The 109,502-nt window shown below is 68.4% G+C and carries 109 protein-coding genes and 4 tRNA genes (1 of these 113 running past the window's edge); 61 read left to right on the forward strand and 52 right to left on the reverse strand.

What is annotated here, in order from left to right; all coding sequences use genetic code 11:
• The first annotated feature begins 87 nt into the window (after window positions 1-87).
• The 9 genes from AAHB17_RS02270 (at window position 88) to AAHB17_RS02310 (ending at window position 14,542) form a co-directional block, all read left to right on the forward strand.
• Window positions 88-504 (forward strand): response regulator, encoded by a 417-nt coding sequence (locus tag AAHB17_RS02270; protein WP_342128824.1) that lies wholly within the window; start codon window positions 88-90, stop codon window positions 502-504.
• Window positions 504-887, forward strand: coding sequence for a response regulator transcription factor (locus tag AAHB17_RS02275; RefSeq protein ID WP_342128825.1), 384 nt, complete (start codon window positions 504-506; stop codon window positions 885-887). The genes AAHB17_RS02270 and AAHB17_RS02275 overlap by 1 nt, the downstream gene beginning before the upstream one ends.
• Window positions 888-898: 11 nt before the next feature.
• A complete protein-coding gene (locus AAHB17_RS02280) occupies window positions 899-1,420 on the forward strand; it encodes a chemotaxis protein CheW (protein WP_342128827.1) in 522 nt (173 codons plus the stop codon).
• A 13-nt stretch (window positions 1,421-1,433) separates the two neighbouring features.
• Complete coding sequence (locus AAHB17_RS02285; protein ID WP_342128828.1) at window positions 1,434-3,650, forward strand: methyl-accepting chemotaxis protein; 2,217 nt, start codon at window positions 1,434-1,436, stop codon at window positions 3,648-3,650.
• A complete protein-coding gene (locus AAHB17_RS02290; protein WP_342128829.1) occupies window positions 3,650-8,857 on the forward strand; it encodes a hybrid sensor histidine kinase/response regulator in 5,208 nt (1,735 codons plus the stop codon). The genes AAHB17_RS02285 and AAHB17_RS02290 overlap by 1 nt, the downstream gene beginning before the upstream one ends.
• A 95-nt stretch (window positions 8,858-8,952) precedes the next feature.
• Complete coding sequence (locus tag AAHB17_RS02295; RefSeq protein WP_342128830.1) at window positions 8,953-11,907, forward strand: HD domain-containing phosphohydrolase; 2,955 nt, start codon at window positions 8,953-8,955, stop codon at window positions 11,905-11,907.
• Window positions 11,904-13,253: a diguanylate cyclase domain-containing protein gene (locus AAHB17_RS02300; RefSeq protein WP_342128832.1), complete on the forward strand. Its 1,350-nt coding sequence runs from the start codon at window positions 11,904-11,906 to the stop codon at window positions 13,251-13,253. The genes AAHB17_RS02295 and AAHB17_RS02300 overlap by 4 nt, the downstream gene beginning before the upstream one ends.
• 76 nt (window positions 13,254-13,329) lie before the next feature.
• A complete protein-coding gene (locus AAHB17_RS02305; RefSeq protein ID WP_342128833.1) occupies window positions 13,330-13,683 on the forward strand; it encodes a hypothetical protein in 354 nt (117 codons plus the stop codon).
• Window positions 13,684-13,777: 94 nt separating this feature from the next.
• Entirely contained in the window at window positions 13,778-14,542 is a 765-nt protein-coding gene (locus tag AAHB17_RS02310) for a TerC family protein (RefSeq protein WP_342128834.1), read from the forward strand.
• Between the two features lie 5 nt (window positions 14,543-14,547).
• Here AAHB17_RS02310 and AAHB17_RS02315 read toward each other — a convergent pair whose 3' ends face one another.
• From AAHB17_RS02315 to AAHB17_RS02330, 4 genes are read right to left on the reverse strand one after another with little or no spacing between them, the layout of a single operon-like run.
• Window positions 14,548-14,859 carry a YkgJ family cysteine cluster protein gene (locus tag AAHB17_RS02315; protein WP_342129072.1) on the reverse strand — a complete coding sequence of 104 codons (312 nt, stop codon included), beginning with the start codon at window positions 14,857-14,859 and terminating at the stop codon, window positions 14,548-14,550.
• A 12-nt stretch (window positions 14,860-14,871) separates the two neighbouring features.
• Window positions 14,872-15,804, reverse strand: a complete 933-nt coding sequence (locus AAHB17_RS02320) for a class I SAM-dependent methyltransferase (protein ID WP_342128835.1) — start codon at window positions 15,802-15,804, stop codon at window positions 14,872-14,874.
• Window positions 15,805-15,840: 36 nt separating this feature from the next.
• Window positions 15,841-16,788 carry an ornithine carbamoyltransferase gene (gene argF, locus AAHB17_RS02325; protein WP_342128836.1) on the reverse strand — a complete coding sequence of 316 codons (948 nt, stop codon included), beginning with the start codon at window positions 16,786-16,788 and terminating at the stop codon, window positions 15,841-15,843.
• Window positions 16,788-17,990 (reverse strand): aspartate aminotransferase family protein, encoded by a 1,203-nt coding sequence (locus AAHB17_RS02330; RefSeq protein ID WP_342128837.1) that lies wholly within the window; start codon window positions 17,988-17,990, stop codon window positions 16,788-16,790. The genes argF and AAHB17_RS02330 overlap by 1 nt, the downstream gene beginning before the upstream one ends.
• A gap of 258 nt (window positions 17,991-18,248) precedes the next feature.
• Here AAHB17_RS02330 and AAHB17_RS02335 point away from each other — a divergent pair, with 258 nt between their 5' ends.
• On the forward strand, window positions 18,249-18,557 hold the full coding sequence (locus AAHB17_RS02335; protein WP_342128838.1) for a DUF3579 domain-containing protein: 309 nt from the start codon (window positions 18,249-18,251) through the stop codon (window positions 18,555-18,557).
• Between the two features lie 42 nt (window positions 18,558-18,599).
• On the opposite strand, the gene AAHB17_RS02340 is transcribed toward AAHB17_RS02335, so the two are convergent.
• From AAHB17_RS02340 to AAHB17_RS02355, 4 genes are all read right to left on the reverse strand, one after another.
• Entirely contained in the window at window positions 18,600-20,132 is a 1,533-nt protein-coding gene (locus tag AAHB17_RS02340) for a S8 family peptidase (protein ID WP_342128839.1), read from the reverse strand.
• 87 nt (window positions 20,133-20,219) lie between these two features.
• Window positions 20,220-20,633, reverse strand: a complete 414-nt coding sequence (gloA, locus tag AAHB17_RS02345) for a lactoylglutathione lyase (RefSeq protein WP_342128840.1) — start codon at window positions 20,631-20,633, stop codon at window positions 20,220-20,222.
• Window positions 20,634-20,637: 4 nt separating this feature from the next.
• A complete protein-coding gene (locus tag AAHB17_RS02350; protein ID WP_342128841.1) occupies window positions 20,638-21,180 on the reverse strand; it encodes a PaaI family thioesterase in 543 nt (180 codons plus the stop codon).
• A 19-nt stretch (window positions 21,181-21,199) separates the two neighbouring features.
• Window positions 21,200-21,610, reverse strand: a complete 411-nt coding sequence (locus AAHB17_RS02355; protein WP_342128842.1) for a PaaI family thioesterase — start codon at window positions 21,608-21,610, stop codon at window positions 21,200-21,202.
• Between the two features lie 67 nt (window positions 21,611-21,677).
• Here AAHB17_RS02355 and AAHB17_RS02360 point away from each other — a divergent pair, with 67 nt between their 5' ends.
• Both AAHB17_RS02360 and AAHB17_RS02365 read left to right on the forward strand, forming a co-directional pair.
• The gene (locus AAHB17_RS02360; RefSeq protein WP_342128843.1) at window positions 21,678-22,124 is read left to right on the forward strand and encodes a MarR family winged helix-turn-helix transcriptional regulator; all 447 of its coding nucleotides are present in this window, start codon (window positions 21,678-21,680) and stop codon (window positions 22,122-22,124) included.
• On the forward strand, window positions 22,117-23,328 hold the full coding sequence (locus tag AAHB17_RS02365) for an MFS transporter (RefSeq protein ID WP_342128844.1): 1,212 nt from the start codon (window positions 22,117-22,119) through the stop codon (window positions 23,326-23,328). The genes AAHB17_RS02360 and AAHB17_RS02365 overlap by 8 nt, the downstream gene beginning before the upstream one ends.
• Here AAHB17_RS02365 and AAHB17_RS02370 read toward each other — a convergent pair.
• The 3 genes from AAHB17_RS02370 to AAHB17_RS02380 form a co-directional block, all read right to left on the reverse strand.
• Entirely contained in the window at window positions 23,316-24,086 is a 771-nt protein-coding gene (locus tag AAHB17_RS02370) for an SDR family NAD(P)-dependent oxidoreductase (protein ID WP_342128845.1), read from the reverse strand. The genes AAHB17_RS02365 and AAHB17_RS02370 overlap by 13 nt on opposite strands.
• A gap of 4 nt (window positions 24,087-24,090) precedes the next feature.
• Window positions 24,091-25,140 (reverse strand): endonuclease/exonuclease/phosphatase family protein, encoded by a 1,050-nt coding sequence (locus AAHB17_RS02375; RefSeq protein ID WP_342128846.1) that lies wholly within the window; start codon window positions 25,138-25,140, stop codon window positions 24,091-24,093.
• 75 nt (window positions 25,141-25,215) lie between these two features.
• Window positions 25,216-26,934, reverse strand: a complete 1,719-nt coding sequence (locus tag AAHB17_RS02380) for a DEAD/DEAH box helicase (protein ID WP_342128847.1) — start codon at window positions 26,932-26,934, stop codon at window positions 25,216-25,218.
• A gap of 217 nt (window positions 26,935-27,151) precedes the next feature.
• Here AAHB17_RS02380 and AAHB17_RS02385 point away from each other — a divergent pair, with 217 nt between their 5' ends.
• From AAHB17_RS02385 to AAHB17_RS02400, 4 genes are all read left to right on the forward strand, one after another.
• Window positions 27,152-27,700, forward strand: coding sequence for a hypothetical protein (locus tag AAHB17_RS02385; protein WP_342128848.1), 549 nt, complete (start codon window positions 27,152-27,154; stop codon window positions 27,698-27,700).
• A 78-nt stretch (window positions 27,701-27,778) separates the two neighbouring features.
• Complete coding sequence (gene ettA, locus AAHB17_RS02390) at window positions 27,779-29,440, forward strand: energy-dependent translational throttle protein EttA (RefSeq protein WP_342128849.1); 1,662 nt, start codon at window positions 27,779-27,781, stop codon at window positions 29,438-29,440.
• Between the two features lie 120 nt (window positions 29,441-29,560).
• Complete coding sequence (locus tag AAHB17_RS02395; protein ID WP_342128850.1) at window positions 29,561-30,112, forward strand: DUF1415 domain-containing protein; 552 nt, start codon at window positions 29,561-29,563, stop codon at window positions 30,110-30,112.
• Between the two features lie 137 nt (window positions 30,113-30,249).
• Entirely contained in the window at window positions 30,250-30,954 is a 705-nt protein-coding gene (locus AAHB17_RS02400; RefSeq protein WP_342128851.1) for a response regulator, read from the forward strand.
• A gap of 10 nt (window positions 30,955-30,964) precedes the next feature.
• Here AAHB17_RS02400 and AAHB17_RS02405 read toward each other — a convergent pair whose 3' ends face one another.
• Complete coding sequence (locus AAHB17_RS02405; RefSeq protein WP_342128853.1) at window positions 30,965-31,447, reverse strand: YqaA family protein; 483 nt, start codon at window positions 31,445-31,447, stop codon at window positions 30,965-30,967.
• Window positions 31,448-31,589: 142 nt separating this feature from the next.
• On the opposite strand from AAHB17_RS02405, the gene dusB reads away from it, so the two are divergent.
• Genes dusB through purH form a run of 3 tightly spaced genes read left to right on the forward strand, consistent with a single transcriptional unit; the run spans window position 31,590 to window position 34,448 of the window.
• Complete coding sequence (gene dusB, locus AAHB17_RS02410; protein WP_342128854.1) at window positions 31,590-32,594, forward strand: tRNA dihydrouridine synthase DusB; 1,005 nt, start codon at window positions 31,590-31,592, stop codon at window positions 32,592-32,594.
• Complete coding sequence (locus AAHB17_RS02415) at window positions 32,591-32,839, forward strand: helix-turn-helix domain-containing protein (protein ID WP_342128855.1); 249 nt, start codon at window positions 32,591-32,593, stop codon at window positions 32,837-32,839. Before dusB ends, AAHB17_RS02415 begins: the two co-directional genes overlap by 4 nt.
• Before the next feature lie 31 nt (window positions 32,840-32,870).
• The gene (gene purH, locus AAHB17_RS02420; RefSeq protein WP_342128856.1) at window positions 32,871-34,448 is read left to right on the forward strand and encodes a bifunctional phosphoribosylaminoimidazolecarboxamide formyltransferase/IMP cyclohydrolase; all 1,578 of its coding nucleotides are present in this window, start codon (window positions 32,871-32,873) and stop codon (window positions 34,446-34,448) included.
• Between the two features lie 307 nt (window positions 34,449-34,755).
• Here purH and AAHB17_RS02425 read toward each other — a convergent pair whose 3' ends face one another.
• From AAHB17_RS02425 to AAHB17_RS02435, 3 genes are read right to left on the reverse strand one after another with little or no spacing between them, the layout of a single operon-like run.
• Window positions 34,756-35,535, reverse strand: coding sequence for an SAM-dependent methyltransferase (locus AAHB17_RS02425; RefSeq protein WP_342128858.1), 780 nt, complete (start codon window positions 35,533-35,535; stop codon window positions 34,756-34,758).
• Window positions 35,532-36,062, reverse strand: a complete 531-nt coding sequence (locus AAHB17_RS02430; protein WP_446719550.1) for a Maf family nucleotide pyrophosphatase — start codon at window positions 36,060-36,062, stop codon at window positions 35,532-35,534. Before AAHB17_RS02430 ends, AAHB17_RS02425 begins: the two co-directional genes overlap by 4 nt.
• A 47-nt stretch (window positions 36,063-36,109) precedes the next feature.
• Complete coding sequence (locus AAHB17_RS02435) at window positions 36,110-36,898, reverse strand: SDR family NAD(P)-dependent oxidoreductase (RefSeq protein WP_342128860.1); 789 nt, start codon at window positions 36,896-36,898, stop codon at window positions 36,110-36,112.
• A 272-nt stretch (window positions 36,899-37,170) separates the two neighbouring features.
• Here AAHB17_RS02435 and AAHB17_RS02440 point away from each other — a divergent pair, with 272 nt between their 5' ends.
• Genes AAHB17_RS02440 through AAHB17_RS02460 form a run of 5 tightly spaced genes read left to right on the forward strand, consistent with a single transcriptional unit; the run spans window position 37,171 to window position 41,079 of the window.
• Complete coding sequence (locus tag AAHB17_RS02440) at window positions 37,171-38,019, forward strand: TatD family hydrolase (RefSeq protein WP_342128861.1); 849 nt, start codon at window positions 37,171-37,173, stop codon at window positions 38,017-38,019.
• A 1-nt stretch (window position 38,020) separates the two neighbouring features.
• On the forward strand, window positions 38,021-38,512 hold the full coding sequence (locus tag AAHB17_RS02445; RefSeq protein WP_342128862.1) for a DNA-deoxyinosine glycosylase: 492 nt from the start codon (window positions 38,021-38,023) through the stop codon (window positions 38,510-38,512).
• Window positions 38,512-39,258, forward strand: a complete 747-nt coding sequence (locus tag AAHB17_RS02450; protein WP_342128863.1) for a spermidine synthase — start codon at window positions 38,512-38,514, stop codon at window positions 39,256-39,258. Before AAHB17_RS02445 ends, AAHB17_RS02450 begins: the two co-directional genes overlap by 1 nt.
• A 20-nt stretch (window positions 39,259-39,278) precedes the next feature.
• Window positions 39,279-39,578, forward strand: a complete 300-nt coding sequence (locus AAHB17_RS02455; RefSeq protein ID WP_342128864.1) for a tripartite tricarboxylate transporter TctB family protein — start codon at window positions 39,279-39,281, stop codon at window positions 39,576-39,578.
• Window positions 39,579-39,594: 16 nt separating this feature from the next.
• Entirely contained in the window at window positions 39,595-41,079 is a 1,485-nt protein-coding gene (locus AAHB17_RS02460; protein ID WP_342128865.1) for a tripartite tricarboxylate transporter permease, read from the forward strand.
• Between the two features lie 6 nt (window positions 41,080-41,085).
• Here the strand turns inward: AAHB17_RS02460 and coq7 are convergent, their stop codons facing one another.
• Together coq7 and AAHB17_RS02470 are read right to left on the reverse strand one after the other, a co-directional pair.
• Entirely contained in the window at window positions 41,086-41,739 is a 654-nt protein-coding gene (coq7, locus tag AAHB17_RS02465; protein ID WP_342128866.1) for a 2-polyprenyl-3-methyl-6-methoxy-1,4-benzoquinone monooxygenase, read from the reverse strand.
• Window positions 41,726-43,087: a TAXI family TRAP transporter solute-binding subunit gene (locus tag AAHB17_RS02470; protein ID WP_342128867.1), complete on the reverse strand. Its 1,362-nt coding sequence runs from the start codon at window positions 43,085-43,087 to the stop codon at window positions 41,726-41,728. Before AAHB17_RS02470 ends, coq7 begins: the two co-directional genes overlap by 14 nt.
• A 40-nt stretch (window positions 43,088-43,127) precedes the next feature.
• On the opposite strand from AAHB17_RS02470, the gene AAHB17_RS02475 reads away from it, so the two are divergent.
• Window positions 43,128-43,775 carry a hypothetical protein gene (locus AAHB17_RS02475; protein ID WP_342128868.1) on the forward strand — a complete coding sequence of 216 codons (648 nt, stop codon included), beginning with the start codon at window positions 43,128-43,130 and terminating at the stop codon, window positions 43,773-43,775.
• On the opposite strand, the gene AAHB17_RS02480 is transcribed toward AAHB17_RS02475, so the two are convergent.
• The 7 genes from AAHB17_RS02480 to AAHB17_RS02510 all read right to left on the reverse strand — a co-directional run bounded on the left by AAHB17_RS02480 (window position 43,756) and on the right by AAHB17_RS02510 (window position 49,095).
• Complete coding sequence (locus tag AAHB17_RS02480; RefSeq protein WP_342128869.1) at window positions 43,756-44,070, reverse strand: copper-binding protein; 315 nt, start codon at window positions 44,068-44,070, stop codon at window positions 43,756-43,758. The genes AAHB17_RS02475 and AAHB17_RS02480 overlap by 20 nt on opposite strands.
• 166 nt (window positions 44,071-44,236) lie before the next feature.
• Complete coding sequence (locus AAHB17_RS02485) at window positions 44,237-44,710, reverse strand: DUF411 domain-containing protein (protein WP_342128870.1); 474 nt, start codon at window positions 44,708-44,710, stop codon at window positions 44,237-44,239.
• Window positions 44,707-45,225: a cupredoxin domain-containing protein gene (locus AAHB17_RS02490; RefSeq protein ID WP_342128871.1), complete on the reverse strand. Its 519-nt coding sequence runs from the start codon at window positions 45,223-45,225 to the stop codon at window positions 44,707-44,709. The genes AAHB17_RS02485 and AAHB17_RS02490 overlap by 4 nt, the downstream gene beginning before the upstream one ends.
• Before the next feature lie 23 nt (window positions 45,226-45,248).
• The gene (locus AAHB17_RS02495; RefSeq protein ID WP_342128872.1) at window positions 45,249-46,664 is read right to left on the reverse strand and encodes a multicopper oxidase family protein; all 1,416 of its coding nucleotides are present in this window, start codon (window positions 46,662-46,664) and stop codon (window positions 45,249-45,251) included.
• A gap of 2 nt (window positions 46,665-46,666) precedes the next feature.
• On the reverse strand, window positions 46,667-47,917 hold the full coding sequence (locus AAHB17_RS02500; RefSeq protein WP_342128873.1) for a TolC family protein: 1,251 nt from the start codon (window positions 47,915-47,917) through the stop codon (window positions 46,667-46,669).
• Window positions 47,918-48,010: 93 nt separating this feature from the next.
• Entirely contained in the window at window positions 48,011-48,391 is a 381-nt protein-coding gene (locus AAHB17_RS02505) for a hypothetical protein (RefSeq protein WP_342128874.1), read from the reverse strand.
• Window positions 48,392-48,435: 44 nt separating this feature from the next.
• The gene (locus AAHB17_RS02510; RefSeq protein WP_342128876.1) at window positions 48,436-49,095 is read right to left on the reverse strand and encodes a cation transporter; all 660 of its coding nucleotides are present in this window, start codon (window positions 49,093-49,095) and stop codon (window positions 48,436-48,438) included.
• 59 nt (window positions 49,096-49,154) lie between these two features.
• On the opposite strand from AAHB17_RS02510, the gene AAHB17_RS02515 reads away from it, so the two are divergent.
• Window positions 49,155-49,655 carry a Cd(II)/Pb(II)-responsive transcriptional regulator gene (locus tag AAHB17_RS02515; RefSeq protein ID WP_342128877.1) on the forward strand — a complete coding sequence of 167 codons (501 nt, stop codon included), beginning with the start codon at window positions 49,155-49,157 and terminating at the stop codon, window positions 49,653-49,655.
• Between the two features lie 15 nt (window positions 49,656-49,670).
• On the opposite strand, the gene AAHB17_RS02520 is transcribed toward AAHB17_RS02515, so the two are convergent.
• From AAHB17_RS02520 to AAHB17_RS02545, 6 genes are all read right to left on the reverse strand, one after another.
• A complete protein-coding gene (locus AAHB17_RS02520; RefSeq protein WP_342128878.1) occupies window positions 49,671-49,949 on the reverse strand; it encodes a hypothetical protein in 279 nt (92 codons plus the stop codon).
• Between the two features lie 11 nt (window positions 49,950-49,960).
• Window positions 49,961-51,154, reverse strand: a complete 1,194-nt coding sequence (locus AAHB17_RS02525; protein ID WP_342128879.1) for an MFS transporter — start codon at window positions 51,152-51,154, stop codon at window positions 49,961-49,963.
• A 70-nt stretch (window positions 51,155-51,224) separates the two neighbouring features.
• A complete protein-coding gene (locus AAHB17_RS02530; protein ID WP_342128880.1) occupies window positions 51,225-51,968 on the reverse strand; it encodes an amino acid ABC transporter ATP-binding protein in 744 nt (247 codons plus the stop codon).
• 20 nt (window positions 51,969-51,988) lie between these two features.
• Entirely contained in the window at window positions 51,989-53,098 is a 1,110-nt protein-coding gene (locus AAHB17_RS02535) for an amino acid ABC transporter permease (RefSeq protein ID WP_342128881.1), read from the reverse strand.
• Window positions 53,098-54,273 (reverse strand): amino acid ABC transporter permease, encoded by a 1,176-nt coding sequence (locus AAHB17_RS02540; protein WP_342128882.1) that lies wholly within the window; start codon window positions 54,271-54,273, stop codon window positions 53,098-53,100. The genes AAHB17_RS02535 and AAHB17_RS02540 overlap by 1 nt, the downstream gene beginning before the upstream one ends.
• 76 nt (window positions 54,274-54,349) lie before the next feature.
• Window positions 54,350-55,387 (reverse strand): amino acid ABC transporter substrate-binding protein, encoded by a 1,038-nt coding sequence (locus AAHB17_RS02545; protein ID WP_342128883.1) that lies wholly within the window; start codon window positions 55,385-55,387, stop codon window positions 54,350-54,352.
• 213 nt (window positions 55,388-55,600) lie between these two features.
• On the opposite strand from AAHB17_RS02545, the gene AAHB17_RS02550 reads away from it, so the two are divergent.
• Together AAHB17_RS02550 and acuI are read left to right on the forward strand one after the other, a co-directional pair.
• On the forward strand, window positions 55,601-55,858 hold the full coding sequence (locus AAHB17_RS02550; RefSeq protein WP_342128884.1) for a hypothetical protein: 258 nt from the start codon (window positions 55,601-55,603) through the stop codon (window positions 55,856-55,858).
• A 36-nt stretch (window positions 55,859-55,894) separates the two neighbouring features.
• Window positions 55,895-56,881 (forward strand): acrylyl-CoA reductase (NADPH), encoded by a 987-nt coding sequence (gene acuI / locus AAHB17_RS02555; protein ID WP_342128886.1) that lies wholly within the window; start codon window positions 55,895-55,897, stop codon window positions 56,879-56,881.
• Here acuI and AAHB17_RS02560 read toward each other — a convergent pair whose 3' ends face one another.
• Window positions 56,882-57,745 (reverse strand): DUF2189 domain-containing protein, encoded by an 864-nt coding sequence (locus tag AAHB17_RS02560; protein ID WP_342128887.1) that lies wholly within the window; start codon window positions 57,743-57,745, stop codon window positions 56,882-56,884. It lies immediately after the preceding gene.
• A 66-nt stretch (window positions 57,746-57,811) separates the two neighbouring features.
• Here AAHB17_RS02560 and AAHB17_RS02565 point away from each other — a divergent pair, with 66 nt between their 5' ends.
• A complete protein-coding gene (locus tag AAHB17_RS02565) occupies window positions 57,812-58,552 on the forward strand; it encodes a 2OG-Fe dioxygenase family protein (RefSeq protein WP_342128888.1) in 741 nt (246 codons plus the stop codon).
• 107 nt (window positions 58,553-58,659) lie between these two features.
• Here the strand turns inward: AAHB17_RS02565 and AAHB17_RS02570 are convergent, their stop codons facing one another.
• Window positions 58,660-59,643 carry a Bug family tripartite tricarboxylate transporter substrate binding protein gene (locus AAHB17_RS02570; protein WP_342128889.1) on the reverse strand — a complete coding sequence of 328 codons (984 nt, stop codon included), beginning with the start codon at window positions 59,641-59,643 and terminating at the stop codon, window positions 58,660-58,662.
• A gap of 76 nt (window positions 59,644-59,719) precedes the next feature.
• Window positions 59,720-60,943: a flavin-dependent oxidoreductase gene (locus AAHB17_RS02575; protein WP_342128890.1), complete on the reverse strand. Its 1,224-nt coding sequence runs from the start codon at window positions 60,941-60,943 to the stop codon at window positions 59,720-59,722.
• 174 nt (window positions 60,944-61,117) lie between these two features.
• Between AAHB17_RS02575 and AAHB17_RS02580 the strand changes: the two genes are divergently transcribed.
• A complete protein-coding gene (locus tag AAHB17_RS02580) occupies window positions 61,118-61,579 on the forward strand; it encodes a MarR family winged helix-turn-helix transcriptional regulator (RefSeq protein WP_342128891.1) in 462 nt (153 codons plus the stop codon).
• Here AAHB17_RS02580 and AAHB17_RS02585 read toward each other — a convergent pair whose 3' ends face one another.
• Genes AAHB17_RS02585 through AAHB17_RS02595 form a run of 3 tightly spaced genes read right to left on the reverse strand, consistent with a single transcriptional unit; the run spans window position 61,580 to window position 64,042 of the window.
• Complete coding sequence (locus tag AAHB17_RS02585; protein ID WP_342128892.1) at window positions 61,580-62,527, reverse strand: cyanophycinase; 948 nt, start codon at window positions 62,525-62,527, stop codon at window positions 61,580-61,582.
• Between the two features lie 13 nt (window positions 62,528-62,540).
• A complete protein-coding gene (locus AAHB17_RS02590; RefSeq protein ID WP_342128893.1) occupies window positions 62,541-63,515 on the reverse strand; it encodes a Bug family tripartite tricarboxylate transporter substrate binding protein in 975 nt (324 codons plus the stop codon).
• A gap of 44 nt (window positions 63,516-63,559) precedes the next feature.
• The gene (locus tag AAHB17_RS02595) at window positions 63,560-64,042 is read right to left on the reverse strand and encodes a MarR family winged helix-turn-helix transcriptional regulator (RefSeq protein ID WP_342128894.1); all 483 of its coding nucleotides are present in this window, start codon (window positions 64,040-64,042) and stop codon (window positions 63,560-63,562) included.
• A 99-nt stretch (window positions 64,043-64,141) separates the two neighbouring features.
• Here AAHB17_RS02595 and AAHB17_RS02600 point away from each other — a divergent pair, with 99 nt between their 5' ends.
• The 11 genes from AAHB17_RS02600 to AAHB17_RS02650 all read left to right on the forward strand — a co-directional run bounded on the left by AAHB17_RS02600 (window position 64,142) and on the right by AAHB17_RS02650 (window position 76,107).
• A complete protein-coding gene (locus AAHB17_RS02600; protein WP_342128896.1) occupies window positions 64,142-65,503 on the forward strand; it encodes a DUF3422 family protein in 1,362 nt (453 codons plus the stop codon).
• Between the two features lie 46 nt (window positions 65,504-65,549).
• A complete protein-coding gene (locus AAHB17_RS02605; protein ID WP_342128898.1) occupies window positions 65,550-66,233 on the forward strand; it encodes a TetR/AcrR family transcriptional regulator in 684 nt (227 codons plus the stop codon).
• A gap of 210 nt (window positions 66,234-66,443) precedes the next feature.
• Window positions 66,444-66,977: a TRAP transporter small permease gene (locus AAHB17_RS02610; RefSeq protein WP_342128901.1), complete on the forward strand. Its 534-nt coding sequence runs from the start codon at window positions 66,444-66,446 to the stop codon at window positions 66,975-66,977.
• Window positions 66,978-66,993: 16 nt separating this feature from the next.
• Window positions 66,994-68,274, forward strand: coding sequence for a TRAP transporter large permease subunit (locus tag AAHB17_RS02615; RefSeq protein ID WP_342128903.1), 1,281 nt, complete (start codon window positions 66,994-66,996; stop codon window positions 68,272-68,274).
• A gap of 92 nt (window positions 68,275-68,366) precedes the next feature.
• Window positions 68,367-69,365, forward strand: a complete 999-nt coding sequence (locus AAHB17_RS02620; protein WP_342128905.1) for a TRAP transporter substrate-binding protein — start codon at window positions 68,367-68,369, stop codon at window positions 69,363-69,365.
• A gap of 88 nt (window positions 69,366-69,453) precedes the next feature.
• The gene (locus AAHB17_RS02625; RefSeq protein ID WP_342128907.1) at window positions 69,454-70,500 is read left to right on the forward strand and encodes a Gfo/Idh/MocA family protein; all 1,047 of its coding nucleotides are present in this window, start codon (window positions 69,454-69,456) and stop codon (window positions 70,498-70,500) included.
• 29 nt (window positions 70,501-70,529) lie between these two features.
• On the forward strand, window positions 70,530-70,970 hold the full coding sequence (gene aroQ, locus AAHB17_RS02630; RefSeq protein ID WP_342128910.1) for a type II 3-dehydroquinate dehydratase: 441 nt from the start codon (window positions 70,530-70,532) through the stop codon (window positions 70,968-70,970).
• A gap of 32 nt (window positions 70,971-71,002) precedes the next feature.
• A complete protein-coding gene (locus AAHB17_RS02635) occupies window positions 71,003-72,907 on the forward strand; it encodes a bifunctional sugar phosphate isomerase/epimerase/4-hydroxyphenylpyruvate dioxygenase family protein (protein ID WP_342128911.1) in 1,905 nt (634 codons plus the stop codon).
• Window positions 72,908-72,938: 31 nt separating this feature from the next.
• Complete coding sequence (locus tag AAHB17_RS02640; protein WP_342128912.1) at window positions 72,939-73,772, forward strand: shikimate dehydrogenase family protein; 834 nt, start codon at window positions 72,939-72,941, stop codon at window positions 73,770-73,772.
• Window positions 73,773-73,894: 122 nt separating this feature from the next.
• Window positions 73,895-74,935 carry a GDP-mannose 4,6-dehydratase gene (gene gmd, locus AAHB17_RS02645; RefSeq protein ID WP_342128913.1) on the forward strand — a complete coding sequence of 347 codons (1,041 nt, stop codon included), beginning with the start codon at window positions 73,895-73,897 and terminating at the stop codon, window positions 74,933-74,935.
• A gap of 8 nt (window positions 74,936-74,943) precedes the next feature.
• The gene (locus AAHB17_RS02650) at window positions 74,944-76,107 is read left to right on the forward strand and encodes a glycosyltransferase family 4 protein (RefSeq protein WP_342128914.1); all 1,164 of its coding nucleotides are present in this window, start codon (window positions 74,944-74,946) and stop codon (window positions 76,105-76,107) included.
• A 3-nt stretch (window positions 76,108-76,110) separates the two neighbouring features.
• Here AAHB17_RS02650 and AAHB17_RS02655 read toward each other — a convergent pair whose 3' ends face one another.
• The 8 genes from AAHB17_RS02655 to AAHB17_RS02690 all read right to left on the reverse strand — a co-directional run bounded on the left by AAHB17_RS02655 (window position 76,111) and on the right by AAHB17_RS02690 (window position 84,637).
• Entirely contained in the window at window positions 76,111-76,995 is an 885-nt protein-coding gene (locus tag AAHB17_RS02655) for a hypothetical protein (protein ID WP_342128916.1), read from the reverse strand.
• Entirely contained in the window at window positions 76,992-77,753 is a 762-nt protein-coding gene (locus AAHB17_RS02660) for an ABC transporter ATP-binding protein (protein ID WP_342128917.1), read from the reverse strand. The genes AAHB17_RS02655 and AAHB17_RS02660 overlap by 4 nt, the downstream gene beginning before the upstream one ends.
• A gap of 5 nt (window positions 77,754-77,758) precedes the next feature.
• Complete coding sequence (locus AAHB17_RS02665; protein ID WP_342128918.1) at window positions 77,759-78,595, reverse strand: ABC transporter permease; 837 nt, start codon at window positions 78,593-78,595, stop codon at window positions 77,759-77,761.
• A 105-nt stretch (window positions 78,596-78,700) separates the two neighbouring features.
• Window positions 78,701-78,776, reverse strand: a tRNA-Thr gene (locus AAHB17_RS02670).
• 39 nt (window positions 78,777-78,815) lie between these two features.
• Window positions 78,816-79,832 (reverse strand): class 1 fructose-bisphosphatase, encoded by a 1,017-nt coding sequence (locus AAHB17_RS02675; RefSeq protein ID WP_342128919.1) that lies wholly within the window; start codon window positions 79,830-79,832, stop codon window positions 78,816-78,818.
• Window positions 79,833-79,840: 8 nt separating this feature from the next.
• On the reverse strand, window positions 79,841-82,537 hold the full coding sequence (gene pepN / locus AAHB17_RS02680) for an aminopeptidase N (RefSeq protein ID WP_342128920.1): 2,697 nt from the start codon (window positions 82,535-82,537) through the stop codon (window positions 79,841-79,843).
• Window positions 82,538-82,539: 2 nt separating this feature from the next.
• A protein-coding gene (gene prfB / locus AAHB17_RS02685) for a peptide chain release factor 2 (protein WP_342128921.1) occupies window positions 82,540-83,644 on the reverse strand; the annotation gives its coding sequence in 2 pieces (ribosomal slippage) (window positions 82,540-83,562 and window positions 83,564-83,644; 1,104 coding nt in all).
• Window positions 83,645-83,734: 90 nt separating this feature from the next.
• A complete protein-coding gene (locus AAHB17_RS02690; protein ID WP_342128922.1) occupies window positions 83,735-84,637 on the reverse strand; it encodes an alpha/beta fold hydrolase in 903 nt (300 codons plus the stop codon).
• 25 nt (window positions 84,638-84,662) lie between these two features.
• Here AAHB17_RS02690 and AAHB17_RS02695 point away from each other — a divergent pair, with 25 nt between their 5' ends.
• The gene (locus tag AAHB17_RS02695) at window positions 84,663-86,444 is read left to right on the forward strand and encodes an acyl-CoA synthetase (protein WP_342128923.1); all 1,782 of its coding nucleotides are present in this window, start codon (window positions 84,663-84,665) and stop codon (window positions 86,442-86,444) included.
• A 272-nt stretch (window positions 86,445-86,716) separates the two neighbouring features.
• On the opposite strand, the gene AAHB17_RS02700 is transcribed toward AAHB17_RS02695, so the two are convergent.
• Window positions 86,717-87,637, reverse strand: coding sequence for a LysR substrate-binding domain-containing protein (locus tag AAHB17_RS02700; protein WP_342128924.1), 921 nt, complete (start codon window positions 87,635-87,637; stop codon window positions 86,717-86,719).
• 205 nt (window positions 87,638-87,842) lie between these two features.
• Here AAHB17_RS02700 and AAHB17_RS02705 point away from each other — a divergent pair, with 205 nt between their 5' ends.
• From AAHB17_RS02705 to AAHB17_RS02745, 9 genes are all read left to right on the forward strand, one after another.
• The gene (locus AAHB17_RS02705) at window positions 87,843-89,030 is read left to right on the forward strand and encodes an ABC transporter substrate-binding protein (protein WP_342128925.1); all 1,188 of its coding nucleotides are present in this window, start codon (window positions 87,843-87,845) and stop codon (window positions 89,028-89,030) included.
• Between the two features lie 4 nt (window positions 89,031-89,034).
• Window positions 89,035-90,048, forward strand: coding sequence for an ABC transporter ATP-binding protein (locus AAHB17_RS02710; RefSeq protein WP_342128926.1), 1,014 nt, complete (start codon window positions 89,035-89,037; stop codon window positions 90,046-90,048).
• Window positions 90,045-90,995 carry an ABC transporter permease gene (locus tag AAHB17_RS02715; RefSeq protein WP_342128927.1) on the forward strand — a complete coding sequence of 317 codons (951 nt, stop codon included), beginning with the start codon at window positions 90,045-90,047 and terminating at the stop codon, window positions 90,993-90,995. Before AAHB17_RS02710 ends, AAHB17_RS02715 begins: the two co-directional genes overlap by 4 nt.
• Window positions 90,985-91,791, forward strand: coding sequence for an ABC transporter permease (locus AAHB17_RS02720; RefSeq protein ID WP_342128928.1), 807 nt, complete (start codon window positions 90,985-90,987; stop codon window positions 91,789-91,791). The genes AAHB17_RS02715 and AAHB17_RS02720 overlap by 11 nt, the downstream gene beginning before the upstream one ends.
• A gap of 34 nt (window positions 91,792-91,825) precedes the next feature.
• Window positions 91,826-93,280, forward strand: a complete 1,455-nt coding sequence (locus AAHB17_RS02725) for a gamma-aminobutyraldehyde dehydrogenase (RefSeq protein WP_342128929.1) — start codon at window positions 91,826-91,828, stop codon at window positions 93,278-93,280.
• Between the two features lie 149 nt (window positions 93,281-93,429).
• Window positions 93,430-94,488, forward strand: coding sequence for an aldo/keto reductase (locus tag AAHB17_RS02730; protein ID WP_342128930.1), 1,059 nt, complete (start codon window positions 93,430-93,432; stop codon window positions 94,486-94,488).
• A gap of 117 nt (window positions 94,489-94,605) precedes the next feature.
• Window positions 94,606-95,097 (forward strand): Cys-tRNA(Pro) deacylase, encoded by a 492-nt coding sequence (gene ybaK, locus AAHB17_RS02735; RefSeq protein WP_342128931.1) that lies wholly within the window; start codon window positions 94,606-94,608, stop codon window positions 95,095-95,097.
• 8 nt (window positions 95,098-95,105) lie between these two features.
• On the forward strand, window positions 95,106-95,735 hold the full coding sequence (gene plsY / locus AAHB17_RS02740) for a glycerol-3-phosphate 1-O-acyltransferase PlsY (RefSeq protein ID WP_342128932.1): 630 nt from the start codon (window positions 95,106-95,108) through the stop codon (window positions 95,733-95,735).
• On the forward strand, window positions 95,732-96,091 hold the full coding sequence (locus AAHB17_RS02745) for a RidA family protein (protein ID WP_342128933.1): 360 nt from the start codon (window positions 95,732-95,734) through the stop codon (window positions 96,089-96,091). Before plsY ends, AAHB17_RS02745 begins: the two co-directional genes overlap by 4 nt.
• A 6-nt stretch (window positions 96,092-96,097) precedes the next feature.
• Here the strand turns inward: AAHB17_RS02745 and AAHB17_RS02750 are convergent, their stop codons facing one another.
• The 3 genes from AAHB17_RS02750 to AAHB17_RS02760 are packed head-to-tail and all read right to left on the reverse strand — an operon-like array spanning window position 96,098 to window position 98,205.
• Window positions 96,098-97,048 carry an HD-GYP domain-containing protein gene (locus tag AAHB17_RS02750; protein WP_342128934.1) on the reverse strand — a complete coding sequence of 317 codons (951 nt, stop codon included), beginning with the start codon at window positions 97,046-97,048 and terminating at the stop codon, window positions 96,098-96,100.
• 10 nt (window positions 97,049-97,058) lie between these two features.
• Entirely contained in the window at window positions 97,059-97,706 is a 648-nt protein-coding gene (locus AAHB17_RS02755) for a retropepsin-like aspartic protease family protein (RefSeq protein WP_342128935.1), read from the reverse strand.
• A 13-nt stretch (window positions 97,707-97,719) separates the two neighbouring features.
• Entirely contained in the window at window positions 97,720-98,205 is a 486-nt protein-coding gene (locus AAHB17_RS02760) for a YajQ family cyclic di-GMP-binding protein (RefSeq protein ID WP_342128936.1), read from the reverse strand.
• A 39-nt stretch (window positions 98,206-98,244) separates the two neighbouring features.
• Here AAHB17_RS02760 and murB point away from each other — a divergent pair, with 39 nt between their 5' ends.
• The gene (murB, locus tag AAHB17_RS02765; protein ID WP_342128937.1) at window positions 98,245-99,297 is read left to right on the forward strand and encodes a UDP-N-acetylmuramate dehydrogenase; all 1,053 of its coding nucleotides are present in this window, start codon (window positions 98,245-98,247) and stop codon (window positions 99,295-99,297) included.
• A 4-nt stretch (window positions 99,298-99,301) separates the two neighbouring features.
• Here the strand turns inward: murB and AAHB17_RS02770 are convergent, their stop codons facing one another.
• The 4 genes from AAHB17_RS02770 to AAHB17_RS02785 form a co-directional block, all read right to left on the reverse strand.
• Window positions 99,302-100,012, reverse strand: a complete 711-nt coding sequence (locus AAHB17_RS02770) for a response regulator transcription factor (RefSeq protein WP_342128938.1) — start codon at window positions 100,010-100,012, stop codon at window positions 99,302-99,304.
• A 189-nt stretch (window positions 100,013-100,201) separates the two neighbouring features.
• Window positions 100,202-101,542, reverse strand: a complete 1,341-nt coding sequence (gene argG / locus AAHB17_RS02775) for an argininosuccinate synthase (RefSeq protein ID WP_342128939.1) — start codon at window positions 101,540-101,542, stop codon at window positions 100,202-100,204.
• A gap of 14 nt (window positions 101,543-101,556) precedes the next feature.
• Complete coding sequence (gene ppnP, locus AAHB17_RS02780; protein WP_342128940.1) at window positions 101,557-101,874, reverse strand: pyrimidine/purine nucleoside phosphorylase; 318 nt, start codon at window positions 101,872-101,874, stop codon at window positions 101,557-101,559.
• A gap of 30 nt (window positions 101,875-101,904) precedes the next feature.
• Window positions 101,905-102,249 (reverse strand): ArsC family reductase, encoded by a 345-nt coding sequence (locus tag AAHB17_RS02785; RefSeq protein ID WP_342128941.1) that lies wholly within the window; start codon window positions 102,247-102,249, stop codon window positions 101,905-101,907.
• A gap of 56 nt (window positions 102,250-102,305) precedes the next feature.
• Here AAHB17_RS02785 and folC point away from each other — a divergent pair, with 56 nt between their 5' ends.
• From folC to AAHB17_RS02830, 9 genes are all read left to right on the forward strand, one after another.
• Complete coding sequence (gene folC, locus AAHB17_RS02790) at window positions 102,306-103,667, forward strand: bifunctional tetrahydrofolate synthase/dihydrofolate synthase (RefSeq protein ID WP_342128942.1); 1,362 nt, start codon at window positions 102,306-102,308, stop codon at window positions 103,665-103,667.
• A gap of 30 nt (window positions 103,668-103,697) precedes the next feature.
• Window positions 103,698-104,426, forward strand: a complete 729-nt coding sequence (locus AAHB17_RS02795; protein ID WP_342128943.1) for an SPOR domain-containing protein — start codon at window positions 103,698-103,700, stop codon at window positions 104,424-104,426.
• 34 nt (window positions 104,427-104,460) lie between these two features.
• The gene (locus AAHB17_RS02800) at window positions 104,461-104,946 is read left to right on the forward strand and encodes a CvpA family protein (RefSeq protein WP_342129073.1); all 486 of its coding nucleotides are present in this window, start codon (window positions 104,461-104,463) and stop codon (window positions 104,944-104,946) included.
• Between the two features lie 10 nt (window positions 104,947-104,956).
• Window positions 104,957-106,462, forward strand: a complete 1,506-nt coding sequence (gene purF / locus AAHB17_RS02805) for an amidophosphoribosyltransferase (protein WP_342128944.1) — start codon at window positions 104,957-104,959, stop codon at window positions 106,460-106,462.
• A gap of 3 nt (window positions 106,463-106,465) precedes the next feature.
• Window positions 106,466-107,665: an O-succinylhomoserine sulfhydrylase gene (locus AAHB17_RS02810; protein ID WP_342128945.1), complete on the forward strand. Its 1,200-nt coding sequence runs from the start codon at window positions 106,466-106,468 to the stop codon at window positions 107,663-107,665.
• Window position 107,666: 1 nt separating this feature from the next.
• A complete protein-coding gene (gltX, locus tag AAHB17_RS02815; RefSeq protein WP_342128946.1) occupies window positions 107,667-109,055 on the forward strand; it encodes a glutamate--tRNA ligase in 1,389 nt (462 codons plus the stop codon).
• A gap of 90 nt (window positions 109,056-109,145) precedes the next feature.
• Window positions 109,146-109,221, forward strand: a tRNA-Ala gene (locus AAHB17_RS02820).
• A gap of 94 nt (window positions 109,222-109,315) precedes the next feature.
• Window positions 109,316-109,391 (forward strand) — tRNA-Glu (locus AAHB17_RS02825).
• 53 nt (window positions 109,392-109,444) lie between these two features.
• Window positions 109,445-109,502 (forward strand) — tRNA-Asp (locus AAHB17_RS02830) (it continues 19 nt past the right edge of the window).

Below are 109,502 nucleotides of genomic sequence, written 5' to 3' on the forward strand. Positions count from 1 at the left end.
GCGGCCACGCGGCCCCGGCGGTGTCTGCCCGGTGGTTCACTGCGCGCCGGACGCGCTCTAAACCCCCTCGCGCCGGAAATTCTTGCCATGACCGACGCCCCTGCTTCTTCTGGACTCAAGGTGCTGGTGGTGGACGACAGCCACACCATCCGGCGCAGCGCCGAGATGTTTCTGAAGCAGGGCGGGCACACGGTAGAGCTGGCCGATGACGGTTTTGACGCGCTGTCCAAGATCAACGACTTCCATCCCGACCTGGTGTTCTGCGACATCCTCATGCCCCGCCTGGACGGGTACCAGACCTGCGCCATCATCAAGCGCAACCCGCGCTTCGCGCGCATCCCTGTGGTCATGCTGTCCTCGCGCGATGGCGTGTTCGACAAGGCGCGTGGGCGCATGGTGGGCGCCGAGGACCACCTGACCAAACCCTTCACCAGGGAGCAACTGCTGCTGGCTGTGCGATCCCATGGGCCGGTGGTGCTGGCCCCGATCGGGGAGGCCGGCTGATGGCGGTGCAGGACATCCTGGTGGTCGACGACTCGCGGACCGAGTTGCTGTTCCTCAGCGACCTGCTGGGTCGCCACGGCTACACCGTGCGCACGGCCGAAAACGCCGAGGAGGCCTTTCGCCAGATCGGCGAGGCCCTACCCGACCTGATCCTGCTGGACGTGGTCATGCCGGGCCAGAACGGTTTCCAGTTCACGCGCCAGCTCACCCGCCACCCGCAGTACGGCAAGGTGCCGGTGTTCCTGTGCACCAGCAAGAGCCAGGAGACCGACCGCGTCTGGGGCCTGCGCCAGGGCGCACGCGACTACATCACCAAGCCGGTCAACCCGTCCCAGCTGCTGGCCAAGATCGCCGCCGTCGACCAGCCCGACACCACGTTCTGACACCGCCGCCCATGCCACCGTCCGCGACCCCTGACGACACCCAGAAGCCGGCCGCTGGCGCGGCGGCCCACTGGCTGGGGGTGGAAAGCGGCGGCCACCGCCTGCTGGTGCCGCTGGCGCAGTCGGGCGAAATCGCGCCACCTTCGCCGGTCCTGGCCCTGCCCCATGTCAAGCCCTGGGTGCTGGGTGTGACCACCTTGCGGGGCGACCTGTTCACCGTGGTCGACCTGGTGCGCTGGCTGGGCTGGCCGGTGCTGGCGCCGGCCGTGCCCACGCGTTTCGTGAGCTTCAGCGCGCAGCTGGGCATCAACGCCGTCTGGCCGGTGGACCGGCTGCTGGGCCTGCGCAGCGCCGACGACTTCGTGCCCGCGCCCGAGCCGCTGCCCTCGCCGGTGCTGCGCCAGGTGCTGGCCGACGCGCAGGACAACGTCTGGTACGAACTCGACCTGATGCGGCTGTGCGAACGCGCCGACTTTCTCGACATCAACGACCGCCCGGCCGCCGCCGGCGCGACCCAGGACAAGGTGGAATGACCCCATGGCGCTGATGAACAGGCTGCGTGACTTGCTGGGCCGACGCGACCCGCTGGACGACATCCCGCTGTCGGACGGCATGTCGTCCGAGATCATGGACCCGGCCTCGGGCCTGAGTTCCTCCACCTTCGGTTCCGACTCCATCCTGTCGGTGCCGTCCGGCGTGGGGCAGGCCGGGGCGGGCGCGGCCACCAAGGCCAGCGAGGTGGTGATCGACGACGCCGTGCACATGCCCTTGCTGGGCCGGCGCAGCGTCGAGGCGCACCAGCGCATCCTGGTGGCGGGGCTCACCGTGTTGCTGCTGTTGACCGGCCTGCTGCTGGCCTACCAGTGGTACGGTGCCCGCGATGACGGCGGCGCCCGCGCCGCGCCGCTGGTGGCGGCCCTGCTGGACACCCAACGCGTGGCGCAACTGGCCGGGCAGGCCGTCGCGGGCGAGGCCGCAGCGTTCGCCCGCCTCAAGGCCGCCGACCAGGCGCTGCAGCGTGGCCTGGCCAGCCTGGCGCTGCTGGACGACAGCCTGCCGGAACACGCCAAGCGGATCGACGCCGCGGTGGGCGTGGTGCTGGCCCAGGAGGCCGCGTTGGTGCGCCTGCCCGCCCAGCTGGCCGAGTTGCGCCAGCGCAGCGGCACCCAGCTGGACGCCGCCGAGGCCTGGCTGGCGCAGCTGGCCCTGCAGAACGCGCCGGCCGCCGACGTCGCCGCCAGCGCCCAGCTGGCGCGGCTGCTGCACCGCGTGCGTTTCACCGCCGTGGGCTTTGCCACGCCCACCGGCACCTCGGCGCCGGCCGTGATCGCGCTGGGCCAGGACGTCAATGCCATCCAGGAGCGTCTGGACGCCGTGCTGGCCGCCGCCCGGCGCGTGCCACCGCGCGACACCCGCCAGCGCGAGCCGCTGGAGCAGTTGCAGCGCGACCAGGCCGGCGTGCTGGCCGCCGCCAACGCCTTGCTGACCACGGTGCAGGAGGTCGGGCCGCCGCGCGAGGCGCAGCGCCAGCTGCTGCGCGACAGCGAGCCGCTGATGGGGCGCCTGCTGGCCTTGCAAGGGCGGGTGGGCCTGGCCCCGGTCGAGCCGACCGGTGGCCTGGTGGCCCCGGCCCTCACGGCCGTGGGCGCGCTGCTGTGCCTGTGGGGACTGGCCCAGCTGCAGCTGCGCGTGAGCCGGCGCCGCCAGGGCACGGCCGAGCAGCTGCAGACCCTGGCCAGCAGCCAGGAGCGCGAGGCGCGCCGCATCAACGACGCCACCCAGGCCGCCATCCTGCGCCTGATGAACGAACTGCAGGACGTGGCCGACGGCGACCTGACCAAGCAGGCCACCGTGACCGAGGACATCACCGGCGCCATCGCCGATTCGATCAACTACACGGTCGAGGAACTGCGCAACCTGGTGGGCCAGGTGCAGACCAGCGCCGAGCGCGTGGGCCAGACCACCGCCAGCGTGGAGAACACCTCCATCGAGTTGCTGGCCGCGTCCACCGAGCAGCTGCGCGAGATCCGCGAGACCGGCCAGGCCGTGCTCGACATGGCCCAGCGCATCCAGCAGGTGTCGGCGCAGGCGCAGACCTCGTCCGAGGTGGCGCGCCAGTCGGCGCAGGCGGCCGAATCGGGCCTGCAGGCGGTGCTGGCCAGCATGGGTGGCATGAACCAGATCCGCGACCAGATCCAGGACACCGCCAAGCGCATCAAGCGCCTGGGCGAGTCCTCGCAGGAGATCGGCGAGATCACCGAGCTGATCTCCAGCATCACCGAGCAGACCAACGTGCTGGCCCTCAACGCCGCCATCCAGGCCGCCTCCGCCGGCGAGGCTGGGCGCGGCTTCTCGGTGGTGGCCGAAGAGGTGCAGCGCCTGGCCGAACGCTCGGCCGACGCCACGCGCCAGATCGCGGCGCTGGTCAAGGCCATCCAGGGCGACACGCAGGACACCATCCTGGCCATGGAGTCGTCCACCCGCGGCGTGGTTGAAGGCGCGCGCCTGTCCGACAACGCCGGCGCCGCCCTGACCGAGATCGACCGCTACTCGCGCCAGGTGGCCGAACTGGTGGGCCAGATCGCCGAATCCACCGCGCGCGAAGCGCAGCTGGCGGGTGGCACGGCCGACAACATCCAGCACATCTTCGCCGTCACCGAGCAGACCGGCGAGGGCACCCGCTCGACCGTGCAGCAGGTGCGCGAGCTGACCCGCATCGCCGACGAACTCAAGCAGTCCGTCGCCCGTTTCCGCATCGCGTGATGGACAGCCCCCACGCTCCACCGTCGCACGGGTCGCGGCCCCCCGAGGGGGCTGCCCGCGCGGCAGATCCGAACGCCGGTGGCCTGGACCTCAGTCCTTTGGCCTGGGTCCACGACGAGCTGCAGCGCAGCCTGCAGGAGGCGCTGTCGGCCTTGCAGCGCTTCGCCCATGCCCACCGCCAGGCGCGCCTGACCGATCTGGCCAGCGTGGACGAGGCCGACCTGCGCATGGCGCGCCAGCAGCTGCACCAGGCCGTGGGCGCGATGGAGATGGTGGGGCTGGGCGCGGCGGCCCGGGTGCTGCGCGGCATGGAAGCCGCGGTGCAGCGTTTCGTGGCCCGGCCCGATGCCTGCGACGACAGCGCCGTGGTCACGCTGGAGCGGGTGAGCGCGGCGCTGACCGACTACCTGGAGCGCCGCGTGCGCCAGCGCCCCGTGGCCGATCTGCACCTGTTCCCCGCCTACCGCGACGCGCAGACGCTGGCCGGCGCCGAGCGCGTGCACCCGGCCGACCTCTGGACGCCGGACCACCACGGCATCACCATGCCTCCGGTCGCCAACGGCGCGACGTCCGTGGCCTACGGCCCGGCCTTGCGCGCCCAGCTCGACCGCCATGTGTTGCCGGTGGTCAAGTCCTTCGATGCCGGCGCCGCCGCCGAACTGGTGCGCCTGGGCCAGTCGCTGTCCGCCGCCGTGCCGCCGGGCGCATCTGGCGTCTCGGCCGAGGTGGCCACCTTCTGGCGCGTGGCGGCGGGCTATTTCGATGCCGTGGCCCACGGTGCGCTGCCGGCCGACGTGCATGGCAAACGCGCCGCCTCGCGCGTGCTGCTGCAGTACGCCGGGCTGGCGCAGGGCCGGCCCGAGGTGTCCGATCCGCTGCTGCACGAGCTGCTGTTCCTGTGCGCCCAAGCCGACCCGGCGCGCATAGGCGAGGCCCATGCGCTGCTGGCCGTGCGCGAGGCGTTTGGCCTGCAGGACCACCAGCCGGTGGACTGCGAACAGGTCCGCCTGGGCCTGTTCGACCCGACCTTGCTGAGCGCCGCGCGTGACCAGGTGCGTCGCGCCAGTGATGCCTGGGCACAGGCCAGCGATGGCGGCCCGCAGGTGGCGGCGGCCCTGGCCACCTTGCCGGCCACCTTTCACACCGTGGGCCGCGGCGTCACCCGCGTCTGCCCCGACACCGCGCCGCTGGCCCAGGCCTTCGTGGACGCCGTCAACCAGGTGGGCGCCGTGCCCGAGCGCATCACGCCGCAACTGGCGCTGGAAGTCGCCACCGCCCTGTTGTTCCTCACCGCCACGCTGGAGGATTTCGATCCGTCCGATCCGGGACTGGCCGACCGTTCGGCGGGACTGGCCGAGCGTGTGCGCGCCGTGCTGGCGGACCAGCCGCTGCCGCCGCTGGCGCCCTGGATGGAACAGCTTTACCGGCAATGGAGCGAACGCCAGACCCTGGGCAGCGTGGTGGACGAAGTGCGCCGCGTGCTGCTGGAGGCCGAGGCGGTGTTGGACCGGCTGGCCCGCGATCCGTCGCGGCGCGAGGGCCTGGCCGCCTTGCCCGACGCGTTCGCGCAGATGCAGGGCGTGCTGTCGGTGCTGGCGCTGGACGACGCGGCCCGCGCCGCGCTTGCCATGCGCGAGACCGCGCAGGCGCTGTTGAGCGGACAGACCGAGGTTGGCTCGCCGCCCTGGCGCAGCCTGGTCCACAACCTCGGGGCCCTGGGTTTTCTGGTCGACGTGCTGGGGCTGCACCCGTCCTCGGCGCAGCGCGGTTTCGTTTTCGATGCCCCGAGCGGCGAACTGCGGCCCCTGCTGGCCCAGGCGTCACGCACACCGCGCGAGGCCGAGCCGGCCGTGCCCCCGGTGGACGTGCCGGCCACCGGTGCCGATGCACCGGCAGAGGACGAGGACGCCGAGCTGCTTGCCATCTTCATCGAAGAGGCCCGCGAGGTGGTGGCCAGCGGCCAGCGTTCGGTGGCCAGCCTGTCGGGCGACGGTGGACAGCTCGCCGCCCTGACCACGCTGCGCCGTGCCTTCCACACCCTCAAGGGCAGTGCCCGCATGGTGGGCCTGGCCGAGTTCGGCGAGGCCGCCTGGGCCATGGAGCAGGTGCTCAACGCCCGCCTGGCCGAGCAGGCGCCGGCCGATGGGCCGCTGCTGGCCCTGGCCGGTGAAGCACTGGCACACCTCGCGGCCTGGGTGGACGAACTGGCCGCCGGGCGCACGCCCGCGCACCAGGCCGCGCCTTTCCAGCGCAGCTCGCTGGCCATGCGGGAGCAGGGGATCTACCTGCCGCTGCAGGCCGAGGCGACGCCCGTGCCCGTGCCGGAACCGGAGGAACCGAAGCCGGTGATCGCGCCCGCGCCCGCGCCACCGGTGCCGGAACCGCTGGAGGCCCCCGTGCCCGAAGCCGAGCCGGCCTTCGAGGCCTTCGACGAACAGGTCAAGGTCATCGGGCCGTTGCGCATCGGCCTCAACCTGTTCAACGTCTACCTCAACGAGGCCGACGAGTGGTCGCGCTGCCTGTGCAATGCGCTGGCCGAATGGGCCGTGGGGCCGGACCGCCTGCCCGCCGAGCCCACCGTGGGTTGGGCGCATTCCCTGGCGGGCAGTTCCTTCACCGTGGGTTTCGAGCCGCTGGGCCAGTTGGCGCGCGCGCTCGAACACGCCATCGAACGCCTGGGGTGCGCCACGCCGCCAGCCGGCCAGCGTCTGGGCGATGAAGCGCGCCAGGTGCCGGTGCTGGCCGCCGAGGCCTTGCGCTACCTGTTGCATCAGTTCGCCGCCGGTTTCCTCAAGGAAGGCGATCCGGCCTGGCCCGAGCGGCTGGCGTCCTGGCCACGTCCACAGGACTGGGTGCCGGTGCCCGCGCCACAGGTGGTGGCCACGCCGGTGGCCGAGGCCGCCGACACGCCCGATGCCGACCTCTTCCATGTGTTCGAGGAGGAGGCGCTGGACCTCATGCCGCGCCTGGGCGGCGCCTTGCGCCAGTGGGTGGCGCGGCCCGACAACGGCAGCGCGCGCGCCGAGGTGCTGCGCAACCTGCACACCCTCAAGGGCAGCGCCCGCCTGGCCGGCGCCCTGGGCCTGGGCGACCTGGCCCACCAGATGGAGTCGGCCGCCGAGCAGGTGGGGAGCGAGGCTTCCGATCTGCCGGCGCTGCAGGACCTGCTGCTGCGTTTCGACGCCCTGGCCGCCCGTCTGGATCAGTTGCGTGGCGGCGCGGCACCGGACACCAGCGACCCGCCCGCCGAGCCCGCGACCGGCCCGCAGGTCGCCCCCCCGGCCACCCCGCCGGCGGACCGCGCCGAGGTCCCCGCCGCCGCCAACGGCGTTCTGCTGCCCCGCGTGCCGGCCCAGCGGGCGGCGCCGTCCACCGCCGCGGCGGTGCGGGTGCGCCCCGAGCTGCTGGACCGCCTGATGGGCCAGGTCGGCGACGTCATGCTCACCCGCGCACGCATGGAGGACGAGCTGCACACGCTGCGCGCCTCGCTGCAGGACCTGACCGGCAACCTGGCGCGGCTGCGCCAGCAATTGCGCGACCTGGAGCTGCAGACCGAAAGCCAGGTGCAGTCGCGCCAGGCGCAGAACCTGCAGGCCGGGCGCGACGCCACGGCCTCCTTCGATCCGCTGGAGTTCGACCGCTACACGCGGGTGCAGGAACTCACGCGCATCATGGCCGAGTCGGTCAACGACGTCGCCACCGTGCAGCGCAACCTGCAACGCGCGGTGGACGTGACCGAGGACGGTCTGGTGGCGCAGGGCCGCCAGAGCCGCGAGCTGCAGCGCGACCTGCTGCGCACGCGCATGGTCGACTTCGACACCATCGCCGAGCGCCTGCACCGCGTCGTGCGCCAGGCGGCCCTCGAAACGGGCAAGCGCGCGCGCCTGGACCTGGTGGGGGCCCAGATCGAGATGGACCGCAGCGTGCTCGAGCGCATGGCACCGGCCTTCGAGCACCTGCTGCGCAACGCGGTGGTGCATGGCATCGAGGCGCCGCCGCAACGCGAGGCGGCGGGCAAGCCGGCCGAAGGTGCGCTCACCCTCACGCTGCGCCAGGAGGGGAACGACGTGACGCTGGTCTTCGGCGACGATGGCGCGGGCCTGGATCTGGCCCGCGTGCGCGAGAAGGCCCTCGCGCTGGGGCGCCTGGACGGCGCGGCGGCGCCCGACGAGGCGGCGCTGATGTCGCTGGTGTTCGAGCCCGGCCTGAGCACCGCGGCCGAGGTGTCCGAGCTGGCCGGCCGCGGCATCGGGCTGGATGTGGTGCGCAACGAGGTGCTGGCCCTGGGGGGACGCATCGAGATCGCGTCCGAGGCCGGCCGTGGCGCGCGTTTCACCCTGGTGTTGCCGCTCACCACCGCGGTCACGCAGGTGCTGCTGCTGCGCGCCGGCGCATTCACCTTCGGTGTGCCGGCCAGCCTGGTGGAAAAGGTGCACCGCCTGGACGCCGCCATCGTGCGCGAGGCCGGGCCGGTGGGCCAACTGGCGCCCGATGGTGTGGGCCTGCCCCTGTACTGGGCGGGGGCCCTGTTGTCGCAGTCCACCGGCAGCCGCGAGGCCGGCAAGCTGGCGCCGGTGCTGCAGCTGCGCAGCGCCACCCAGCGCGTGCTGTTGCATGTGGACGAACTGCTGGGCAACCAGGAGGTGGTGGTCAAGCACCTGGGACCGCAGCTCTCGCGCCTGCCGGGCGTGTCGGGCATGACGGTGCTGGCCTCGGGCGCCGTGGCCCTGATCTACAACCCGGTGGCGCTGGCCGTGGTGTACGGCGGCGCCACGTGCGACTGGCTGCGCGACGCCGCCTCGCGGCAGGCCCAGCAGCCGGTGCCGTCCACCCCGCTGGTGCTGGTGGTGGACGACTCCATCACCGTGCGCCGCGTGACGCAGCGCCTGCTGCAGCGCGAAGGCTACCGCGTGGCTCTGGCCAACGACGGCCAGCAGGCGCTGGAGCGCATGCGTGACGAGATGCCCGTGGTGGTGCTCAGCGACATCGAGATGCCGCGCATGGACGGCTTCGAGCTGGTGTCGCACATGCGCGCCGACGCGGCGCTGAAAGACCTGCCGGTGGTGATGATCACCTCGCGCATCGCCGACAAGCACCGCGAACACGCCCGCGAGCTGGGTGTGGACCACTACCTGGGCAAACCCTATTCCGAGGAAACGCTGCTGGCGCTGGTGGCGGGCTATGCGCGGCTGGCGGCGCCGCACTGAAAAATCGCTTTTGCGACCGGTCTGCCCCGGACACCGGGTCAAATTGTGCAAAACTGTCACGCAGCGCATGAACTTCATGCCGATGGAGCCTGTGCATGAGTGCCCTGAACGACACCGCCGATCCACCGCTGGCCGGTCTGCCATCCGCCAGCCCCCGCCCCGGGTGGACGGTGCCGCTGCACGTGCTGATCGGCAGCCTGGTGGTGGTGTGCATGCTGGCCCTGGCGGTGCTGCTGATGTGGCAAGGCTGGCAGGCGGCGCGTGGCGCGCTGCTGTCGGCCGCGCAGGACAGCGCCCGCGACATGGGCGTGATCATCAACGAGAAGACCCGCCGCGTGCTGGGTCCGGCCGAGGCTTCCCTGCGCCAGCTGTCGCTGGACCCGGTGGGCCACGCCACCACGCTGGAGCAGCGGCTGGAGCGCCTGCCCGCGTTGACCGAGGTCCTGGTCCATGTGCCGCTGGTCTCGTCGGTGTTCGTGGGATACGACAACGGTGAGTTCATCCTGGTGCGGCCGCTGGAGAAGGCCGACATCCGTCAGCGTTTCGGGGCGCCGCCCAAGGCCAATTTCCTGGTCCAGGCCGTCACGTTCGATGAGAGGCGCCAGCCCCGGGGCCGCTGGCTGTTCTACACCGCCAACCTGGTGCCGCTGGCGGACCAGCCGCGCCCCGACTACGTGTTCGACCCGCGCACCCGGCCGTGGTACGACGGCGCGCGGCGCAGCGGCCAGCAGAGCCTGACCGATCCCTATGTGTTCTTCACCTCGCAGCAGGTGGGCGTGACGCTGAGCCAGCCCAGTCAGGTGGGTGGTGCCGTGCTCGGGCTGGACGTGGCCCTGTCCGACCTCAGCACCGAAATCGCCGACTTGCGCCGCACGCCCCACAGCGAGATCGCCGTGGTGGACCAGCGCGACCAGGTGCTGGCCTACACCGACCTCGACCGCGCCCTGGTGCGCGAGGGCCAGGCGGTGCGCCTGCAGACCCTGAGCGGCCTGGGCGTGGCCGGCCTGCTGGGCTTGCGCGCCACGGGCGCCGGAATGGACGAGCCGGTGGCCTACCACGTGAACGACCAGGAGTGGTTTGGCGTGCGCATGGCGTTGGACAGCCTGCCCGGGCGCACCATGCAGATCATGGTGGCCGTACCCGACAGCGACCTGCTGGGCGACATGCGGGCCTCGCTGCAGCGCCAGGCCTGGTGGGCGCTGCTGCTGGTCGTGGCCCTGCTGCCCCTGGGATGGCTGGCGGGTCGGCAGGTGGGGCTGAGCCTGGCGCGGCTGACACGGCAGGCGCAGCAGCTCACCCGCTTCGATTTCGACCAGCGCCAGGCCGCCCACAGCCGGGTGCGCGAGGTCAAGGAGCTGGACGCCGTGTTCGGCAACATGTGCCTGACCATCCAGAATTTCCTGCGCACCACCGAAGTCATCAGCCACGAACCCAAGCTGGACCTGATGTTGCAGGGTGTGCTGCAGAAGCTGGTGGAGACCACCCAATGCGAGTCGGGGGCCGTGTACCTGCTCGACGAGGCCAGCGGAGAGCTGGTGGTGGCCGCCGTCTCCAGCACCCAGTTGCTGCAGGACGCCGAGGCCCGGCTGCCCCAACGGCTGCCCGCCGGCGGCACCGAGCCGTGCCAGCACACCGCCGGGCGCCTGGCGCTGCACCTCATGGGCCGGCAGCAGCAGGTGCTGGGCCTGCTGGTCCTGAACCACGCGGTGGACGACGAACACGAAAGCGAGGACTTCCGGGCCTTTGCCGTCAAGCTGTCGGGCGCGCTGGCGGTGTCGGTCGAGACGCGCCACCTGTTCGAGGCGCAGCAGCGCCTGCTGGACGCGGTGATCCAGCTGCTGGCCGACGCCATCGACGCCAAGAGCCCCTACACCGGCGGCCACTGCGAACGGGTGCCCGAGCTGGCCGAGATGCTGATCGACCAGCTGTGTGCCGAGCGCCAGGGGCCCTATGGCAGCTTCCAGATGAACGAGGTGCAGCGCTACGAGTTCCGCCTGGGCGCCTGGCTGCACGACTGCGGCAAGGTCACCAGCCCGGAGCACATCATCGACAAGGCCACCAAGCTGGAGACGATCTACAACCGCATCCACGAGATACGCACCCGCTTCGAGGTGTTGTGGCGCGATGCCCAGATCGAACACCTGCAGCGGCTGGCCGATGGCGAGGACCCTGTCACGCTGGATGCCTGGCTGGCGCAGCGGCAGCAGACGCTGCAGGACGACCATGCCTTTGTCGCCGCCTGCAACCTGGGCGCCGAATCCATGGCCGATGCCGACCTGCTGCGCCTGGCCGCCATCGGCAGCCAGACCTGGTGGCGCCACTTCGACAACCGCCTGGGCATCTCGTCGGAAGAGCAGCGCCGGCTCGAAGGGCAGGCGCCCCAGCCCCTGCCGGCGCGCGAAGCCTTGCTCAGCGACCGGCCCGAACACCTGGTGCCCTGGGGCCAGCGCAGGCCGCCGGTGGAGGCCGGCGACCCGGCCAACCGCTGGGGCTTCAACATGAAGCTGCCCGCGGTGGCCCAGCACCTGGGCGAGTTGCACAACCTGTCGATTCAGCGCGGCACCTTGACCAACGAAGACCGCTTCAAGATCAACGACCACATCGTGCAGACGCTGATCATGCTGCGCAGCCTGCCCTGGCCCAGCCACCTGGCGCGGGTGCCCGACATCGCCGCCACCCACCACGAAAAGCTCGATGGCACCGGCTACCCGCGCGGCCTCGGCGCCGACCAGCTCACCCTGGCCGACCGCGTGATGGCCTTGGCCGACGTGTTCGAGGCGCTGACCGCGTCGGACCGCCCCTACAAGACGCCCAAGACCCTGACCGAATCGCTGCGCCTGATGGCCTTGATGGCGCGCGGCCAGCATCTGGACGCCCACCTGCTGCGCTACTTCCTGCGCAGCCGCCTGTGGGAAAGTTTCGCGCGCAAGTACATGCTGCCGTCGCAGATCGACGCGGTGGACATTCCCGCCATCGAGGCCTTGATGGGCCTGCCGGCGGACGAGGTGAGCGAGGCCGAGCGCGCAGCGATCGAGGATGCGAGCGCATGACACACACGACACGAGACCGCCATGCGGCGGCCCCCGGCTTGAACCCCGATGAAATCCAACCCATGCCGCGCCACAGCGACGCCCTGTGCGCCTCCGTCGTCGACTTGCTGCTGGATGCCGTGTGTGTGGTGGACGCCGAGGGGCACTTTGTTTTCGTGAGCGCGGCCTGCGAGGCGGTGTTTGGCTACACGCCCGAGGAGATGGTGGGCCGGCGCATGATCGAGATGGTGGCACCCGAGGACCGGGACCGGACCTTGCAGGCGGCCCAGCGCATCATGTCCGGGCAGACCCATCTGCATTTCGAGAACCGCTACCTGCGCAAGGACGGGCGGCGGGTCGACATCATGTGGTCGGCACGTTGGTCGCCGAGCGACCGTCTGCGGATCGCGGTCGCGCGCGACGTCACCGCGCGCAAGCGCGCGGAGTCGATGCAGGCCGCCACCTACGCCATTTCCGAAGCCGCCCACGCGGCCGAAGACATGCCCGCCTTGTTGCAGAAGATCCACCAGGTCATCGGCCAGCTCCTGCCTTGCCACCATTTCGCCGTCGCCTTGGTCGATGAGGCCAACGGACAGCTGGGTTTTCCGTACTGTGTGGACGGGGCTGTCCAGGCGCCGGAGCCACCCACGGCGGCGGTGGTGGCTTTCTGCCATGAGGTCATCCGGGGCGAGCAGGCCCGGTTGGGCGGGGATTCGACCTCGTGGCTGGGGGCACCGCTCACCACCCAAAAAGGCGTCATGGGCGCCGTCGGCTTGAATCGGCACGCGCAGGACGCGCCCTACACCGAGGAAGACAGGGAACTGTTGCAGTACGTGTCCACCCAGATCGCCTCCGCCATCGAACGCCAGCGGCTGTACGCGCGGCTGCGCCACATGGCGCAGTACGACGAGTTGACGGACCTGCCCAACCGGGGCTGCCTGCAGGACCGCCTGGACATGGCGCTGGCCAGGGCGCGGCGCGAGCACCGCCACCTGTCGCTGTTGTACCTGGACCTGGACAAGTTCAAGCAGGTCAACGACGACTGGGGGCACGCGACGGGCGACCGTTTGCTGAAGGCCGTGGCGCACCGCCTGAAAGGCTGTGTGCGGGCGTCCGACACGGTCGCCCGCATGAGCGGGGACGAATTCGTGGTGCTGCTGGAGTCCAGCCATCCGCCGGAGGGCAACGGGGTCGTGGCCCATAAGATCAGCGAGGCATTTGATGCGCCCTTCGACATCGATGGCCAGCGCCTGCACATCCGTCCGAGCCTGGGCGTGGCGCTTTACCCCGAGCACGGCACGGACGGGCAGCAACTGCTCCGGCATGCCGACAACGCCATGTACGTGGTGAAGCACAGCCGGCGATAGCCCCACCCGGGAGGCGGTACAAATCCCGCCGTTCCGAACGGTGATGTCAGTGGTCGCGGCGATAAAATCGTGCCCCATGCGGCGCTGTTTCATCGCGATCCTGGTCTTGCACCTCCTTGTCGGGGTGGGCCTGTTCGTGTCCGAAGACAACGGCGCCGCCTTGGGCGACGACGCCCAGCGGATCGCGCTCCTGGTCGTGGACGGGCCGGTCCCGCAAGCGCATACTGGCGCTGCCGTTGACACCACCGCCGCCGCCGAGGCTGGCCTGGCCGACGTTCAGCCCGAGTCGCCCGAGGCGCTGAACCAGGAGGTGCCGACCCTGGCGCCGGCCCCGGCGCGGGTGGTCCCGCTGACCCCGGTCTTGGTCGCCCACCTGCCGCCCACGCTGGACGGCCTGCAACGGCCACCCCGGTTCTCGCGCGCCGCCTGAGACTGGGTCGGGCCCGCGCCTGGCCCGGCCAGTTGTTCACGACGGCGCCTGTCCGTCACCGTTTTCTCATCCGCCACTTCACCGGCCAAGCACCATGGAATTTCTCACTGATCCCAATGTCTGGATCGCCTTCGCGATGCTGACCGCCCTTGAAATTGTTCTGGGCATCGACAACATCATCTTCATCTCCATCCTCGTGGGCCGCCTGCCGCCCGAACTGCGCGACAAGGCCCGCCGCCTCGGCCTGGGTTTTGCCATGTTGTCCCGCCTGGCGCTGCTGTTCACCCTGAGCCTGATCATGGGGCTGACGGCCGATTTGTTCACGGTCATGGGCATGGGCATCAGCGGCCGCGATCTGGTGCTGCTCCTGGGTGGCCTGTTCCTGCTCTACAAGGCCTCGCACGAGATCTTCGTGGAGGTCGAGGCCCGCGAGCAGGACGTCGCACCGGAGACCGACCAGGCCGCCCTCAAGGCCGCAGGCAACAAGCTTTTCTGGGCCATCATCGGCCAGATCGCCGTCATCGACATCGTCTTCTCGCTCGACTCGGTCATCACCGCCGTGGGCATGGTCAACCAGCTGAGCGTCATGGTGGCCGCCGTCATCGTGTCCGTCGGCGTGATGCTGCTGGCGGCCAAGCCCATCGGCGATTTCGTGGACCGCCACCCCTCGGTCAAGGTGCTGGCGCTGGCCTTCCTGGTGATGGTGGGCATGGCGCTCACCGCCGAAGCCTTCGACCAGGAAGTGCCCAAGGGCTACATCTACGCCGCCATGGCATTCTCGCTGGCGGTCGAGGCGCTCAACATCCGCGCACGCGCCAAGCGCCAGGCCCTGGCCCAGCAGCCGGACGCCAACGCCTGATCCAATCAGATGTCTGCCAGCGGCACCAGCCCGTGCCGCTGGCGGGCGCGCTGGCAGGCATCGCTGCCGGCCTCGAACTCCCGGCAGGGCGAGGAACGCCATTCGTAGATGCCGCAGGCCACCTTCACGCCCACCCGGCCGGTGAGCGCCGCGCAGCGCGGAGGTGAATGGTCGGTGCCGCGCATGCGGCACAGGCTGTCGTTGACCTCCACCGCCAGGCCCGAGGGCACGCGCCCGCCCATCTCGTCCAGCTCATGGACCGAGAAGTCGACCCGGAAACTGGCGCAGCAGGCGCCGCAGCTCTGGCAGGGGTTCACGCTCATCGTGTGTCAGCCCGGTATGGGTGGGGCCAGCTCGGGCGCGCGGTAGACCAGCACCTTGAGCGCGCGCTCGGGGTCGATGTCGGCGAAGGCGGGCGGGTTGGCCAGGCGCTGCTCAAACACCAGTTCGGGCGCGTTTTCCCGCATCTGGTCCTGCAGGAAGGCGCTGCCCAGTTCGGGCGCGTTCAGGCACAGGAGCGCGTGGCCGCCTGGCGCCACCAGCTCGGGCAGGCGGCGCAGCAGGCGCGGGTAGTCCTTGCCCGCCACGAAGCTGCCCCGCTGGTAGCTGGGCGGGTCGACGATGACCAGGCCGTAGGCCCCGGCGCGGGTGATCTTGCCCCAGGTCTTGAAGATGTCGTGCGACATGAAGCTGGCGCGCTCCTTCAGGCCGTTGAGCGCGTGGTTGTGCTGACCGGTGGCGATGGCGCCGGCCGCCATGTCGATGTTGAGCACGTGGCGCGCGCCACCCTGCAGGGCAGCCACCGAAAAGGCGCAGGTGTAGGCGAACAGGTTGAGCACCTTCTGGCCGGCCGCGTGCTGGCGCACCCAGGTGCGGCCCTCGGCCATGTCCAGGAACAGGCCGTGGTTCTGGCCGCGCAGCACATGCACCGCGAAACGCGCGCCGCCCTCGGTCACCACGTGCGGCTCGGGCACGCTGCCGGCCAGCAGTTGCGTGTCGCTGCGGCCCTCGACGCGGGTCTGGAACACCAGGTTCAACGCTTCGTCCGGCGCGATCTGGGCCCAGCGTGTGGCCAGGGCCTGTTGCACCTGCGCCACCTCGGCGTCGGCCACGGGCTGGAAGCTGGTCAGCACCCAGACCGGCGGGTAGGCGTCCAGCGTCCAGTGCTCGTGGCCCGCAAACAGGCCGCCGCGCCCGTGGAAGACACGCGCGCAGTCGGTGGGCTGCTGCAGGGCGGCGATGGTGTCGAGCAGGGCTTGCATGTCAGGGGGCCAGCGCGCCGGAAGGGCGCGGGAGGCTCAGACCAGGCGGCCCAGCAGCAGGTATTCCATCAGCGCCTTCTGCGCGTGCATGCGGTTCTCGGCCTCGTCCCAGACCACGCTCTGCGGGCCGTCGATGACCTCGGCCGTGACTTCCTCGCCGCGGTGGGCCGGCAGGCAGTGCATGAACAGTGCATCGGGCTGCGCCACGGCCATCATGGCCTCGTCCACGCACCATTGGGCAAAGGCGGCGCGACGGACTTCGTTCTCCGCCTCAAACCCCATGCTGGTCCAGACGTCGGTGGTGACGAGGTCGGCGCCCCGGCAGGCTTCGCGCGGGTCGCTGAAGACTTTGTAGCAGTTCGGATCGGTGATGCCGGCCAGTTCGGCGTTGACCTCGTAGCCGCTGGGCGTGCTCACGTGCACGGTGAAGCCCAGCAGCTCGGCCGCCTGCAGCCAGGTGTTGGCCATGTTGTTGCCGTCGCCCACCCAGGCCACGACCTTGCCCTTGATGGCGTCCAGCGGGTTGCCGCTGGCGGCGGGCCGGTGCTCGACCAAGGTGAACAGGTCGGCCAGGATCTGGCAGGGATGGAACTCGTTGGTCAGGCCGTTGATGACCGGTACCCGCGAGTGGGCGGCGAAGCGCTCGATCTTGGTCTGCTCGAAGGTGCGGATCATCACGATGTCGACCATGCGGCTGATGACCTTGGCGCTGTCCTCGATGGGTTCGGCCCGGCCCAGCTGGCTGTCGCCGGTGGTCAGGTGCACCACCGAGCCGCCGAGCTGGTACATGCCGGCCTCGAAGCTCACCCGGGTGCGTGTGCTGGCCTTCTCGAAGATCATGGCCAGGGTGCGGTCGGGGTCGGCGAACGGGTGGTGTTTCTCGAAGGCCTTGAACTTGGCCTTGATGAAGGCCGCGCGCTGCAGCAGGTAGGCGTATTCGTCGGCCGTGAAGTCCTTGAACTGCAGGTAGTGCTGGATGCTCATCACGCCGCCTCGTTCAAGAACTGCTTGATTTGCGGCACCAGGATGGCGACGATCTCGTCGGCCTCGGCAACGCTCAGGATCAGCGGCGGCACCAGGCGGATCACACTGTCGGCGGTGACCGACAGCAGCAGGCCGGCCTCGGCGCAACGCTGCAGAAGCACGCCGCAGGGGCGGTCGAGCTCGATGCCCAGCATCAGGCCCTGGCCACGGATTTCCTTCACGCCCTTGACGTTCATCAGCTGGGTCACGAGCGCGGTCTGCAGGTGGGTGCCCACGTGGGCGGCGTGTGCCAGCAGGCCGTCCTCTTCCATGATGCGCAGGGTTTCCACGCCGGCGCGCATGGCCAGCGGGTTGCCGCCGAAGGTGGTGCCGTGGTTGCCGGGCTGGAAGATGTGGGCGGCTTTGGGGCCTGCCACCACCGCGCCCACCGGCACACCCGAACCCAGGCCCTTGGCCAGGGGCATGACGTCGGGCGTGATGCCGGCCCACTGGTGGGCAAACCACTTGCCGGTGCGGCCGATGCCGCACTGGACCTCGTCGACCATCAGCAGCCAGTCGCGGTCGTCGCAGATGACACGCAACTCGCGCATGAAGTCGATGGTCATGGGATGGATGCCGCCTTCGCCCTGGATGGCCTCGAAGAACACCGCGGTGATGTTCTTGTTGCCTTCGGTGGCGCGCCGCAAGGCGGTGATGTCGTTGCGCGGCACGCGGATGAAGCCATCGACCAGCGGGCCGAAGCCGGCGTGGATCTTGGGGTTGGCGGTGGCGCTGAGCGTGGCGATGCTGCGGCCGTGGAAGGCCCCTTCGAACACCACCACCTCGGGGCGGGTGATGCCCTTGTCGTGGCCGTACTTGCGTGCCAGCTTGAGCGCGGCCTCGTTGGCCTCCAGCCCGGTGGAGCAGAAGAACACGTTGCTCATGCCGCTGAGCTCGACCAGCTTGGCCGCGAGCTGCTCCTGGCCGGGCACGTGGTAGTAGTTGCTGCTGTGGATGAGCTTGGCCACCTGGTCCTGCAGCGCCTTGACCAGCTTGGGGTGCCCGTGGCCCAGGGTGTTGACGGCGATGCCGCCCAGGCCGTCCAGGTAGGACTTGCCGTTCACGTCCCAGACTCGGCAGCCTCGGCCGTGCGACATCGCGATCGGCAGCCGACCGTAGGTGTTCATGACGTGCGGCGAGGTGGCTTCAATGTGAGCGGTCATCCGAGAAACTCCGTGATTGCAAGGGGCCAGAAAAGGCGTCGGCCCAACGTGGGTTGAGCCGTTGAACCGCGATTTTAGGCCCAGAGCTTGCTAGGTTCTGGTGCGCTTTTGGCATCGGTGTGATGCCCCTTGCCCGTCCGCGGGGTGGGGCCGGGGTCATGCCGAAGTCTTATATAAGATATAATACTTGCTGCACCGCAACAGCCGGCGATCCCGGTACGCTTGCACCCTCTCCAATTTTCTCCAAGGCCGTCACCCATGGTCGCACCGTCCGCGAAAGAAGTCTTCATCCAGGGGATCACCCTCAGTGGCAAGACCTTTCGGCCCAGTGACTGGGCCGAGCGGCTGGCGGGTGTCATGAGTTCCTTCCGCCCGGGCGGTGCGCAGCTAGGCAGCCACCTGAGCTATTCGCCCTGGTGCATTCCGACCACCCTGGGTGGCGTCAAGTGTGTGGTGGTGCACCGCGACCTGCGCGACGCCGAGCCCATGGCCTGGGACTTCTGCCTCAACTTCGCCCGCGACAACGAACTGCAGATCGTCGAGGCCTGCCTGCTGCCCGACAACTGAGCATGGCGGCCTGGCCGCCCCGGCCAGGCCGTGCACCGGTGCTCAAGGGCGGGTGATGGTGAGTTCCCGGCTGCTGCCGCCCATGTCCACGATGGATGGGCCGCCGAGCTTGGTGATGGTCAGCTTGGTGGCTCCCACCGACTTGCCGAACAGGCCGCTGCTGAGTGTGCACTGGCCCGCCACGTTGGTGATGCAGCTGGTGGTGCTGCCCGGCGCGTAGGTTCCGGTGACGGTGACACCCGCCACGGGCGTATCACCACTCACGAGTTTCACCGTCGTTAGGACCTGGGCCCGCCAGCCATTGACGTATTTGATGGTGCTGCCGCTCATGTTCGTCACCCAGACTTCCTGTGTGGGCGGCGTCGACGGTGTGCCGGTGCCCAGCGCATACAACAACAGGTTGGGGGAGCCCGTGCCCGCGTTGCTCACCTTGTTGGCCGTGGCCGTGTCGCGAATGAAGGCCGCGATGGCCGCCGGCGAGGCGCCCGTGTTGGCGCTGGCCACCAGCGCCGCCACACCGGCCACGTGGGGCGAGGCCATGGAGGTGCCGCTGATGGTGTTGGTGGCCGTGGCGCTGGTGTACCAGGCCGAGGTGATGGCACTGCCCGGTGCGAACACGTCCACGCAGCTGCCGTAGTTGGAGTAGGACGCACGTGCGTCGTTGCTGCCGGTGGCGCCCACCGTGATGGCGCTGGGCTCGGAAGCTGGCGAAGCGGTGCAGGCGTCGGTGTTGCTGTTGCCGGCGGCCACGGCCATGGTCACGCCCTGGCCCACCGCACCCGCCACGGCCGTGTTGAGCGCGGCGGAATAACCGCCGCCCAGGGACATGTTGGCCACCATTGGCACCGAGGGCGTGGCTTGCTTCTGGGCGCTGACCCAGTCCACCCCGGCGATCACGCCGCTGTTGCTGCCGCTGCCCTTGCAGTTGAGCACGCGCACCGGCACCAGGGTCACGCCCTTGGCCACGCCCCAGGTGCTGCCGCCCACGGTGCCGGCCACATGGGTGCCGTGGCCGTTGCAGTCGACCGTGCCGCGCCCATCGGCGATGGCGGTGTAGCCCGCGCCCACGCGCCCGGTGAATTCGGTGTGGGTGGGCAGGATGCCGGTGTCGATGATGTAGGCCCGCACGTTCGCGGCAACGGTGTTGTAGCTGTAGGAGCCACCGAGCGGCAGGTCCGCCTGGTCGATGCGGTCCAGGCCCCAGGTCGCGCCGGATTGCACCGTCTGGTTCAGCGACACCGTCTGGTCCTGCTCGATGTAGGCCACACGCGGGTTGTTTTGCAACGCCGCCACGGCGGCCGGCGGCAACTGGGCCGAGAAACCCTTGATGGCGCTGGTGTAGGTGTGCTGCACCTGGCCGGCCAGGCCACGCATGGCGGCGGCGGTTTCCAGGCCAGGGTTGCCGACCTCGTCCTTGAACACCACGATGTAGCTGTCCAGGATGGGGCGGGAGGCGCCAAAGCGGTGGTCGGCCGAGGCACCGCCCGGGGTTTGTGCCGAGGCGCTGGCCACGAGCAGGCCCGCGACCCAGGCACCGAACAGGGCGCGTGTCAGTGCTGGTGATGTGTGTGTCATGGGGGTCTCGCCCTGCGGCACGTCGCCGCAAATTGTCAACAATTGTCGAACGAGACCCGCCCCGGGTCAATCACCGGCTTTTTCAGGTCAGCGCAGGCCCTGGCCGCCTTGTTGCTCTGCCCGCTGGATCAGCTCGATCTTGTACCCGTCGGGGTCCGTCACGAAGGCGATCACCGTGCTGCCGCCCTTGACCGGACCGGCCTCGCGCGTGACCCGGCCGCCAGCGGCCTTGATCTTTTCGCAGGCGGCGTAGGCGTCGGGCACGCCCAGGGCGATGTGCCCGTAGGCGGTGCCCAGCTCATAGGATTCGACGCCCCAGTTGTAGGTCAGCTCGATCTCGGCCTGGCCGGGGTTGCCCCCCTCGAAGCCGAGGAAGGCCAGCGAGTACTTGTACTCGGGGTTTTCGGAGGTGCGCAGCAGCTGCATGCCCAGCACCTGGGTGTAGAAGTCGATGGCGCGCTGCAGGTTGCCCACGCGCAGCATGGTGTGAAGGAATCTCATGCCCTTATTTTGGTGGAAATTCAAACACCAGGCAGGTGGTGGTGGCATGGGCGTAGAGCTTGCCGTCGGGGCCGACGATGCGCGCCTCGGCCGTGGCCATCTGGCGCCCGCAGTGGATCACGGTGCCGATGGCGCGCAGCGGGCCGCTCTTGAAGGAGGCGGCGCGCACGATGTTCACGCCCAGCTCGGCCGTGGTGTAGGCCCGGCCCACCGGCATCATGGTGTGCACGGCGCAGCCCAGCGCCGAGTCCAACAGGGTGGCGTACCAGCCGCCATGCACGCTGCCCAAGGGGTTGTAGTGCTTCATCTGGGGCGTGCCCTGGAACACCGCGCGGCCCTCGCCCACCTCCACCAGGGTGAAGTCCATGGTGTCGGCGATGTGGGGGTAGGGCGTGTGGCCGTCGAGCAGCGCCTGCATCTGCTGCAGGCCGGTCTTGCCCACCAGGTCTTCCATCTTGGCGAGGCCGGCACCGGCGCCGGCGGCCATGCGCGCCTTGGCGGCATCGTGCTGTGCCGTCCATTCGGCCAATGTCTGTTCGTGGTTCATGTGGGTTCCTCGGGTCGTTTCACTTGGGATATAGCACCATCTGGGTGCAGCGGAACAGGGCCAACGTCTTGCCGCTTTCGCGGTGGGTGACGACGGCGTCCCAGACCTGGGTGGTCTTGCCCAGGTGGGTGGCGCGTGCCGTGCAGTCCACGGTGCCATCGCGTGTGGTGCCCAGGTGGTTGGATTTGAGCTCGATGGTGGTGAAGCCGCTGGCCCCCTCGGGCAGGTGGGCCATGCAGCCGCAACCCGCCGAGGTGTCGGCCAGGGTGACGATGCTGCCGGCGTGCAGGAAGCCGTTGGGCGCCATCAGGGTCGGGCCCACTGGCATTTCAGACCGCACCTCGCCTTGGCCGATGTGGGTGATGAGCAGGCCCAGGTGCCCGGGCAGGTGGGGTGCGGCCATCTGGTTGAACTGTTCCGGGGTTCGCATGGGCGGTCCTCGTGGGGTTGTGTTGAAATTAAATTGTATATGCAATTGTTGCAGCTACAATTGTCACATGTCCACCGTGTCCTCGCCGTCCGGCTGCACCAATTTCAAGCTGCGCCAGCTCACGCGCCGCGTGTCGCAGCACTACGACCACCACCTGGCCCTGGCCGGGCTCAAGACCACGCAGTATTCGCTGCTCAGCCACATCGCCAAGCTCGGGCCGTTGGCGCCGGGTGAACTGGCGCGGCGCATGGCGCTTGATGCCTCCACCCTGACGCGCAACCTGCAGCCCCTGGTGGCGGCCGGCTGGGTGGTGGTGGGCGAAGGCGTGAACGCGCGCAGCCGCCTGCTGACGCTGACCGAGGCGGGCCGCGAGGTACGGCAACTGGCGCAGCGGCACTGGAAAGCCGCACAGCTCGAACTCAACGACCTGCTGGGGCCGGCCACCGTGGCCGGGCTGCACGTCCTGCTCGACCAGGCACTGGCCGCTTTTGAACCGGAGACGTGCAATGAATGAATCCCCCCCGACAGCCCGCCTCTGGTGGCTGGTGCTGCTGGCCGCCGCCGGCACCTTTGCCCTGACCATGGGCACGCGCCAGACCATGGGCTTTTTCCTGTCGCCGCTGAACACGGCCACCGGGCTGGGCGTGGCCAGCATCAGCCTGGCCTTTGCCTTTGGCCAGCTCTGGTGGGGTCTGACCCAGCCCTTCGCCGGCGCCCTGGCCGCCCGCGGGGGCGCCGGACGGGTGCTGCTGGTGGGCGCGCTGCTGGTGGCGCTGGGCACCTTCCTCACGCCGCTCATGACCAGCACCGCCGGGCTCATTTTCGCCATCGGCGTGCTGGCGGCCGGCGGCGCGGGCATGGCCGGGCCCTCGGTGCTGATGGCCGCGACCGTGCGGCTGATGCCGGCTGAACGTCGCGGCATGGCGACTGGCGTGGTCAATGCCGGCGGGTCGTTTGGTCAATTCCTGATGGCGCCGGTGGCGGCCATGCTGACCGCCAGCCTGGGCTGGGCGCAGGCACTGCAGGTGCTGGGCCTGTTGGTGCTGCTGGCCTTGCCGGCGGCCTGGGTGCTGCGCGGGCCGGGTGCGGGGGCGGCGGTCGCATCGGCGCCGCTGCCGGTGCGTGAGGCCCTGGCGCGGGCGCGGCGCGAACCCGGTTTCTGGTTGTTGTCTGCGGGTTTTTTTGTCTGCGGATTTCACGTCGCCTTTTTGGCCACCCACCTGCCGGGCGTGGTTGCCGCGTGTGGGCTGCCCGCCGAGGTCGGTGCTTGGTCGCTGGCGGTGATCGGCCTGTTCAACATCGCCGGCAGTCTGGCCATGGGCTGGGCGGTGGGCCGCTGGCGAATGAAGTCGCTGCTCTCGCTGGTCTACGCCACGCGCGCGCTGACGGTGCTGGTGTTTGTGCTGGCGCCCAAGACCGAAGCCGTGGTGCTGGTGTTCGCCGCCGTCATGGGGCTGACCTTCTTGTCCACCGTGCCACCCACGGCCGGGCTGGTGGCCAAGTTCTTTGGCACCGGCAACATGGCCATGCTGTTCGGCCTGGTGATGCTGGCCCACCAGATGGGGGGCTTTCTGGGGGCCTGGCTGGGCGGGCAGGTGTTCCAGATGACCGGTGCCTACGACTGGGTCTGGTACGTGGACATCGTGCTGGCCGTGGCCGCCGCCCTGGTGCACCTGCCGATACGCGAGGCGCCGCTGCGCCGCCCTCAGACGGTGTAGTTCAGCGTCATGCGCCCGCCGTCGGCCACCACGATCTCGCCGGTCACGTAGCTGGCGGCGTCGCTGGCCAGCCAGCACACCACGTCGGCGATCTCGGCCGGCTCGCCCAGGCGCTTCATGGGTGTGCGGCTCATGATCTTCCGCTTGGCGTCTTCGCTGGTCAGCACGGCCTGCGCCGCCAGCTCGGTCGCGATGGTGCCGGGCGCCACCGCGTTCACCCGCACACCCTTGTCGGCCAGGGCCAGTGCCATCACGCGGGTGAGCTGGTTGATGCCGCCCTTGCTGACGTTGTAGCTGGCGATGGTCGGGATGGCGAGGGTGCCGTTGACCGAGCTCATGTTGACGATGCAGCCCCGCCCGGTGTCGGCCATGACCCGTGCCACGGCTTGCCCCATCAGGAAGGCGCCCTTGAGGTTGACGCGCAGCACGGCGTCGAAGTCGGCCTCGCTCACCTCCAGGAAATCTGCCGCCTTGAAGATGCCTGCGTTGTTGACCAGGATGTCGATCTGGCCGTGGGCTTGCAACACGGCGGCCACCGTGGCGTTCACCTGGCGGGCGTCGCCCACGTCGCAGTGGTGGTGGCACAGGCCGAGTTCGGCCGCCAGGGCCTGGCCGCGTGTGTCATCCACGTCGACGATGACGGGCCGGGCACCCTCGCGGTGCAGGCGGCGCACGCAGGCCTCGCCGATGCCCTGGGCGCCACCGGTGACGATGGCCACGCGGCCTTGCAGGCCAAAAGAAATCGCGGTGTTGTTCATGGTGTCAGGAAGTGGTTGGGGTGTCCGGCAGGCGTACGCGCAACACGGCGCGCACAAATCCGTGGTCGCTGCGGCTGCGGTCGCGGCCTTCGTGCAGGTGGTCGTTGAACACGTCCAGGCGCAGCACGTCGCCGATGCTGCGGCGCTGGCCGCCCACAAACTCCTCGCTCACCAGCACCTGGTCCAGCACCTCTGGAAAGCCCAGGTGGATGTGCGAGTAGGCGACGTCGCGGCGCAGCGCCGCGCCGACCTGCACGTCCCAGGCGTTGTAGAGCGCGGTGTCGCGCGCACCCTTGTCGTAGGCGGCGCTGGTGGTGGCGGCGATCAGCTGGGTGGTCACGCTGTGTGGGCCGTCGTTGAGGTCGCCCATGAGCACCAGCGGCGTTTGCGTGCGGTGCAGCAGCTCCACCACCTTGAGCCGCAGGGCCGTGGCCTCGGCGGCCCGCATCAGCAGCGAGCGCACGCTGGCCACGGCCGCCACGCGCGGGTCGTCCGGGTCTTCCAGCGGCCGGCCTTGGTCGTCCTGCAGGAACTTGGGTCGCTTGGACTTGAGGTGGGCGGTCAGCACGTGCACGCGCTGGCCGTGTTTCATGCGCAGGGTGGCCAGCAGTGGTGGACGTTCGAAACGGGCATGGCGGCCCAGGCCGGGGATCTCGATGGCGGCTTCGGCCGGGAAGTCCGTGACCGATTCGATGGTCTCCAATGGCAGCCGCGTCGCCAGCCCCACCCGTGGGGTGCCCTGGGCGCCATGCTGGCCGGGGCCGTTCTCGGCGCCGGGCACGCTGACCAGCTGGTAACGCAGGCCGCTGCGGGCGACGGCGCCGCGCAGGGCCACCTCGTCCCAGACCTCCTGCACCGCCAGCACGTCGGCGTTCAGGGCCTTGAAACGGTCGCCCAGCCAGTCAAGCTTGCGGCCGTGCTCGGCCTCGCTGTAGGGGTCCTGCCCGGCGTAGAAGGCGCGCCCTGGCTGGGCCAGGTTGAGCACGTTGCAGGTGGCCACCGTGAGGGTGGCCCAGCGTGGTGGACTGGCGCCGTTGGGGTCGTTGGGGTGCATGGCCGCAATGTAGCGCGACCGGCGCCTGGCCATGAAAAAAGCGCCCGAAGGCGCTTGCTTGTGATCAGCGGCGGGTCACTTGATGCGACCGAAGCTGGTGCGCAGCGGATCGATGCCACCACCACCGCCCTGACCGCCACCACCACCCGGGCGGCCACCGCCGGGGCGGCCGCCACCACCGGGTCGGCCACGGCCACGGCCGCGTTCGCCCAGCACGTCGATGCCGGTGCGCAGCGGATCGGGCTGGCCACCGTTGCCACCCCCGTGGCCGCGGGCTTCACCGGCATGGCGGCGCGGCGGCTGGCCGTCGCCACGTGGACCACGCGGCGGCTGGCCGTCAAAACGCGGGCCACGTGGGCCCTGGCCTTCGGGGCGCGGACCACGCGGGCCAGCATCGGCACGGCCGGGGCCGTCACCACGCGGGCCGTCGGAACGGGCACCCTGGGCGGGGCGGCCACGGCCACCGCCGTTGCCACCGCGGCCACCACCGGCGTTGCCGCCGTCAGCGGTCTTTTTCTCGCGCACACGCTGCAGCATCTCGGTGCGCGCGGCCTTGGCGGCAGCCGCCATCACCTCGCGGCTCGGCGGCTTGCCGGCGCCACCCCAGATGGTCTGGCGGCCCATGGCGATGGGTTCGGCGCGTTCGCCTTCCTCGGGCATGAACTCCTGGAAGATCTGTACCGGGATCTGCTGCTTGGTGAACTTCTCGATCGCCATCATGAAGCCTTCTTCGTCCAGGCTCACGAGGTTGACGGCTTCACCGCTGTTGCCCGCGCGGCCGGTGCGGCCGATGCGGTGCACGTAGTCTTCGCAGACATTGGGGATTTCGTAGTTGACGACGTGTGGCAGCTCGTCGATGTCGATGCCACGGGCGGCGATGTCGGTGGCCACCAGGGCGCGGATCTCGCCGCTCTTGAAGTCGGCCAGGGCCTGGGTGCGGGCACCCTGGCTCTTGTTGCCGTGCAGGGCCATGGCCTTGATGCCGTTCTTGGTCAGGAATTCGGCCACGTTGTTGGCGCCGAACTTGGTGCGGGTGAACACCAGCACCTGGCTCCAGTTGTGCTCGTTGATGATGTGGACCAGCAGGGCCTTTTTCTTGCCGCGGCCCACCGGGTGGATGACCTGGGTGATGCGCTGCACCGTGGTGTTGCGCGGGGTCACCTGGATGTGCTGTGGGTCTTTCAGCAGGTTGCTGGCCAGATCGCGGATCTCGTCGCTGAAGGTGGCCGAGAACAGCAGGCTCTGCTTGTCCTTGGGCACCAGGGCCAGGATCTTCTTCACGTCGTGGATGAAGCCCATGTCGAGCATGCGATCGGCTTCGTCCAGCACCAGCATCTGCACGGTGGACAGGTCCAGGAAGCCCTGCTGTTGCAGGTCGAGCAGGCGGCCGGGGGTGGCCACCAGGATGTCGACGCCACGTTTCATGGCGTTGATCTGCGGGTTCATGCCAACACCACCGAAGACCACGGTGGAGGTCAGCGAGAGGTTCTTGCCATAGGTGCGCACCGATTCCTCGACCTGGGCGGCGAGTTCGCGGGTGGGGGTCAGCACCAGGGCGCGGATGCCCACGCCGCCGAAGCGGTTCTTGGCGCGCGCGCCGGCCTGCAGCAGGTGCAGCAACGGCAGGGTGAAGGCAGCGGTCTTGCCGGTGCCGGTCTGGGCGCCGCCGAGCAGGTCGCGCCCGGCCAGCACGGCGGGAATCGCCTGGGCCTGGATGGGGGTGGGGGTCTCGTAGCCGTGCTCGCGCACCGCTTGTACGATGGCCGGAGCCAGATTCAGTTCGTCAAAGTTCATTTAAGAGGCGCCCGTCCAGGGCGCTGGGGGCATCGGCCACGGCCAAGCACCGGTGTGAGGTGCCTGTTCAGTCGGGGGCTGATGGATTCAGGGTGTGGCGTCAACACGCGCGCCGTGTGGCTGGTGTCGTGCGCCCCGGCAGGGTGCCGGTGCCGGTCCAACTGAGATGACCGACAATTGGTATTGTCTCACGAATACGCCAAGCAGGGGTCAGGACATGGTCAGCACCACATTGGGCTACGACAAACGCGAGGACCGCGTCTGGCTGTCGTTCGACGACGGCACGCCGCGCCTGTGGTTCACGCGCCGCCTGGTGTCGCATCTGCTGGGGCCCATGCTGCGGCCCTTCGAGGCGTCGGCGCCCGGTGGCCAGGGTGGGGCGGGCGCCGCCATCCGGGTGGCGCTGGAACACGAGCTGGCCATGAACGAGCCGCTGCCCGGCGAAGTGGCCCCGCCCATGAAGATGGGCCTGGAGGCTCCCGACGCATCGCCGGACGCCGACGACCAGCTGTGCACCGGGCTCAACGCCGCCTTCGACGCCGGCCAGTGCCGCATCAGCTTCCACACCCGCGAGGGCGAGCGTGTTCTGCAGATGGGCCGGGTGGGCATGCACCGCTGGCTGCGTGGCCTGCACCTGCTGGTCCGACATGCTGAATGGGAGTTGCTGGCGCCCGAATGGCTGACCCGCAGCTGCCTGCCCGAGGCGATGCGCAGCCTGGTGCAGGGCGCGGCGTCGCTGCCGCCTGACGCCAATCCCGGTCATTGAGGTGCGGCGAACGCCTCGCCTGCGATAATCCCAGGTTGTTTGCCGCGCGAGCGTGGCCCCTCATTTCCAGCGAAACCCATGGCTCAATACGTCTTTTCCATGAACCGGGTCGGCAAGATCGTGCCGCCCAAGCGTCAAATCCTGAAGGACATTTCCCTGTCCTTTTTCCCGGGCGCCAAGATCGGCGTGCTGGGTACCAACGGCTCGGGCAAGTCGACCTTGCTCAAGATCATGGCCGGCCTGGACAAGGAAATCGAGGGCGAAGCCATCCCCATGCCGGGCATCCGCATCGGCTACCTGCCGCAGGAGCCCCAGCTGGAGGCCGAGCAGACCGTGCGTGAGGCGGTCGAAAACAGCATGAGCGGCGTGCGCGCCGCGCAGAAACGCCTGGAAGAGGTCTACGCGGCCTATGCCGAGGAAGACGCCGACTTTGACGCCCTGGCGGCCGAGCAGGCACAGTTGGAGGCCATCATCGCCACCGCCGGCACCGACAGCGACCACCAACTGGAAATCGCCGCCGACGCGCTGCGCCTGCCGCCCTGGGAGGCCAAGATCGGCCTGCTCTCCGGCGGTGAAAAGCGCCGTGTGGCCTTGTGCTGCATGCTGCTGTCCAAGCCCGACATGCTGCTGCTCGACGAACCCACCAACCACCTGGACGCCGAATCGGTGGAGTGGCTGGAGCACTTCCTGCAGCGTTTCTCTGGCACCGTGGTCGCCATCACCCACGACCGCTACTTCCTGGACAACGCGGCCGAGTGGATTCTCGAACTCGACCGCGGCCACGGCATCCCCTACAAGGGCAACTACTCCACCTGGCTGGAACAGAAGGAAGCCCGCCTGGAGCAGGAGCAGCGCACCGAAGACGCCCGCACCAAGGCCCTGAAGCAGGAGCTGGAATGGGTGCGCAAGAACGCCAAGGGCCGCCAGGCCAAGAGCAAGGCGCGCCTGGCCCGCTTCGAAGAGTTGAGCGACGTCGAATACCAGCGGCGCAACGAGACCAACGAAATCTTCATTCCCGTGGCCGAGCGCCTGGGCAATGAGGTGATCGAGTTCAAGAACGTCTCCAAGAGCTTTGGCGACCGCGTGCTGATCGACAACCTCAGCTTCACGATTCCCGCCGGCGCCATCGTCGGCATCATCGGCCCCAACGGCGCCGGCAAGTCCACGCTGTTCAAGCTGGTCTCCGGCAAGGAGCAGCCCGACAGCGGCGAGGTCAAGATCGGCCAGACCGTGAAAATGGCCGTGGTCGACCAGAGCCGCGACGGCCTGGCCGGCGACAAGACCGTGTGGGAAGACATCTCCGGCGGCCTGGACATGATCACCGTGGGCAAGTTCCAGATGCCCAGCCGCGCCTACTGCGGCCGATTCAACTTCTCCGGCGGCGACCAGCAAAAACGCGTGGGCAGCCTCTCGGGCGGCGAGCGCGGGCGCCTGCACCTGGCCAAGACCCTGGCCGAAGGCGGCAACGTGCTGCTGCTGGACGAGCCCTCCAACGACCTCGACGTCGAAACCCTGCGCGCGCTCGAAGACGCACTGCTCGAATTCGCCGGCTGCGCGCTGGTCATCAGCCACGACCGCTGGTTCCTCGACCGCATCGCCACCCACATCCTGGCCGCCGAAGGCGACAGCCAGTGGGTCTTCTTCAATGGCAACTACCAGGAGTACGAAGCCGACAAGAAGAAGCGCCTGGGCGAAGAGGGCGCCAAGCCCAAGCGTTTCCGCTACAAGGCGTTGAAGTAAGCCCACCCCCGCGCCGGCCCGATGCCCGGGCCGTCACCCCTTCAAGGGGGCGATGCCTGTGGGCCGGCGGAGCCGGACCCACGGCATCCTTGGTTAAGACACTTTTCTCCGGATGTTTCGATGGAACTTAACGACGACACCGTGCTGGCCGACACGCGCCGCTGGATAGAGAAGGCGGTGATCGGGCTCAACCTGTGCCCGTTCGCCAAGGCGGTGTACGTCAAGAACCAGGTGCGCATCGTGGTCAGTCACGCGCGGCACCTGGACGCGTTCCTGGACGAACTGGACCGCGAACTCGACCTGCTGCGCGACACGCCCGCGGAGCAGGTGGACACCACCTTGCTGGTGCACCCGACATTGTTTCCTGACTTTGAAGTCTTCAACGATTTCCTGAACGTTGTCGACGACGTGGTGGCCGAGCATGAATTGGAAGGTGTGATACAGGTGGCGCCGTTTCACCCCGCCTTTCAGTTCGACGGCACGGCCCCGGACGACGTGACCAACTGCACCAACCGCTCGCCTTATCCCACCTTGCACCTGCTGCGCGAAGACAGCGTCGAGCGCGCCGTCGCCTCGGGTGATGATGTGGACACCATTGTCGAGCGCAACCAGCAGCGGCTGCTGGCGCTGGGCGCGCAGGGCTGGCGGGAATTGTTGCGACCCGAGCACTGAGCCATGGCCGGCGCGCAGCGCCGCAAAAACCCTTTTCGATGTGATAAACCAGATTTGGCATCTCGACGGCTGTGGGGTTAAAATTGCTAAAACGCTCAAAACTGATTTGAGCGTTGTTTCACTGTCGAGGTCCTTCCGTGAATACTTCAAGCCTGGTGCGGGCCGATGTGGCCTCTGCGTCCAACTACTACACCACCATCGAGGTGGCCAAGATGCTGGGCATGGCCGTGCGCTCGGTCCAGCTGATGGTGGACCGGGGTGACCTGCAGGCCTGGAAGACTCCGGGCGGCCACCGCCGGATTTCGCGCGAATCGCTGGAGCGTTGGCTGGCGGGCAGCCGCAGCGGCGGCCGGACCGACGCCGGTGTGGCGCCGGAAGGCGCGGCCACCGGGCGCGAAAGCCCGCGCCGCCTGCGCATGGGCCAACGCCCGCCCCGCCTGCTGCTGATCGAGGATTCGACCCATTTCCAGAACCTGGTCGCGCTGCTGCTCAAGCAGAAGTTCCCCGGGCTGGAGGTGCATGTGGCCAGCGACGGCATCACCGGGCTGGCCTCTTTTGGCCAGTTGCAGCCCGACCTGCTGGTGGTCGACATCATGCTGCCCGGCATCGATGGCGCCAACCTGATCACCGGCCTGCGTTCCCACGCCCTGTTCGGTCAGTGCAAGCTGATCGTGCTGACCGGCCTGGACGAAGCCCAGCGCGCGCCCTACGCGTTCGCGCTCGACCAGGTGCCGGTGGTGCACAAGCCACGCCTGGTGAACGACTTGCCGCCGCTGATCGAGCAATTGCTGGGCAACCGCATGTCGGCGGCGGTGCAGGAGCACCGCGTCGAAACCGCTTGAGTCCTGGCTTTCAGAAGCTGATGCCGCCCGGAAAGACCCACAGCAGGCCGGCCGTCATCACCAGGTAGCGCAGCAGCTTGCCCACGGCCATGTAGGCCAGGCAAGGCCAGAACGGCAGCTTGAGCCAGCCGGCCACCGCACACAACGGGTCCCCCACGGCAGGCAACCAGCTCAGCAGGCAGGCCTTGGGGCCAAAACGTTGCAGCCACCGCAGTGCCTTGGCCTCGGTGTTCTGACCGCGTGCGCGGTCCACCGCGTGGTGGGCGCCGTAACCCATGGCCCAGCTGATGGCTCCGCCCAGGGTGTTGCCCGCGGTGGCCACCAGCACCGCCGGCCAGAACAGCTCGGGGTTGAGCTTGACCAGGCCGAACACCACCGGCTCCGAGCCCATGGGCAGCAGGGTGGCCGAGATCAGGGCCACCACAAACACCGTGCTGAGCCCGTATTGGGGCAGACTGAGGGCGGCCAGCAGGCCGTGCAACCACGCTTCCATGTGACCCAGTATAGGCAGCCGCCAGGCGTCGGCGTGGTGCGCGGGATTTCAGCCGTTGAAACGCCGATTGGCTACAATCGGTGCACAAATTTTCAGCAAACAACCCTGGCTGCCGTCCGCGTCAGGGTTGTTTTTTTCGTCCATGCAGATCGGCCCCTACGTCTTGCCCAACCGCTTGTTTGTCGCCCCCATGGCCGGGGTGACGGACCGGCCGTTCCGCCGCCTGTGCAAGCAACTCGGGGCGGGCTATGCGGTGAGCGAAATGGTGACCTCGCGGCCGGACCTGCAGAACAGTCTCAAGACCTCGCGCCGCGCCAACCACGCCGGCGAGCAGGCGCCGATCGCGGTGCAGATCGCAGGCACCGACGCCGAGATGATGGCCGACGCGGCCCGCTACAACCTGGACCGCGGCGCCCAGATCATCGACATCAACATGGGCTGTCCGGCCAAGAAGGTCTGCAACAAGTGGGCCGGCTCGGCCCTGATGCAGGACGAGACCCTGGCGCTGCAGATCGTCGAGGCCGTGGTGGCCGCCTGCGCGCCACATGGCGTGCCGGTCACGCTCAAGATGCGCACCGGCTGGTGCCAGTCGCACAAGAACGCCCCATTGCTGGCGCGTGCCGCCGAATCGGCGGGCATCGCCATGTTGACCGTGCATGGGCGCACGCGCGAGCAAGGCTACAAGGGCGAGGCGGAGCACGACACCGTGGCCCGCATCAAGAGTGTGTTGTCGATTCCGGTGGTGGCCAATGGCGACATCGACAGCCCCGAGGCTGCGCAGCGTGTGCTGGCGTGCACCGGCGCCGACGCCATCATGATCGGCCGCGCGGCCCAGGGCCGGCCCTGGCTGTTCCGCGAGATCGCCCACTTCCTGGCCACCGGCGAGCACCTGCCGCCTCCCACCGCTGACGAGCTGCGGACCTGGCTGCTGGAACACCTCGAAGACCACTACGCCCTCTACGGCGAATTCACCGGCGTGCGCACCGCACGCAAGCACCTCGGCTGGTACGCGCGCGCCCTGCCTGGCGGCGCGGCGGCCACGGCGGCGTTCCGCGAACGCATCAACGCCATTGAAAGCTGCGACGCGCAGCTGCGCTGCGTGCGCGACTACTTTGCCCAACAACAAGAATGGAAACTGGCGGCATGAGCTCCAAACCGAACAACTTGCAGGACTGCGTTCGCGACAGCGTGGCCGCCTTCTTCAACGATCTCGATGGCACCGAGCCGGCCAACCTCTACGACATGCTGCTGCAGGCAGTGGAAAAACCGCTGCTCGAAGTGGTGATGCTCCAGGCCCAGCACAACCAGTCGCGCGCGGCCCAGTGGCTGGGCCTGAACCGCAACACCCTGCGCAAGAAGCTGGTCGAGCACCAGCTGATCGAACGCGGCTGACCCGTTTTTTATTTCTCCACGAGCCCTCCCCATGAAAGCACTGATCTCGGTCTCCGACAAAACCGGCGTTCTTGAATTCGCCCAAGGCCTGCACGCGCTGGGCGTGTCGCTTCTGTCCACCGGCGGCACCGCCAAGCTGCTGGTCGACGCCGGCCTGCCGGTGACCGAGGTGGCCGACCACACCGGCTTCCCCGAGATGCTGGACGGCCGCGTCAAGACCCTGCACCCCAAGGTGCACGGTGGCCTGCTGGCCCGGCGCGACCTGCCGGCCCACATGGCCTCGCTCAAGGAACACGGCATTGACACCATCGACCTGCTGGTGGTCAACCTCTACCCCTTCGAGGCCACCGTGGCCAAGCCCGGTTGCACGCTGGAGGACGCGATCGAGAACATCGACATCGGCGGCCCGGCGATGGTGCGCAGCGCCGCCAAGAACTGGCAGGATGTGGCGGTTCTGACCGATGCCTCGCAGTACGCCGGTGTGCTGGCCGAGTTGAAGGCTGGCGCCATCAGCAAGAAGACCAAGTTTGCGCTCTCGGTGGCCGCGTTCAACCGCATCGCCAACTACGACGCCGCCATCAGCAACTACCTGTCGGCCATCAACGAGGACGGCAGCCACGCCGCCTTCTCGGCCCAGGCCAACAGCAACATGGTCAAGCTGCAGGACCTGCGCTACGGCGAGAACCCGCACCAGGCCGCCGCCTTCTACCGCGACCTCTACCCCGCGCCCGGCTCGCTGGTCAGCGCAAAGCAGCTGCAGGGAAAGGAACTCAGCTACAACAACATCGCCGACGCCGACGCTGCCTGGGAATGTGTCAAGAGCTTCGACGTGCCGGCCTGTGTCATCGTCAAACACGCCAACCCCTGTGGCGTGGCCATCGCCGCCAACAGCGCCGAGGCCTACGCCAAGGCCTTCCAGACCGACCCCACCAGCGCTTTTGGCGGCATCATCGCCTTCAACACGCCGGTGGACGGCGCCACCGCACAGGCGGTGAGCAAGCAGTTCGTCGAGGTGTTGATGGCTCCGGCCTTCACGCCCGAGGCCCTGGCCGTGTTCCAGTCCAAGGCCAACGTGCGCGTGCTCGAAATCTCGTTGGCCGGCGTCAAGCGCGACGGCAAGACCGCGTGGGAACGCGGTCAGAACTCGCACGACGTCAAGCGCGTGGGTTCGGGCCTGCTGATCCAGACCGCCGACAACCACGAACTGCAGCGCAGCGACCTCAAGGTGGTGACGAAGCTGGCACCCACCGAGCAGCAGCTCGATGACCTGCTGTTCGCCTGGAAGGTGGCCAAGTTCGTCAAGAGCAACGCCATCGTGTTCTGCAAGGACGGCATGACCATGGGCGTGGGCGCTGGCCAGATGAGCCGCCTCGACTCGGCCCGCATCGCCAGCATCAAGGCCGGCCACGCCAACCTGTCCCTGGCTGGCACCGCCGTCGCCAGCGATGCCTTCTTCCCGTTCCGCGACGGGCTGGACGTGGTGGTCGATGCCGGCGCCACCTGTGTGGTGCAGCCGGGTGGCTCGATGCGCGACCAGGAGGTCATCGACGCCGCCAACGAGCGTGGCGTGGCGATGGTGTTCTCGGGCGTGCGGCACTTCCGGCACTGATTGCCCGGTTGTTTTTGCTCGGCGCGTCGGGTGCTCCCTCGCGCCCGAGGACACGCGGTGCCTGGCTCCGCGGCTGTCCCCCAGCGGCTTCGCCGCTTCCTCCTTTATGCCGCTGCGCCAGGCACCGCATGCCCTCGGGCATCCACCATGTGGGCATGCCCGTGGTGGTGTGCCCACATCGTTGCAGATCGGGGTGGCTGGGTGTCCTGTGCAGCGGCATAAAGGGGGAGCCGGCGCAGCCGGCGGAGGACAGCCGCGGAACAGGGCACCCGGTCGCCCCGATTCGCCAAGGCCTCAATGAAGCCCCTCAGCGCCCGAACAAAAACACGGCAGGCCCGTCCAGCGGAAGCGTCGGGACAGCGCGGCGCCAATCACTCACCAGCGCGCTGTGTTGTGCCGCCGATGGCAAGGTGATGTTGCAGGCCACCGCCAAGCGTGTGTGCGTGTGCAGACTCTGCACCAGCGACTTGAGCAGGGCGGTGTTGCGGTAGGGCGTCTCGATCGCGATCTGGGTCTGCCCGGTCTTGAGCGCCACCGCTTCCAGCTCCCGTATCCGCTGCGTGCGTTCGCCAGGCTCCTGCGGCAGGTAGCCCACAAAGGCGAAGTGCTGGCCGTTGAGCCCACTGCCCGCCAGCGCGAGCATCAGTGACAAAGGACCGACCAAGGGCACCACACGCAGTCCCAGCTCGTGCGCGGCCCGCACCACCGAGCCACCGGGGTCGGCAACCGCCGGCATGCCGGCCTCGCTCACCAGACCGATGTCGTGGCCCTGCAGCGCTGCGGTCAGCAGCGGCCTGGCGTCAAACCCGCCCGGGCCGTGGTCGCCTTTTTTGTGCACCTCGCGCGGCAGTTCGGTGATCTGCTGCGATTGCAGGGGCGCCGCCAGCGGCGCCACCTCACCCACCCGCTTGAGAAAGGCGCGGGTGCTCTTGGCGTTTTCGGTGATCCAGTGTGTCAGCCCCGCAGCCACGGTCACGGTGTGGGTCGGCAGCACCTGGGGCAGCGGTGTGGCTTGCGACGTGTCGCAGCCAAAGTCCAGCGGCGTCGGCACCAGGTAGAGCGTGCCCTTGGGTGATGAGGTGCTCACAGCAGCTGCACCCCGGCGGCGCGCAGCAGGCGGCAGGTGCGTATCAGCGGCAGGCCCACCAGGGCGGTCGGGTCGTCGTTGTCGATGCGCTCCAGCAGCGCGATGCCCAGGCCCTCGCTCTTGGCGCTGCCGGCGCAGTCGTAGGGTTGCTCGGCGCGCAGGTAACGTTCGATCTCGTCGTCGCCCAGATCGCGGAACACCACCCGCACGGCGGCCAGGTCGGCCTGCTCGAAGCCGGTGGCCAGGCACACGACGGCCAGCGCGGTCTGGAACACCACGGTCTGTCCGCGCATGGCGCGCAGTTGCGCCACCGCGCGTTCGTGGGTGCCGGGTTTGCCCAGCGGCGTGCCGGCCAGGTCGGCGACCTGATCGCTGCCGATCACCACCGCCTGCGGAAACCGCCGCGCCACGTCGCGCGCCTTGGCCAGGGCCAGGCGGCGTGCCAGGGCCTCGGGGGCTTCGCCTGGCTGGGGGGTTTCGTCCACGTCGGGCGCGGCCTGCTCGAACGGAAGCCGCAGGCGGCCCATCAGCTCGGCGCGGTAGCGCGAGGTCGACCCCAGGATCACCGGCCGGCTCACGCGGGGTCCCTCACGTCGGCCACCACCTTGGCGCCGAAGTCGGGCCGTTCCAGGTAGGCCAGCACACGCGCGGCGGCGGCCTCGGGACTGGTCAGCTGGCCCTTGTCCTTCATGCCAATGAAGTTGCCGATGTCTGGAAAGGCGGCCGGGTCGCCGCCGCGCAGTTGCACCTGCATGTCGGTGTCGATCACACCGGGCGCCAGCGACACGACGCGCACGCCCTGCGGGTGCTGCGCTTCCTCCAGCGCCACACACTGGCTGAACTGGTCCATGCCGGCCTTGGCCGTGCAGTAGGCCGTCTGCGAGGCCATGGCGCGGCGGCCCAGGCCGGACGAGATGTTGAGCAACTTGCGCGGCCCGCTCCAGCCCTGTTGCACCCAACGGCCGGTCACGCGCAGGAACACGCTGCTCAGCGCCAGCGGCGCTTCCAGGCCCACACGCAGGGCGTTGGCCAGGTCGGTGGCGGCGATGCTGCCCAGCGGGCCGATGTGGGGAACCACCCCGGCGTTGTTGATGAGTGTGGCGCTGTCCAGCTCGGCCGCGTGCAGGCTGCCCAGCCAGCGTTCCAGCCGCTCGGCGGCCTCCTGGCTGTCGGCCAGGTCCTGCGACCACTGCTCCAGGTGGGCTCCCCGGGTTTGCGCCAAGACCGCAAGTTCGTCGTTGGTGCGACGCGAAATGCACAGGAGGATGCGGCCCGGCGTGAGCAGCTGGCGGGCCATCGCCAGGCCCATGCCACGCGAGGCGCCGGTCAGGATGGTGAGGTGGGGAGGGGTGGGCAGGTTCATGCCTGCCATTGTGCCAATGGATGGGGGCCGCGGATCGTGCCGGAGGCGATGCCTGTGCCGACGCCATGGACCCTCTGCGGCCACCCGGCCAGCGCCATGCTGATGTGCGCGGCGCCGGCCATGAATAGGTCCTCCCTGCCTTCTTTTGGGCTGGTTGGGGCATGACCCCACCAGTGACGCCAAGCTTATGTGCCTTGATTGTTAATTTCCAGTGGGCAATCCTAAACAATTGTCAGGATTTCTTGAGAAACGCCCGGCGGCACAATCGGTGCATGTGGATCGACAGCCATTGCCATCTCGACGCCCCGGAGTTCGGTGAGGCGTCCGCGCCGGTGACGGATCTGAGGGCGCGCGCGCGCGCGCAGGGCGTGCGGCTGTGTGTGTTGCCCGCGGTGGCGGTGGCCCACTTCGATGGCATACGCCAACTCGCCCACCAGACGGGCGACGCGTATGCACTGGGCATCCACCCGCTGTACGTGCCCCAGGCCGACGACGGCGATCTCGCTCGGCTGGACGACGCCCTGACACGCTGGCATGGCGATCCCCGCCTGGTGGCGGTGGGCGAGATCGGCCTGGATTTTTTCGTGCCCGCGCTGTGCACCCCCGGGATGCGCGAGCGCCAGACCCTTTTCTACCGCGAGCAGCTGCGCCTGGCCCGCCGCCATGGCCTGCCGGTGATCCTGCATGTGCGGCGCTCGGCCGACGCCTTGCTCAAGCACCTGCGCCAGATCGACGTGGCCGGCGGCATCGCCCACGCCTTCAACGGCAGCGAGGTGCAGGCCCAGGCCTTCGTGGCGCGCGGCTTCAAGCTCGGCTTTGGCGGCGCGCTCACTTTCGACACCGCGCGCCAGCTGCGCCGCCTGGCCACCGGCCTACCGCTGGACGCGCTGGTGCTGGAGACAGACGCGCCCGACATGCCGCCGCAGTGGCTCTACACCCCCGCCGCGCGCCGCGCCGCCGGCGAGCCCCAGGGGCTCAACACGCCGGCCGAGCTGCCGCGCATCGGTGGCGTGCTGGCGCAGCTGCGTGGCATCGACACCCAAGTGCTGGCCGAGGCCACCACGGCCAACGCCGTCCAGGCCCTGCCGCGCCTGGCGCCGCTGTTGGACGGGGCACACTGACATGCAACAAGGCTTGCCGCCCGTGCTGGACACCCACACCCGCCTGCTGGTGCTGGGCAGTTTTCCGGGTCGGCGCTCACTTGAAACACAACGCTACTACGGCCATCCGCAGAACCATTTCTGGAAGATACTTGCCGCCATCTGGCAACTGCCCCTGACCGACATGCCTTACGCCGAACGAATTGAAACCCTGCACGCGCGTGGCCTTGGCCTGTGGGACGTGTACGCCGCCTGCGAGCGCGAGGGCAGCCTCGACAGCGCCATCCGCCACGCCCAGCCCAACGACCTCAGTGGCCTGCGCCGCCTGTGCCCGCGGCTGCAGGCGGTGGCGCACAACGGCGGTGAGAGTTTCCGCCACGCGCGCCACACCCAGGCGCTGGGCCTGCCGGTCTACCGCCTGCCCTCCACCAGTCCGGCCAACGCCAGCTGGTCGTTCGAGCGCAAGCTGGCGGCCTGGCGCGAGGTCTTGTTGCAACACGCGGTGGGGGTCTGATGGCGGCCATGGAACTTCCCGAGGTGAACTTCTCGGAATACGGCGACGTGCGCTACCTGCACCTGGGCACCGAGTGGGTGCAGGGGTCGATGTGGATAGACGCGCCATTTGACATCGAGCTCGACTACGTGCAGCGCATGATGGCGTGGCTGCTGTTCGTCGAGCCCGACAGCGTGGGCAAACGCCAGGCCATGCAGCTGGGCCTGGGCGCTGCCACGCTGACCAAGTTCTGCTTCAAGAAGCTGCGCATGAAGACCACGGCCGTCGAGCTCAACCCGCAGGTGCTGGCGGCCTGCCGCACCTGGTTCAAGCTGCCGCCCGACAGTGCCCGCCTGCAGGTGCTGCTGGCCGACGCCGGCCAGGAAATCCAGCGCGACGCACACCGCGGCACGGTGGACGCGCTGCAGGTGGATCTCTACGACCACGAGGCCGCCGCGCCCGTGCTCGACGACGAGGACTTCTACCGCCACTGCCGCCAACTGCTGACCGACGAAGGCGCCATGACCGTCAACCTGTTTGGCCGCGACGCCAGCTACGACGTCTCGCTGGGGCGCATCTGCGCGGCCTTTGGCGACGAGGCGGTCTGGGCTTTCAAGCCCACGCGCGAGGGCAACACCGTGGTGCTGGCGCAGCGCACGCCGCAGCGCCCGACCCGCATGGCCCTGCTGGCCCGGGCCGAAGCCGTGCAGGCGCGCTGGGGCCTGCCGGCGGTCAAGTGGCTCAAGCTGTTCAAGCCCGTGGCTTGAACGCCCAGCGGATTCCGGCCGTGATCAAGAACCGTCGCGATTTTGTGGCCGGCCTGTTGTTCGCCTTGTTGGGCGTGGCCTACGCCTGGGCCGCCAGCCTGCACGAGATCGGCAGCCCCAACGACATGGGTGCCGGCTTCTTCCCGCTGGTGCTCGCCGCCCTGCTGCTGCTGCTCGGGGGCTGGCTGGTGTTCAAGTCGCTGACGCTGGAAGCCGTGGGCGGCGGCGCGCTCGGTGACATGGCCTGGGGCCCGCTGCTGGGGGTGCTGCTGGCACTGGCCTTGCTGGGGGCCTGGGCCTGGTTCACACAGGGCGCCTGACGCCCGCGCCCGGACCATGGACTTCGTGCTGTTCGACAACCTCTCGCTGGGCCTGGCCGCGGCCTGGCAGGGGCCACACCTGGCGCTGCTGGGCCTGGGCTGTGTCATCGGCCTGCTGACCGGCGCCTTGCCCGGCCTGGGACCAGTGGGGGCGATGGCCCTGTTGCTGCCCTTCACCGGCGGGGTCTCGCCCCTGGGCGCCTTGATGCTGATGGCCGCCATCTACTACGGCGCCCAGTACAGTGGCGCGGCCACCGCCGTCTGGACCAACGTGCCGGGCGAGTCGTCCGCCGCCATGACCTGTGCCGACGGCCACCCGATGGCGCTGGCCGGCCGGGGCCGGCAGGCCTTGCACTACGCCGTGCTGGCGTCTTTCGTGGCGGGTTGCTGCGGCGTCCTGCTGCTGGCGCTCGCCTCGCCCATGCTGGTGGTGTGGAGCTTTCGCTTCGGCCCGGTCGAATACGTGGCCCTGTTGCTGGTGGCCCTGGTGGGCGCGGCGGTGCTGGCCAGCGGTGGGCTGGTGCGTGCGCTGGCCATGGTGCTGCTGGGCATGCTGATGGGCCTGTCCGGCACCGACAGCCACACCGGCGCCGTGCGTTTTGTGGGGGACTGGCCGCAGTGGCGCGACGGACTGGGTTTTGCGCCCCTGGTGCTGGGGTTGCTGGCGGTGGCGCCGCTGGTGTCACACCTGTTGCCGGCCGCCGCCACGCCGGCCGAGGTCCCGGCGCCGGAGCAGGCCGCCTGGCCCAGCCGGGCCGACTGGCGCGCCGCATCGCCGGCCTTGTGGCGTGGCACCGGCGTGGGCCTGCTGTTGGGCGCGTTTCCGGGTGGTGGGGCCTTGTTGTCGTCGTGGGTGGCCTACGCGCTGGAACGCCAGGTGTCGCAGCACCTCACACCGACCCTGGGGCAGGGCCAGCCGCGCGGCGTGCTCGCACCCGAGGCCGCCAGCAGCGCCGGCGCCCAGACCGCCTTCCTGCCGACGTTGGCGCTGGGCCTGCCCGCCAATGGCGTCATGGCCGTGCTGCTGGGCGTGCTGGCGGTGCACCACATCGAGCCAGGCCCGCAGCTCATGGGGGTGTTCCCCGACCTGTTCTGGGGCCTGGTGGTGGCCATGTGGCTGGGCAACCTGCTGCTGCTGGCGATGTCGCTGGCGCTGGTGCCTTGCTGGCGGCCGCTGCTGGCGTGGCGGGGGCTGCGCTGGGTGCCGGTGCTGCTGCTGCTGGCCGGCATGGCCTGGTACGCCCGCCAGGCAGGGGCCTGGGCGGTCTGGACGGTGGCGGCCTTCGGCCTGCTGGGTCACCTGCTGCAGCGTTTGCGCTGCGAACCCTCGCTGCTGGTGCTGGGCTTTGTACTGGGGCCGTGGATAGAGTCCCACCTGCGGCGCGCGCTGCTGCTGTCCCGCGGCGACTGGAGCGTGTTCCTCACCCGCCCGGTGTCGGCGGTGCTGCTGTCGGTCGCGGCCCTGCTGTTGCTGGTGGTGCTGCTGCCCAGACGGCGCTGAGCCGCTTCAGATCCGGTGCGCCACCGTGGTCATGACCTTGGCCGCCAGCTTCATCACGCCCTTGACCGGCAAGGGCAGTTCCACGGCGCCGGCCTGCTGGGCCTCGCGCGCGTGGCGCACTTCGTCGTCCTTCATCTGCGCGACGATGGCGCGCGAGGCATGGTCCTGCGGCGGCAGGCGGTCCATGTGGCCGGCCAGGTGGGCCTCGACCTGGCGCTCGGTCTCGACCACGAAGCCCAGGCTCACGCGCTCGCCCATGCGCCCGGCCAGCAGGCCGATGCCGAAGGCGCCGGCGTACCACAGCGGGTTGAGCAGCGAGGTGTGGGTGCCCAGCTCGTCGATGCGGGCCTTGGTCCAGGCCAGGTGGTCGGTTTCGTCCTGGCCGGCTGCCTCGAAGTGCCGGGCCAGCCGTTCGTTGGCGGCGGCGTCGCCCGGGGCCAGCCGCGCCGACAGCGCCTGCGCCGTGTAGAGCGCCTGGGCGCAGACTTCGCCCACGTGGTTGACCCGCATCAGCGCGCCGGCCAGGGCCTTGTCCGGGCCTTCGAGTTCGGGTGTATGGGCCTCCGGCACGGTGGGGCAGGGGCGGGCCGCGCGGTGCGGCGCAAACAGGGTGCGCAGCGCCGAGTCGGCGGCCGTGAGGCCGGCGTCAACGAGGTTCATGCGAGGGCTCCGTGGGCTGGGTGGGTGCGGTGCCGCGCTGCAGCTTTTTGCGCACCACGTGGATGTGTTGCCGCAAAGTGTAAAGCTCGTCGGTGTAGGACAGCGGCAGCACGATTTTTTCCGCGTGCTGCTCGAGCGTGTCGAGTTCGTCCAGCAGCGCCGCGTGCTCGCCCGGCCGGGTGTCGGCGCGCTGCTCGATGTCGCGCAGCTGCGCGTACCAGACGAACACGCGGCGGCGGATGCGGAAGCTGTAGAGCGGCGGGATCACGCGCGACAGGGGCAAGGCCAGCGCCAGGATCAGGCCCAGGCTCAGCCACATGCGCTCGATCAGGTTGGCCAGCCAGAAGGGCAGGTAGCGCTGCAGCAGCGGCGGGCCGTTGACGATGGCGCGTTCGGCCTCGCGCGCCACCGGCACCTCGCCATGGGCCAGGTTGGGGTACTCGCGGGCGCGGTTGAACCAGCCGGGCGGGCTGTGCAGCTCGATCGCGGCCTGCGCCACCAGCTGCAGCAAGGCCGGGTGGGTGTCGGCACGCGCCAGCAGGCTCGTGGTGGAGGCCACCAGCGGCACGTCCCGCGGGGGCAGGCGGCGCGCCAGATCGACCACGCCCTGCGGCAGCAGCACTGGCGTGAGGAAGGCCAGCCGCCGGGCGTAGGCCTGCGCCTGTGGGAAGGGCATCAGCCGCACGCCCGGCGTCTGCAGCAGCATCTGCACCATGACCGCTTCGGGGGCGGAGGCGAACACCAGCGCGTCGAGCTCGCCGTTGAGGAAGGCCACCGTGGCGGGGGTCTGTTCCAGCCGGCTCAGGCGCAGCTCGCCCGGGCGGATGTGGTTGGCGTCCAGCAGCCGGCCGAACAGCTCGGGCACGCCGCTGCCCGCCGTGCCCACGTTGACGCGCCAGCCCTTGAGCTCGCTCAGCGCGGTGACAGGCAGCTGTTGCAGGCGGCGCGCCGTGTCCTCGCGGTAGAACAGCCACAGCGGCTCGACGAACAGGCTGCCCAGGCTGACCAGTTCGGCCTGATCGTCGGCATTGACGCCGCCGCTGCCGCCCTGCACGAAGCCGATGTCGACCTCGCCCTCGCGCAGCAGTGCGAGGTTGTGCGCCGCACCTTCGCTGGCACGCAGCTCCACCTGGATGCCATGGCGGGCCAGCGCCTTGGCATAAGCCTGGCCAAAGCTGTCGTAGGCGCTCTGGCCCGGTCCGGTGGCCAGCACCACCCGCTTGGGCGGGTTGGGCTGCAGCCAGGCGTAGGCGGCCACGAGCAGGCCGAGCATGACCAGCACCAAGGGGCCGGCCGAAACAAGCATCTCGCGCAGCGAGACCAGGGTGTAGCGCAGGGAACGTGTCACGCCGCCGACCTTAGCATGGCCGGCGTTGCACAATTGCGCCATGTCTTCCAGCTACCTCAACCTCGTCTTCAGCCGCGCCTGCGACGGCGACCACGCCGCCCTGCAGCGCTGGTACAACGACCACATCGGCATCCTGTGGCAATGCGACACGCTGCAGCGCGCCACGTTGTACCGGCGCGACGCGGACCTGCCGCACGAGGCCGACTACATCTGTTGTTACGCCTTTCCCGACGAGGCCGGTTTCCTGCACTACGAACACGGCGACGCGCGCGAGGCCGCACGGGTGGTCATCGTCAATGGATGGGGGCGCGACGGCGTGGCCATCACCGCACGGCGGCAGTTCCGCCGCGCGTGGTCGCAAACGCGGCGCGCGCAGCCGGCACCGCTGCAGACGGTGCTGGCGCTGCGGCTGGGTGCCGGGGCATGGCCCGAGGTCTCGCGCTGGCTGCTGGACCGCCTGCACGGCCTGCTGGCCAGCGGCGCGGCCCATTCGGCCACGCTGATGCGCGCGGTGGAGGCCGACGACGGCGGCGGCGAGCTGCTGCTGTGGCTGGGGTCGGACGCGCCCTTGCCAGACGCCCATGCCTGGCTGGACAGCGCCGCGCCCGGGGCCTGGGGCCAGCCGCCCGCCTCGGTGGAGCGGCTGTGGACCTGGCGCGGCCGCCAGGTCAGCGACTGGGTGCGTTGACCGGCTCCAGGCTCAGCACGGTGTAGTTGCCGCCCAGCTTGTCGGCGGTGAAGCGGACCTTGTCACCGGGCTTGACCTGGCCCAGCAGGGCCGGATCCGACACCTGGAACACCATGGTCATGGGCGGCATGTCCAGGTTCTGGATGTCGCCGTGTTTGAGCGTGACGGTCTTGGCGCGGGTGTCCACGCGCCGCACTTCGCCTTCGGCGGTGGGCAGGGCGGTCTGGGCCAGGGCGGCACCGGCCAGGCAGAGGCTGGCCAGCAGGGTGGGGGTGCGCAGTCGGGTGATGATCATGTTGAGGACTCCTTGGGGTATCGGTTTTCCACCGCGCCGGGGCGCGAACCGCGATGCATGAACCTGCCGAACCGGGGGACGCCGCCGGGCCGGTTTTGCCGGACGGCTGGTGTCGCCCCCTTGAGGGGATGCGGCCACGCGAAGCGGGCAAGCGAGGGGTGGGTTGTCAGCCTCTGTGGCTCTGGAAGACGGTGGCGCGGCCGTCGCGCTGTACCAGCAGCACGTCGTAGGGATCGCGCCGACCTTTGTATTCGGGACCGTCCATGCCCGGCGAGCCAATCGGCATGCCGGGCACGGCCAGGCCCAGGGCGTTGGGCTTCTCGCGCAGCAGGCGCAGGATGTCGCGCGCCGGCACGTGGCCTTCGATCGCATAACCGCCGATCCGCGCCGTGTGGCAGCTGCCCAGCGTGTCGGGCATGCCCAGGTGCTTGCGTGCCGCGACGTTGCCGGTGTCGATGACCTGCACCAGAAAACCGCTGGCCTGCAGGTGTTTGACCCAGTCGCCGCAGCAGCCGCAGCTGGGGTCTTTCCAGACCTGCAACAGCGGCGGCTTTTCCGTGGTGGCGGACTGGGCGATGGCGGCGGTGGAGGCCCCGGCCAGGGTGGCGAGGGCGGCGCTCAGGAGTTGTCGGCGTTTCATGGTTTGTCCTTGTTGGCGGGGCGCACCCGCACGGTGCCCACCATGCCGGCCTGGTAGTGGCCGGCGATCAGGCAGGCGAACTGGAATTCACCGGGGCGGTTGAAGGTCCAGACGATGCCGCCCCGCTGACCGGGGTCGACGTGGGCCATGTAGGGCTCGTCGTGCTGCATGTTGGGAAATTTCACCATCATCGCGGCGTGGGCGTCCAGCTCGGCCGGCGTGCCAATGACCAGCTCGTGCAGCAGCTTGCCGCGGTTGCGGATGGCCAAGCGCACGGTCTCGCCTTCGCGCACGTCGATGACGTCGGGCTTGAAGCGCATGTCGTCGCCCATGGCGATGGTGATGGTGCGGCGGACCTGCTTGGCGTCGCCGGCGATGCCCCAGTCCTTCTGCTCCTTGATGACCGGCGCGGGCGCGCCGCCGTGCATCTTGGGGCCATGGGCCAGGGCGGGTGCCGCCATCAGCGACAGCGTCAGGGCCAGTGCGAGGGAATGGCGTGTGTGTCGGTGTGTCATGTGGGATATCCCGGGTGCGTGACTCAATGGTGTGCGTGGCCGCCGGCGCCCGGCTTGCGCACGTTGACCGTGGTGCTGGGTGTGGATGCCGCTGGCGCGGGGGTGGTTCCCGGAGCGGCCTGCGGCGCGCTGGGCAGGCTGCCGGTCCACTCATAGGCCTGGGTGTTGGGCGGCTGTTTGAACCAGCCCGGGTCGGTGTAATCGCCGGGTTTCTGGTCGCGCCGCACCTTGAGGGTGCTGAACATGCCGCCCATCTCGATCGGGCCGTAGGGGCCCTGGCCGGTCATCATGGGCAGGGTGTTGTCGGGCAGTTCCATCAACATCTCGCCCATGTCGGCCATGCCGCGTTCGCCCATCACCATGTACTCGGGCGCGGCGCGCTGCAGCGGCCGCACCAGGCCCTGGTGGTTGACGCCGATCAGGGTGGGCACGCCGTGGCCCATGGCGTTCATGGTGTGGTGGCTCTTGTGGCAGTGGAAGGCCCAGTCGCCTTCCTCGTCGGCGATGAACTCCAGTTGCCGCATCTGGCCCACGGCGATGTCGGTCGTCACCTCGGGCCAGCGGCTGCCCGCGGGCGTGGGGCCGCCGTCGGTGCCGGTCACCTCGAACTCGTGGCCATGCACGTGGATGGGGTGGTTGGTCATGGTCAGGTTGCCCACGCGGATGCGCACGCGGTCGCCCAGGCGCACATTGAGCGTGTCGATGCCGGGGAAGGCGCGGCTGTTCCAGGTCCAGAGGTTGAAGTCCAGCATGGTGTTGACCTGGGGCACGCTGCTGCCGGGCTCGATGTCGTAGGCGTTGAGCAGGAAGCAGAAGTCGCGCTGCACCTCGCTGATCAGCGGGTGTTTCGCCTTCGGGTGCGTGACCCAGAAGCCCATCATGCCCATGGCCATCTGCGTCATCTCGTCGGCGTGCGGGTGGTACATGAAGGTGCCGGGCCGGCGCGCGACAAATTCGTAGACAAAGGTCTTGCCGACCGGGATCTGCTTCTGGTTGAGGCCGCCGACACCGTCCATGCCGTTGGGCAGGCGCTGGCCGTGCCAGTGGATGGTGGTGTGTTCGGGCAGCTTGTTGGTGACGAAGACGCGCACGCGGTCGCCTTCGACCACCTCGATGGTGGGGCCGGGGCTCTGGCCGTTGTAGCCCCACAGGCGGGCCACCATGCCGGGGGCGATCTCGCGCTCCACCGGCTCGGCCACCAGGTGGAATTCCTTGACGCCGTTGTTCATGCGCCAGGGGCAGGTCCAGCCGTTGAGGGTCACCACGGGGTTGTAGGGGCGACCGGTGCCAGGCACCAGCGGCGGCGCGGTGTCGGGCGAGGTCTGGATGACGGGCTCGGGCAGGGCGGCGAGGGCCACGCGCGAGACCGACGCGGCGGCGACGGCGGTGAAGGCCGCGCCGCCCAGGAAGGCGCGGCGCGCCAGGGTGGTGTCGGTCATGGTCAGTGTCCTTGTGCGGTGGCGCCGGTGGCGCGGCTGGAGGAGGGGGTGGCGTCGCCAGCGGGGCGGTACTCGCCGCCGGCCAGCAGCGTGTTCAGCGTGAGCTGCGCGAGCCAGGCGCTGTGCTGGGCCTGCAGCAGGGCCTGTTGCGCGGCCAGCCGTTCGCGTGCGCTGGCCAGCAGGTCCCAGGTGCTTTTCAGCATGCCGTTGTAGCGGCGCTGCATGTCGGCCTGCAGTTCGGTGTGCAGCCGCAGCAGTTGGGTCTGTGTGCCCACCCGGGCCTCGCTGCTGCGCAGTTGTTGCCAGGCTTCGCGCACCTGCGAGCGCAGCTGGGCTTCCAGCCGCTGGGCCTCGCGTTCGGCGGCCAGGGCCTGTTCCAGTTCGTGGCTCCAGGGCGGCTGGTTGGTGTCCAGCACGGCCGTGGCGTTGCTACCTGCGGCTTGTGTGGCAGCGGCCAACACCTGGCGGCGCAGGGCCTCCAGGCTGGTGCGGTCCACCGCGGCGGTGGCGCGCTGGGCGTGTTGCCGGGCGGCGATCACGGCCATGTGCTGGCCCAGGGCTTGGTCTTCCAGGGACGCCACCGGTGTGTTGGAGGGTGTACCGACGGCTTGTGGCAGGGCTGCGGGCAGACTGAAGCTCAGCGTCGGGTCTTGCAGGGCCAGCAGCCGCACCAGCTGCTCGCGGGCGGCGTGTGCGGCCTGCTGGGTACGGTCCAGGTCCAACTGCGCCTGCAGGGCATTGACCTGCTCCCGCTGCCACTGGGCCCGGCTCCAGCTGCCCACCTGGACCATGCGCCGGCCGAGCTCGGCGCCCGCCTGGGCGGCGGCCAGTGTCTCGGCGCCCAACTGCGCGAGCTGGGCGCTGACCACTGCGTCGGCCCAGGCCTGCGCCACCTGCTGGCGCAGGACCAGGGTGTCGCGCTGGGCGGCCAGGCGCTGGGCACCGCTCATGCCCGGCGACAGGAACAGCGCGGGTTGGCGCGACAAGGCGATCTGCTGCGCCTGTGCCAGGTCCAGCAGCGGCGTGGCGGTAACCGGCCTGGCCGTGGGCGCGGGTTCAGCCTTGAGGATGTCGATGTGGCCGCGCAGGAAACGGCCGACCGTGTCGTTGGCCTCGCGCCAGTCGAAGGGGGTGTCGTCGGCCAGTGTAGGTGGCGGGTGTTGTGCGGCCGCGCCCAGCGGCGCGCCACACAGCAGCAGCGCGGCGGCCAGCGACGGCCAGGGGCGTGCCGAGGCACGCAGGTCAAAAAACATGTGGATCTCCAGAGTGAACAACGGACCGGCCGACCCACCACCGGTGTGGCGGTGTCGACCGCTGTGCCGGCACATGGGCCGGCCAGGGGGCGTTCAGGCTCTGGGGGGCTTGAAGCAGGGCCAGGCGTGGGCGCTGTCGAAGGCCCAGCTGGCCTCCGCGCGCAGGGCCCGGCCCAGTTCGGGGCTGCGCCATTCGGGCGGCGTGTCCGACACGATCTGGCTGTGGCAGATGTCGCAGTTACCGCAGGCCCCTGCGTGGCCGTGGGCGGCTTCCTTGTCCGGTTGGGTCGCGCTTGGGCCATGGGGCTGGGCATGGTCCGCTGGCCCGGCATGGCAAGGGTGTGCCTCCGCATGGGCGTGTGGGTGCGGCGTGATTTGCTGGAGCGCCGGGGCGTGTGCCAGCGCCATGGCGTCGCCCGTCCATGCCCGCAGGGGCATGAGGCAGATCATCAGCAGCAACACCAGGGTTCGCATGGGGCAATGATACGTGGTGGGAGGGATGGGTTCCCGGGGCCGCGTCAGTGCACGTGTCCGTGGTGAGCCTGTGCCGGAGCTCCCGCGAGTTCGGCGCGCGCCTGGCGCACCACTTGCCAGCCGGCGCTGAGTGCCAGCGCCGCCATCACGCCGGCCACGGCCAGGTCGGGCCAGGCGCTGCCGGTGCCGAAGACGCCCAGCGCGGCCAGCATGACGGCCAGGTTGGACAGGGCGTCGTTGCGTGAACACAGCCAGACACTGCGCATGTTGGCGTCGCCGGTGCGAAAGGTGTAGAGCGCCAGGGCGACGCCGGTGTTGGCCAGCAGCGCCACGAAGCCGACGATGCCCATGGTCAGGGGTTCGGGGACGGCGCCGATGTGCAGGACCCAGGCGGCCTTGAGCAGCACCAGCACGCCGTAGGTGAACATGCACACACCTTTGACCAGCGCGGCGCGGCTGCGCCATGCCAGCGCCATGCCCAGCACCGCGAGGGACAGCGCGTAGTTGGCGGCGTCACCGGCAAAGTCGACGGCGTCGGCCAGCAGCGAGACTGAGTTCGCCTGCAGGCCGGCCAGCAGCTCGACCACGAACATGCCGGCATTGACGATCAGGGCGATCCACAGGACACGCCGCCAGCGGGGGTCGGCGGCGTCGGGGGCGGTGTGGCTGGGGGCGAGGTCGGTGGGGCAAGAGGTGCAGGCCATGGTGGGGTTTCCAAGTGTGTGAGAGCATTGGAAACCTTGAAGTCACTTGAAAGTCAAGCATGGTGCACCAGCCCTTGTCGACCACGCCCGCGCACCGCATCGGCGAAGCCGCGCGGCGCTGTGGCGTGAGTACGGCCAACATACGCTACTACGAGAGCGAGGGCCTGCTGCCCCGCCTGGTGCGCAGCGAGGGCGACTACCGGCTCTACAGTGAGGCCGACATCCACCGGCTGCGTTTCATCCGCTTGTGCCGTGCCATGGACATGTCGCTGGAGGAAGTGCGCACCCTGGTGGCACTGGACCTCAACAACAAGGCCGATTGCGCCACCGCGCGCGCCGCGCTCGACGCCCACCTGGGCCATGTGCGTGAACGCCTGGCGGAGCTGCGCGCGCTGGAGCGCGACCTGCGCAGCCTGCGCGAGCGCTGCGACGGCTCGGACGACCAGTGCCACATCATCGAAGCCCTGCATGCGCGGGCCGATGCCTCGGTGTCGGCGCCAGCCAACCGGCCCAGGGTGGGCAAGGCGGCCGCCACGCCGGCGCGCCTGCGCCATGTGTGATGGCGGGGTGGGGCTTCAACGGGCGAGCTGCGCGCGCGCCTTGTCCAGCCACATCTGCAGGCTGTCGAACAGGTCGACCTGGCTGAAGGAGCAGCTTTCCTCGGCAAACAGGGCCGAGGATTCGAGCCGGTCCAGCAGGCCCAGCAGCACCTCGCCGTAACGCGGCGGCAAGGCGTCCAGCAAAGTCTGCTGGCCACGGGCCTGGGCGGACCAGTCGGCCACCCGCAAGTGGCCTGCCCGCAGGGCCAACAGCCCCTGGGACAGGGTGTCGAGTTCGGTGCTGGCGGTGGTCATGGGAGGGGTGATCAGCCGTTGATGGCACGCACCGGGGCGGGTGCCTGGGTGGAGGGGGTGGTGAGCAGCACCACCAGGCCCAGGCCGGCGAACACGGCGCCCAGCCAGGGCAGGTGGTCAAAGCCCAGCAGCGGGCTGCCCATGCCACCGGCGGCTGCACCCAGTGCGGTGCCAAAGTAGAGCATGGAGGTGTTCAAGCTCAGCAGCAAAGGGGCCTGGGGTGGCGAAACGCTGGCCAGGCGCGACTGCTGCGGCGCCATCATGCCGAAGCCGCAGATGCCCCAGGTCACCATGACCAGCAGCAGCGGCAGGTACAGGCCTTTGGTCAGCGGCACCAGCAGCATCATGAGCAACAGGCCGCTCAACTGCACGCGCAGCGAAGGCAGGGCGCCGAAGCGGTCGTTGGCCCAGCCACCCGACAAGGTGCCGGCCACGCCCGCCAGGCCAAAGATCACCAGGGTGCCCGACAGCGCGCCGGGGCTCAGCGGCACCAGCGACAGCAGCACAGGGCCGATATAGGAAAACACGCTGAAGATGGCGGTGAAATACAGCAAGGTCACGGTCAGGGTGCGCAACACATCGCCGCGCCGCAGCAGGCTGCCCAGGCCCTTGAAGCTCGAGCCGGGCGCGTTCACGTCGGCGGGCATCAGGCGCCACACCAGCAGCATCATGAGCAGCAGCAGGACCAGCACCGCGATCTGTGGCCAACGCCAGCCATGGGCCAGGCCGATCCAGGCGCCCAGCGGCACACCGACCACATAACTCATGCTCATGCCCAGGAAGGTGGTGGACAAGGCCTTGCCGCGCTGGGCCGGCGGCACCAGGGCCACGGCGATGCCGGCGGCCAGCGGCGTGAACGAAGCGCCTGCACCCATGAGCACGCGACCCAGCAGCAGGGTGCGCAGGTCGGTGGCCAGCACCGACACCAGCACCCCCAGGGCGAACATGGCCAGGGTGGCCAGCACGGCCGTGCGCCGCCGCCAGCGCCCGGCCAGCACCAGCAGCAGCGGCGCCAGCAGCGCCGTGGCGAAGGCATAGGCCGTCATGTTCTGGCCCACCGCCTGAACGGGCTGTTTCAGGTCGATGGCGACCTGCTCCAGGATGCCGCCCAGGCCAAACGCGCCGCTGCCCAGCACGAGGTTGCACAGCGCGAACAGGTACAGCAGGCCGGGCAGGCGCGGCGATGGAGCAGAGGGTGCGGACATGGGAGCGGGGCCGATGGAACGACCCGCGATCATGCCAGCAAGCTGCTGAATCTGCTTTCAGCGGGGCAAATCAGTGCCCCAGGATCTTGGACAGGAAATCCCGGCTGCGCTCGTTCTGCGGGTTGTTGAAGAACTCGTGCGGCGTGTTCTGCTCGACGATCTGGCCCTGGTCCATGAAGATCACGCGGTCGGCCACGGCCTTGGCGAAACCCATTTCGTGTGTGACACAGATCATGGTGATGCCCTGGTTGGCCAGCTCGATCATGACGTCCAGCACTTCCTTGATCATCTCTGGGTCCAGGGCCGAGGTGGGCTCGTCGAACAGCATGATCTTGGGCGTGAGGCACAGGGCGCGCGCGATCGCCACGCGCTGCTGCTGGCCGCCCGAGAGCTGCAGCGGGTACTTGCCGGCCTGTTCCGCGATGCGCACCCGGTTGAGCTGCGCCATGGCCCGTTCCTCGGCTTCCTTCTGGGGCACCTTGCCCACCCACATGGGCGACAGCGTGAGGTTCTCCAGCACCGTCAGGTGGGGAAAGAGGTTGAACTGCTGGAACACCATGCCCACGTTCTGGCGAACCTGGTCGATGGCCTTGATGTCGTCGGTGAGTTCGATGCCGTCGACCCTGAGCGTGCCCTGCTGGTGTTCCTCCAGGCGGTTGATGCAGCGGATCAACGTGGATTTGCCCGAGCCCGAGGGCCCGCAGACGACGATGCGTTCGCCCTTGGCGACCGACAGGTCGATGTCACGCAACACGTGGAAATTGTTGCCGTACCACTTGTTGACTTTGTCGAAGGTGATGATGGGTTCTGGCATGGGAGTCACTTGGTGGGTGTTCAGCGGAGCTTGCTCTTGTTGACCTGCTTTTCGACCCACAGGCTGTAGCGGGACATGGCGAAACAGAAGCCGAAGTAGATCAGCGCGATGAAGAGGTAGCCTTCGATCTTGTAGGGTCGCCAGTCGGCGTCGGAGTTGAGCGCCAGGCCCAGCGAGCCGGTCAGCTCGTACAGGCTCACGATGGTGACCAGCGAGGTGTCCTTGAAGATGGAGATGAAGTTGTTCATGATGCCGGGCACCACCATGGCCAGCGCCTGCGGCAGCACGATCTTGCGTTGCGTCTGCCAGTAGCCCAGGCCCAGCGTGGCCGCGGCCTCGATCTGGCCCTTGGGGATGGCCTGCAGGCCGCCCCGGATGACCTCGGCCATGTAGGCGGCCGCGAACAGCGTGATGCCGGCCAGCACGCGCAGCAGCACGTCGACGGTGACACCCTGCGGCATGAACAGCGGGAACATGAAGGAGGCCATGAACAGCACCGAGATCAGCGGCACGCCACGGATGAGCTCGATGTAGATGACGCAGAACGTGCGTATCGCCGGCAACCGGGAGCGTTTGCCCAGGGCGACCAGCAGCGCGATGGGGAAGGCCATCACGATGGACAGCGAGGACAGCAGGATGGTCAGCGGCAGGCCACCCCAGCGGTCGGTCTCGACCCGGGTCAGGCCCAGGGTGCCGCCGTGCATGAGCGTGAAAACCGCCACCAGCACCACCACCCAGAGCACGGCCAGCCAGCGGTGCCAGAACATGCGCGAGCAGCTGGCCACCAGCAGGCCCACCATGAGCAGGGTCGCCAGCAAGGGACGCCATTGTTCCTCGAAGGGGTAGCGGCCCAGCAGGATGAGGCGGTACTTGGCGGCCACCACGCCCCAGCAGGCGCCCACGCCCTCGGCGCGGCAGGCGTCGGCATCGGGGCGCCAGTAGGCGCTGACCAGGGCCCAGTGCAGCAGCTGCGGCAGGTACCACAGCAGCGCCGCGCCAATGACCAGCGTGGCGATGGTGGTCCGGGTGTCGCCAAACAGGTTGCTGCGCATCCACGCCACGGCGCCGTCCGTGCGTACGGGCGCGGGACGCGCCGGGATGGGGGTGAAGGTGCGGGTCGGTTCGGTCATCAGCGTTCCTTGATGGCCGCGCGGGCGTTGTACCAGTTCATCAGCAGCGATGTGGCCAGCGAGGTGCTGAGGTAGACCAGCATCACGATGGCGATGCACTCCACCGCGCGGCCGGTCTGGTTGATGGCGGTGTTGGCGATGGAGACCACGTCGGGGTAGCCGATGGCCACGGCCAGCGAGGAGTTCTTGGTCAGGTTGAGGTACTGGTTGGTCAGCGGCGGGATGATCACCCGCAGCGCCTGTGGCAGCATCACCAGGCGCATCTCCTGGGCGCGGTTCAGGCCTAGCGCGGCGGAGGCCTCGCTCTGGCCGCGTGGCACCGACTGGATGCCGCCACGCACCACCTCGGCCACGAAGGCCGCAGTGTAGATGGTCAGGCCCAGCAGCACCGCCATGAACTCGGGCGTGAGCGCGCCGCCGCCTTCGATGGCGAATTCGCCCTCCTTGGGGCTGTCCAGGGCCATGGGCGCGCCCCCGGCGAGCCAGCCCAGCAGCACCGCGCCGATCACGATGGCCAGCGGTGCCCAGAACAGGCTGGGGGGCTGGCCGGTGGCGTGGAAGCGCCGCATGGCCCAGCGCCGGTGAAGCCAGGCCAGCACCAGGCCCAGCACCCCGCCCACGGCCACCCAGGCATGGCCGGCGGCCCAGACCGGGATGGGGAAGTTGATGCCGTTCTTGCTGAGGTACAGCGGGCCCACGTGCAGCGCCTCGGACGCCATGGGCAGCATTTCGGTGAAGAGCAGGTACCACATCAGCAGCTGCAGCAGCACCGGGACGTTGCGGAAGAACTCGACGTAGGCCGAGCACAGGCCGCGCACCAGGCCGTTGCGCGAGAAGCGGCCCACCCCCACCAGCGTTCCGATCACGGTGGTGAGCACGATGCCGATGATCGCCACCCGCAGCGTGTTGCTCAGGCCGATCAGGAAGGCGCGCCAGTACGACTCGGCGGAGTCGAACGGGTAGAGGCTTTCTCCGATGTCGAAGCCGGCCGGCGAGTTGAGGAAGTCGAACCCGCTCTGGATGCCGCGGGTGCGCATGTTGTCCAGGGTGTTGTGCGCGAGGTACCACACCACCAGCGCGATCAGGCCCAGCGCGACGATCTGGTAGACCAGGCCGCGGAAGGCCTGGCTGCGCCAGGACCAGCGGTTTTTCTTGGGAGGTGAAGCAGCAGTCATGGCAGACAAAAAAAAGCCGCCTGCAGGCTCGTGTTCACGGCTTGCAGACGGCGGTTGCGTCCAGGCGGCGGAAGGATCAGCGGATGGGGAAGGCGTACTGCAGGCCGCCCTTGGTCCATTGGTTGTTCAGGCCGCGAGGCAGCGCCAGGGCCGACTTCGGACCGACGTTGCGTTCGAAGATCTCGCCGTAGTTGCCGGTGGCCTTGACGGCGCGCAGCATCCAGTCCTTGTCCAGGCCGAGCAGCTTGCCCGAATCCTCGTTGCCACCGCCCAGGATGCGCATCACCACCGGGTCGGTGCTGCTGGCCTTGAGCTGGTCGGCGTTGGCGGCCGTGATGCCGTATTCCTCGGCCTCGATCAGGCCGTAGACCACCCACTTGGAGATGGCGAACCACTCATCGTCGCCGCGGCGCACCATCGGACCCAGCGGTTCCTTGGAAATCAGCTCGGGCAGGATGATGTGTTCGGACGGGTCCTTGGCTTCCTTGTTGCGGATGGAGGCCAGGCCGGAAGCGTCGGTGGTGTAGGCGATGCAGCGGCCGGACAGGTAGGCGCCGGTGGCGGCTTCCACCTTCTCGAACACGACCGGCTTGATGGCCAGGTTGTTGGCCTTGCTGAAGTCGGTCAGGTTCTTCTCGGTGGTGGTGCCGGATTGCACGCAGACGGTCTGGCCCTTGAGCTGCTTGGCGCTCTTGATCTTGCTCTTGACCGGCACCATGAAACCCTGGCCGTCGTAGTAGGTGACGGCGGTCTGCAGCAGGCCCAGCGAGGCGTCGCGGGTCAGCGTGAAGGTGGTGTTGCGCGACAGGATGTCGACCTCGCCCGACTGCAGCGCGGTGAAGCGTTGCTGGGCGTTCAGCGGCACGTACTTGACCTTCTCGGGATCGCTCAGCACGGCGGCGGCGATGGCGCGGCAGACGTCCACATCCAGGCCGGTCCACTTGCCGCTGGCGTCGGCGGCCGAGAAACCCGCCAGGCCGGTGTTCACGCCACACACCACCTGCCCACGTGCCTTGACGGCGTCCAGCGTCTTGCCGGCGTGGGCGGGCAGGGCGGCGAGGGACGCGGCAAAGGCAACGGCGGCGGTGGCGAGGTGTTGGGTCTTGAATTTCATGGATGGACTCCAGTCGTTGAACATCGGGATGGGCTTGGCATCGGCCTCATGGGCCTGCCAAGCGCGGAACTGTAACGTTGGGCAGAAGCACGGAGCATCGGGGTTTACGCGGGCACTTGATGCAAATGCCTCATGGGCCCAGAGACCGTCGTGGTGCTGGGTGAATGCAGGTTCCATGCCACGGTTGCAGGGCGCGTTGCTAACATGGGCCACATGCCCACGCCCGATGAACAAGCTGCCGTCCAAGCGCCCGCGCCGCCAGGGGGTGGCATGGCGTTCAGGCGACTGTGGCAACCGCGCCGAGGGGTGTTCTGGCTGATGCTGGCCTTCAACGCCCTGTCGTCGGTGATGGCCTGGGCGCTGCGCAGCGAGATGCTGAGCACCGCGGGCATGCTCGTGGCGGCGCTGCTGGCCCTGGGCAACTGCCTCGCCGGCATGTGGCTGGCGCTGCGGCTGGCGCGTGGCGAATGACGGTGCCGCCCCCTTTCCATTCCAGCAGGAGACACGATGTTCAAGGCCTTGATGATCACCCAGCCCGCGTCGGGCTATCGGTGTGTGCTCGACCAGATCGACGAGACGCAGCTGCCGGCCAGCGGCGATGTCACGGTGGCGGTCGAGGCCTCCACGCTCAACTACAAGGACGGCCTGGCCATCACCGGTCGCTCGCCCGTGGTGCGCAGCTTTCCCATGGTGCCTGGCATCGACTTCGCGGGCACGGTCACCCACAGCGGGCACCCGCGCTGGAAGCCCGGCGACCGCGTGCTGCTCAACGGCTTTGGTGTGGGCGAGACCCACTGGGGCGGCCTGGCGCAGATGGCGCGTGTCAAGGGCGACTGGCTCCTGCCCCTGCCCGGCGCGCTGGGCGCCGCGCAGTGCATGGCGCTGGGCACGGCCGGCTACACCGCCATGTTGTGTGTGCTGGCCCTGCACGACCAGGGCGTGAAACCCGGCGACGGCGAGGTGCTGGTCACCGGCGCCAGCGGTGGCGTGGGCAGCGTGGCGATCGCGCTGCTGGCGCAACGCGGCTTCCGTGTCGTGGCGTCCACCGGCCGCACCGATGAAGCGCCCTACCTGCAGGCCCTGGGCGCGGCCGAGGTGATGGACCGCGCCGCGCTCAGTGCGCCGGGCAAGCCCCTGCAGAAGGAACGCTGGGCGGCGGTGGTCGACTCGGTGGGCAGCCACACCCTGGCCAACGCCTGCGCCAGCACGCGCTACGGCGGCGTGGTCGCGGCCTGTGGCCTGGCGCAGGGATTGGACTTTCCGGCCTCGGTGGCGCCCTTCATCCTGCGCGGCGTCACCTTGCGCGGCATCGACAGCGTGATGGCGCCCATGGTCGCGCGGGAGCGGGCCTGGGCCGCGCTGGCGCATGAGATGGACCGCGACAAGCTGAACCGGATGACGGAGACCATCGGGCTGGCGGACGTGTTGCCCGCGGCGCAGCGCATCCTGGCCGGCCAGGTCCGTGGCCGCCTGGTGGTGGATGTGAACGCCTGATCAGGCGCCCGGTCCGACCCGGGGCACGATGTGCCGGTAGGCGTGCCAGGTGGCGTGGCCAATGACCGGCCCGCTGACCAGCAGGCCGACGAAGGCGGGCAACATGGACAGGCCGATCACCACGGTGATCAGCGCGCCCCAGCACAGCATCACACCGGGGTTCTGCAGGCTGGCGCGTATGCTGGTCAGACCGGCCGAGATCGCGTCCACCTGCCGGTCCATGATCATGGGGATGGAGATCACGCTGGTGACGAAGATCAGGCCGGCGAACACGGCCCCGACCATCACGTAGGTGATCAGGAAGGTGACATTCTCCGGCGCGATCAGCGCCGGCAGCAGCTTGTCGGCGCTGGGCATCGTGTTGAAGGTGACGGCGAACACCACCAGCGAGGCCCGGCCCCACAACATTTCCAGGATCAGCAGCACGCCGGCGAAGATGGCCATGGTGCCCTTGGTGGGGCGCCAGGCCGCGAGCGACTCACCGAGACGGGGCGCCTGGCCCTGTTCCAGTGCGCGGCTGGCGTGGTAGAGCCCCAGGCACAGGAAGGGACCCATCAGCAGGAAGCCGGCGCTGAGCGCCAGCACATAGGCCGGCGCGGTGCGGAACACCCACAGCAGCGCGTGGCCCATGAGGAAAAAACACAGGCCGTAGAACAGGCCCAGCGCGGGGGCACGCCGGAAATCGGCCCAGCCGAGCGCGAGCCAGCGCAGCGGGTCGCCGGCGCGCAGTTCGGCCAGTGGCAGCGACAGGATGGACGGGCCCTGGGCCTCGGGCGAGGGCTCGGTGCCGGAAGGGGGTGGGTCGGTTTCGGTGGCGGGCGACATGGCGTCAGGCGTGAGGGGCAGGCTCTGAACATAGCGCATGGGCCGTGTCCGCCAGCTTCTGGTTTTCCCGTGCCGGGGCTGCGGGCCTCGCTACACTGACCGACCATGAGTGCCCATTTCCTCCCCCCCTGTGTGCCGGTCGACCGGCTGATGTCCAGTGTCCAGCAGCAGGGTTATGCCGTGCTGGATGCCCGCTCCGTGCAGCAGTGGTCAGGCCTGTCGGCGCAGTCGCTGGCGGCCTTGCAGCCGGCCTGGGACGATCTGCCCAGCGATGCCTACCTCAAGGACGGCGGCCGCTACCGGCGCCGGCGCCACAGCTGTTTTGTGGTCGAGGGCGACACCGTCTCGCAGGTGCCGCACCGCGCCCACTGGCAGCCCATCGCCTACAACGCCCTGCACGGCGGCATGTTGCGCTGGTTCGAGCCCATGGCCGAGGCGATGGTGGCCGATCCGACCTGGACCCGGCTGCTGCTGCAGCTCGCGGCCACCGCGTCCAGCCTCAAGGGCGCGCAGCCCTGGTATATCGAGTCGCACCTGTTCCGCATCGACACCACCGACGGCATCGGCCGCCCCACACCCGAAGGCGCGCACCGCGATGGCGTGGACTTCGTGGCCGTGTTCATGGTGGGGCGCCACCGCATCAAGGGCGGCGAGAGCCGCGTGTTCGAGGCCCAGGGTCCCAATGGCCAGCGCTTCACGCTGACCGAACCCTGGTCGCTGTTGCTGCTCGACGACGAACGCGTGATCCACGAGACCACGCCCATCCAGCCGGTGGACGGCCCGGACGGCCTGGGCTGGCGCGACACACTGGTCATCACCCTGCGCGCCGGCGGTTTCCAGAACTGAGAGCGCGCGCAAGGGGCATTGGGCCGCAGCGCCGGGCCGCCCCAAGCAAGGCCGCACCCCCTCGGGGGGCAGCGACCCGCGCAGCGGCGGAGCGTGGGGGCCCTATTTCATTGCGGCACGAAGCCGCTGTCCTTGATGATCCTGGCCCAGACCTTGGCGTAGGCGGCTTCGCGCGCGGCCAGCTGCTGGCTGCTGCTGAAGCCCACGGTCAGGCCCATGTTGGTGAGCTTTTCGCGCACGTCGGGCAGGGCCAGCGCCTTTTGCAGGGCGGCGCCAAAACGCTCGATCTCGGCCGGCGGCGTGCCGGCCGGGGCGAAGATGCCGTAGTAGGGCATGTCCTCGAAGCCGGCCAGGCCCAGTTCGGCGAAGGTGGGCACGTCGGGCAAGGCGGCCTGGCGCTTGTCGCCCAGCACGGCCACCACGCGCAGCTTGCCGGCCTTGTGGTTTTCGATGAAATCGGGGATGGAGGCCACGCCGGCCGGGATCTGGTTGCCCAGCATGTCGGCCATCATGGGTGCGCTGCCGCGGTAGGGCGCCGACACCAGGTCGAGCTTGTATTTCGTGCCGATCACCTTGACCAGGAACTCGGGCACCGACGCCGGCGCCGGCACGCCCACCGCACCCTTGGCCTGTTTGCCGCCCCAGGCCACGTACTCGTTGAAGCTCTTGGCCGGGGTGCCGCCCGAGACCGCGAAGGCGTTGACGAAGGTGGCGAAGCCGGCCACGGGCACGAAGTCCTTGGCCGGCTCGTAGCCCGGGTTCTTCATCACCAGCGGCAGGATGGAGATGCTGTGGTCGTGCGAAAGGAAAAACGTGGTGCCGTCGGGTGCCGCGGCCTTGAGGGCCTGGCCGGCGATCTGGCCACCGGCGCCGGGCTTGTTGTCCACCACCACGGTGGCGCCCAGGGCATCCTTGAGCGGCTCGGCCAGGATGCGGGCAATGGCGTCGGTGCCACCACCGGGCGGGAAGCCCACCATCAGCTTGATGGTCTTGCCACTCTGGGCGTGGGCTGTGCCACACAGTGCACCGGCGGCGATCAGGGCAGCGCCGAGCACGCTGCGCAACAGGGGACGACGGGAGATTCGGCTCATGAGGAGGCTCCTGAAAAAAGGGACGCGCCAGCCAGCGCGAAGGCCACACTTTATCCGTTGCCGGTCGGCCGCCGTTTCAGTCTTTCGGCAGCGCGAAGCCGGCCACCTGCTTGTAGTTCTCCGAGATCTGGCGCAACGCGTCCTGGCTGATCAGCTCGTCGATGTGGCGGAAGGGCCGGTCGCCGCTCAGCTCATCGGCCTTCATGATGATGGCGTCGGGCGGTACCGTGCGGTTGGTCAGCACCACCTGTGCGGTGGCTTCGCGGCGCAGGTCTTCGTAGCCGTGCAGCGCCGCCAGCGGATCGCTGTGGAAGGCCAGCTGTTCGGCCAGGGTGCGGGCGTCGATCAGGCCCTGGGCCGAGCCGTTGGAGCCGCGCGGGTACATGGGGTGGGCGGCGTCGCCCATCAGCGTCACGCGGCCGAAGGTCCAGCGCGGCAGCGGGTCCTTGTCCACCATGGGGTACTGCAGCACCTGCCGCGCCGAGCGGATCAGCGCCGGCACGTCCAGCCAGTCGAAACGCCAGTCCTGGTAGATGCCGATGAAGTCCTCGACGCGCCCGGCCTGGTTCCAGTCGTTCATGGTGGCTTCGGGCTGGCGGATCTCGGCCATCCAGTTGATCAGCTGGTTGCCCTGGCCGTCGACGTTGTCGACGATGGGGTAGATCACCATCTTGCCGGTGTCCACCGAACCGATGCGCAGGTAGCTCTTGCCACTGAGGATGGGCTTGTGCACGCTGACGCCGCGCCAGGTGTTGATGCCGCCGAACGCCAGCACGTCGTCGGGATGGAACTGGCGGCGCAGGGCCGAGTTGACGCCGTCGCAGGCAACCACGATGTCGGCCCGCGCGGGAGGCGGGGTGACGCCGTTGACCGCCGCAAAACACAGGGTGGCGCCAGTGTCGTCTTGCTCGACCCGCAAGGCGCGGTGGCCGGTGTGCACGTGGGCCGGCCCCAGGCGCTCCAGCACCGCGTCCCACAGGATGCGGTGCAGCTTGCCCCGGTGTATGCCCAGCTCCGGTGTGTCGTAACCGGCGTGGCGGCCACGCAGCTCGCGGTACACGTATTGGCCGAAGCGGTTGTAGAACACGCTTTCCAGGTTCTCGATGGCCACCGCCTCCAGGCGGTCGAGCAACCCCAGTGCCGACAGCTCGCGGGTGGCGTGGGGCAGCAGGGTGATGCCCACGCCCAGCTCGTGCACCTCGGGCACGGCCTCAAAGACGTGGCAGGCGATGCCACGCTGGTGCAGCGACAGGGCGAGGGCCAGGCCGGCGATGCCGCCGCCTGCGATGGCGATGCTCATGGGGGACTCCAATCGGGGATGGCTTGCATGTGTTGAGTTAGCATGCTAACAAAATCACAACATGAACACCACCACCTATTGTCCGGCAGGGTGGGTTCCTACAATCGGAGTTGTCGGCGCCCCCAAGCGTGCCCGGCATCGCCAGCCTTCATCCTGTCCGAGGCCTTCTGTTCCATGTCATTGTCCAAGTTGTACCAGCGTCCGGGTTTCCTTTTGCGGCGCGCCCACCAGATTTCGGGCGCGATCTTCGAGGGTGCCTGCGAGACGCTGGGCCTGACGCAGGCGCAGTTTGGCGTGTTGACCATCGTGGCGAGCGAACCGGGCATCGACCAGACCCGCCTGGCGCGTGGCCTGGCCTTCGACAAGGTGACGGTGATGCGGGTGCTCAAGGGCCTGCAGCAACGCGGCCTGGTGGAGCGCGCCATGTCGTCCACCAACCGCCGACAGATGGCCGTGCACCTGACCCGCGAGGGCAAGGCCTTGCTGGCGCAAGCCCAGGCTCCGGCCGAGCAGGCCTGCCAGCAGCTGCTGGCGCCCTTGTCGCTGGAGCAGCGCCGCCAACTGATCGAACTGCTGGACACACTGACCGCCGGGCTGGCCGGACACGCCCGGGCGCCGTTTGTGCCGCTGGACTGATCAGCCCCGGATGGGCCCCGGCGCCACCAGCAGCGACACCGCGTCGCGCAACGAGGGCGGCATGCGGCGGAAGCTGTAGTCGCCGCTGCTGGCGCTGTAGCGGCGCCCGGCCGGCAGCAGGTGCACGCGCACGTTGAGCATTTCGAGCCGTTCGTGGCTGTCGATGTCGTCGAAGTTGGAGCGCAACTGCCGGCCATCGACCAGGGTCACCGCGCCCTGGCCCACCACTTCGACGCTGAGGCCGCGCTCGATCACCAGGGCGGTGTCTTCGTCGATGCCCACGCCCAGCATGTCGGGCCGCTGCGCCAGCACGGACAGCAGGCGCCCCAGCCGGCCGCGTTCGGAGAAATGCTGGTCGATGATGGCCTTGGACACGAAGCCCAGGCCGAGGTCGAGTTCGGCCGCTTCCTTTTCGGGCAGGCGCGGCGCGGCGCCCTGCGCCAGCATGTGGCGCGACAGCACCGCCGCGCCGGCGCTGGTGCCGCCCACGCAGCAGCCGCGCAGGTGGAAGGCGGTGTGCAGCGCGCGAAAGGCCTCGGTTTCCCAGACCAAGTCCATCAGGCGGCGCTGGTCGCCGCCCGAGATGAAGATGCCGTCGGCGTCCAGGATCTGGTCCACCACCTCGGCGCTGTTGGCGTGCGTGGGGTCGATGATGTCCAGGTGGGCGCTGTCGGACACGCCGAGCTCGGCGAAGACCTGCTGGTAGGCCAGCCAGACGCCCCGGGGGTCGCCGCTGGCCGCCGACAGCACCCGGATGCGCGCCCGCGGGCCACCGCACAGCTCCACGTAGCGGCGCAGGATGACGCGGTCCTGCAGCCGGTCCTCGGCGCCACCGATGGCCACCAGCCGGCCCACGCGGCGCGTGGCGGCCAGTGCCTGGGCGCGGGCGTGCAGTGGCAGCAGCCCCAGGGCCGCGCCCCGCAGCATCAGCTCTCGTCGTTTGAACATGGACCGCCGCGCCTTATTCGATCTTGGCGCCGGAGGCCTGGACGATGGCCTTCCACTTGGCGTGGTCGGTCTTGACCAACTGCGCGAACTCGTCGGTCTTCATGGCCTGGGGCTCGGCGCCCTGCGCGTGCACCGCGGCCTTCATCTCGGCCGTGCCCAGCAGCTTGTTCACTTCCGTGTGGACGGCGTGGACGACGGCGTCGGGCGTGCCGGCCGGCATGAACAGGCCGTACCAGGTGCTGACGTCGAAGTCCTTGTAGCCCGACTCGGCGACGGTGGGCACCTCGGGCAGGGAGGAGCTGCGCTTGGCCGAGGTCACGGCCAGCGCGCGCAGCTTGCCGGCCTTGATCTGCGCCATGGCCGAGGGCACGGACGAGACCAGCAGGTCCACGTTGCCGGCCAGGGCGTCCATCAGGGCCGGGTTGGAGCCCTTGTAGGGCACGTGGCGGATCTTGATGCCGGCCGCCTTCTCGAACAGGTCGCCGGCCAGGTGGATGGTGGTGCCGTTGCCGGGCGAGCCGTAGGTCACGGCGTCGGGGGCGCTGCGGGCCGCGGCCACCACATCGGCCAGGGTCTTGAAACGCGAGTTGGCGCTGGTGGCGATCACCACCGGCGTGTAGGCCACGTGGGCCACCGGCACCAGGTCACGGGTCGGGTTCCAGGGCAGGTTGGGGTAGAGCCAGGCGCCGACGACCAGGTTGTCTTTCTGACCCATCACCATGGTGTAGCCATCGGGCGCGGCCTTGGTCGCCTCGGTGATGCCCAGCGTGCCGCCGGCACCGGCCTTGTTGTCGGCCACGATGGTCCATTGCCTGGCCTCGGTCAGCCGGCTGGCCACCAGGCGCGACAGGATGTCGGTGCCGCCACCGGGCGGGAAGGGCACGACCATGCGGATGGGTTTGGAGGGGTAGCTGGCCGGCTGCGCCTGCAGGGCCAGTGGTGCGGCCAGCGCCAGGGACAGGACGAGGAGGGTGCTGCGTTTGTGCATCGGGAAACGTCGGGTGAAGTGAGCGGGAGAGAAGGAGTGGGGTTTCAGCGTTCGCCGACCACGCCGCTGGGTGCGCGGCTGAGCGCGTTGTTGGTGTTGACCATGCGTTCGAGCATTTCCATGAAGGCGGCCTGCTCCTGGGGCTGCAGCGGTTCCAGCAGCCGGTCCTGCACGCGGCGCATGGCCGGAATCACGTCGGCCAGCAGTTGCTGGCCGGCGGGGGTCAGCGTGAGCTGGCGCACGCGGCGGTCGCCCGGGGCGGCGTTGCGCTGCAGCAGGCCACGCGCTTCCAGCCGGTCGATCACGCCGCCGATGGTGGAGGTGTCGAGCGCGATCAGCCGTGCCAGCGAACGCTGGTCGACGCCGGGCTGGTTGCGCACCGTCTGCAGCGCCGCGTACTGCACCGGCGTCACGCCCCAGGGTTCGGCCTCCTGCATGAAGATGCCGACCGAAATCTGGTGCAGGCGCCGGATGTAGTGGCCGGGCAACTCGGTCAGCGCGATTTCGGGGGGGGCGGCAGGGCTCATGGCGAACGGAGGGTGCTGAGGGTCGAACCTTATTATCCCTGTGCCCATGGTCAGCATGCTCATCAAGGCGGCCCGCGCGTTGGCCGCACAATGCGGGCCATGGATGCCGCCGCCCACCCCATTTCCGCCGCTTCCGGCCCCCTGCGCTGCCTGCCCCTCGATGACGGCCAGCGCACCTTGCTGCACAACGAGGTCCACGCGCGACCCCCGGCCCGCATCCGGCTGCCGGCGCTGATCGTGTTCGTGGCGGTGCTCAACGAGGGCATTTCGCGCGAGCGGGAATGTGAACACCTGCGCCAGCTGCCGGGACAGGCCGGGCTCTCGCCCGAGCAGCTGCAGGGCAACTTCCTGCGCCTGCGTTTCGAGGGACACACCCTGAAATGGGAGCGCCACACCGAGTTCACCCGCTACTCCATCGTCCAGGCCTTGCCCGACGGTGCCGGACTGGGCAGCGTGAACCCGGACCTGATGGCCCAGCTGGTGGTGCCTCCCGAGTGGTTGGCGACCCTGCCGGGGCGCACGGTGGCCGCCATCCAGATGGTGATGCTCAACGCCGATCTGCCGGAACAGACCACCGAAGCCCAGGCCGCCCTGATGGGTCCGGCCCGGAGCTGGTTCGGGCGCAGCAACCTGGTGGCTTCGCAGATGGGGGGCGGCCACTCCTGGGCGCTGACCGATTTCGCGCTGCGCGCCGACGGCTTCGAACGCATGCTGGTGATCGCACCGCCGGGCACGACCGAAACCCGGGTCGGCCGCATTTCGCAGCGCCTGCTCGAATTCGAAACCTACCGTCTGATGGCCTTGCGCGGCCTGCCGGTGGCCAAGGCCTTGTCGCCGCTGCTCGGGCAGGCCGAACAGCAGCTGGCCCACATCACCGCCGAGCTGGAAAACAAGAGCAGCTCGGAGCAGGCGCTGCTCGACCAGTTGGTGTCGCTGGCCGCCGGCGTGGAGCGCGCCACCGCCGAGCATGTCTACCGTTTTGCCGCCACCCGTGCCTACGACCGCCTGGTGACACAACGCATCGCCGAGCTGCGCGAACGCCCCATTCCCGGCACCCAGACCATGGGCGAATTCATGCAGCGCCGGCTCTCGCCCGCGATGGCCACGGTGGCGGCCACAGAACAGCGGCTGACCTCGCTGTCCGAACGGGTCTCGCGTGCCAGCGCCTTGCTGCGCACCCGCGTGGACATCGTCACCGAAACCCAGAACCAGCAGCTGCTGGCAAAACTCACGCGCGGGCAGGACCTGCAACTGCAACTGCAGACCACGGTGGAGGGGCTGTCGATCGCTGCCATCTCTTACTACGTGATCAGCCTGCTGCTGTACCTGGCCAAGGCCGGCAAGGCGGCCGGCCTGCCCCTGCATCCCGAGCTGGCGGCGGGGGCGCTGGTGCCCCTGGTGTTGTGGGCGGTGTGGCGCACCACACGGCGCATCCACGAGCGGCTGCACCACGCCGACTGAGCGGCGTGGTCTACCGTTTTTGTGCCTGCCGGCCTATACTGGCCGAATGAACGAAACGGTACATTCCAAGCCGAAAAACACCGGTGCCAAACCCCGGGCGGGCAAGGAAGCGACACGCACCAACGACCCGGCGCGGACCATGGCCAACATCCTGGAAGTGGCCCTGGCCGAGTTTGCCGAGAAGGGGCTGGCCGGCGCGCGCATCGACGAGATCGCGGCCGCGACCCAGACCAGCAAGCGCATGATCTATTACTATTTCGCCAGCAAGGAAGGCCTGTACCTGGCCGTGCTGGAGGAGTCCTACCGGCGCATGCGCGCCATCGAAAGCCAGTTGCACCTGGACGACCTGCCGCCGGTCACGGCGCTGCGCCGGCTGGTGGAATTCACCTTCGACCACCACTACGGCAACGAAAACTACATCCGCCTGGTGGTGTCGGAGAACATGAACCACGGCCAGTTCCTGGCCCAGAGCAAGAGCATCCAGGCGCTGAACGTGCCCGCCATCTCGTCGATTGAGCGGCTCTACCGGCGCGGGGTGGAAGAGGGTATCTTCCGCCCTGGGCTGGACCCGATCGACATCCATGCCTCGATTTCGGCGCTGACTTTCTTCAACGTCTCCAACCGCTACACCTTCGGGCTGATCTTCAAGCGCGACATGACCGACCCCAAGGTGCTGGACCAACGGCGGGCCAATGTGGTGGACATGGTGCTGCGCTTCGTGCGGGTGTAGACGGGGCCCGTGCCCGTTGCTTGCCCACTGCCTGTGACCTCATCCCCTCTCTAGGGGACGGCTCCAGCCATCGGGCAAAGCCAGCCCGGCGGTGTCCGCGGGTGAGGCAGCGCGTGCTGTTCGCGTGGTCAAGGGTCTAAGGGTAAATACTTATTCTTTGAAAACTAACCAGTTCGTACATTATCGGCAACGCGTATCAAGGAGACCTGCATGGTTCAAAAATTCATCAACGCCTACTGTCGGGCCTTGTCCTGGCTGATGGTGGTGTGCCTGGTGCTGATGGTCATCATGGTCTTTGGCAACGTGGTCATGCGCTACGGCTTCAACTCCGGCCTGACCCTGTCGGAGGAACTGTCGCGCTGGCTCTTCGTGTGGATGACCTTTCTCGGCGCCGTGGTGGCGCTGAACGACCGCACCCACCTGGGCACCGACTCGCTGATCGCGCGCTTGCCCGTGGCCGGGCAGAAGCTGTGCCTGGGCCTGAGCTACCTGTTCATGCTCTACGTCTGCTGGCTGGTCTACCGGGGCTCCTGGGAGCAGGTCAAGATCAACTGGGACTCGACCAGCGCGGTGATGGAGGCCTCCATGGGCTATTTCTACGCCAGCGGCATGTCCTTCGCCATCCTTGGCGCACCCATTCTGGTCTACAACTTCTGGCGCTTGCTGACCGGGCAGATGGCCAACAACGAACTGGTCGGCATCCGCGAGTCGGAAGACATGCCCACTGGCGACCCGCACCCTTAAGCCCCGGAGACCTTTCATGACCATCGCCATCTTCCTGGGCTCGCTGATCGCCGCCATGGCCATCGGCATTCCCATTTCCTTCTCGCTGCTGCTCAGTGGCGCCGCGCTGATGTGGCACCTGGACATGTTCGACGCCCAGATCCTGGCGCAGAACGTGATCGAAGGTGCCAACAGTTTCCCGCTGCTGGCCGTTCCCTTCTTCATGCTCGCCGGTGAAATCATGAACGCCGGTGGCCTGTCCAAGCGCATCGTGCAGTTCGCCATGTCCCTGGTCGGTCACGTGCGCGGTGGTCTGGGCTATGTGGGCATCATGGCGGCCGTGTTCATGGCCGCGTTGTCCGGCTCGGCCGTGGCCGACGCGGCCGCGCTGTCGGCCCTGCTGCTGCCCATGATGGTGCACGCCGGCCACGACAAGGCACGCTCGGCTGGCCTGCTGGCCTCGGCCAGCATCATCGCGCCCATCATCCCGCCCAGCATCGGCTTCGTGATCTTCGGTGTGGCCGCCAACGTGTCCATCTCCAAGCTCTTCCTGGCCGGCATCGCGCCCGGCCTGATGCTGGGTGTGGCCTTGTGCCTGACCTGGTGGTGGGTGGCGCGCAAGGAAATGGTCACGCCGCCCAAGCGCAAGAGCCTGGCCGAAGTGAAGGTGGCGCTCAAGGACGCGATGTTTGCGCTGGGTCTGCCGCTGATCGTGGTCGTTGGCCTGAAGTTCGGCGTCTTCACGCCGACGGAAGCCGCCGTGGTCGCCGCCGTCTATGCCTTGCTGATCTCGCTGTTCGTCTACCGCGAGCTCAAGATCTCCCAGCTCTATGGTCTGTTCCTGGCGGCAGCCAAGACCACTGCGGTGATCATGTTCCTGGTGGCCGGCGCCATGGTGTCGGCCTGGCTGATCACGGTGGCCCAGTTGCCGGCCCAGTTGGTGGAACTGCTGCAGCCTCTGCTGGACAGCCCGACGCTGCTGATGATGGCCATCATGGTGCTGGTGATCATCGTGGGCACGGCCATGGACATGACGCCCACCATCCTGATCCTGACACCGGTGCTCATGCCCATCGTCAAGGCCGCCGGCATCGACCCGGTCTATTTCGGCGTGCTGTTCATCATGAACAACGCCATCGGCCTGATCACGCCGCCGGTGGGCACGGTGCTCAACACCGTGGCCGGCGTGGGCAAGGTCACCATGGACGAGGTCACCAAAGGCGTCTGGCCCTTCATGCTGGCGCAGTTTGGCCTGATGTTCCTGATGGTGCTGTTCCCGCAGCTCATCATGTGGCCGGCCCGCTGGCTGGCGGGCTGATCCAGATTCCCGGACCAGGGCGGTGACGGGTACGCCGTCGCCCTGGTCGACTCAAGACGCGTACCACTTCTCTTTCCATCCTCGGAGACACCATGAAACGTTTGATCCTCAAGACCCTGGTTGCCGCAGCGGCCGTGGCCGCCTTCGGTGCCGCCCAGGCACAAGACAAGACCATCAAGTTCGCGACCCAGAACCCCAAGGGCCACCCGATCGTGATGGGCATGGAGAAGTTCGCCGAAATCGTCGCCGCCAAGTCGGGCGGCAAGATCAAGGTCAACCTGTTCCCCGGCGGCACGCTGGGCAGCGACCAGGCCAACGTGTCGGCCATCCAGGGCGGCACGCTGGAGATGGCGTCCATGAACTCGGGCATCTTCGCCAGCCAGGTCAAGGAATTCGCCGCCTACGATTTCCCCTTCATGTTCACCAACACCAAGGAAGCCGATGCCGTGATGGACGGTCCCTTTGGCAAGAAGCTGCACGACAAGCTGCAGGACAAGGGCCTGGTCGGTCTGGCCTATTACGAACTGGGTTTCCGCAACATCACCAACAGCAAGCGCCCCATCACCAAGGTCGAGGACCTCGAAGGCCTGAAGCTGCGCGTGATCCCCAACCCGATCAACGTCGAGTGGGTCAAGGCCGTGGGCGCGAACCCCACGCCGCTGCCTTTCCCCGAGGTCTACGCCGCGCTGGAGCAGAAGGCCATCGACGGTCAGGAAAACCCGCTCACCGTGATCAACGCCAACAAGCTGTACGAAGTGCAGAAGCACGTGGTGCTGAGCAACCACCAGTACAACCCGCAATCGGTGATCATCAGCAAGAAGTTCTGGGACGGGCTGGACGCCGGCCAGAAGAAGATCATTGCGGACGCCGCGGTCGAGTCGGCCAAGTACCAGCGTGAGCAGGCCCGTGGCCAGGTGGCCTCGGCCCTGGACAACATGAAGAAGAACGGCATGCAGGTGACCGAGCTGTCGGCCGCCGAGGTGGGCAAGCTGCGCGACAAGATGCGCCCGGTGATCGCCAAGTTCGGCGTCAGCGTGGGCCAGGACACGGTCAAGGAACTGCAGGCCGAGCTGGAAAAAGCCCGCAAGTGATCCCTGCGGCATCCGCCATCCCGTGTGCCGGGATGGGGGGTGCCGTCCTGGTTGCTTCAACGACCCCGCCCACCGCATTCCTCCCGACATGAGCAAGACCCGCATCGCCGTGGCCGGCGCCGGCCTCATCGGCCAGGCCCACATCGCCGTGGCGCAACGCAGCCCCACCGTCACGTTGTCGGCGGTGGTGGACCCCTCGCCCGCCGCCACCGCCGTGGCGGTCCAGGCGGGTGTGCCTCTGTACCGTTCCATTGAAGAACTGCTGGCCCAGGACCGCCCCGACGGTGTGTTGCTGGCCACCCCCAACCAGCTGCATGTGCCCCAGGCCCTGCAATGCCTGGAGGCGGAACTGCCCATCCTGGTGGAAAAGCCCATCGCCACCACCGTGGCCGAAGGCCAGCGCCTGGCTGATGCGGTGGAGCGCACCGGTGCCCGCGTGCTCATCGGCCACCACCGCGCCCACAGCCCGATCATGGCCAAGGCCCGGCAGGTGGTCGACTCCGGCCAGCTGGGCCGACTGGTCGCGGTCATGGGCAGCGCCACTTTCTTCAAGCCCGACCACTACTTTGCCGACGGCCCCTGGCGCGCCCAGCCGGGGGGTGGACCCATCCTCATCAACATGATCCACGAGGTGCACAACCTGCGCATGTTGTGTGGCGAGATCGTCGCCGTGCAGGCCTTCAAGTCCAACGCCACGCGCGGTTTTGCCGTCGAGGACACGGTGGCCATCAACCTGCGTTTCGCCAACGGCGCGCTGGGCAGCTTCATGCTCAGCGACACCGCGGCCTGCGCGCGCAGCTGGGAACAGACGTCCCAGGAAAACAAGGCCTACCCCAGCTACGACGACGAGGACTGCTACGTGGTCACCGGCACCCATGGCAGCCTGTCGGTGCCGACCATGCGCCTCAAGACCTACCCGCGCGACGAAGACCGCTCGTGGTGGAAACCTTTTGAGGTGGGCACCGTGGGGATGCTGCGCGACGACCCGCTCAAGCACCAGATGGAGCACTTTGGCGCCGTCGTGCGCGGCGAGGCCAGCCCGCTGGTGACGGCCCGCGATGGCCTGCGCAACCTCCAGATCACCGAAGCCATCGCCGAGGCGGCCGCGTCCGGCCGCGTCATCGAACTGACCTGAACCCGAACCACTTTTCCCCAGGAACGACCATGAAAATCCTCGTGCTCAACGGCGTCAACCTCAACATGTTCGGCAAGCGCGATCCGGCGCAGTACGGCACCATCACGCTGAGCGAAATCAACGACAGGCTGGTGGCCCTGGGCCAGGAGCTGGGCGTGGCGGTCGAGAACTTCCAGACCAACTTCGAAGGCGAGATGTGCGAGCGCATCCACCGCGCCCACGCCGAGGGCGTGGACGCCGTGCTGATCAACGCCGGCGCCTGGACCCACTACAGCTACGGCATCCGCGACGCGCTGGCCATTCTCAAGGCACCGATCTACGAGGTGCACATGTCCAACATCCACGCCCGCGAGGCTTTCCGCCACCACTCGGTGATCGCCGAGATCGCGCGTGGCCAGATCGCCGGCTTTGGCGTCGACAGCTACCTGCTGGCCCTGCGCGCCGCCGTCAGCCAAGCCCGCGCCAGCTGAGCTACCCCCTCCACCCCGACCTGGTCCCAGACATGCGCCGCGCTATCGCCACCGTCTCTCTTTCCGGCATGTTGCGCGAGAAGCTGCAGGCCGCCGCGGCCGCGCGCTTCGACGGTGTCGAGATCTTTGAGAACGACCTCCTGCAGTTCCCCGGCACGCCGGCCGAGCTGCGCCGCATGGCCGCGGACCTGGGGCTGGGCATTGACCTGTTTCAGCCCTTCCGCGATTTCGACGCCCCGACGGCCGCCCAGCTGGCCCGCAACATCGAACGCGCCGAGCGCAAGTTCGACCTCATGCAGGAGCTGGGCACGACCATGATCCTGGTCTGCTCCAACGTTCAGCCCGACGCCGTGGGCGACCCGGCCGTGCTGGCCGAGCAGTTCCACCAGCTGGCCGAACGCGCTGGGCAGCGCGGCATGTTCATCGCCTACGAGGCCCTGGCCTGGGGCAGCCAGGTCAAGCTGTTCTCGCAGGCCTGGGACGTGGTTCGGCGTGTCAACCACCCGCACCTGGGCCTGGCGCTGGACAGCTTCCACACGCTGGCCTTGCGCGACGACCCGGCGCCCATCGCCCAACTGCCGGGCGACAAGATCTTTTTCGTGCAGTTGGCCGACGCGCCCTGGGTCAACACCGACGTGCTGACCCACAGCCGCCACTACCGCTGTTTCCCCGGCCAGGGCGAGCTGGACATGAGCGGCTTCACCCGCGCTGTGATCGACGCCGGCTACACCGGCCCGCTGTCGCTGGAGGTCTTCAACGACGAATTCCGCTCCGCACCGGCACGCGCCAACGCGGTCGACGCCATGCGTTCGCTGCTGTGGCTGGAGGAGCAGGTGCGGCGCAGCCACGCGCCCGAGGCGCCGGCCTTCAAAGTGCCGCTGTTCGATCCGCCGGCGCCACCGACCTTCGGCGGCTGGGGCTTTGTCGAGTTTGCGGTCGACCCCGCCGCCGGCGCCGCACTGGCGACCTGGTTGCGCAGCATGGGTTTCGCGCGCATTGGCCAGCACCGCAGCAAGCAGGTCGAGCTCTACGGCCAGGGCGAGGTGCGCATCGTCCTCAACCTGGAGCCGGATTCCTTGGCGCGCAGCCACTTCGAGCTGCATGGCACCTCGGCCTGCGCGGTGGCCATCACCACCACCGACACCACCGCGGCGCTGGCCCGCGCCGAAGCGCTGCTGTGTCCGCGCGTGAGCGGCCGGGTGGGCCAGCAGGAGCTGACCATCCCCAGTGTGCGTGCGCCCGATGGCAGCCTGCTCTACTTCTGCGAGACGCCCGTCCAGGGGCACCACGGCTTCGAGTCCGACTTCGTGATCGACGCCCAGGCGCTGGCGAACGCGCCGCTGGGCGCGGGCGCCCGCATCGACCACCTGGTGCAGGCCGTGCCCGGCGGGCAGGTGGAGCCCTGGGTGCTGTTCCACCGTGCGGTGCTGGGCCTGCTGCCCGAGCGCCAGGTGATGTTGCACGACCCCTACGGCCTGATCCGCAGCCGCGAGATCGAATCCGCCGACCGCGCCGTGCGGGTCTCCATCACCGTCTCCGAACGCGACAACACCCAGGTGTCGCGGGCGGTGTCGCATTTCCGTGGTGCTGGCGTGCAGCAGATCGCGCTCAGCGTGACCGACCTGGTGGCCACGGCCCAGGCCCTCCAGGCACAGGGCGCGCCCATGCTGCCGGTGCCAGCCAACTACTACGACGACCTGGCCGCCAAGTACGACCTGGCCCCCGACTGGCTCGCACAGCTGCGCGCGCTGGGCATCCTCTACGACCGCGAGCCTTCGGGTGCCGAGTTCCTGCAGCTGTACCTGGCGCCCTTCGACGACCGCTTCCACTTCGAACTGGTGGAGCGCCGGGGCGGCTACACCGGCTATGGCGCGGCCAACGCGCCCGTGCGACTGGCCGCCACGGCCCTGTGGCGCGACGCGCAGGGCGCCGCCTGAACCCCACCGTTCGTTTTCGACGAGACCGACCATGATCAACGGACACACCCAACTCATCGCCCACATCGGCTACCCGACACACACCTTCAAGTCGCCGATGATTTACAACCCCTTCTTCGAGCACGTGGGTGCCAACGTGGTGGTGGTGCCCATGGGCTGCCAGACGCCCGACTACCCGGCCTTCCTGAAGTCGGTGTTCACGCTCACCAACATCTGCGGCGCCCTCATCACCATGCCCCACAAGGTGGTCACGGTCGGCTTGCTCGACGAGGTCACGCCCACCGTCAAGGTGGCCGGCGCCTGCAACGCCGTCAAGCGCACGCCCGACGGCCGCCTGGTGGGCGACATGTTCGACGGTGCGGGTTTTGTGCGCGGTGTGCTGCGCAAGGGCCTGACCCTGCGCGGCGCCCGCGTGCTGGTGGTGGGCAGCGGCGGCGTGGGCTGCGCCATCGCGGCCTCGCTGGCGGCCGAGGACATCGCCGCCATGGCCTTGTTCGATGTGAACACCGCCGCCGCCGAGGCCCTGGGCCAGCGACTGCAGGCCAACTATCCGGCCATTGCGGTGAGCACCGGCAGCAACGACCCGGCCGGCTTCGACCTGGTGGTCAACGCCACGCCCATGGGCATGAACGAAGGCGACCCGCTGCCGCTGGACGTGTCGCGCCTGGCGCCCAGCACCTTCGTGGGCGAGGTCGTGATGCGCACCGAAATGACCGCCTTCCTCACCGCCGCCCAGGCGCGCGGCTGCCGCGTGCAGGTGGGTTCGGACATGCTGTTCGAACAGATCCCGGCCTATCTGGAGTTCTTCGGCCTGCCCACCACCACCGCCGAGGTGCTGCGCGAGCATGCACGGCTGAGCTACTGAATCCCCTCCCAGGGGGTGGTATCTGCCGTCGGGCGACGCCAGCACCGCCAGATACCTTGTCGGACCCTGTCATGGGGCGCCTTGCGGGTATGCTTGACGGTTTTTGAAACATTTAAGCCACCATGCCGCAGCGGACAGCCCTCATCACCGGCATTACCGGACAGGACGGTGCCTATCTGGCGGCGTTGCTCCTGTCCAAGGACTACGTGGTCTATGGGGCTTACCGGCGCACCAGCTCGGTCAACTGGTGGCGCATCAAGGAGCTGGGGCTGGAGGGGCATTCCCATCTGCACCTGGTCGAGCATGACCTGACCGACCTGGGCGCCAGCATCCACATGCTGCAGAAGACGCGGCCCGACGAGGTCTACAACCTGGCGGCGCAGAGCGCGGTGAATGTCAGCTTCGAGCAGCCGACCACCACCGCCAGCATCACCGGGCAGGGCGCGCTCAACCTGCTGGAGGCCATCCGGCTGGTCAATCCGGGAATACGCTTCTACCAGGCCAGCACCTCCGAAATGTTCGGCAAGGTGCAGGCGGTGCCGCAGAACGAGAACACGCCTTTTTATCCGCGCAGCCCGTATGGCGTGGCCAAGCTCTACGCGCACTGGATGACGGTGAACTACCGCGAGAGCTATGGCATCTTTGCCTGCAGTGGCATCCTGTTCAACCACGAGAGCCCCCTGCGGGGCCGCGAGTTCGTGACACGCAAGATCACCGACGGCGTGGCCAAGATCCGGCTGGGCCAGCTCGAGGTGCTGGAACTGGGCAACCTGAATGCCCGGCGCGACTGGGGCTACGCGCAGGAATACGTGGAAGGCATGTGGCGCATGCTGCAGGCGGACGAGCCGGACAGCTACGTGCTGGCCACCCAGCGCACGGAGACGGTGCGCCACTTCGTGGACATGGCCTTCCGCGCCGCCGGTTTGGTGCTGGAATTCCGGGGGCAGGATGAAAACGAGACCGCCATCGACACGGCCACCGGCCGGACCGTGGTGCGCATCAACCGCGACTTCTTCCGGCCGGCCGAGGTCGACCTGCTGGTGGGCGACGCGTCCAAGGCCAAGGCGCGCCTGGGCTGGGAGCCCCGGACCTCGCTGGAACAGCTGTGCGAGATGATGGTGGCGGCGGACTTGCGGCACAACGAGGCAGGGATGTCGTTTTGAAGCCATCGGTGAAGCTGGTCTTTTCGGTCGATGCCATTTTTCCGCCCCTGACCGGCATCGGGCGCTATGCCTACGAACTGGCGACCCGCCTGCCGCGGTTCGAGCAGGTGGAGGAGCTGCGCCTGCTGGACATGTTTCGCTGGCGCCAGACCGTGCCCGGCCTGCAGGACCAGGCCTCGGGACAACCGGTGCCGTGGTCGTCGCGCTGGCAAGGCCAGGTGCGCCAGGCGCTGGCCTCGCGGCACTGGGCGGTCGAGGTCTACGACCGGGTGTCCGAGCGCCGGCGGCGCCAGATGCTGCGCCAGGCCAATGGCTTTGTCTACCACTCGCCCAACTATTTCCTCGCCGCCCACGACGGACCGTCGGTGGCCACGGTGCACGACCTGTCCCTGCGCCGCTTTCCGCAGATGCACCCCTCGGCGCGGCGGCGCTATTTCGATCTCGCCTTCGAACGTTCGCTGCAACGCGCGGCCATGTTGATCACCGATTCGGAGGCGGTGCGCCAGGAGCTCATCACCGACTACGGCGTGGCACCTGAGCGCGTCAAGGCGGTGCACCTGGGGGTCGACCCGGTGTTCCGGCCCCGGCCGGCGGCCGAACTCCGGCCCGTGCTGGACCGACTGGGCCTGACGCAGGGCCGCTACACGCTGGCGGTGGCCACGCTGGAGCCGCGCAAGAAGCTGGATCAGCTCATGCGCGCCTACGCCCAGCTGCCGGCCGCGCTGCGCGCCACCTACCCCCTGGTGCTGACGGGCGCGCCCGGCTGGCTGAACACCTCGATGCAGACCTTGATCGAGCAGGCCCGCGCCCAGGGCTGGCTGCACTACCTGGGGTTTGTGCCACAAGCCGACCTGCCCAGCGTGTACGCGGGGGCCCACGCCTACGCCATGACCTCCATCTACGAGGGGTTTGGGCTGCCCATGCTGGAGGCCATGGCCTGTGGCGTGCCGGTGCTGACGTCCACCCTGTCCTGCATGCCCGAGGTGGCCGGGGGGGCTGCGCTGCTGGCCAACCCCGACGATTTGGACGAATTGCGGCAGCAGCTGGAGCGCTTGCTGACCGACCACGCCTGGCGCGAGGCAGCGGTTTCGCGCGGGCTGGCCCGGGCGAAAGAACTGAGCTGGGACAGGTGTGTGGCCGAGACCGTGGCGGTGTATCAGGCCATCGCCTGATCCTCACTCCAGCAGTTCGAGCGCCCGTCCTTCGCCTCTGAGGAAACCATGCACCGCACCCGCCGCGTGTGCGATGGACAAGGCGTACATGCGTGCGCGCGTGCCACGCGGCAAGCTGCCCGCCAGGGGGTGGTGACGGATCTTCTGGAACGCCTGCCAGGGGCGCTGCAGCAGCACGTGCAGCAGGTGTATGCCCAGATGGCGCGCCGGCGTGGCGGCGTGCTGGCGCAGGTACGCGCCGGTGGCCCGGCCGTTGGCGTGGTGGTAGCGCAGCACGCCCGGAAAAGGCCGGTGCTGGATGTGGTCCACCGGAAAACCCGCGTCACCGGTGGCCTGCCGCATCAAGGTCCGCATCACCTGGGTTTCGAAGTAGCCCAGGGTCCAGGGACCGGATGGCAGCAGGCGGCGGCGGAAGGCCGCGTTGAAGGGCAGGGGGCGCACCGGGATGCTGAGCTGGGGCGCCCAGTGAAAACACTGCACCGTCAGGAAATTGGCCCAGCTCCACGGTTCGGTGGACGTCAGGTTGCTGGTGGCGCCCAGCACCGCCGTCGTGCCTGCCGGCGTGCGCGCCAGCACTTCCCGCAAGGCCGGCAGCCAGCCGGGCAGGGGCTGGTTGTGGTCTTCGAGCAGCAGCAGCCATTCGCAGTCCGACACCAGCTCGGGCAGCCGACGCCGCAGGTGCCAGACGGTCTCGCCGGGGAAGTGCCGCAGTTCGACGGGCGTGCCGGCCCAGCGCCGCAGCGTGTCGGGCGAGGCGCTGCCGCCATGCAGCAGCGTGAGCCGGACATCGCCCGCGCCCAGGTCGGGCAGCAGCGCGGCCAGCGCGCGGTCGCACTTCTCTGGGCCATCGGCCGTGCTGATGACGATGTGCAGCAAGAAGGAGCTCATTTCTTGAGGCCCCGGCGGTGCAGTTGCAGGCAGTCTTCCAGTGGGCCGTCCAGCACCACCCGGCCCTCGCTGAGCAGGATGCCCCGGGTGCAGAACTGGCGCAGGATTTGCTCGTTGTGCGAGGCCAGCACCAGCACATCCACCTGGTTCATCAGCCGCTCCAGGCGCTTGCCGGCGCTCTGGATGAAGCTGCTGTCGCCGACGCCGATCATCTCGTCCATCAGCAGGATGTCGGGCGTGATGGCGGTGGCGACCGCGAACGCCAGCCGCAGCAGCATCCCGGACGAGTAGGTACGCACCGGCAAGTGCAGGTAGTCGCCGAGCTCGCTGAAGGCCTCGATGTCCGGCGTCAGCGCCCGCGCCTGCTGGTGGCTCAGCCCCATGACAATGCCGCGGGTGAAGATGAATTCGTGTCCACTGGCCTCCGGGTCCATGCCCAGCATCAGGTCGGTCAGCGCCGAGATGCGCCCGTCGGACTCGATGTCGCCCTGGGTGGGCTCGTAGGCGCCAGACAGCACCCGCAGCAGCGTGGACTTGCCCGCGCCGTTGCGCCCGATCAGCGCCACCCGGTCGCCCTGGCGCAGCTGCAGGTTCACGTCTCGCAGGGCGTGCACCCGCAGGCCATGCCCCGGCCCATCGCGGGCGATGCGGCCGTGGCTGCTGCCGTTGAAGCCGAGCAGGGTGTTGATCAGCCCCTTGTTCTGTGAGGTGAAGACGGGGAAGTCGATGGACACCCCGGACAGGGAGATGTGCGCCATGGGGTCTAGAGCCAGAAAACGATGCGCCGGCGCACCTTGACGTAGGACCAGGCGAACAGCAGGGCCAGCATCAGCAGCACGCCCAGCGCCATCGCCAGCGCCGCCGTCCCGGGCACCTGGCCCAGCAGGGGCATGCGCAGCAGATCCAGATAGGCCGCCATGGGGTTCCACAGCACCACGGCCTGCGCGCGTTGTGTGAGCTGCCCGGGCTGCCACATCACCGGCGTGACAAAGAAGGCCAGCTGCATGAGGCTGGTGATCATCATGGGCACGTCGCGGAAGCGCGCGGCCAGCGCGCCGAGCAGGGCAACCAGCAGGCAGGCGCTGAGCGCGGTGATGGCCAGTCCCAGGAGGAACCAGCCGGGCCGCACGGCCGTCCAGGTGCCGGTCCACCAGAGCACGAGCAAGGCGATGGGCGCGTTGTGCGCCAGCAGGATCAGGTTGCGCCAGACCACCCGCAGCACGAACACCATCTTGGGGTACGCGGTCTGCTTGAGGAAGGCATCGGCGGCGATGTAGGTCTGGCAGCCTTCGTTGATGGTGGAGGTCAGGAAGCTGAAGAACACATGGCCCAGGCAGAAGTAGCTCAGGTAGTTTTCCAGCGGCAGGCTGAACAGCTGGGCACCGATCAGACTGAACAGCAGGATGAAGATGGCCGAGTTCAGCGAGATCCAGATCGGACCGAGGAAGGAGCGCCGGTACTGCTTGAGGATGTCGCCCCAGCCCAGGTGGGTCCACAGACGCCACAGCCGCAGGGACCCTTGCACGTCACGGCACAGCAGCTGCCACTGGCTCGGGCGGCGGCGTGTGCAGGGTGGGGCGGCTTCAGCGGGCGATGTCATGAATCGGATGCGGGCAGCAGCTCAATGTCACAGGATGGGGCGAGGCCGTTGCGCCCTGAAACGACGAAGGGCCAGCAGAAAAACGGCTGCTGGCCCTTGGCTATATGGTGCCGGAGAGAGGAGTCGAACCCCCGACCTTCTCATTACGAATGAGCTGCTCTACCAACTGAGCTACACCGGCGTAGCCCAGGATTCTAGCAAATCCTGGACACCTCATTCCTCAGCTCGGGCTGCCGGGCTCCAGGTGGTAGCGGGTGACCCGCTCGACCTCGTTCTTCGAACCCAGGACCACGCTCACGCGCTCGTGCAGCTTGCCCGGCTGGATGTCCAGGATGCGCTGGCGGCCGTTGGTGGCGGCGCCGCCGGCCTGCTCGACCAGCCAGCCCATCGGGTTGGCTTCGTACATCAGGCGCAGCTTGCCCGGCTTCTCGGGTTCGCGCTTGTCCCAGGGGTACATGAAGATGCCGCCGCGGGTGAGGATGCGGTGCACGTCGGCCACCATGCTGGCGATCCAGCGCATGTTGAAGTCCTTGCCGCGCGGGCCTTCCTTGCCGGCCAGGCATTCGTCCACGTAGCGTTTCACCGGAGCGTCCCAGTGGCGCATGTTGCTCATGTTGATGGCGAATTCCTTGGTGTCGGCGGGAATCTGCACGTTTTCCTCCACCAGCACGAAGGAGCCCTGCTCGCGGTCGAGCGTGAACATCGCCACGCCGTCGCCCACGGTCAGCACCAGGGTGGTCTGGGGGCCGTAGACGCAGTAGCCGGCGGCCACCTGCTGGTTGCCGGGCTGCAGGAAGTCCTGCTCGGTCACGCCCGGGTGATCCTCGGCCTTCTTGAGCACGCTGAAGATGGTGCCGATGCTGACGTTGACGTCGATGTTGCTGGAGCCGTCCAGCGGGTCGAACATCAGCAGGTATTCGCCCTGCGGGTAGCGGTTGGGCACCAGGTAGATGCCTTCCATTTCCTCGCTGGCCATGGCCGCCAGGTGGCCGCCCCATTCGTTGGCCTCGATCAGCACCTCGTTGGCGATGATGTCCAGCTTCTTCTGCACTTCGCCCTGCACGTTTTCGCTGCTGGTGCTGCCCAGCACGTCGCCCAGGGCACCCTTGTTGACCGAGTGGCTGATGTGTTTGCAGGCGCGGGCCACCACTTCGAGCAGCAGGCGCAGTTGCGGTGGGATGCGGCCGTCGACACGTTGCTGCTCGACCAGGTAGCGGGAAAGGGAAATGCGTTTCATGGTGGGGATCAGTCCTTCAGGGCGTGGGTCACGACTTCGCGCACGTCGTTGCTCAGGTCGGTCTTGGCGGCCACGCGGGCAATCGCCTCGCGGGCGGCGCTGCGATAGGGTTCGGCCAGCTTCTTCCATCGGTCCAGGGCCCGCGCCAGGCGCGCGGCCACCTGCGGGTTGAAGCCATCCAGCTCCATCACGCGTTCGCTCCAGAACACGTAGCCGCCGGCATCGCCGCGGTGGAAAGCGGCCGGGTTGGCCTGGCAGTAGGTGGTCAGCACGCTGCGCGCGCGGTTGGGGTTGCGCAGCTGGAAGTCCGGGTGCTGCATCAGCTGGCGCACGGTGGGCAGGATGTTGCCGCCGCGGTCGGGCGCGCCGGCCTGCAGGGCAAACCACTTGTCCAGGGCCAGGGCCTCGTCCTTGAAAAGGGCATGGAAACGCTGCAGGGCGGGCCGGGCCAGCTCGTGGCCACTGACCACCAGGCTGGAGAGCGCGTTGAAGCGGTCGGTCATGTTGCCGGCGTCCTTGAAGCGCTGGTAGGCCTTGCCCGGCCACACGCTGTCGCCGCTGTCGGCGGCGGCCAGGCACAGGTGGGTGAGGGCCAGGCCGGCCAGCGCGCGGCGCCCGCTGCTGGTGGTGTCGGGCGAGTAGGCGCCGTTGTCCTGGTGGGCCTCGAAGGCCCAGGCCCAGTCGTCGAACAACTGGCGCGCCATCTGGGCGCGCATGGCCTCGCGCACCGCGTGCACGCGCTGCGGGTCGACCTCGGCCAGTTGCTCGGCGATGTAGGTCTCGGCCGGCAGGGTCAGCACCAAGTCCTTGAAGGCGGCGTCCAGCTCCGGGTGGCGCAGGACCGCGCGCATGGCGGTGATGTAAGCCGGGTTGAGCGGCTCGGTGGGCACCGGACCAGGCTCGGCCACGGCCTTGAGCGCGCGACGCAGGGCCAGGCGCTGCGCGGCTTCCCAGCGGTTGAAGGCGTCGGTGTCGTGTGCCAGCAGCACCAGCAGCTCGGCGTCGGTGTGCTCGCAGTCCAGCACCACCGGGGCGCTGAAACCGCGCAGCAGCGAGGGCACGGGCTCGGCGTCGACGTTGATGAAGCTCAGCGTCTCACTGGCCTCGGTCAGCACGAAGCTGCGCGTGCCCTGTTCGGCGTTGTTCCAGTGCGCCAGCTGCAGCGGCAGCTCGCGGCCGTCGTGCGACAGCAGGCCCAGGTTGACCGGGATGACAAAAGGCTCCTTGTGCGGCTGGCCGGGCGTGGCCGGGCAGCTTTGCGACAGCGTCAGCGTGTAGGTCCGCTCTGCGGCGTTGTAGACGCCCTCGGCCTTCACGCGCGGCGTGCCGGCCTGGGCATACCAGCGCTTGAACTGCGGCAAGGTGCGCGCCAGCTCGCTGCCAGGGTTGGCGTCGGCCACGGCCTGCGCGAAGTCGTCGCAGGTCACGGCCTGGCCGTCGAAGCGCTCGAAATAGAGCTTCATGCCGCGGGCAAAACCGTCGCGCCCGACCAGTGTCTGCATCATGCGAACGACTTCGGCACCTTTTTCGTAGATGGTGACGGTGTAGAAGTTGTTGATCTCGGCGTAGCTGTCGGGGCGCACCGGATGGGCCATGGGGCCCGCGTCCTCGGGGAACTGGGCGGTGCGCAGCACCCGCACGTCCTCGATGCGCTTGACCGCCCGCGCCGACGGCGTGGGGCACAGGTCCATGCTGAATTCCTGGTCGCGGAAGACCGTCAGGCCCTCCTTCAGGCTCAGCTGGAACCAGTCGCGGCAGGTGATGCGGTTGCCGGTCCAGTTGTGGAAGTACTCGTGGCCGACCACGCTTTCGATGTTGGCGTAGTCGGTGTCGGTGGCCGTGGCGGGGTTGGCCAGCACGTACTTGGTATTGAAGATGTTCAGGCCCTTGTTCTCCATCGCGCCCATGTTGAAGTCGCTGGTGGCGACGATCATGAAGCGTTCCAGATCGAGCGGCAGGCCGAAGCGGGCCTCGTCCCACACCACCGACTTCATCAGCGAGTTCATCGCGTGTTCGGTCTTGTCGAGGTCGCCGGGGCGCACATAGACCTGCAGCAGGTGCTCGCTGCCGCTGCGCGAGACGATCTTCTGCTCGCGGTGCACCAGCTTGCCGGCCACCAGGGCAAACAGGTAGCAGGGCTTCTTGTGCGGGTCCACCCACTTCGCAAAATGGCGGCCGTCGTCGAGGTCGCCGCTGTCCACCAGGTTGCCGTTGGACAGCAGCACCGGGTAGAGCGCCTTGTCGGCACGCAGGGTGACGGTGTAGGCCGACATCACGTCCGGGCGGTCCAGGAAGTAGGTGATGCGGCGGAAGCCCTCGGCCTCGCACTGCGTGAAGAAGGTGCCCTGGCTCACGTACAGGCCCATGAGCTGGGTGTTCTTGACCGGCGCACAGGTGGTGAAGATTTCCAGCTCGATGGGGTCGCTGCCCTCGGGCAGGTTTTCCAGCACCAGTTGGCCGCCGTCCATCTTGAACGAGCAGCCGCCGCCGTTGACCATCACCCGTGCCAGGTTCAGGTCCTCGCCGTCCAGGCGCAGGGCCTGGGCAGGCACGTCGGCGTTGCGGCGCAGGCGCATGCGGTTGAGCACGCGGGTCTTGGCCGGGTCGAGGTCGAAACACAGGTCGACGCTGTCGATCCAGAACGCCGGAGCGGCATAGTCTTCACGGCGCACCACGGTGGTGGGGCCTTCACGCAGAGAAGTCATGTTCAGACGCCTTGTTTCAGGGATGCTTCGATGAAGGGGTCGAGGTCGCCGTCCAGCACCTTTTGCGTCGCGGAGATTTCCACGTTGGTGCGCAGGTCCTTGATGCGGCTGTTGTCCAGCACGTAGGAGCGGATCTGGTGGCCCCAGCCAACGTCGGTCTTGGTGTCTTCCAGCTTCTGCTGTTCTTCCTGCTGTTTGCGCAGCTCGTGGTCGTACAGGCGCGAGCGCAGGCGCTGCCAGGCGACGTCGCGGTTGCTGTGCTGGCTGCGGCCGTCCTGGCACTGCACCACGATGCCGGTGGGGATGTGCGTCAGGCGCACGGCCGAGTCGGTCTTGTTGATGTGCTGGCCGCCGGCGCCGCTGGCGCGGAAGGTGTCGGTGCGCACGTCGGCCGGGTTGATGTTGATCTCGATCGAGTCGTCGATCTCGGGGTACACAAACACCGAGGCGAACGAGGTGTGGCGCCCGCCCGAGCTGTCGAAGGGCGACTTGCGCACCAGGCGGTGCACGCCGGTTTCGGTGCGCAACAGGCCAAAGGCGTATTCGCCCTCGATCTTGATGGTCGCACTCTTGATGCCGGCGGTGTCGCCCGCGGTCTCGTCTTCGACCGTGGTGGTGAAACCCTTGCGTTCGGCGTAGCGCAGGTACTGGCGCAGCAGCATGCTGGCCCAGTCGCAGGCCTCGGTGCCGCCAGCGCCGGCCTGGATGTCCAGGAAACAGTTCAGCGGATCGGCCGGGTTGTTGAACATGCGGCGGAATTCGAGCTTCTCGACATCGGCCAGCACCTTGGCGGCTTCACCCTCGATGGTGGCGATGCCGGCTTCGTCGTCGTCCTCGGCCGACATCTCGAACAACTCGGTGTTGTCGGCCAGTTCGCTGGTCAGGCGGTCGAGCACATGCACCACGTCCTCGAGCGACTTCTTTTCCTTGCCCAGCTCCTGGGCCCGCTTGGGGTTGTCCCAGACCTTGGGGTCTTCCAGCGCGGCGTCGACTTCGTTGAGTTTCAGGGCCTTGGCATCGTAGTCAAAGATACCTCCGGAGCTCGACCACACGCGAGGTGAGGTCGGCCAGTTGGTTCTTGAGGCTGTTCAGGCGTTCGGCTTCCATGGGGGCGCTTTCGAGAGGGGTTCGGGGCGGCCAGGGCGCACGGCCGCTGGCGAAACCACCGATTTTCTCATGGCGGACCCACCCTGGCCATCAGACCAGAAAATCCTCGATCAAGGCGGCCAGCACCGCCGGCTGGTCGTGGTGCAGCATGTGGCCGGCGTTGTCGACCTGGGCGATGCGCACCTCGGCCACGGCCTGCAGCCGTTCGTGGTACTCGGCCAGGGTGTAGCGGCCCTTCCACCAGACGTCGAAATGTTTGTCACTGGACTCCACCGCCAGCAGCGGCGCGCGGATGCGCTGGAAGACCGCCTGGGCTTCCTCGACCCGGTACAGCTGGGCGTTGACGACCTTGTGCGCGGCGTCCCCCAGGATGGCCCAGCGGCCATCGGCCCGGGGTGCCGCCCAGTGGCGGGCCAGCCACTCGGCCTTGTCCCGGTCCAGGCGTGGGTTGGTCTTCATCAGGCGGCCCGCCACGCCCGAGGCGTCGTCGTAGGTGCCCATGGCCAGCTCGCCGCGCTGCAAGGCCTTGAGCTGGTCCATCCACTGGGCGTAACGTTCCGGCGCCTGGGCCGGGCGCGTGGCCGGCATGCCAAACCCTTCCAGGTTGACCAGCCGCCGGACGCGGTCGGGGCGCACGCCGGCGTACATCATGGCCACGTTGCCGCCCATGCTGTGGCCCACGAGATCGATGGCCTGGCCGCCGGCCACGTGGTCGACGATGTGGTCCAGGTCGGCCAGGTAATCGGGAAACCAGTGGTTGTCGGTGGGCGGGCCCTCGGTCAGGCCATAGCCGCGCCAGTCGGGTGCCACGATCCAGCGCTCCTCGCGCAGGGCGTCGACCATGAACTGGAAGGACGCCGAGACGTCCATCCAGCCGTGCACCAGCAGGAGAGGCGCCACGCCGGGGCGGGGCGTGCCCCAGTGGCGCAGGTGGTAGCGCAGGTGGCGCAGGGGCAGGAACTCGGAGCGTGAGGGGCGCAGGGCTTGGTACATTTTCAGGATATTACGGAGACACGCCATGCCCCGCAGTCCAGGCCGAGACAAGGCCGTCGACCTCCACCCCCGCCTGCACGCCGATTTCCGCTGGCAGGTGCCAGCCCGTTTCAACATGGCCGAGGTCTGCTGCCGCCGCTGGGCCGACGATCCGGCCACGGCCCAGGCGACGGCCCTGATCGCCGACGGCCCCGACACGCCGGCGCGCCACCACAGCCGCGCCGAGCTGGCCGAGGCCGCCAACCGCCTGTCCAACGTGCTGCGCGGCCTGGGCGTGCAAGCGGGCGACCGCGTGGCCATCGTGCTGCCACAGCGCTTCGAGACCGCCGTGGCCTACATGGCGGTGCTGCAGCTGGGCGCGGTGGGCATGCCGCTGTCACAGCTGTTCGGCCCCGAGGCCCTGGCCTTCCGCCTGCAGGACAGCGAGGCCGTGGCCGCCATCTGCGACGAGTCCACTCTGGGCCGGGTGCTGTCGGTGCGAGGCGAATGCCCGTCCCTGCGGCGGGTGCTGGGCGTGGGCGCGGCGGCGCAGCAGGCCGACATCGGATTCGACGCCGCCCTGGCCCGGGCGTCGCCGCGCTTCGATCTGGTGGACACCGCGGCCGACGACCCGGCCGTGCTGATCTACACCAGCGGCACCACCGGCAACCCCAAGGGTGCCCTGATCCCGCACCGCGCGCTGATCGGCAACCTCAGCGGCTTTGTCTGCAGCCAGAACTGGTTCGGCTTCGACCCTTGGGACGCCAGCGTGCCGTCTGAGGCGGTGTTCTGGTCGCCCGCCGACTGGGCCTGGACCGGTGGCCTGATGGACGCGCTGCTGCCCAGCCTGTATTTCGGCCGGCCCATCGTGGGCTACAACGGCCGCTTCACGCCCGAGACCGCCTTCGAGCTGATGCAGCGCCATGGCGTGACCCACAGCTTCCTGTTCCCCACCGCGCTCAAGGCCATGATGAAGGCCGTGCCCCAGCCACGGCGGCATTACAGCCTGCGGCTGGAAGGCCTGATGAGCGCGGGCGAGGCGGTGGGTGACGCGGTGTTCGCCTACTGCCGCGATCAGCTGGGCGTGACCGTCAACGAGATGTTCGGCCAGACCGAGATCAACTACATCGTGGGCAACTGTGCGATGGAGTGGGCTCCCACGCTCCCCGCGGCGCGTGGTTCGCTGCCCCACGGCGGGTTCGGTTGGCCCGCCAAGCCCGGCAGCATGGGACGGGCCTACCCAGGCCACCGCGTGGCGGTGATCGACGACGAGGGCAACGAGTGCCCGGTGGGTGTGCCGGGCGACGTGGCGGTGCACCGGCTCGACGTGCACGGCCAGCCCGACCCCATCTTTTTCCTGGGCTACTGGAAAAACGAGGCGGCCACCCGGGCCAAGTTCACCGGCGACCCGGCCAGCAGCTGGTGCCGCACCGGCGACATGGCCACCCGCGATGCCGACGGCTACCTTTGGTACCAGGGCCGGGCCGACGATGTGTTCAAGTCGGCCGGCTACCGCATCGGGCCGAGCGAGATCGAGAACTGCCTGGTCAAGCACCCGGCCGTGGCCAACGCCGCCGTGGTGCCCAAACCGGACGCCGAGCGGGGCGCGTTGGTCAAGGCCTATGTGGTGCTGGCTGCCGGGTTCGTGGGTTCTGCTTCGCTGGTGGCGGAGCTGCAGCAGCATGTGAAGGGCCAGTTGGCGCCCTACGAATACCCGAAGGAGATCGAGTTCATCGACGCCTTGCCCATGACCACCACGGGCAAGGTGCAGCGGCGGGTGTTGCGGCTGCAGGAGGAGGCGCGGGCTGCTGCTGGCTCGCGCGCGTAGACCTCGCGGGCTCGCGGCTGCGGGGTGCGCTGCTCCGCGACTGTCCCCCGGGCGCTGCGCGCCCTCCGCCTTTATGTCGCTGCGCAGCGCACCCCACACCCGCGAGCTGAGGCGACGTTTGTGCTCAACAGTTCGAGTGCCTACAGGTTGGCGGCGACCGGGTGTCCGGCGCAGCGGCATAAAGGCGGAGGAGGCGAAGCCGACGGGGGACAGCCGCGGAGCCGGACACCCGGTCGCCGCCAACCGACATCGCGATAAACACAAGCAAAATTTCAAGCCACCGGCCGCCGCGACCGCGACTGGTCGCGCGCCACCTCGATGAATTCCAGCACCTCCGCCCGGGGCTGCGAGCCGCGGCGCCAGACCAGGCCCACATCCACCGTCGGCACGGCGTCGCGCAGGGTGCGCACCTCCACGTGTTCGGCGTCCAGCGTCCAGGGGCGGTACAAGAAGTCTGGCAACACCGCCAGGCCCGCGCCCACGCCCACCAGCGAGCGCACCGCCTCCAGCGACGAGGTCTTGAGCACCGCGCGGGTCTTGAGCTGGTGCCGCGCCCAGACGCTGCGCATCAACAGCTCGATGCGATCGGCCTGCAGCACGATCTGGTCGTGGGCGGCACATTCGGCCAGGCCCACCTCGGCCTGTGCGGCCAGCGGGTGGTCGGCCGCCATCCAGACCCGGTTGGGCGAACGCGTGAGTGTCTCGGCCACCAGCGCCTGCGGCTCGCCCAGGGCGTTGCTGACCATGATGGCGATGTCCAGTTCGCCGTTGATCAGCAGGTGCTCCAGGAAAGGCGGGGCATCCTCCACCACGTGCAGGTCCACCCCGGGGCAGGTGCGCTTGAAACGCGCGAACACCTCGGACAGGTAGTAGCCCGCGACCAGGCTGGTCACGCCCACGGCCAGGGTGCCGCCCAGGGCCTCGGTGGTCTGCGGCACGCCGCGGGTGGCGTCGGCCACGGCGCCGATCACCCGCCGCGCCTTGACCAGAAAGCGGTGGCCTTCGGGTGTCAGGCGCATGCCCTTGGGGCTGCGCTCGAACAGCTGCAGGCCGAGCGCGTCCTCCAGCTCCAGCACGCTCTTGGTGATGGCCGATTGCGCGATGTTGAGCATGCGCGAGGCCGCGGCCACCGAGTCGGATTCGGCCACGGCCAGGAAATAGCGGAACTGCTTGAGCGTGAGGTGGCGGTTCATCGTGGTGCGCAACAGCGCGTCGGCAGGCCCTGTTGCAGTGCAAAAGCGATATGGGTAAACCCTAGATCTCTATTTTCGAGATAGCTTACCGCAGCAATATTGCATTTTGAAAGCACGCGGCGGCTTCGTAGGATGCGGCCACTGACAACGCGCCGGGTGGCGGGTTGCGCCAGTGACATTCCCTCCATCGAAAGGTGACCGACTCATGAAACCTGCACACCAACCCCTGGTCCGCGTCCTAGCCGGCGTGGTGGCCACCGCGTTCACATTGGGCACCCTGGCACCGGTCGCACACGCGCAGACCGCGCTGAAGCGGCTGGGCAAAGGCGAAGGCAAGGTCGACATCGTGGCCTGGCCGGGCTACATCGAGCGTGGCCAGACCGACAAGAACTTCGACTGGGTCACCGATTTCGAGAAGAAAACCGGCTGCAAGGTCAACGTCAAGACCGCCGGCACCTCGGACGAGATGGTGGCGCTGATGAACGAGGGCGGTTTTGACCTGGTCACGGCCTCGGGCGATGCCTCCATGCGCCTGATCGCCGGCAAGCGCGTGCAGCCCATCAACGTCGACCTGATCCCCAGCTACAAGAACGTCGACCCGCGGCTGCAGAAGGCGCCCTGGCACCACGCCAACAACACCCACTACGGCGTGCCCTACCAGTGGGGCTGGAACGTGCTGATGTACAACACCACCGTGTTCAAGGACAAGGCGCCCACCAGCTGGGACGTGGTGTTCGAGGAAATGAACCTGCCCGATGGCAAGAGCAACAAGGGCCGCATCCAGGCCTTTGACGGACCGATCTACATCGCCGACGCCGCGCTCTACCTGATGAAGAAGAACCCGGCCCTGGGCATCAAGGACCCGTACGAGCTCAACGAGGCCCAGTACAAGGCCGCGCTGGACCTGCTGCGCGGCCAGCGCAAGCTGGTGGGCAAGTACTGGCACGATGCCTTTGTGCAGATCGACGACTTCACCAACGAAGGGGTGGTGGCGTCCTCGTCCTGGCAGTTCATGGCCAACATCCTCAAGAGCAAGAACCGCCCGGTGGCCACGGTGGTGCCGGTGGAAGGCGCCACGGGCTGGGCCGACAGCACCATGATGCACGCCGAGGCCAAGAACCCCAACTGCGCCTACATGTGGATGGAACACTCGCTCAACCCCAAGCTGCAGGGCGACCTGGCGGCCTGGTTCGGCTCCGTGCCTTCGGTGCCGGCCGCCTGCAAGGGCAACAAGCTGCTGGGTGACGACGGCTGCGCGCGCCAGGGCTACAACAGCTTCGAGCGCATCAGCTTCTGGAAGACACCCACCTCCAAGTGCGCGACCCAGAACAACGCCTGCGTGCCGTACCACAAGTGGGTGTCCGACTACATCGCCGTGCTCGGGGGCCGCTGATCCCATGACCGTTGCTGTCACCCTGGAAGCTGTTTCCTGCGTGTTCGGCAGTGGCGCGCAGGCCGTGCGTGCTGTCGAACATGTGGACCTCACCATCGAGGGCGGCGAGTTCTTCACCTTGCTCGGGCCGTCGGGCTCGGGCAAGACCACCTGCCTGCGCATGATCGGCGGCTTCACGCTGCCCAGCACCGGCCGCATCCTGATCGGCGGGCAGGACGTGTCGCAGCTGCCGCCGTATGCGCGGCCGGTCAACACCGTTTTCCAGGACTACGCGCTGTTCCCGCACATGAACATCCGCGACAACGTGGCCTATGGCCTGATGGTCCAGGGTGTGGACAAGCCCAGGCGCCACCGCCGCGCCGACGAGATGCTGGAGCTGGTGCGTCTGGGTGGCGTGGGCGACCGCCGCCCGGCCCAGCTCTCGGGCGGCCAACGTCAGCGGGTGGCGTTGGCGCGCGCCCTGATCAACGAACCGCAGGTGCTGCTGCTGGACGAACCGCTGGGCGCGCTGGACCTCAAGCTGCGCGAGCAGATGCAGACCGAGCTCAAGGCCTTGCAGCGCAAGCTCGGCATCACCTTCCTGTTCATCACCCACGACCAGCACGAGGCGCTGTCCATGAGCGACCGCATCGGTGTGTTCAACCGCGGGCGGCTGGAGCAGGTGGGCACGCCGCAGGCCATCTACAACGCACCGGCGACCCGGTTTGTGGCCGACTTCGTGGGCGCGGCCAACGTGTTCCAGGGGGAGCGCGCGCAGCAGCTGGCGGGTGTGGACAGCGTGATGCTGCGCCCCGAACGCATCAGCCTGGGGCTGGCCGAGCAGGCCCGCCTCAGCGGGCCGGTGCTCGATGTGCAGTATTTCGGCGCCTTTTCGCGCCTGCGCATGGACTGGGCCGGCGAGCCGGTGGTGGTGGACCTCAACCCGCTGCAGCTCGCGGCCATGCCGGGCGCGGGCGACACCGTGCACCTGCACTGGAGCGCCGATGCGGTGCATGCGCTCCAGGGAGTCGCCGCATGAACACGCTGGCCCTGCCGCTGCCGGTGGGCCGCACCGGCCCGCTGCGCCGCCTGTCGGACCTGCTCTACACCCGCCGTGGCCTGGCGCTCGGGGTGCTGCTGGTGCCGCCGCTGCTGTGGTTTGGCGTGGTCTACCTGGGCTCCCTGCTGGCGCTCCTGGCCAACAGTTTTTTCAGCCTCGACGAATTCTCCGGCGTGGTCGACCGCAGCACGCTGTCGCTGGCCAACTTCCGCGAGATGCTGCAGCCGGCCAACGTGGACGTGGTGCTGCGGACCGTGGGCATGGCGGTGGCGGTGACGGTGGCGTGCACGGCCATCGCCTTTCCCATCGCCTACTACATGGCGCGGTATGCACGCGGCCCGCAGAAAGCGTTGCTCTACATCGCCGTGATGCTGCCGCTGTGGTCCAGCTACCTGGTGCGGCTGTACGCCTGGAAGCTGCTGCTGGCCAAGGAGGGCGCCATCTCCTGGGTGCTGGCCGAGCTGCACCTGAGCTGGTTGCTGGAGGCCTTGCTGGCCACCCCCGGCATCGGCGGCAACTCGCTGTCCTTTTCGCGCCTGGGCACCTTCATCGTCTTTGTCTACATGTGGCTGCCCTTCATGATCCTGCCCATACAGGCGGCCATCGAGCGCATCCCCGGCTCGCTGCTCGAAGCTTCCAGCGACCTCGGCGCGCGTGGCGGCACCACCTTCTGGAAGGTGATTTTTCCGCTCGCCATGCCGGGCATCGCGGCCGGCTCGATCTTCACCTTTTCGCTGACGCTGGGCGACTACATCATCCCGCAGGTGATCGGCGACTCCACCCTGTTCATCGGCCAGGTGGTCTACCGCCAGCAGGGCGTGGCCGGCAACATCCCGTTTGCGGCGGCCTTCTCGCTGGTGCCCATCGTGGTGATCGGCATCTACCTGTGGATCGCCAAGCGGCTGGGGGCCTTCGATGCGCTCTGACCCGAACCGCGCCGGCTGGGCGCTCAAGGCCGCCACCTGGGCCGGCGTGCTGTTCCTGCACATCCCGCTGGCGCTCATCATCCTCTACGCCTTCAGCGCCGAGGACAAAAGCTACGTGTTCCCGCCGCCCGGCCTGACCACCCAGTGGTTCGCCGCCGCCTGGGCGCGCGAGGATGTCTGGGCCGCCATCGGCCTGTCCTTCCGTGTCGCCCTGATCGCCACCGCCATCGCCATGGTGCTGGGCACGCTGGCGGCGGCCGGGCTGGCGCGCACGCGTTTTTTCGGACGCGACGCGGTGTCGCTGCTGCTGATCCTGCCCATCGCCTTGCCCGGCATCATCACCGGCATCGCGCTGCGCACGGCCTACCACACGGCGGAGATCCCGTTCAGTTTCTGGACCATCGTCATCGGGCACGCCACCTTCTGTGTCGTGGTGGTCTACAACAACGCGGTGGCGCGGCTGCGGCGCACCAGCCCCTCGCTGATCGAGGCCTCCATGGACTTGGGCGCCGACACCTTCCAGACCATCCGTTACGTCATCCTGCCGCAGCTCGGCTCGGCCCTGCTGGCCGGTGGCCTGCTGGCCTTTGCGCTGAGCTTTGACGAGGTCATCGTGACCACCTTCACGGCGGGTCAGCAGACCACCTTGCCGATCTGGATGCTGCAGGAACTGATCCGCCCGCGCCAGCGGCCCGTCACCAACGTGGTGGCGGTGGCGGTGATCGCGCTGACCTTCATTCCCATCCTGGCCGCCTACTGCCTCACGCGGTCCGACGAACAACCCAGCGGACGCTGACCGGCCGCACCCCCTTCACCCACCGGAGACCACCATGGGCAAGACCCCCGACTTCCAGAACGCCATCCACACCGAGCTTTTCATCGACGGTCAGTTTGTGGCCGGCGAGGGCGAGGCGGAGCGTGTGCTCAATCCCGCCACCGGCGAGGTGATCGCCCGGGTGCCCGAGGCCTCGTTCGAGCAGATCCACCGCGCGGTGCTGGGCGCCAACCGCGCCTTCGACAGCTGGAGCGAAACCACACCCCAGGAGCGTTCGCGCCTGTTGCTCAAAATCGCCGATGCCGTCGAGGCGAACGCCGAGGCGTTTGCCCGGCTTGAATCGCTCAACTGCGGCAAGCCCCACGCCCGGGCGCTGGAAGACGAGATTCCGGCCATCGCCGACTGTTTCCGCTTTTTTGCCGGTGCCGCGCGTTGCATGAACGGCTCGGTGGCGGGCGAGTACCTGGCCGGCCACACCAGCATGATCCGGCGCGACCCCATCGGCGTGGTCGGGTCGATCGCGCCCTGGAACTACCCGCTGATGATGGCCGCCTGGAAAGCCGCCCCGGCGCTGGCAGCCGGCAACACGGTGGTGCTCAAGCCCAGCGAACAGACGCCGCTGACCACGCTGCTGCTGGCGCGCGTGGTGGCCGACATCCTGCCCAAGGGCGTGTTCAACGTGGTCTGCGGCCGCGGCCAGAGCGTGGGCCAGCCGCTGGTGGAGCACCCCATCGTGCGCATGGTCTCGCTCACCGGCGACGTGTCCACCGGCCGCAAGATCCTGCAGGCCGCCACCGGCACCCTCAAGCGCACCCACCTGGAGCTGGGCGGCAAGGCACCGGTGATCGTCTTCGACGACGCCGACGTCGACGCCGTGGTGGAAGGGGTGCGCACCTTTGGCTACTACAACGCCGGCCAGGACTGCACGGCCGCCTGCCGCATCTATGCCGGCGCCAAGGTCTACGACCGTCTGGTGGCCGACCTGAGTGCCGCCGTCAAGACCATCAAGATGGGCACGCAGGACGAGGCCGGTGTCGAGATGGGTCCGCTCATCACCGACCGTCAGCGCGACCGCGTGGCCAGCTTCGTGGAGCGCGCCCAGATGCTGGGCCACATGGAGGTCACGGCCGGCGGCAAGATGCGCCCGGGCGGGGGCTATTTCTACGAGCCCACCGTGATCGCCGGCGCGCGCCAGGACGATGAAATCGTGCGGCGCGAGGTGTTTGGCCCGGTGGTGTCCGTCACCCGCTTCACCGACCCCGACGAAGCCATCACCTGGGCCAATGACTCCGACTACGGCCTGGCCTCGTCGGTGTGGACCCAGGACGTGGGTCGCGCCATGCGGGTGGCGCGCAAGCTGCAGTACGGCTGCACGTGGATCAACACCCACTTCATGCTGGTCAACGAAATGCCCCACGGCGGCATGAAGGCCAGCGGGTACGGCAAGGACATGTCGATGTACGCGCTGGAGGATTACACGGTGGCCAGGCATGTGATGGTGAAGTTGTGATTCTCCCGCGCCGCGCCTAGGGGCGCGTGACCTCACCCCAGGGGCGACACCAGCCGTTGGCCGGATCTGCGGTGTCACTGGAAAAGACATTTCGCGCCGTTGGACTGTCATAAACTCAGGCGCTGTTTTTCTTACCCGGAACCAGCGCCATGAATCTTGTTTCCCTGGGTCACAGCGACCTGCGCGTGACGCCCATCTGCCTGGGCACCATGACCTTTGGCCAGCAGGTGGCCGAGGCCGAATCGCACCGCATCCTCGACCGCTCGCTGGAGCGTGGCGTCAACTTCATCGACACCGCCGAGATGTACGCCGTGCCGGCCACGGCCGAGACTTGCGGGTCGACCGAAACCTTCATCGGCCGGTGGTTTGCCAACAACCCCGGTGCGCGCCAGAAGCTGGTGCTGGCCACCAAGGTGGCCGGTCCCTCGCGTGGCATGCCCTGGGTCCGCGACGGCCAGGGCATGACGGCGCAGGACATCCTGGCCTCCTGCGAGGGCAGCCTGCGCCGCCTGCAGACCGACGTCATCGACCTCTACCAGATCCATTGGCCCGAGCGCAATGTGCCGGCCTTCGGCGCCGTCTACTACGACCCCAAGAAGGACCGCGCCGGCACCTCCATCCACGAGCAGCTGCAGGCCCTGGGCGAACTGGTGAAGGCCGGCAAGGTGCGCTACATCGGTCTGTCCAACGAGACGCCCTACGGCGTGCACGAGTTCGTGCGCCTGGCCGAGCAACACGGCCTGCCGCGGGTGGCCACGGTGCAGAACCCCTACTGCCTGATCAACCGCAGCCTCGACAACGGGCTGGATGAGACCATGCACCACCTGGGCGTGTCGCTGCTGGCCTATTCGCCGCTGGGCTTTGGCTTGCTCACGGGCAAATACGACGAGACCGGCATCCAGGGCGTGGCCCAGCCGCAGGGCCGCATGGCCATTTACGAATCGATGCAGAAGCAGCGCTGGGGCCGCCCCGAGGCCTTGGCCGTGGCCAAGATCTACAACCAGCTGGCGCGCGAGCACGGCCTCACGCCCACGCAGCTGGCGCTGGCCTTCTGCTACACCAACTGGCGCGTGGCCAGCACGATCATCGGCGTGACCTCGGTGGCGCAACTCGACGAGTGCCTGGATGCCTGGGGCACCACGCTGTCCGCCGACCTGCTCAAGGCCATTGACGCCATCCGCTGGGAGCACCGCGACCCGGCCCAGTGATATGGCCCACCCCTGCGCCGCGCCCGAGGGCGCGTCACCCCCTCAAGGGGGCGACGCCAGCCGTCCGGCGAAGCCGGCCCGGCGGTGTCCTGGGCTTGCATCGCAGCACCACCGAACATGGCAAAAAAGGCTCACGTGTCCGAAACCCCCGCCACCGCGCTGCTGAAGTCGCGCGGTGTCGAGTTCACCGAACACCCCTACGAGTACCTGGAGCACGGGGGAGCCCAGCACAGCGCCCGAGTGCTGGGGCTGGACCCGTTTGCCGTGGTCAAGACGCTGATCATGCAGGACGACAAGGCGCAGCCGCTGGTGGTGCTGATGCACGGCAACCGCACGGTGTCGACCAAGAACCTGGCGCGCCAGATCGGGCGCAAATCGGTCGAGCCCTGCAAGCCCGAGGTGGCCAACCGCCACAGCGGCTACCTGGTCGGCGGCACCTCACCCTTTGGTACCCGCAAGGCCATGCCCGTCTACGTGGAAGAATCCATCCTCGCGTTGCCGCGCATCTGGCTCAATGGCGGCAAACGCGGCTACCTGGTCGGCATCGCGCCGCAGACCTGCGTGGACCTGTTGGGCGCCCAGCCCGTGCGCTGTGCGCTCGAAGAATAAGGACAAGCATGCAAGATATTTATCCCGCCCTGGCCACCGTGGCCGCCTACCTGACCGGCTCCCTGTCGTTCGCCGTCATCGTCAGCCGCCTCATGGGCCTGAGCGATCCCCGCAGCTACGGCAGCAAGAACCCGGGCGCCACCAACGTGCTTCGCTCGGGCAACAAGGCCGCGGCGATCATCACGCTGTTGCTCGACGCCCTCAAGGGCTGGGTGCCGGTGGTGCTGGTGCAGGGCTGGGGCGGCGCCTGGGGCCTGGGTGAAGGCACGGTGGCCCTGGTCGGCCTGGCCGCCTTCCTCGGGCACCTCTACCCGGTGTTCTTCCGCTTCCAGGGTGGCAAGGGCGTGGCCACCGCGGCCGGCGTGCTGCTGGCGCTGGAGCCCTGGCTGGGCGGCGCCACGCTGCTGACCTGGCTCATCGTCGCCGTCTTTTTCCGGTACTCGTCGCTGGCCTCCATCGTGGCGGCGGTGTTCGCGCCGGCCTACTACCTGCTGGGCAACGGCGTGGCCTGGTACATGGCCAAGCCGGTGATGCTGTCCATCACCGCCATGGGCCTGCTGCTGCTGTGGCGCCACCGCGAGAACATCAACCGCCTGCTCGCAGGCAAGGAATCCAAACTGGGGAGCAAGAAGACATGAGCGAGAGCAGCCTGCAGCGTTTCCATGTGGGGCCGCGCCTGAGCGAGGCGGCGGTGTTCCACGGGGTGGTTTACCTCGCCGGCATGGTGCCCGAGCGCGGCGACACCGACATCCGTGGCCAGACCGCCGACGTGCTGGCCCAGATCGACCTGCGCCTGGCCGAATGTGGCAGCGACAAGACGCGCCTGCTGCGGGTGCAGATCTTCCTGAGCGACATCACCGACATCGCGGCCATGAACGAGGTCTGGGACGCCTGGGTGGCGCCGGGGCACGCGCCGCCGCGCGCCACGGTGCAGGCTGCGCTGGGCAACCCGGACTGGAAGATCGAAGTCATCGCGACCGCGGCGCAGCGCTGAGGGCCATCAGGCCAGCGCCGCCATCTGGAGCAGGCGCACGTGGTTCAAGCGCACCCGCACGCTGCGGGTGACCAGTGCGGCCTCCACCTGGTGCGGCTCGGCGTCGGTGCGCAGCAGAGGCGGGTCGGGGATGGGGTTGCCCTGCGCGTCGAGCACCTGGGCCACCAGCGGCGTACCGGGCTGTTCGGTGCGCCGCAGCACCACCGCCACCGATTGATCTTGCAGACGCACGAAGGTGCCCGGCGGGCAGATGCCAACGATGCGCAGCAGGGTGTGGCCCACCGGGTCGGGGGCGTTGCCGCGCCGGGCCACCACGTTGCGGCCCGAGTCGGTGATGCAGCGGCCGCTGCGGGTCTCGCGCGGGCTGATCAGCGCGGTGTAGCGGTCGGTGGCCATCAGGATGCGGGTGAGCAGCGTCATGGGGCCGTCGGCCTCGGTCTGCAGGTCGGGCGCGTCGTGGTGGCGGGCCACGATCTCCAGCCACACGGGATCGGTCACGCCCATGCTCTCCAGCAGCGCCACGCCATCGAGCGCGTGGCTGTCGATCTGCCGCTTCTGGGCCGGTGTCGGCTGGCTGGCCTGCAGGGCCAGGTCGTCCTGCACCCGCGTCATCGCAATGTTCATGGTCAGCGCCGCACGGTCCAGGCTGCGCACCAGGCCGGCGTCGTCCACCATCTCGCTGGCCACCAGGTGGCACAGGCTGGCGCACACCAGCGCGTGCGAGGCGCTGTAGCCCACGTTGCTGGAGGCTGCGAGCTGCAGCATCAGGTAGAGCGAGCCGTCGGCATCGGTCTGCAGCAGCGCGACCATGTGCTGCTCGATCTGCAGCAGGTCGTGCACAAAATCCTCGGCCTCGCCCGGCGCCCGCAGCAACCGCGACAGGCGGGTTTCCATGTCGGTCCAGGCGCCGGTCAGGTCGCTGGCCGCGGGCCAGCTGTTCGTGGGGGTGGCGGTCATGCGCGGGGGGTCAGTAGCGTTTTTCGAGGGTCAGGGTCGTGTTCTCGCGCTTGAGCTGGAAACGCGACAGGAAGCTGTTGCCCAGCAGCACGTGCGACATGGGGGTGGGCATCACCACGGCGGGCACGTCGTAGAGGGTCGCGTCGCCCAGCTTCACGCTGGCGAGCTGCACCTGGTGGCCGATCACCACGCCGTTGGCGGTGTTCATCTGCACCGGCCGGCCCACTTCGGGCTTGATGCCGATGCGTTCCGCATCCGCCCGGCCCATGGCCACCACGGTGGCGCCGGTGTCGACCAGGAACTCGACGTGTTTGCCGTTGATCTGGCCCGCGCTGATGAAATGCCCGCCATGCCCGGCCTCCAGCACGACGCGGCTGCCGTTGCCCCGTGCCGGCGCGGTCGCCTGGGTCAGCGGGCTCTGGCCCAGGCGCAGGGTCAAGCGCTCGCCGCCGACTTCGACCACCGCGCCGTCGGGCAGCACCTGCAGCAGCTTGGCCTCGCCCACGCTCTGGCCGGGGCCGATGAAGCGTGGCGGCTCGTTGCCCACGATCAGCAGCGCCTTGCCACCCGCCAGCCCGCCCAGCTGCACCGCCTGCGCACCGGCCAGCAGCGGCAGCAGCGCCGTCAACAGGCTGGTCAGCAGACGGCGGGCGGACATGGCGGCGCCTGTTTCAGTCGCGGAAGTTGTCGAAGGACAGCGGCAGGTCGGCCAGGTCCTTCTTGATCAGCGCCATCGCCATCTGCAGGTCGTCGCGTTTGGCGCCGGTGACACGCACCGCGTCGCCCTGGATGGCGCCTTGCACCTTGAGCTTGCTGGCCTTGAGCGCGGCCTGGATCTTCTTGCCGTCCTCGGTGGCGATGCCGCTGCGCACCTTGACCACCTGCTTGACCTTGTCGCCGCCGATCTTCTCGATCTTGCCGGCGTCGAGGAAGCGCACGTCGACGTTGCGTTTGGTCAGCTTGTTCTTGAGGATGTCGTCGACCTGGCCGATCTGGAAGTCGCTGTCGCCGAACAGGGTGATCTCCTTGTCCTTGAGTTCCACGGCAGCGCTGCTGCCCTTGAAGTCAAAGCGGGTGCCGATCTCGCGCGAGGTCTGCTCGATGGCGTTTTTCACTTCCACCAGATTGGGATCGAGTACGGTGTCAAAAGAAGGCATGGCGGGGGGCTTTTCAGGGGCGAATGAGACAATCCACGGATGTTAGTCGAGAACAACGTGTCGCTCCAGCCGTACAACAGCTTCGGCATCGTGGCCCGGGCGCAGCAGCTCGTGCGTGTGCGCAACGGCGCAGATCTGCCGGCCCTGCTGGGCGCGCCCGAATGGGCGGCCACGCCGCGTTTCGTGCTGGGCGGCGGCAGCAACCTGGTGCTGACCGGCGACATCAAGGCCCTGGTGCTCAAGGTCGAAATCCCCGGGCGCCGCCTGGTCGAGGAAACGCACAAAGGCTGGCTGGTGGAGGCCGGCGCGGGCGAAAACTGGCACGACTTCGTGGCCTGGACCCTGGCCCAGGGCTGGCCGGGGCTGGAAAATCTGGCCCTGATCCCCGGCACCGTGGGCGCCACGCCGGTGCAGAACATCGGCGCCTACGGCGTGGAGCTGCAGGACCGTTTCCACTCGCTGGACGCGATCGAACTCGACGCCGGGCGGCCCTTCACGCTCGACGCCGCCCAGTGCGGGTTCGGCTACCGAGATTCGGTCTTCAAGCACGAGCGCGCGGGCGACAGCGGCTTTGGGTTGGCTGGCCGCGCCCTCATCACCCGGGTGCGGTTCTGGCTGCCCAAGCCATGGAAGCCGGTGCTGGGCTACCTGGACCTGGAACGCAAGATGGCGGAAACCGGCAACAGCATGCCCGACGCCCAGACCCTGTTCGACTGGGTGGTGGCCATCCGCCGCGCCAAGCTGCCCGACCCGGCGGTCATTGGCAACGCCGGCAGTTTCTTCAAGAACCCCACCGTCACGCCCGAGCAATGCGCCGACATCATCGCCCGCGACCCGAAAGTGGTGCACTACCCCATGGCCGACGGCAGCATCAAGCTGGCCGCCGGCTGGCTGATCGATGCCTGTGGCTGGAAGGGCAAAAGTGTGGGCCACGCCGGCGTGTACGAGAAACAGGCGCTGGTGCTGGTCAACCGGGGCGGGCGCGAGAACCCCTGCACCGGCGGCGAGGTGATGACCTTGGCCAAGGCCATACAGACCAGCGTGTATGAGCGCTTCGGCATCCGGCTGGAGCCGGAGCCGGTGGTCATCTGAACTTTCAGCTGGCGGCCTGGTCGCTCAAGGCCTCCAGCCGGTAGCCCTGGCGGTAGACCGACACCAGTTTGTAGCCCCGTTCGGGCTGCAGCCCCAGCACCGAGCGCAGGCGCGAGATGTGGGTGTCCAGCGTGCGGCTCGGCAGTTCCTGGGAATCGGCATGCTCCGGCGACCAGATCGATTCGAGCAGGTGGGCCCGTGACAGCAGCCGGCCGGTGTTGCGGAACATGAACAAGGCCAGCTCGAACTCCTTTTTGGTCAGCGTGACCGGCTGGTTGTCGATTTCCACGGCATTGCGGTCGACCAGGAAGCGGTAGGGGCCCCAGCTCAGTGCTTCGGGGGCGTGGTCCGCGTAGCTGCGCCGCAGCAGCGCCTTCACCCGGGCATTGAGTTCGCCCACCCGCACCGGCTTGACCATGAAGTCATCGGCTCCCGCGCTCAGGCCCTCGATGATGGCCGCCTCGTCCTGGCGGCTGGTGACGAACAGGATGGGCACCGCTTCCTTGACATGCTGGCGCACCCAGCGCACCACGTCGGGCCCGACCCCGTCGGGCAAGACCCAGTCGACCACCAGCAGGTCGAAGGTCTCGCGCAGCAGCATTTTCTGGAACTGCCGCACCGTCGTGAAGGTGTGGCATTCGTGGCCCATGGCCTTGAGGGCGTATTTCGTCAGCTCCAGCTGACCTTCGTCGTCGTCCAAGGTGGCGATGCGCATCCGACTGTCTCCCTGTGGTGGCCGCTGCGGATCCAGTCGATCCGTGCGCACGCTGCGATTTTTTTAGCACAAAGGTCAATTTATGTAAATTCCGCAGCCGATCGACAGGGCCTCACCCGACGAAGGGTGTGCGACCAAAAAAAACGGACGCCCAGGCGTCCGTTTGTGTTCAGGCCGAAGCACGGGGCTTCACTTCTTCTTGTCGCCTTCCAGGCTCAGCATGTTGGCGCCTTCGCCCAGCGACAGCAGGCCGCTGTGGGCGTAGATGCCCAGCTTGGCGCGGGTGTCGGTGATGTCCAGGTTGCGCATGGTGAGCTGGCCGATGCGGTCCAGCGGCGAGAAGGGCGCGTCCTCCACCTTTTCCATCGACAGGCGCTCGGGCGCGTAGGTCAGGTTGGGGCTGTCGGTGTTGAGGATGCTGTAGTCGTTGCCACGGCGCAGCTCCAGCGTCACCTCGCCGGTCACGGCGCGCGCCACCCAGCGCTGGGCGGTCTCGCGCAGCATGATGGCCTGCGGGTCGAACCAGCGGCCCTGGTAGAGCAGGCGGCCCAGGCGCAGGCCGCCCATGCGGTATTGCTCGATGGTGTCTTCGTTGTGGATGCCGGTGACCAGGCGCTCGTAGGCGATGTGCAGCAGCGCCATGCCCGGGGCTTCGTAGATGCCGCGGCTCTTGGCCTCGATGATGCGGTTCTCGATCTGGTCGCTCATGCCCAGGCCGTGGCGCCCGCCGATTTCGTTGGCCTTGAGGAACAGGGCCACCGGGTCGCTGAAGCTCTCGCCGTTGAGGGCGACAGGCTGGCCTTCCTCGAAGCGCACGGTCACCTCTTCGGCCTTCACGTCCACCTCGGGCTTCCAGAACGCCACGCCCATGATGGGGTTGACGATGCGGATGCCACTGCTCAGCAGCTCCAGGTCCTTGGCCTCGTGGGTGGCGCCCAGCATGTTGCTGTCGGTGCTGTAGGCCTTCTCGGCGCTCATCTTGTAGCCAAAGCCATTGGCCGTCATGAAGGCGCTCATTTCGGCGCGCCCGCCCAGTTCGTCGATGAACTGCTGGTCCAGCCAGGGCTTGTAGATCTTCAGGCTGGGGTTGGTCAGCAGGCCGTAGCGGTAGAAACGCTCGATGTCGTTGCCCTTGAAGGTGCTGCCGTCGCCCCAGATGTTGACGTCGTCTTCCTTCATGGCCGCCACCAGCATGGTGCCGGTCACGGCGCGGCCCAGCGGGGTGGTGTTGAAGTAGGTGATGCCGCCGGTGCTGATGTGGAAGGCGCCACACTGGATGGCGGCGATGCCTTCGTGCGCCAGCTGGGTGCGGCAGTCGATCAGGCGGGCTTTCTCGGCGCCATAGGCCACGGCCTTGCGCGGGATTTCGTCGTAGTCCGACTCGTCGGGCTGGCCCAGGTTGGCGGTGTAGGCATAGGGCACGGCGCCCTTTTGCTTCATCCACAGCAGGGCGGCGGAGGTGTCCAGGCCGCCCGAGAAGGCGATGCCGACTTTTTGCCCCTTGGGCAGGTTTTGCAGGATGGTGGCCATGTGGTGGTCGCTTTTCAGCCGAAGTGGCAGATGTAGTGGTAGGCCTCGGTCACCCGGATGTCGAAGCTGGAGTTGCCCGGGATGCTGAACTTGTCGCCGGGGCCCGACCTGAGCCAGGTGTCGCTGCCCTTGAGCTTGTACTCGCAGCCGCCGGCCACACACTCCATGATCTCGGGCGCGCCGGTGTTGAAGGTCAGGGTGGCGGGCAGCACCACGCCGACCGACTTCTTGGTGCCGTCGGCGAAGGTGACGCCGTGGCTGACGCACTTGCCGTCGAAGTAGACGCTGGCCTGGGTGTTGACGGACACGCCGTCGAGGGTGGTGGTGGTCATGGGCTTGAGTGGGCTGAAAAATCCAGCATTTTAGATTCTGGCCCGCCAGTCCTCGGCGCTGAAGCCCACCGTCACCGCGTCGGCCCACTGCACCACCGGGCGTTTGATGACGCTGGGCTGGGCCAGCATCAGGGACTTGGCGCTGGTGCCATCGGTGACCGTGGCCCGCGTCGCCTCGTCCAGCTTGCGCCAGGTCGTGCCCTTGCGGTTGAGCACACGCTCCCAGCCGGCGCTGGCCAGCCAGTGGTCCAGGGCGGCTTCGGGCACACCCTGCTTCTTGAAATCGTGAAAAACGTGTTCGACGCCGTGTTCCACCAGCCAGGTGCGGGCCTTCTTCACGGTGTCGCAGTTGGGGATGCCGTAGAGGGTGATCATGGACAGGGATTGTCCGGCATCCGGCAGGGCGGTTGCCAGCCTGCGAAAATCGGGGGATGACATCCGCTGCCGCACCGCTTCCCGACACCCTGGCCGACTGGCTGGCCCACTGCGAACGCCAACACCCCAAGGGCCAGCACGGCATCATCCTTGGGCTGGACCGCGTGCGCGCCGTGGCGCAACGGCTCAACGGCGGCGCCGGCCTGCGCTTCGAGGCCCCGGTCATCACCGTGGCCGGCACCAATGGCAAGGGTTCCACCTGCGCCATGCTGGAGGCCATCTGCCAGCAGGCCGGCTACCGCACCGGCGTCTACACCTCGCCGCACCTGGTGCACTTCGAGGAGCGCTGCCGCCTGCTGGGCCAGGCCATCGCCACGGCCGAGCTGCTGCCGGCCTTTGCCGACGTGGAGCGGGCCCGTCTGTCGGGCGAGCCCATCGTGCTGACCTATTTCGAATTCACCACCCTGGCCATCCTGCTCACCCTGTCGCGCCAGCCGCTGGACGTGGTGGTGCTGGAGGTGGGCCTGGGCGGGCGCCTGGACGCCGTCAACATCGTGGATGCCGACTGCGCTGTGATCACCAGCATCGACCTCGACCACACCGACCTGCTGGGCGCCGACCGTGAGGCCATTGGCTACGAGAAGGCCGGCATCATGCGCACCGGCCGCCCGGTGGTGCTGAGCGACCCAATGCCACCGCAGAGCATCGTCGACCGGGCGCGCGAGATCGACGCGCCGCTGTGGCGCATCGGCACCGACTTCCACTTCGCTGGCGACCGCCAGCAGTGGGGCTGGGCCATGCACCCCAGCCACGGCGGGCGCCGCTACGCCGGCCTGGCCTACCCGGCGCTGCGCGGCGCCAACCAGTTGGTCAACGCCTCGGGCGTGCTGGCCGCGCTCGAAGCCCTGCGTCCGCGCCTGCCGGTCACGGCCCAGGCGGTGCGCAACGGCCTGGCCATGGTCGATCTGCCGGGCCGTTTCCAGATCGTGCCGGGGCAGCCAGCGCTGGTGCTGGACGTGGCGCACAACCCGCACTCGGTGGCGGCGCTGGCCGAAAACCTGGACGCCATGGGCTTCTACCCGACCACCCACGCGGTGTTTGGCGCCATGGCCGACAAGGACCTCGCCCCCATGCTCGCGCGGGTGGCGCCGCTGATCGACCGCTGGTACTTCTGCGACCTGCCCACACCGCGCGCCGCCACGGCCGCCCACCTGGCCACCGCCTGGAACGAAGCCGGCCTGGCCAAGGGCAAAAACGTGCCGGTGTCCACCCACGGCGGCCCCCAGCAGGCCCTGGACGCGGCCGTGGCGCAGGCCGACCCGGCTGATAGAATCGTGGTCTTTGGGTCCTTCTTCACCGTCGGTGGGGTCTTGCAAGCGGGCGTGCCGCGGCTGTCGGCCCCGCACCTCGCGGCCTGATCCTCAGCGCCGACCTGCGGCCAACACGCCATGTTCAAGTCACGATCTGCCAGCCAGGGCGCTGCCGTTGCTCCCGAGTCCCTGGAGGCCGTGCGCCGCCGGGCGCGCCACCGCCTCATCGGCGCCGCCGTGCTGGTGCTGGTGGGCGTGGTCGGTTTCCCCCTGATTTTCGACACCCAGCCGCGCCCCATCGCGGTGGATATTCCCATCGAAATTCCGGCACGCCAGAACACCAAGCCACTGGTGGTGCCCGCCAAGCCCGATGCCCCCGCCAGCCTCAAGGACAGTCTGGGCGAGCGCGAACAGGTGGTGGCCAGCGGCACCCCCGTCGAGCACAAGCCGGAGGCGCCAAAAGGGGAGCCCAAGGCCGAACACAAACCCGACACCAAGCCCGAGGTGAAGGCCGAGGCGAAAGCGGAACACAAGCCCGACCCCAAGCCGGACGCCAAACCCGAGGCCAAGCCCACGCCCAAGGCCGACACGGCCAGCGACGCGGCGCGCGCCCAGGCCGCGCTGGACGACAAGGCCGCCGAACGCATCGTGGTCCAGGTGGGCGCCTATGCCGAACGTGCCCGGGCCCAGGAAGTGCGCCTCAAGCTGGAGCGTGCCGGCCTCAAGACCTACACCCACGTGGCCAACACGCCTGAGGGCGAGCGCATCCGCGTGCGCACCGGCCCCTACGCCAACCGTGCCGAAGCCGAAAAGGCAGCGGCCAAGGTCAAGGCCCTGGGCCTGCCCACGGCCATCCTGACGCTGTGAGCACGCGCCAGCCCCGCGAGTGCTTGTGATGAACATCGCCACCGTCGACATCGTTCTGCTGATCGTGCTGCTGGCCTCGGTGGTGATCGGCGCCTGGCGCGGCCTGCTCTACGAAGTGCTGTCGGTGCTGGGTTGGGTGGCCGCCTTTGTGCTGGCCCAGTGGCTGGCGGTGGATGCCGCCGAATGGCTGCCGCTCAAAGGGGCCTCCGAACCCTTGCGTTACGCGGCCGGCTTTGCGGTGGTTTTCGTGGCCGTGGCCTTCGCCGCCGGTTTCCTGGCCTGGCTGGTCAAGAAGCTGGTCGAGTCGGTGGGCCTGCGACCCGTGGACCGCACGCTGGGCGCCCTGTTCGGTCTGTTGCGTGGCGCGGTGCTGCTGCTCGGCGTGGCACTGGTGGTGGTCATGACACCGCTGCGCGAAACCGAGGCCTGGCGCGAGTCGGTCGGTGCCTCCGCCCTGGGCAGCACCCTGCACACCCTGCGTCCCCTGTTGCCCGAACCCCTGGTTACCTACATCCCCTGAGGACCCTCCCATGTGTGGAATCGTCGGCGTTGTTCACAACGCACCCGTCAATCAGTTGATCTATGACGCCTTGCTGCTGCTGCAGCACCGCGGCCAGGACGCCGCTGGCATCGTCACGCAGTTGGACCGCAAGTTCTTCATGCACAAGGCCAAGGGCATGGTGCGCGACGTGTTCCGCACCCGCAACATGCGCGCGCTGCCGGGCAACACCGGCCTGGGCCAGGTGCGTTACCCCACGGCGGGCAATGCCTTCAGCGAGGAAGAGGCCCAGCCCTTCTACGTGAACGCCCCTTTTGGCCTGGTGCTGGTGCACAACGGCAACCTGACCAACGCCCACGCACTCAAGCACGAGCTGTTCCAGACCGACCACCGCCACATCAACACCGAGAGCGACTCCGAGGTGCTGCTCAACGTGGTGGCCCACGAAATCGAGAAGGCCACCCGCGGTGTGCCGCTGCAGGCCGACGACGTGTTCAAGGCCGTGCACGCGGTGCACAAGCGGATCAAAGGCTCCTACGCCGTGATCTCGCTGATCGCCGGCCACGGCCTGCTGGCCTTCCGCGACCCCTACGGCATCCGCCCGCTGTGCATCGGCCGTAACGCCGAGGGCGCCTTCATGGTGGCCAGCGAATCGGTGGCCCTGGAGGGCGCGGGTTTTGCGTTCGAGCGCGACGTGGCGCCTGGTGAGGCGGTGTTCGTGTCGCTGGACGGCCAGATGCGCACCCAACAGTGCGCCGATGCGCCCCGGCACTACCCCTGCGTGTTCGAGTTCGTCTACCTGGCGCGGCCAGACTCGGTGATGGACGGGATCTCGGTCTACCAGGCCCGGCTCAACATGGGCGAGACACTGGCCAAGCGGGTGATCTCCACCGTGCCGCCCAACGAGATCGACGTCGTCATCCCGATTCCGGAATCCAGCCGCCCCAGCGCCATGCAGCTGGCCCAGCTGTTGGGCATTCCGTACCGCGAAGGTTTCGTCAAGAACCGCTACGTGGGCCGCACCTTCATCATGCCGGGCCAGGCGGTGCGCAAGAAGTCGGTGCGCCAGAAGCTCAACGTCATCGGCAGCGAGTTCAAGGGCCGCAACGTGCTGCTGGTGGACGACTCCATCGTGCGTGGCACCACCTCCAAGGAAATCGTGCAGATGGCGCGCGACGCCGGTGCCCGCAAGGTCTACATGGCCAGCGCCGCGCCGCCGGTGCGCTACCCCAACGTCTACGGCATCGACATGCCGACCAAAAGCGAGCTGGTGGCGCACGGCCGCAGCATCGACGAGATCCGCCAGATCATCGGCTGCGACGCGCTGATCTACCAGGATGTGGACGCGATGAAGAAGGCCATCGGTTCGCTGAATCCGGCGCTGAGCGGCTTCGACGCCTCGTGTTTCGACGGCGTCTACGTCACCGGCGACGTGACCTCGGACGACATCGTGCGCCTCAATGAAAAACGCGTCGGCACCGAAGAGGGCGAGGACGACACATCGCGCCTGGCCTTGCCCAACTCCCAGGAAGGCTGACCCATGGCGAAGAGCGGATTGCACCCCGACACCCTCGCCGTGCGCGAAGCCGTCGAGCGCTCCCAGTACGGCGAGAACTCCGAGGCCTTGTACCTGACCAGCGGCTACGTCCAGCCCAGCGCCGAAGTCTCGGCCCGGCGTTTTGCCGGTGACGAGGACGGCTTTACCTACGGCCGCTACGGCAACCCCACGGTGGCCAGCTTCGAGCGCCGCCTCGCGGCCATGGAGGGCGCCGAGGCCTGCATGTCCACCGCCTCGGGCATGTCGGCCATCCTCATGATGTGTTTGGGCCTGCTCAAGGCCGGCGATCACGTGGTGTGTTCGCAGTCCATGTTCGGCTCCACCATCAAGCTCATCGGCTCCGACCTGGCCAAGTTCGGTGTCGAGTCCAGCTTCGTTCCGCAGACCGACATCGCCGCCTGGAAGGCCGCCGTCAAGCCGAACACTCGGCTGCTGTTCGCCGAGACGCCCACCAACCCGCTGACCGAGGTCTGCGACATCCGCGCCCTGGCCGACATCGCCCACAACGCGGGTGCGCTGCTGGCGGTGGACAACTGTTTCGCCACGCCGGCGCTGCAAAAGCCCATGTTGTTCGGTGCCGACATCGTCATGCACTCGGGCACCAAGTACCTGGACGGCCAGGGCCGTGTGATGGCCGGCGCCCTGTGCGCCAGCCAGCAGATGGTGACCGAGAAGTTCCTGCCCGTGCTCAAGAGCGGCGGCATGACACTCGCGCCCTTCAACGCCTGGGTCGTGCTCAAGGGCCTGGAGACGCTGGACATCCGCATGAAGGCCCAGACCGCACGCGCCCAGGCCGTGGCGCAGTGGCTGCAGGACCATCCGGCCGTGGCCCGCGTGTACTACCCCGGCCTGAGCAGCCACCCGCAGCACGAGCTGGCCCTGGCCCAGCAATCGGGCCTGGGTGGCGCGGTGGTGTCCTTCGACGTCAAGGCCGCCGACCCGGACCAGGCGCGCAAACGCGCCTTCCATGTGCTCGACAGCATGCAACTGCTGTCCCTGTCCACCAACCTGGGTGACACCAAGACCCTGGTGGCGCACCCCGCCAGCACCTCGCACGGTCGCCTCACCGAGGCCCAACGCCAGGCGGCCGGCGTCACGCAGGGGCTGATCCGCGTGGCCGTGGGCCTCGAACACTTTGACGACGTCACGGCCGACCTCGACCGTGGCCTGCGCACCCTCTGATATGTCCACCCAAGTCCGCACCCGTTTCGCTCCGTCGCCCACCGGTTTCATCCACCTGGGCAACATCCGTTCGGCGCTCTACCCGTGGGCGTTCGCGCGTGCCACCGGTGGCACCTTCATCCTGCGCATCGAAGACACCGACCTGGAGCGTTCCAGCCAGGCCGCGGTGGACGTGATCATCGAAGGCATGAAGTGGCTGGGCCTGGACCACGACGAGGGGCCGTTCTACCAGATGCAGCGCATGGACCGCTACAAGGCGGTGCTGGCCGAGATGGTGGACAAGGGCCTGGTCTACCCCTGCTACATGAGCGTGGCCGAGCTCGACGCCTTGCGCGAGCGCCAGATGGCCGCCAAGGAAAAGCCGCGCTATGACGGCACCTGGCGGCCCGAGCCGGGCAAGGTCCTGCCGCCGGTACCCGAGGGTGTCAAGCCGGTGCTGCGCTTCAAGAACCCGCAGGGCGGTGTGGTGGCCTGGGACGACAAGGTCAAGGGCCGCATCGAGATCGCCAACGCAGAGCTCGACGACCTCGTGATCGCGCGCCCCGACGGCACGCCCACCTACAACTTCTGCGTGGTGGTCGATGACATCGACATGGCCATCACGCACGTGATCCGTGGCGACGACCACGTCAACAACACGCCGCGCCAGATCAACATCTTCGAGGCGTTGGGCCAGCAACCGCCGGTCTACGCCCACCTGCCCACCGTGCTCAACGAGCAGGGCGAGAAGATGAGCAAGCGCAACGGCGCCAAGCCCGTGACGCAGTACCGCGACGAAGGTTACCTGCCCGACGCCATGGTGAACTACCTGGCCCGCCTGGGTTGGAGCCACGGTGACGACGAGATCTTCAGCCGCGCGCAGTTCCTCGAATGGTTCAACCTCGATCACCTGGGCCGCAGCGCCGCCCAGTTCGACGAAGCCAAGCTGCGCTGGGTCAACGCCCAGCACCTCAAGGCCATGGCCGACGACGCTCTGGCACCGTTGGTGGCGGAGCAACTGACCCAGCGCGGGCTGCTGGCCGACGAGCGCCTGCCCCGCATCTGCGGCCTGTTCAAGGACCGCTGCGACACCACTGTGGCGCTGGCGGACTGGGCCGCCACCTTCTACGCCGACGTGACGCCCAAGGCAGAGGACTTGGCGCAACACGTGACCGACGTGGTCAAACCCGCGATCGCGCAGTTGGCCGAGTTGCTGTCGCAGTGTCCGTGGGACAAGGTCTCGATCGCCGCTGTGCTCAAGCAGGTGCTGGGCGCGCATGGCCTGAAGATGCCCCAACTGGCGATGCCGGTGCGCGTGCTGGTGCTGGGCACCCCCCAGACGCCTTCGCTCGACGCGGTGCTTGAATTGCAGATCCGCGAAAAAGTTTTGGGGCGCTTGCAAAAGGCGTGAAAACTGCCCTATAATTTGAGGCTTGCTAGGATGCAACGTCAAACGGTGAAAACTGAATGATGGAGCGGTTTGGCAAACAGCAGACTTGTTGGGGGTATAGCTCAGCTGGGAGAGCGCTTGCATGGCATGCAAGAGGTCAGCGGTTCGATCCCGCTTACCTCCACCAACAAAGCACGGAGAATCGTTGTTTCAACGTGCTAGAATGCGAGGCTTCGGAAGTTGCAAGACTTTTGAAGATACTGGAAACAGTCCAAGGTTTTGACCCTATCGTCTAGAGGCCTAGGACATCACCCTTTCACGGTGAGTACCGGGGTTCGAATCCCCGTAGGGTCGCCAAGTTGTAGCGCTTGGTTGGTTGACGCAAGTTGGCCGGCGAATGCTGCCTACCAGGAGTGGTAGTTCAGTTGGTTAGAATACCGGCCTGTCACGCCGGGGGTCGCGGGTTCG

Source organism: Hydrogenophaga sp. OTU3427 (genome assembly GCF_038440225.1).
In the GTDB taxonomy this organism is placed as follows: domain Bacteria; phylum Pseudomonadota; class Gammaproteobacteria; order Burkholderiales; family Burkholderiaceae_C; genus Hydrogenophaga.

Excerpts from the sequence above, each read along its gene's own strand:
- AAHB17_RS02485 (WP_342128870.1), bottom strand. The coding sequence starts at position 44,710 with ATGAAACGCCGACAACTCCTGAGCGCCGCCCTCGCCACCCTGGCCGGG.
- AAHB17_RS02525 (WP_342128879.1), bottom strand. The coding sequence starts at position 51,154 with ATGTCCGCACCCTCTGCTCCATCGCCGCGCCTGCCCGGCCTGCTGTAC.
- ppnP (WP_342128940.1), bottom strand. The coding sequence starts at position 101,874 with ATGACCACCACCACCCTCGACGGCGTGTCCGTCAACACCCAGGCCAGC.
- dusB (WP_342128854.1), top strand. The coding sequence starts at position 31,590 with ATGCAGATCGGCCCCTACGTCTTGCCCAACCGCTTGTTTGTCGCCCCC.
- pepN (WP_342128920.1), bottom strand. The coding sequence starts at position 82,537 with ATGACTTCTCTGCGTGAAGGCCCCACCACCGTGGTGCGCCGTGAAGAC.
- AAHB17_RS02750 (WP_342128934.1), bottom strand. The coding sequence starts at position 97,048 with ATGACCGCCACCCCCACGAACAGCTGGCCCGCGGCCAGCGACCTGACC.
- folC (WP_342128942.1), top strand. The coding sequence starts at position 102,306 with ATGACATCCGCTGCCGCACCGCTTCCCGACACCCTGGCCGACTGGCTG.
- AAHB17_RS02395 (WP_342128850.1), top strand. The coding sequence starts at position 29,561 with ATGGAACTTAACGACGACACCGTGCTGGCCGACACGCGCCGCTGGATA.
- AAHB17_RS02435 (WP_342128860.1), bottom strand. The coding sequence starts at position 36,898 with ATGAACCTGCCCACCCCTCCCCACCTCACCATCCTGACCGGCGCCTCG.
- AAHB17_RS02725 (WP_342128929.1), top strand. The coding sequence starts at position 91,826 with ATGGGCAAGACCCCCGACTTCCAGAACGCCATCCACACCGAGCTTTTC.
- AAHB17_RS02370 (WP_342128845.1), bottom strand. The coding sequence starts at position 24,086 with ATGAACAACACCGCGATTTCTTTTGGCCTGCAAGGCCGCGTGGCCATC.
- AAHB17_RS02310 (WP_342128834.1), top strand. The coding sequence starts at position 13,778 with ATGGAATTTCTCACTGATCCCAATGTCTGGATCGCCTTCGCGATGCTG.
- AAHB17_RS02495 (WP_342128872.1), bottom strand. The coding sequence starts at position 46,664 with ATGACCGACACCACCCTGGCGCGCCGCGCCTTCCTGGGCGGCGCGGCC.
- ybaK (WP_342128931.1), top strand. The coding sequence starts at position 94,606 with ATGGCAAAAAAGGCTCACGTGTCCGAAACCCCCGCCACCGCGCTGCTG.
- AAHB17_RS02330 (WP_342128837.1), bottom strand. The coding sequence starts at position 17,990 with ATGACCGCTCACATTGAAGCCACCTCGCCGCACGTCATGAACACCTAC.
- AAHB17_RS02565 (WP_342128888.1), top strand. The coding sequence starts at position 57,812 with ATGAGTGCCCATTTCCTCCCCCCCTGTGTGCCGGTCGACCGGCTGATG.
- AAHB17_RS02520 (WP_342128878.1), bottom strand. The coding sequence starts at position 49,949 with ATGACCACCGCCAGCACCGAACTCGACACCCTGTCCCAGGGGCTGTTG.
- AAHB17_RS02535 (WP_342128881.1), bottom strand. The coding sequence starts at position 53,098 with ATGACCGAACCGACCCGCACCTTCACCCCCATCCCGGCGCGTCCCGCG.
- AAHB17_RS02695 (WP_342128923.1), top strand. The coding sequence starts at position 84,663 with ATGCCCCGCAGTCCAGGCCGAGACAAGGCCGTCGACCTCCACCCCCGC.
- AAHB17_RS02590 (WP_342128893.1), bottom strand. The coding sequence starts at position 63,515 with ATGCACAAACGCAGCACCCTCCTCGTCCTGTCCCTGGCGCTGGCCGCA.
- AAHB17_RS02575 (WP_342128890.1), bottom strand. The coding sequence starts at position 60,943 with ATGAGCATCGCCATCGCAGGCGGCGGCATCGCCGGCCTGGCCCTCGCC.
- AAHB17_RS02760 (WP_342128936.1), bottom strand. The coding sequence starts at position 98,205 with ATGCCTTCTTTTGACACCGTACTCGATCCCAATCTGGTGGAAGTGAAA.
- gmd (WP_342128913.1), top strand. The coding sequence starts at position 73,895 with ATGCCGCAGCGGACAGCCCTCATCACCGGCATTACCGGACAGGACGGT.
- AAHB17_RS02605 (WP_342128898.1), top strand. The coding sequence starts at position 65,550 with ATGAACGAAACGGTACATTCCAAGCCGAAAAACACCGGTGCCAAACCC.
- AAHB17_RS02755 (WP_342128935.1), bottom strand. The coding sequence starts at position 97,706 with ATGTCCGCCCGCCGTCTGCTGACCAGCCTGTTGACGGCGCTGCTGCCG.
- AAHB17_RS02445 (WP_342128862.1), top strand. The coding sequence starts at position 38,021 with ATGCAACAAGGCTTGCCGCCCGTGCTGGACACCCACACCCGCCTGCTG.
- AAHB17_RS02440 (WP_342128861.1), top strand. The coding sequence starts at position 37,171 with ATGTGGATCGACAGCCATTGCCATCTCGACGCCCCGGAGTTCGGTGAG.
- AAHB17_RS02625 (WP_342128907.1), top strand. The coding sequence starts at position 69,454 with ATGAGCAAGACCCGCATCGCCGTGGCCGGCGCCGGCCTCATCGGCCAG.
- gltX (WP_342128946.1), top strand. The coding sequence starts at position 107,667 with ATGTCCACCCAAGTCCGCACCCGTTTCGCTCCGTCGCCCACCGGTTTC.
- AAHB17_RS02795 (WP_342128943.1), top strand. The coding sequence starts at position 103,698 with ATGTTCAAGTCACGATCTGCCAGCCAGGGCGCTGCCGTTGCTCCCGAG.
- AAHB17_RS02340 (WP_342128839.1), bottom strand. The coding sequence starts at position 20,132 with ATGACACACACATCACCAGCACTGACACGCGCCCTGTTCGGTGCCTGG.
- AAHB17_RS02620 (WP_342128905.1), top strand. The coding sequence starts at position 68,367 with ATGAAACGTTTGATCCTCAAGACCCTGGTTGCCGCAGCGGCCGTGGCC.
- AAHB17_RS02730 (WP_342128930.1), top strand. The coding sequence starts at position 93,430 with ATGAATCTTGTTTCCCTGGGTCACAGCGACCTGCGCGTGACGCCCATC.
- AAHB17_RS02285 (WP_342128828.1), top strand. The coding sequence starts at position 1,434 with ATGAACAGGCTGCGTGACTTGCTGGGCCGACGCGACCCGCTGGACGAC.
- AAHB17_RS02375 (WP_342128846.1), bottom strand. The coding sequence starts at position 25,140 with ATGCACCCCAACGACCCCAACGGCGCCAGTCCACCACGCTGGGCCACC.
- AAHB17_RS02505 (WP_342128874.1), bottom strand. The coding sequence starts at position 48,391 with ATGCGAACCCTGGTGTTGCTGCTGATGATCTGCCTCATGCCCCTGCGG.
- ettA (WP_342128849.1), top strand. The coding sequence starts at position 27,779 with ATGGCTCAATACGTCTTTTCCATGAACCGGGTCGGCAAGATCGTGCCG.
- AAHB17_RS02770 (WP_342128938.1), bottom strand. The coding sequence starts at position 100,012 with ATGCGCATCGCCACCTTGGACGACGACGAAGGTCAGCTGGAGCTGACG.
- AAHB17_RS02510 (WP_342128876.1), bottom strand. The coding sequence starts at position 49,095 with ATGGCCTGCACCTCTTGCCCCACCGACCTCGCCCCCAGCCACACCGCC.
- AAHB17_RS02320 (WP_342128835.1), bottom strand. The coding sequence starts at position 15,804 with ATGCAAGCCCTGCTCGACACCATCGCCGCCCTGCAGCAGCCCACCGAC.
- AAHB17_RS02570 (WP_342128889.1), bottom strand. The coding sequence starts at position 59,643 with ATGAGCCGAATCTCCCGTCGTCCCCTGTTGCGCAGCGTGCTCGGCGCT.
- AAHB17_RS02350 (WP_342128841.1), bottom strand. The coding sequence starts at position 21,180 with ATGAACCACGAACAGACATTGGCCGAATGGACGGCACAGCACGATGCC.
- AAHB17_RS02380 (WP_342128847.1), bottom strand. The coding sequence starts at position 26,934 with ATGAACTTTGACGAACTGAATCTGGCTCCGGCCATCGTACAAGCGGTG.
- AAHB17_RS02580 (WP_342128891.1), top strand. The coding sequence starts at position 61,118 with ATGTCATTGTCCAAGTTGTACCAGCGTCCGGGTTTCCTTTTGCGGCGC.
- AAHB17_RS02690 (WP_342128922.1), bottom strand. The coding sequence starts at position 84,637 with ATGTACCAAGCCCTGCGCCCCTCACGCTCCGAGTTCCTGCCCCTGCGC.
- AAHB17_RS02280 (WP_342128827.1), top strand. The coding sequence starts at position 899 with ATGCCACCGTCCGCGACCCCTGACGACACCCAGAAGCCGGCCGCTGGC.
- AAHB17_RS02720 (WP_342128928.1), top strand. The coding sequence starts at position 90,985 with ATGCGCTCTGACCCGAACCGCGCCGGCTGGGCGCTCAAGGCCGCCACC.
- acuI (WP_342128886.1), top strand. The coding sequence starts at position 55,895 with ATGTTCAAGGCCTTGATGATCACCCAGCCCGCGTCGGGCTATCGGTGT.
- AAHB17_RS02660 (WP_342128917.1), bottom strand. The coding sequence starts at position 77,753 with ATGGCGCACATCTCCCTGTCCGGGGTGTCCATCGACTTCCCCGTCTTC.
- AAHB17_RS02640 (WP_342128912.1), top strand. The coding sequence starts at position 72,939 with ATGATCAACGGACACACCCAACTCATCGCCCACATCGGCTACCCGACA.
- plsY (WP_342128932.1), top strand. The coding sequence starts at position 95,106 with ATGCAAGATATTTATCCCGCCCTGGCCACCGTGGCCGCCTACCTGACC.
- AAHB17_RS02610 (WP_342128901.1), top strand. The coding sequence starts at position 66,444 with ATGGTTCAAAAATTCATCAACGCCTACTGTCGGGCCTTGTCCTGGCTG.
- AAHB17_RS02460 (WP_342128865.1), top strand. The coding sequence starts at position 39,595 with ATGGACTTCGTGCTGTTCGACAACCTCTCGCTGGGCCTGGCCGCGGCC.
- argF (WP_342128836.1), bottom strand. The coding sequence starts at position 16,788 with ATGAGCATCCAGCACTACCTGCAGTTCAAGGACTTCACGGCCGACGAA.
- AAHB17_RS02515 (WP_342128877.1), top strand. The coding sequence starts at position 49,155 with ATGGTGCACCAGCCCTTGTCGACCACGCCCGCGCACCGCATCGGCGAA.
- AAHB17_RS02300 (WP_342128832.1), top strand. The coding sequence starts at position 11,904 with ATGACACACACGACACGAGACCGCCATGCGGCGGCCCCCGGCTTGAAC.
- AAHB17_RS02385 (WP_342128848.1), top strand. The coding sequence starts at position 27,152 with ATGGTCAGCACCACATTGGGCTACGACAAACGCGAGGACCGCGTCTGG.
- purH (WP_342128856.1), top strand. The coding sequence starts at position 32,871 with ATGAAAGCACTGATCTCGGTCTCCGACAAAACCGGCGTTCTTGAATTC.
- murB (WP_342128937.1), top strand. The coding sequence starts at position 98,245 with ATGTTAGTCGAGAACAACGTGTCGCTCCAGCCGTACAACAGCTTCGGC.
- argG (WP_342128939.1), bottom strand. The coding sequence starts at position 101,542 with ATGGCCACCATCCTGCAAAACCTGCCCAAGGGGCAAAAAGTCGGCATC.
- AAHB17_RS02675 (WP_342128919.1), bottom strand. The coding sequence starts at position 79,832 with ATGAAACGCATTTCCCTTTCCCGCTACCTGGTCGAGCAGCAACGTGTC.
- AAHB17_RS02745 (WP_342128933.1), top strand. The coding sequence starts at position 95,732 with ATGAGCGAGAGCAGCCTGCAGCGTTTCCATGTGGGGCCGCGCCTGAGC.
- AAHB17_RS02715 (WP_342128927.1), top strand. The coding sequence starts at position 90,045 with ATGAACACGCTGGCCCTGCCGCTGCCGGTGGGCCGCACCGGCCCGCTG.
- AAHB17_RS02405 (WP_342128853.1), bottom strand. The coding sequence starts at position 31,447 with ATGGAAGCGTGGTTGCACGGCCTGCTGGCCGCCCTCAGTCTGCCCCAA.
- AAHB17_RS02355 (WP_342128842.1), bottom strand. The coding sequence starts at position 21,610 with ATGCGAACCCCGGAACAGTTCAACCAGATGGCCGCACCCCACCTGCCC.
- AAHB17_RS02655 (WP_342128916.1), bottom strand. The coding sequence starts at position 76,995 with ATGAGCTCCTTCTTGCTGCACATCGTCATCAGCACGGCCGATGGCCCA.
- AAHB17_RS02290 (WP_342128829.1), top strand. The coding sequence starts at position 3,650 with ATGGACAGCCCCCACGCTCCACCGTCGCACGGGTCGCGGCCCCCCGAG.
- AAHB17_RS02700 (WP_342128924.1), bottom strand. The coding sequence starts at position 87,637 with ATGAACCGCCACCTCACGCTCAAGCAGTTCCGCTATTTCCTGGCCGTG.
- AAHB17_RS02550 (WP_342128884.1), top strand. The coding sequence starts at position 55,601 with ATGCCCACGCCCGATGAACAAGCTGCCGTCCAAGCGCCCGCGCCGCCA.
- AAHB17_RS02545 (WP_342128883.1), bottom strand. The coding sequence starts at position 55,387 with ATGAAATTCAAGACCCAACACCTCGCCACCGCCGCCGTTGCCTTTGCC.
- coq7 (WP_342128866.1), bottom strand. The coding sequence starts at position 41,739 with ATGAACCTCGTTGACGCCGGCCTCACGGCCGCCGACTCGGCGCTGCGC.
- AAHB17_RS02365 (WP_342128844.1), top strand. The coding sequence starts at position 22,117 with ATGAATGAATCCCCCCCGACAGCCCGCCTCTGGTGGCTGGTGCTGCTG.
- AAHB17_RS02635 (WP_342128911.1), top strand. The coding sequence starts at position 71,003 with ATGCGCCGCGCTATCGCCACCGTCTCTCTTTCCGGCATGTTGCGCGAG.
- AAHB17_RS02490 (WP_342128871.1), bottom strand. The coding sequence starts at position 45,225 with ATGACACACCGACACACACGCCATTCCCTCGCACTGGCCCTGACGCTG.
- AAHB17_RS02450 (WP_342128863.1), top strand. The coding sequence starts at position 38,512 with ATGGCGGCCATGGAACTTCCCGAGGTGAACTTCTCGGAATACGGCGAC.
- AAHB17_RS02585 (WP_342128892.1), bottom strand. The coding sequence starts at position 62,527 with ATGTTCAAACGACGAGAGCTGATGCTGCGGGGCGCGGCCCTGGGGCTG.
- AAHB17_RS02560 (WP_342128887.1), bottom strand. The coding sequence starts at position 57,745 with ATGCGCTATGTTCAGAGCCTGCCCCTCACGCCTGACGCCATGTCGCCC.
- AAHB17_RS02305 (WP_342128833.1), top strand. The coding sequence starts at position 13,330 with ATGCGGCGCTGTTTCATCGCGATCCTGGTCTTGCACCTCCTTGTCGGG.
- AAHB17_RS02665 (WP_342128918.1), bottom strand. The coding sequence starts at position 78,595 with ATGACATCGCCCGCTGAAGCCGCCCCACCCTGCACACGCCGCCGCCCG.
- AAHB17_RS02615 (WP_342128903.1), top strand. The coding sequence starts at position 66,994 with ATGACCATCGCCATCTTCCTGGGCTCGCTGATCGCCGCCATGGCCATC.
- AAHB17_RS02415 (WP_342128855.1), top strand. The coding sequence starts at position 32,591 with ATGAGCTCCAAACCGAACAACTTGCAGGACTGCGTTCGCGACAGCGTG.
- AAHB17_RS02480 (WP_342128869.1), bottom strand. The coding sequence starts at position 44,070 with ATGATCATCACCCGACTGCGCACCCCCACCCTGCTGGCCAGCCTCTGC.
- AAHB17_RS02295 (WP_342128830.1), top strand. The coding sequence starts at position 8,953 with ATGAGTGCCCTGAACGACACCGCCGATCCACCGCTGGCCGGTCTGCCA.
- AAHB17_RS02810 (WP_342128945.1), top strand. The coding sequence starts at position 106,466 with ATGGCGAAGAGCGGATTGCACCCCGACACCCTCGCCGTGCGCGAAGCC.
- AAHB17_RS02430 (WP_446719550.1), bottom strand. The coding sequence starts at position 36,062 with ATGGGCCGCCTGCGGCTTCCGTTCGAGCAGGCCGCGCCCGACGTGGAC.
- gloA (WP_342128840.1), bottom strand. The coding sequence starts at position 20,633 with ATGAGATTCCTTCACACCATGCTGCGCGTGGGCAACCTGCAGCGCGCC.
- AAHB17_RS02540 (WP_342128882.1), bottom strand. The coding sequence starts at position 54,273 with ATGACTGCTGCTTCACCTCCCAAGAAAAACCGCTGGTCCTGGCGCAGC.
- AAHB17_RS02335 (WP_342128838.1), top strand. The coding sequence starts at position 18,249 with ATGGTCGCACCGTCCGCGAAAGAAGTCTTCATCCAGGGGATCACCCTC.
- AAHB17_RS02500 (WP_342128873.1), bottom strand. The coding sequence starts at position 47,917 with ATGTTTTTTGACCTGCGTGCCTCGGCACGCCCCTGGCCGTCGCTGGCC.
- AAHB17_RS02360 (WP_342128843.1), top strand. The coding sequence starts at position 21,678 with ATGTCCACCGTGTCCTCGCCGTCCGGCTGCACCAATTTCAAGCTGCGC.
- AAHB17_RS02530 (WP_342128880.1), bottom strand. The coding sequence starts at position 51,968 with ATGCCAGAACCCATCATCACCTTCGACAAAGTCAACAAGTGGTACGGC.
- AAHB17_RS02785 (WP_342128941.1), bottom strand. The coding sequence starts at position 102,249 with ATGATCACCCTCTACGGCATCCCCAACTGCGACACCGTGAAGAAGGCC.
- AAHB17_RS02595 (WP_342128894.1), bottom strand. The coding sequence starts at position 64,042 with ATGAGCCCTGCCGCCCCCCCCGAAATCGCGCTGACCGAGTTGCCCGGC.
- purF (WP_342128944.1), top strand. The coding sequence starts at position 104,957 with ATGTGTGGAATCGTCGGCGTTGTTCACAACGCACCCGTCAATCAGTTG.
- AAHB17_RS02270 (WP_342128824.1), top strand. The coding sequence starts at position 88 with ATGACCGACGCCCCTGCTTCTTCTGGACTCAAGGTGCTGGTGGTGGAC.
- aroQ (WP_342128910.1), top strand. The coding sequence starts at position 70,530 with ATGAAAATCCTCGTGCTCAACGGCGTCAACCTCAACATGTTCGGCAAG.
- AAHB17_RS02710 (WP_342128926.1), top strand. The coding sequence starts at position 89,035 with ATGACCGTTGCTGTCACCCTGGAAGCTGTTTCCTGCGTGTTCGGCAGT.
- AAHB17_RS02600 (WP_342128896.1), top strand. The coding sequence starts at position 64,142 with ATGGATGCCGCCGCCCACCCCATTTCCGCCGCTTCCGGCCCCCTGCGC.
- AAHB17_RS02705 (WP_342128925.1), top strand. The coding sequence starts at position 87,843 with ATGAAACCTGCACACCAACCCCTGGTCCGCGTCCTAGCCGGCGTGGTG.
- AAHB17_RS02475 (WP_342128868.1), top strand. The coding sequence starts at position 43,128 with ATGTCTTCCAGCTACCTCAACCTCGTCTTCAGCCGCGCCTGCGACGGC.
- AAHB17_RS02275 (WP_342128825.1), top strand. The coding sequence starts at position 504 with ATGGCGGTGCAGGACATCCTGGTGGTCGACGACTCGCGGACCGAGTTG.